Source organism: Niallia nealsonii (assembly GCF_002835805.1).
GTDB lineage: Bacteria > Bacillota > Bacilli > Bacillales > Cytobacillaceae > Niallia > Niallia nealsonii.
The window spans coordinates 1-88,916 of record NZ_PISE01000025.1; the positions used below are offsets into that span (position 1 = coordinate 1).

The 88,916-nt window shown below is 34.3% G+C and carries 97 protein-coding genes, 5 pseudogenes and 3 riboswitches; of the genes and pseudogenes, 32 read left to right on the top strand and 70 right to left on the bottom strand.

The features are described from left to right. Positions 1-46: 46 nt before the first annotated feature. The 5 genes and pseudogenes from CWS01_RS11975 to CWS01_RS11995 form a co-directional block, all read right to left on the bottom strand. Positions 47-460, bottom strand: a complete 414-nt coding sequence (locus tag CWS01_RS11975; RefSeq protein WP_101177437.1) for a GNAT family N-acetyltransferase — start codon at positions 458-460, stop codon at positions 47-49. 1,040 nt (positions 461-1,500) lie between these two features. Continuing rightward, positions 1,501-1,905, bottom strand: coding sequence for a DoxX family protein (locus CWS01_RS11980; protein ID WP_101177438.1), 405 nt, complete (start codon positions 1,903-1,905; stop codon positions 1,501-1,503). Between the two features lie 180 nt (positions 1,906-2,085). After that, positions 2,086-2,934 (bottom strand): M56 family metallopeptidase, encoded by an 849-nt coding sequence (locus tag CWS01_RS11985; protein WP_101177439.1) that lies wholly within the window; start codon positions 2,932-2,934, stop codon positions 2,086-2,088. 1 nt (position 2,935) lies between these two features. Continuing rightward, positions 2,936-3,349: a BlaI/MecI/CopY family transcriptional regulator gene (locus CWS01_RS11990; protein ID WP_101177440.1), complete on the bottom strand. Its 414-nt coding sequence runs from the start codon at positions 3,347-3,349 to the stop codon at positions 2,936-2,938. 470 nt (positions 3,350-3,819) lie between these two features. Further along, positions 3,820-4,524, bottom strand: a pseudogene (locus CWS01_RS11995) (NAD(P)-dependent alcohol dehydrogenase); the annotation flags it as partial. A 214-nt stretch (positions 4,525-4,738) separates the two neighbouring features. Here CWS01_RS11995 and CWS01_RS12000 point away from each other — a divergent pair. Then, positions 4,739-5,284, top strand: coding sequence for a TetR/AcrR family transcriptional regulator (locus tag CWS01_RS12000; RefSeq protein WP_101177441.1), 546 nt, complete (start codon positions 4,739-4,741; stop codon positions 5,282-5,284). 148 nt (positions 5,285-5,432) lie between these two features. On the opposite strand, the gene CWS01_RS12005 is transcribed toward CWS01_RS12000, so the two are convergent. The 4 genes from CWS01_RS12005 to CWS01_RS12020 all read right to left on the bottom strand — a co-directional run bounded on the left by CWS01_RS12005 (position 5,433) and on the right by CWS01_RS12020 (position 9,063). Next, positions 5,433-6,359 (bottom strand): IS3 family transposase, encoded by a 927-nt coding sequence (locus CWS01_RS12005; RefSeq protein ID WP_157827644.1) that lies wholly within the window; start codon positions 6,357-6,359, stop codon positions 5,433-5,435. Then, positions 6,260-6,823, bottom strand: coding sequence for a helix-turn-helix domain-containing protein (locus CWS01_RS12010; protein WP_101177443.1), 564 nt, complete (start codon positions 6,821-6,823; stop codon positions 6,260-6,262). The genes CWS01_RS12005 and CWS01_RS12010 overlap by 100 nt, the downstream gene beginning before the upstream one ends. Before the next feature lie 85 nt (positions 6,824-6,908). Continuing rightward, positions 6,909-7,913 (bottom strand): aldo/keto reductase, encoded by a 1,005-nt coding sequence (locus tag CWS01_RS12015; RefSeq protein WP_101177444.1) that lies wholly within the window; start codon positions 7,911-7,913, stop codon positions 6,909-6,911. A 493-nt stretch (positions 7,914-8,406) separates the two neighbouring features. Then, positions 8,407-9,063, bottom strand: a complete 657-nt coding sequence (locus CWS01_RS12020) for an MFS transporter (RefSeq protein ID WP_101177445.1) — start codon at positions 9,061-9,063, stop codon at positions 8,407-8,409. On the opposite strand from CWS01_RS12020, the gene CWS01_RS12025 reads away from it, so the two are divergent. Then, entirely contained in the window at positions 9,062-9,541 is a 480-nt protein-coding gene (locus tag CWS01_RS12025; RefSeq protein WP_235852040.1) for a TetR/AcrR family transcriptional regulator, read from the top strand. The two genes, CWS01_RS12020 and CWS01_RS12025, sit on opposite strands and share 2 nt — an antisense overlap. Positions 9,542-9,821: 280 nt before the next feature. Here the strand turns inward: CWS01_RS12025 and CWS01_RS12030 are convergent, their stop codons facing one another. After that, positions 9,822-10,370 carry a TetR/AcrR family transcriptional regulator gene (locus tag CWS01_RS12030; RefSeq protein WP_101177447.1) on the bottom strand — a complete coding sequence of 183 codons (549 nt, stop codon included), beginning with the start codon at positions 10,368-10,370 and terminating at the stop codon, positions 9,822-9,824. Positions 10,371-10,542: 172 nt separating this feature from the next. On the opposite strand from CWS01_RS12030, the gene CWS01_RS12035 reads away from it, so the two are divergent. Beyond that, on the top strand, positions 10,543-11,994 hold the full coding sequence (locus CWS01_RS12035) for a DHA2 family efflux MFS transporter permease subunit (RefSeq protein WP_101177448.1): 1,452 nt from the start codon (positions 10,543-10,545) through the stop codon (positions 11,992-11,994). A gap of 363 nt (positions 11,995-12,357) precedes the next feature. On the opposite strand, the gene CWS01_RS12040 is transcribed toward CWS01_RS12035, so the two are convergent. From CWS01_RS12040 to CWS01_RS12065, 6 genes are all read right to left on the bottom strand, one after another. Further along, entirely contained in the window at positions 12,358-12,957 is a 600-nt protein-coding gene (locus tag CWS01_RS12040) for a cysteine hydrolase (RefSeq protein WP_101177449.1), read from the bottom strand. 763 nt (positions 12,958-13,720) lie between these two features. Beyond that, the gene (locus tag CWS01_RS12045; RefSeq protein ID WP_101177450.1) at positions 13,721-14,500 is read right to left on the bottom strand and encodes a 2-keto-4-pentenoate hydratase; all 780 of its coding nucleotides are present in this window, start codon (positions 14,498-14,500) and stop codon (positions 13,721-13,723) included. A 10-nt stretch (positions 14,501-14,510) separates the two neighbouring features. Further along, positions 14,511-14,702 carry a 2-hydroxymuconate tautomerase gene (locus CWS01_RS12050; protein WP_101177451.1) on the bottom strand — a complete coding sequence of 64 codons (192 nt, stop codon included), beginning with the start codon at positions 14,700-14,702 and terminating at the stop codon, positions 14,511-14,513. 90 nt (positions 14,703-14,792) lie between these two features. Then, a complete protein-coding gene (locus tag CWS01_RS12055; protein WP_101177452.1) occupies positions 14,793-15,221 on the bottom strand; it encodes a DoxX family protein in 429 nt (142 codons plus the stop codon). A gap of 52 nt (positions 15,222-15,273) precedes the next feature. Next, complete coding sequence (locus tag CWS01_RS12060) at positions 15,274-16,065, bottom strand: dioxygenase family protein (protein WP_101177453.1); 792 nt, start codon at positions 16,063-16,065, stop codon at positions 15,274-15,276. Between the two features lie 21 nt (positions 16,066-16,086). Continuing rightward, a complete protein-coding gene (locus CWS01_RS12065; RefSeq protein WP_101177454.1) occupies positions 16,087-16,731 on the bottom strand; it encodes an alpha/beta hydrolase in 645 nt (214 codons plus the stop codon). Positions 16,732-16,969: 238 nt separating this feature from the next. Here CWS01_RS12065 and CWS01_RS12070 point away from each other — a divergent pair, with 238 nt between their 5' ends. Then, positions 16,970-17,509, top strand: coding sequence for a helix-turn-helix domain-containing protein (locus CWS01_RS12070; protein WP_101177455.1), 540 nt, complete (start codon positions 16,970-16,972; stop codon positions 17,507-17,509). Positions 17,510-17,764: 255 nt separating this feature from the next. On the opposite strand, the gene CWS01_RS23180 is transcribed toward CWS01_RS12070, so the two are convergent. Continuing rightward, positions 17,765-17,857, bottom strand: coding sequence for a CAT RNA binding domain-containing protein (locus tag CWS01_RS23180; protein ID WP_328588910.1), 93 nt, complete (start codon positions 17,855-17,857; stop codon positions 17,765-17,767). Between the two features lie 411 nt (positions 17,858-18,268). Between CWS01_RS23180 and CWS01_RS23475 the strand changes: the two genes are divergently transcribed. The 3 genes and pseudogenes from CWS01_RS23475 to CWS01_RS22955 form a co-directional block, all read left to right on the top strand. Then, a complete protein-coding gene (locus CWS01_RS23475; protein ID WP_407938566.1) occupies positions 18,269-18,445 on the top strand; it encodes a DUF2798 domain-containing protein in 177 nt (58 codons plus the stop codon). 411 nt (positions 18,446-18,856) lie between these two features. Further along, positions 18,857-19,600 (top strand): IclR family transcriptional regulator, encoded by a 744-nt coding sequence (locus CWS01_RS12080; protein ID WP_101177457.1) that lies wholly within the window; start codon positions 18,857-18,859, stop codon positions 19,598-19,600. Between the two features lie 81 nt (positions 19,601-19,681). Further along, positions 19,682-19,828, top strand: a pseudogene (locus CWS01_RS22955) (HU family DNA-binding protein); the annotation flags it as partial. Positions 19,829-20,479: 651 nt separating this feature from the next. On the opposite strand, the gene thrC reads toward CWS01_RS22955, so the two are convergent. From thrC to CWS01_RS12105, 4 genes are all read right to left on the bottom strand, one after another. Continuing rightward, on the bottom strand, positions 20,480-21,892 hold the full coding sequence (gene thrC, locus CWS01_RS12090) for a threonine synthase (protein ID WP_101177458.1): 1,413 nt from the start codon (positions 21,890-21,892) through the stop codon (positions 20,480-20,482). A gap of 587 nt (positions 21,893-22,479) precedes the next feature. Beyond that, entirely contained in the window at positions 22,480-23,883 is a 1,404-nt protein-coding gene (ascB, locus tag CWS01_RS12095) for a 6-phospho-beta-glucosidase (RefSeq protein WP_101177523.1), read from the bottom strand. Positions 23,884-24,092: 209 nt separating this feature from the next. Next, positions 24,093-25,973: a beta-glucoside-specific PTS transporter subunit IIABC gene (locus CWS01_RS12100; protein WP_101177459.1), complete on the bottom strand. Its 1,881-nt coding sequence runs from the start codon at positions 25,971-25,973 to the stop codon at positions 24,093-24,095. Between the two features lie 308 nt (positions 25,974-26,281). After that, the gene (locus CWS01_RS12105; RefSeq protein WP_101177460.1) at positions 26,282-26,620 is read right to left on the bottom strand and encodes an EthD family reductase; all 339 of its coding nucleotides are present in this window, start codon (positions 26,618-26,620) and stop codon (positions 26,282-26,284) included. A 240-nt stretch (positions 26,621-26,860) separates the two neighbouring features. Here CWS01_RS12105 and CWS01_RS12110 point away from each other — a divergent pair, with 240 nt between their 5' ends. Beyond that, the gene (locus CWS01_RS12110; protein ID WP_101177461.1) at positions 26,861-27,697 is read left to right on the top strand and encodes a MerR family transcriptional regulator; all 837 of its coding nucleotides are present in this window, start codon (positions 26,861-26,863) and stop codon (positions 27,695-27,697) included. Between the two features lie 510 nt (positions 27,698-28,207). Here CWS01_RS12110 and CWS01_RS12115 read toward each other — a convergent pair. The 5 genes from CWS01_RS12115 to CWS01_RS23185 form a co-directional block, all read right to left on the bottom strand. Continuing rightward, entirely contained in the window at positions 28,208-29,152 is a 945-nt protein-coding gene (locus CWS01_RS12115; protein WP_235852041.1) for an arginase family protein, read from the bottom strand. 308 nt (positions 29,153-29,460) lie between these two features. Then, positions 29,461-29,655, bottom strand: coding sequence for a hypothetical protein (locus CWS01_RS12120; protein WP_101177462.1), 195 nt, complete (start codon positions 29,653-29,655; stop codon positions 29,461-29,463). Between the two features lie 678 nt (positions 29,656-30,333). Next, complete coding sequence (locus CWS01_RS12130) at positions 30,334-30,729, bottom strand: VOC family protein (protein ID WP_101177463.1); 396 nt, start codon at positions 30,727-30,729, stop codon at positions 30,334-30,336. A 253-nt stretch (positions 30,730-30,982) separates the two neighbouring features. Then, positions 30,983-31,633 (bottom strand): YdeI/OmpD-associated family protein, encoded by a 651-nt coding sequence (locus tag CWS01_RS12135; RefSeq protein WP_101177464.1) that lies wholly within the window; start codon positions 31,631-31,633, stop codon positions 30,983-30,985. A 136-nt stretch (positions 31,634-31,769) separates the two neighbouring features. Further along, a complete protein-coding gene (locus tag CWS01_RS23185) occupies positions 31,770-31,895 on the bottom strand; it encodes an SRPBCC family protein (protein WP_268877069.1) in 126 nt (41 codons plus the stop codon). Positions 31,896-32,259: 364 nt separating this feature from the next. On the opposite strand from CWS01_RS23185, the gene CWS01_RS22385 reads away from it, so the two are divergent. Beyond that, positions 32,260-32,406, top strand: a complete 147-nt coding sequence (locus CWS01_RS22385) for a BH0509 family protein (protein WP_157827638.1) — start codon at positions 32,260-32,262, stop codon at positions 32,404-32,406. A 419-nt stretch (positions 32,407-32,825) separates the two neighbouring features. Here the strand turns inward: CWS01_RS22385 and CWS01_RS22390 are convergent, their stop codons facing one another. Beyond that, positions 32,826-32,990 carry a hypothetical protein gene (locus CWS01_RS22390; protein ID WP_157827639.1) on the bottom strand — a complete coding sequence of 55 codons (165 nt, stop codon included), beginning with the start codon at positions 32,988-32,990 and terminating at the stop codon, positions 32,826-32,828. A 339-nt stretch (positions 32,991-33,329) separates the two neighbouring features. Here CWS01_RS22390 and CWS01_RS12140 point away from each other — a divergent pair, with 339 nt between their 5' ends. Continuing rightward, the gene (locus tag CWS01_RS12140; protein WP_101177465.1) at positions 33,330-33,512 is read left to right on the top strand and encodes a hypothetical protein; all 183 of its coding nucleotides are present in this window, start codon (positions 33,330-33,332) and stop codon (positions 33,510-33,512) included. Positions 33,513-33,564: 52 nt separating this feature from the next. Here CWS01_RS12140 and CWS01_RS12145 read toward each other — a convergent pair whose 3' ends face one another. From CWS01_RS12145 to CWS01_RS12175, 7 genes are all read right to left on the bottom strand, one after another. Continuing rightward, positions 33,565-34,500: a metal ABC transporter substrate-binding protein gene (locus CWS01_RS12145; RefSeq protein ID WP_101177466.1), complete on the bottom strand. Its 936-nt coding sequence runs from the start codon at positions 34,498-34,500 to the stop codon at positions 33,565-33,567. A gap of 20 nt (positions 34,501-34,520) precedes the next feature. Next, complete coding sequence (locus CWS01_RS12150) at positions 34,521-35,378, bottom strand: metal ABC transporter permease (protein ID WP_101177467.1); 858 nt, start codon at positions 35,376-35,378, stop codon at positions 34,521-34,523. A 15-nt stretch (positions 35,379-35,393) separates the two neighbouring features. After that, positions 35,394-36,164 (bottom strand): metal ABC transporter ATP-binding protein, encoded by a 771-nt coding sequence (locus CWS01_RS12155; RefSeq protein ID WP_407938565.1) that lies wholly within the window; start codon positions 36,162-36,164, stop codon positions 35,394-35,396. Between the two features lie 316 nt (positions 36,165-36,480). Then, complete coding sequence (locus CWS01_RS12160; RefSeq protein WP_101177469.1) at positions 36,481-37,536, bottom strand: LLM class flavin-dependent oxidoreductase; 1,056 nt, start codon at positions 37,534-37,536, stop codon at positions 36,481-36,483. A 39-nt stretch (positions 37,537-37,575) separates the two neighbouring features. Next, complete coding sequence (locus CWS01_RS12165; protein WP_101177470.1) at positions 37,576-38,061, bottom strand: SRPBCC family protein; 486 nt, start codon at positions 38,059-38,061, stop codon at positions 37,576-37,578. A 163-nt stretch (positions 38,062-38,224) separates the two neighbouring features. Then, positions 38,225-39,220 carry a Gfo/Idh/MocA family protein gene (locus CWS01_RS12170; protein WP_101177471.1) on the bottom strand — a complete coding sequence of 332 codons (996 nt, stop codon included), beginning with the start codon at positions 39,218-39,220 and terminating at the stop codon, positions 38,225-38,227. A gap of 115 nt (positions 39,221-39,335) precedes the next feature. After that, the gene (locus CWS01_RS12175; protein WP_193603777.1) at positions 39,336-39,698 is read right to left on the bottom strand and encodes a group I truncated hemoglobin; all 363 of its coding nucleotides are present in this window, start codon (positions 39,696-39,698) and stop codon (positions 39,336-39,338) included. Positions 39,699-39,966: 268 nt separating this feature from the next. Here CWS01_RS12175 and CWS01_RS12180 point away from each other — a divergent pair, with 268 nt between their 5' ends. Further along, positions 39,967-40,200, top strand: coding sequence for a DUF378 domain-containing protein (locus tag CWS01_RS12180; RefSeq protein WP_101177473.1), 234 nt, complete (start codon positions 39,967-39,969; stop codon positions 40,198-40,200). 551 nt (positions 40,201-40,751) lie between these two features. Here the strand turns inward: CWS01_RS12180 and CWS01_RS12185 are convergent. Next, entirely contained in the window at positions 40,752-41,951 is a 1,200-nt protein-coding gene (locus CWS01_RS12185; RefSeq protein ID WP_101177474.1) for a phosphoglycerate dehydrogenase, read from the bottom strand. A 169-nt stretch (positions 41,952-42,120) separates the two neighbouring features. Continuing rightward, positions 42,121-42,199, bottom strand: a riboswitch (ZMP/ZTP riboswitch). Between the two features lie 226 nt (positions 42,200-42,425). On the opposite strand from CWS01_RS12185, the gene CWS01_RS12190 reads away from it, so the two are divergent. The 4 genes from CWS01_RS12190 (at position 42,426) to CWS01_RS22395 (ending at position 45,435) form a co-directional block, all read left to right on the top strand. After that, the gene (locus CWS01_RS12190; RefSeq protein WP_101177475.1) at positions 42,426-43,295 is read left to right on the top strand and encodes a cation diffusion facilitator family transporter; all 870 of its coding nucleotides are present in this window, start codon (positions 42,426-42,428) and stop codon (positions 43,293-43,295) included. A gap of 406 nt (positions 43,296-43,701) precedes the next feature. Beyond that, positions 43,702-44,055: a hypothetical protein gene (locus CWS01_RS12195; protein WP_101177476.1), complete on the top strand. Its 354-nt coding sequence runs from the start codon at positions 43,702-43,704 to the stop codon at positions 44,053-44,055. Between the two features lie 476 nt (positions 44,056-44,531). Then, positions 44,532-45,044, top strand: coding sequence for a GNAT family N-acetyltransferase (locus CWS01_RS12200; protein WP_101177477.1), 513 nt, complete (start codon positions 44,532-44,534; stop codon positions 45,042-45,044). Positions 45,045-45,294: 250 nt separating this feature from the next. Next, positions 45,295-45,435 carry a hypothetical protein gene (locus CWS01_RS22395; protein ID WP_157827640.1) on the top strand — a complete coding sequence of 47 codons (141 nt, stop codon included), beginning with the start codon at positions 45,295-45,297 and terminating at the stop codon, positions 45,433-45,435. Positions 45,436-45,608: 173 nt separating this feature from the next. Here CWS01_RS22395 and CWS01_RS12205 read toward each other — a convergent pair whose 3' ends face one another. Together CWS01_RS12205 and CWS01_RS12210 are read right to left on the bottom strand one after the other, a co-directional pair. Continuing rightward, the gene (locus CWS01_RS12205) at positions 45,609-45,914 is read right to left on the bottom strand and encodes a DUF3243 domain-containing protein (RefSeq protein ID WP_101177478.1); all 306 of its coding nucleotides are present in this window, start codon (positions 45,912-45,914) and stop codon (positions 45,609-45,611) included. A 95-nt stretch (positions 45,915-46,009) separates the two neighbouring features. Further along, positions 46,010-46,330 carry a CHY zinc finger protein gene (locus CWS01_RS12210; protein WP_101177479.1) on the bottom strand — a complete coding sequence of 107 codons (321 nt, stop codon included), beginning with the start codon at positions 46,328-46,330 and terminating at the stop codon, positions 46,010-46,012. Positions 46,331-46,462: 132 nt separating this feature from the next. Here CWS01_RS12210 and CWS01_RS12215 point away from each other — a divergent pair, with 132 nt between their 5' ends. Continuing rightward, positions 46,463-47,464, top strand: coding sequence for a DUF3231 family protein (locus tag CWS01_RS12215; RefSeq protein ID WP_101177480.1), 1,002 nt, complete (start codon positions 46,463-46,465; stop codon positions 47,462-47,464). A 325-nt stretch (positions 47,465-47,789) separates the two neighbouring features. Then, a pseudogene (locus tag CWS01_RS12220) lies at positions 47,790-48,423 on the top strand (YhfC family intramembrane metalloprotease). 86 nt (positions 48,424-48,509) lie between these two features. Here the strand turns inward: CWS01_RS12220 and CWS01_RS12230 are convergent. After that, positions 48,510-48,794, bottom strand: a complete 285-nt coding sequence (locus CWS01_RS12230; RefSeq protein ID WP_101177483.1) for a hypothetical protein — start codon at positions 48,792-48,794, stop codon at positions 48,510-48,512. A 387-nt stretch (positions 48,795-49,181) separates the two neighbouring features. On the opposite strand from CWS01_RS12230, the gene CWS01_RS12235 reads away from it, so the two are divergent. Beyond that, positions 49,182-49,796 carry a DedA family protein gene (locus tag CWS01_RS12235; protein ID WP_101177484.1) on the top strand — a complete coding sequence of 205 codons (615 nt, stop codon included), beginning with the start codon at positions 49,182-49,184 and terminating at the stop codon, positions 49,794-49,796. A 160-nt stretch (positions 49,797-49,956) separates the two neighbouring features. On the opposite strand, the gene CWS01_RS12240 is transcribed toward CWS01_RS12235, so the two are convergent. The 4 genes from CWS01_RS12240 to CWS01_RS12255 form a co-directional block, all read right to left on the bottom strand. Next, entirely contained in the window at positions 49,957-50,556 is a 600-nt protein-coding gene (locus CWS01_RS12240) for a response regulator transcription factor (RefSeq protein WP_101177485.1), read from the bottom strand. After that, positions 50,553-51,689, bottom strand: a complete 1,137-nt coding sequence (locus CWS01_RS12245) for a sensor histidine kinase (protein WP_101177486.1) — start codon at positions 51,687-51,689, stop codon at positions 50,553-50,555. The genes CWS01_RS12240 and CWS01_RS12245 overlap by 4 nt, the downstream gene beginning before the upstream one ends. Positions 51,690-51,884: 195 nt before the next feature. After that, a complete protein-coding gene (locus CWS01_RS12250) occupies positions 51,885-52,916 on the bottom strand; it encodes a fatty acid desaturase (protein ID WP_101177487.1) in 1,032 nt (343 codons plus the stop codon). Positions 52,917-53,071: 155 nt separating this feature from the next. After that, positions 53,072-53,455 carry a PH domain-containing protein gene (locus CWS01_RS12255; RefSeq protein WP_101177488.1) on the bottom strand — a complete coding sequence of 128 codons (384 nt, stop codon included), beginning with the start codon at positions 53,453-53,455 and terminating at the stop codon, positions 53,072-53,074. 247 nt (positions 53,456-53,702) lie between these two features. Here CWS01_RS12255 and CWS01_RS12260 point away from each other — a divergent pair, with 247 nt between their 5' ends. Then, positions 53,703-54,410, top strand: a complete 708-nt coding sequence (locus tag CWS01_RS12260; protein ID WP_101177489.1) for a DUF3298 and DUF4163 domain-containing protein — start codon at positions 53,703-53,705, stop codon at positions 54,408-54,410. Positions 54,411-54,506: 96 nt separating this feature from the next. Here the strand turns inward: CWS01_RS12260 and CWS01_RS12265 are convergent, their stop codons facing one another. Further along, positions 54,507-54,737 carry a hypothetical protein gene (locus tag CWS01_RS12265; RefSeq protein ID WP_101177490.1) on the bottom strand — a complete coding sequence of 77 codons (231 nt, stop codon included), beginning with the start codon at positions 54,735-54,737 and terminating at the stop codon, positions 54,507-54,509. Between the two features lie 52 nt (positions 54,738-54,789). On the opposite strand from CWS01_RS12265, the pseudogene CWS01_RS12270 reads away from it, so the two are divergent. After that, positions 54,790-55,327: pseudogene (locus tag CWS01_RS12270) on the top strand (transposase); the annotation flags it as partial. Between the two features lie 136 nt (positions 55,328-55,463). Here CWS01_RS12270 and CWS01_RS12275 read toward each other — a convergent pair. After that, complete coding sequence (locus CWS01_RS12275) at positions 55,464-55,982, bottom strand: pyrophosphohydrolase domain-containing protein (RefSeq protein WP_193603775.1); 519 nt, start codon at positions 55,980-55,982, stop codon at positions 55,464-55,466. 249 nt (positions 55,983-56,231) lie between these two features. On the opposite strand from CWS01_RS12275, the gene CWS01_RS12280 reads away from it, so the two are divergent. After that, positions 56,232-56,543 carry a hypothetical protein gene (locus CWS01_RS12280; RefSeq protein WP_168714390.1) on the top strand — a complete coding sequence of 104 codons (312 nt, stop codon included), beginning with the start codon at positions 56,232-56,234 and terminating at the stop codon, positions 56,541-56,543. 103 nt (positions 56,544-56,646) lie between these two features. On the opposite strand, the gene CWS01_RS22400 is transcribed toward CWS01_RS12280, so the two are convergent. Beyond that, positions 56,647-56,799 carry a hypothetical protein gene (locus CWS01_RS22400; RefSeq protein WP_157827641.1) on the bottom strand — a complete coding sequence of 51 codons (153 nt, stop codon included), beginning with the start codon at positions 56,797-56,799 and terminating at the stop codon, positions 56,647-56,649. Between the two features lie 316 nt (positions 56,800-57,115). On the opposite strand from CWS01_RS22400, the gene CWS01_RS12285 reads away from it, so the two are divergent. The 3 genes from CWS01_RS12285 (at position 57,116) to CWS01_RS12295 (ending at position 59,255) form a co-directional block, all read left to right on the top strand. Continuing rightward, positions 57,116-57,985 carry a LysR family transcriptional regulator gene (locus CWS01_RS12285; RefSeq protein WP_101177493.1) on the top strand — a complete coding sequence of 290 codons (870 nt, stop codon included), beginning with the start codon at positions 57,116-57,118 and terminating at the stop codon, positions 57,983-57,985. 206 nt (positions 57,986-58,191) lie between these two features. After that, positions 58,192-58,563, top strand: coding sequence for a CidA/LrgA family holin-like protein (locus CWS01_RS12290; protein WP_101177494.1), 372 nt, complete (start codon positions 58,192-58,194; stop codon positions 58,561-58,563). After that, complete coding sequence (locus CWS01_RS12295) at positions 58,560-59,255, top strand: LrgB family protein (RefSeq protein WP_101177495.1); 696 nt, start codon at positions 58,560-58,562, stop codon at positions 59,253-59,255. Before CWS01_RS12290 ends, CWS01_RS12295 begins: the two co-directional genes overlap by 4 nt. 47 nt (positions 59,256-59,302) lie before the next feature. On the opposite strand, the gene CWS01_RS12300 is transcribed toward CWS01_RS12295, so the two are convergent. Continuing rightward, positions 59,303-59,506, bottom strand: coding sequence for a cold-shock protein (locus CWS01_RS12300; protein WP_193603778.1), 204 nt, complete (start codon positions 59,504-59,506; stop codon positions 59,303-59,305). A gap of 284 nt (positions 59,507-59,790) precedes the next feature. Between CWS01_RS12300 and CWS01_RS12305 the strand changes: the two genes are divergently transcribed. Beyond that, on the top strand, positions 59,791-60,081 hold the full coding sequence (locus CWS01_RS12305; RefSeq protein ID WP_193603776.1) for a DUF6509 family protein: 291 nt from the start codon (positions 59,791-59,793) through the stop codon (positions 60,079-60,081). A 74-nt stretch (positions 60,082-60,155) separates the two neighbouring features. On the opposite strand, the gene CWS01_RS12310 is transcribed toward CWS01_RS12305, so the two are convergent. The 19 genes and pseudogenes from CWS01_RS12310 to ribE all read right to left on the bottom strand — a co-directional run bounded on the left by CWS01_RS12310 (position 60,156) and on the right by ribE (position 78,068). Further along, entirely contained in the window at positions 60,156-60,551 is a 396-nt protein-coding gene (locus tag CWS01_RS12310) for a cytosolic protein (RefSeq protein ID WP_101177497.1), read from the bottom strand. A gap of 212 nt (positions 60,552-60,763) precedes the next feature. Beyond that, positions 60,764-60,964 carry a cold-shock protein gene (locus CWS01_RS12315; protein ID WP_101177498.1) on the bottom strand — a complete coding sequence of 67 codons (201 nt, stop codon included), beginning with the start codon at positions 60,962-60,964 and terminating at the stop codon, positions 60,764-60,766. Between the two features lie 145 nt (positions 60,965-61,109). Then, entirely contained in the window at positions 61,110-62,585 is a 1,476-nt protein-coding gene (locus CWS01_RS12320) for a DEAD/DEAH box helicase (protein WP_205161149.1), read from the bottom strand. Between the two features lie 463 nt (positions 62,586-63,048). Next, entirely contained in the window at positions 63,049-63,249 is a 201-nt protein-coding gene (locus CWS01_RS12325) for a cold-shock protein (RefSeq protein WP_101177499.1), read from the bottom strand. Between the two features lie 235 nt (positions 63,250-63,484). Further along, positions 63,485-64,324: a bifunctional 5,10-methylenetetrahydrofolate dehydrogenase/5,10-methenyltetrahydrofolate cyclohydrolase gene (locus CWS01_RS12330; protein WP_101177500.1), complete on the bottom strand. Its 840-nt coding sequence runs from the start codon at positions 64,322-64,324 to the stop codon at positions 63,485-63,487. A gap of 40 nt (positions 64,325-64,364) precedes the next feature. Beyond that, a riboswitch (ZMP/ZTP riboswitch) is annotated at positions 64,365-64,446 on the bottom strand. A 629-nt stretch (positions 64,447-65,075) separates the two neighbouring features. Then, the gene (locus CWS01_RS12335) at positions 65,076-66,749 is read right to left on the bottom strand and encodes a glycerol-3-phosphate dehydrogenase/oxidase (RefSeq protein WP_101177501.1); all 1,674 of its coding nucleotides are present in this window, start codon (positions 66,747-66,749) and stop codon (positions 65,076-65,078) included. A gap of 433 nt (positions 66,750-67,182) precedes the next feature. Next, positions 67,183-68,673: a glycerol kinase GlpK gene (glpK, locus tag CWS01_RS12340; protein ID WP_101177502.1), complete on the bottom strand. Its 1,491-nt coding sequence runs from the start codon at positions 68,671-68,673 to the stop codon at positions 67,183-67,185. A gap of 70 nt (positions 68,674-68,743) precedes the next feature. Beyond that, the gene (locus tag CWS01_RS12345) at positions 68,744-69,562 is read right to left on the bottom strand and encodes an MIP/aquaporin family protein (RefSeq protein ID WP_101177503.1); all 819 of its coding nucleotides are present in this window, start codon (positions 69,560-69,562) and stop codon (positions 68,744-68,746) included. A 318-nt stretch (positions 69,563-69,880) separates the two neighbouring features. Continuing rightward, positions 69,881-70,426, bottom strand: coding sequence for a glycerol-3-phosphate responsive antiterminator (locus CWS01_RS12350; RefSeq protein WP_101177504.1), 546 nt, complete (start codon positions 70,424-70,426; stop codon positions 69,881-69,883). A 40-nt stretch (positions 70,427-70,466) separates the two neighbouring features. After that, entirely contained in the window at positions 70,467-71,120 is a 654-nt protein-coding gene (locus tag CWS01_RS12355) for a phosphatase PAP2 family protein (protein ID WP_101177505.1), read from the bottom strand. 111 nt (positions 71,121-71,231) lie between these two features. Continuing rightward, entirely contained in the window at positions 71,232-71,963 is a 732-nt protein-coding gene (locus tag CWS01_RS12360; RefSeq protein WP_101177506.1) for a thermonuclease family protein, read from the bottom strand. Between the two features lie 137 nt (positions 71,964-72,100). Then, positions 72,101-73,093, bottom strand: coding sequence for a diaminopimelate epimerase (dapF, locus tag CWS01_RS12365; RefSeq protein WP_101177507.1), 993 nt, complete (start codon positions 73,091-73,093; stop codon positions 72,101-72,103). Positions 73,094-73,246: 153 nt separating this feature from the next. Then, the gene (locus CWS01_RS22960; RefSeq protein WP_235852043.1) at positions 73,247-73,876 is read right to left on the bottom strand and encodes an EAL and HDOD domain-containing protein; all 630 of its coding nucleotides are present in this window, start codon (positions 73,874-73,876) and stop codon (positions 73,247-73,249) included. A 34-nt stretch (positions 73,877-73,910) separates the two neighbouring features. Beyond that, positions 73,911-74,270 (bottom strand): YuxH family protein, encoded by a 360-nt coding sequence (locus CWS01_RS22965; RefSeq protein WP_235852044.1) that lies wholly within the window; start codon positions 74,268-74,270, stop codon positions 73,911-73,913. Positions 74,271-74,287: 17 nt separating this feature from the next. Beyond that, positions 74,288-74,437 (bottom strand): hypothetical protein, encoded by a 150-nt coding sequence (locus CWS01_RS22970; protein ID WP_235852045.1) that lies wholly within the window; start codon positions 74,435-74,437, stop codon positions 74,288-74,290. A 271-nt stretch (positions 74,438-74,708) separates the two neighbouring features. Next, complete coding sequence (locus tag CWS01_RS12375) at positions 74,709-76,007, bottom strand: NCS2 family permease (RefSeq protein WP_101177508.1); 1,299 nt, start codon at positions 76,005-76,007, stop codon at positions 74,709-74,711. Between the two features lie 277 nt (positions 76,008-76,284). Then, the gene (ribH, locus tag CWS01_RS12380) at positions 76,285-76,752 is read right to left on the bottom strand and encodes a 6,7-dimethyl-8-ribityllumazine synthase (RefSeq protein ID WP_101177509.1); all 468 of its coding nucleotides are present in this window, start codon (positions 76,750-76,752) and stop codon (positions 76,285-76,287) included. Between the two features lie 32 nt (positions 76,753-76,784). After that, a pseudogene (gene ribB / locus CWS01_RS12385) lies at positions 76,785-77,378 on the bottom strand (3,4-dihydroxy-2-butanone-4-phosphate synthase); the annotation flags it as partial. 36 nt (positions 77,379-77,414) lie between these two features. Then, on the bottom strand, positions 77,415-78,068 hold the full coding sequence (gene ribE / locus CWS01_RS12390) for a riboflavin synthase (protein ID WP_101177511.1): 654 nt from the start codon (positions 78,066-78,068) through the stop codon (positions 77,415-77,417). A 420-nt stretch (positions 78,069-78,488) separates the two neighbouring features. After that, a riboswitch (FMN riboswitch) is annotated at positions 78,489-78,633 on the bottom strand. 270 nt (positions 78,634-78,903) lie between these two features. Between ribE and CWS01_RS12395 the strand changes: the two genes are divergently transcribed. Further along, positions 78,904-79,704 carry an EcsC family protein gene (locus CWS01_RS12395; protein WP_101177512.1) on the top strand — a complete coding sequence of 267 codons (801 nt, stop codon included), beginning with the start codon at positions 78,904-78,906 and terminating at the stop codon, positions 79,702-79,704. Between the two features lie 138 nt (positions 79,705-79,842). Here the strand turns inward: CWS01_RS12395 and CWS01_RS12400 are convergent, their stop codons facing one another. Then, entirely contained in the window at positions 79,843-80,628 is a 786-nt protein-coding gene (locus tag CWS01_RS12400) for a hypothetical protein (RefSeq protein ID WP_101177513.1), read from the bottom strand. Between the two features lie 106 nt (positions 80,629-80,734). Between CWS01_RS12400 and CWS01_RS12405 the strand changes: the two genes are divergently transcribed. Continuing rightward, on the top strand, positions 80,735-81,298 hold the full coding sequence (locus CWS01_RS12405) for a YdcF family protein (RefSeq protein WP_157827642.1): 564 nt from the start codon (positions 80,735-80,737) through the stop codon (positions 81,296-81,298). A 47-nt stretch (positions 81,299-81,345) separates the two neighbouring features. Here CWS01_RS12405 and CWS01_RS12410 read toward each other — a convergent pair whose 3' ends face one another. Continuing rightward, positions 81,346-82,218: a patatin-like phospholipase family protein gene (locus CWS01_RS12410; protein ID WP_235852046.1), complete on the bottom strand. Its 873-nt coding sequence runs from the start codon at positions 82,216-82,218 to the stop codon at positions 81,346-81,348. A 265-nt stretch (positions 82,219-82,483) separates the two neighbouring features. Further along, entirely contained in the window at positions 82,484-82,807 is a 324-nt protein-coding gene (locus CWS01_RS12415) for a DUF4870 domain-containing protein (RefSeq protein ID WP_101177515.1), read from the bottom strand. Between the two features lie 197 nt (positions 82,808-83,004). On the opposite strand from CWS01_RS12415, the gene CWS01_RS12420 reads away from it, so the two are divergent. From CWS01_RS12420 to CWS01_RS12440, 5 genes are all read left to right on the top strand, one after another. Further along, complete coding sequence (locus CWS01_RS12420; RefSeq protein ID WP_101177516.1) at positions 83,005-83,604, top strand: DedA family protein; 600 nt, start codon at positions 83,005-83,007, stop codon at positions 83,602-83,604. A gap of 315 nt (positions 83,605-83,919) precedes the next feature. Next, a complete protein-coding gene (locus CWS01_RS12425; protein WP_101177517.1) occupies positions 83,920-84,480 on the top strand; it encodes a GNAT family N-acetyltransferase in 561 nt (186 codons plus the stop codon). 295 nt (positions 84,481-84,775) lie between these two features. Beyond that, on the top strand, positions 84,776-86,134 hold the full coding sequence (locus CWS01_RS12430; RefSeq protein WP_101177518.1) for an MATE family efflux transporter: 1,359 nt from the start codon (positions 84,776-84,778) through the stop codon (positions 86,132-86,134). A gap of 473 nt (positions 86,135-86,607) precedes the next feature. Then, the gene (locus CWS01_RS12435) at positions 86,608-87,090 is read left to right on the top strand and encodes an Hsp20/alpha crystallin family protein (protein WP_101177519.1); all 483 of its coding nucleotides are present in this window, start codon (positions 86,608-86,610) and stop codon (positions 87,088-87,090) included. 29 nt (positions 87,091-87,119) lie between these two features. Continuing rightward, positions 87,120-87,542: an Hsp20/alpha crystallin family protein gene (locus CWS01_RS12440; protein WP_157827643.1), complete on the top strand. Its 423-nt coding sequence runs from the start codon at positions 87,120-87,122 to the stop codon at positions 87,540-87,542. Between the two features lie 104 nt (positions 87,543-87,646). On the opposite strand, the gene CWS01_RS12445 is transcribed toward CWS01_RS12440, so the two are convergent. Further along, entirely contained in the window at positions 87,647-88,150 is a 504-nt protein-coding gene (locus CWS01_RS12445; protein WP_101177521.1) for a GNAT family N-acetyltransferase, read from the bottom strand. Positions 88,151-88,437: 287 nt separating this feature from the next. Further along, positions 88,438-88,916, bottom strand: a 479-nt coding sequence (locus CWS01_RS12450; protein ID WP_235852047.1) for a CAP domain-containing protein, incomplete at its 5' end; no start/stop codon positions are given.

Consider the following 88,916-nt stretch of genomic DNA (forward strand, 5'->3'; position numbering starts at 1 on the left):
TGACTCAAATCCAATGCATATAGAAGTAACTGATGTATTGCCCCCCTTAACTGAATAAAATTTTCTTCTTATCTGATTGCCATACTCCTCCTGCCCCATGTGTAAAGCCACAAGTTTTATAAAAGTTTGTATTATTTTTTGCGTATGTTACTGTTACAATCCCCAAACCAAAACGTTTAGACTCTCGCAATAATTCTTTAACTAATCTAACTCCAATTCCCTGTCCTTGATATTCAGGATGAACCATTATATCTTCCATATATCCATGTTCTAAGCCCATTCCACAAACATAACCAAAGGCAATCAGTTTATTATTTTCATTTCGAACCCCAGCCCAGAAGTTACAACGCTCAAATAATGCCGGGTAATCTTTATCTCGTCTACCCCAGCCAATAAGTTCTCTTAATTCTGGAACTTCGTTATTAAATATCGGAATGTTAATAATAGCTTGATAGTTTATTGTATTCTCCTCCTTACTGACCTAATAGAATTCTATACTAATTCTATATGATAAAGTCCTGCTCCTTCTTCAATCATCCTTCCCCATGGATATAATAAGCAATATATGTCAAGCATGCATAAAGTGAAACTTCAATCAGTGGGGGTTTTACTGCCCGTTAATGCCCGATAAAGATTAGTATTTATAAACTATTTTTAGTTTACTAATTTATAAATAGTTTATAAACATACATAGATTAATTGCTAGAAACAAATTAAGATTATGTTTATTTCCATATTACCGGTTTAAATAAACATCTAATTATATTCACATATAAGCTATGCAGAATAAAAGTAATAACTCAGCTATGTTAAATCATATTGTTGATTTTAACAATAAAAAAAGAAACTCTATAAATAGGAGTTCCTTTCAGTATGTAGATATTTAGAAATAAAAGGAGAAAGAATTTGAACAATTATTAAATATTAAGATTTTCAACAATCGGACGCTTTTCTGCAGTAACGAAAAAAGAGGTTGGGACACAACTAATTAGATAATCTGTAAAGACGAATAATCTCTAATTTAGCTTTAAAATAAAGGCTGGTTTCGCAATCTTGGTTACTTGTGGTTTTAAATATAGTCAAGTGTAAAAACTAATTTGTTCCATTGCGCTACAGACACTCCATTCCACTTCGTTTTTAAAGGTTGTTATCTGAAAAAATTTTAAAAAATAGAAAAAATTAATTATTTGGAAAAACTGAGCAGCCTGAATACACGTAGACTCCTGTGGGCTCAGCGCGAGCCCCACGGAAAGCGAAGTGTATTCAGGCTGCGGGTAATAACAACAAAATTCACTGAAATCGCCCTTTAAAAAATTTAAAAACACGAATTATTATACGTAATTAGCGTATAATAATTCGTGTTTTTCTTCAACTGGAATACTTATGTCCCAGCCTCTTTTTAATATCGTAATTTCCTTAACATTGTAAATCTGCATTTTCCTGACGCTATCCCATTTATAGTAATTAAACTTTTCTTACCCTATACCCCATCATAATTAGTTAGGCACTTTGTTGTTTGCTTTTATAAAACGGGAGGATATTATCTAATGCAAATACTTGCGCTTGGTTAAATACTAGGAATAAAGACATGGCAAGCAGCGATAATTCAAATTCATAGCCGCCAACAAAGCCATTACTTCCATTCACCATCAAAATAGCACCTAACATAATTGCTGCAAATAATACGGCAATGATTCGTGTTCCTAGTCCAATAATAATAAGCAAACCTCCGATAAGTTCTATACCAGCTACTAGATAAGCGGAAAAACCAGGTAAACCTAAACTTGTGAAGAATCCTGCTGTATTTTCTATCCCATTTTGCATCTTTGTTAAACCATGCATAAAGAAAATAATCCCTAGAACGAAACGAATAAATAGGGTTCCAATCGGTTGTAATGTAAACATATTATTCCTCCTGTTATAATGATTTTTTATATAAAAACTACATGTTGTAGTTATTTTTTAAAATAACATTTCTATTAGCTATTTTTAAACTAATCGAAAAGTTGATTGTTGAGGAGATCAACGAAACAAATTAATCAGCAGCTTACACTACGTATCGTAGTGTTATATTGCAAAAAAAAATTAAATTAAGGTAATCATAAATAATATCGAAACAATCAAAAATATATTCAGAGAAACTACAGTAGATAAAAACGGCAATTTAACAGAATAAATATTTTCAGGATCTAGGATATATTTGATCCGATAATTAACAGAGGTTTCTGCAAAAGAAACATAAGTCAATGATTGTTTTTTTTGTTGCTGATTTTTTATCATTTTAATTAAAGCGTTACTAATATCTATCGGATTGCCGCTCTTGCTCATGGCATAGTCATCAGCCAACACTTCTTGAATAATAATATATTGTTGGGAAATCCACTTTAATAAAGGGATATACCAAATGATGGATGAAAATAAGTGTGTAAGAAAACATTTTAATGGATCAAGTTTTTTTTGATGATAAGCTTCATGAAACAATACTGCTTGGATCTCCTCTTTTGATAGAAGCTTCCATAATCCGGTGGAAAGAATAATTTTCGGTTGGAAAAATCCCATGGTGATAGCAATTGGCTCATCATGTTCAATAACTAATATATGTTTTTGGCCACTCTCCAACATTTTTTTTAGTTCTAAACTGTATTCTTCATTCACAAAACGCAATAGCTTTTTATTCATTTTCCTTATTTGGATAGCTTGTTTAGCAATTAGCAAGCAAGCATGTAAAATGGTATAGCAAACTAATCCTAGAAGCATATATTCTATAAAAGGGATACCGACAACTTGAAAGAGTTTTTCGCATGCTTGAAAAAGATTAAAATTTAAAGCAGAACCGTAACTAAGAGAAAAAAGGTAACAAACCATTTGAATAAGTAAAATGAGGGAAATGGTAGTACTTGTCATAAAAAGAGCATTAGCATAATTTTTTGTCATACTATTTTTCCTTTTTCCAATCTTTTAATTTCTGTTCTAATTTTTCTACTAAACCTTGATCGACGTCTTCTAACGCATCCAACATATGATTAACAAAGAGAGGACCAAATTCATCCATTAATTCATGAGAAAGATCTTTTGACTGTTTTTCTAAAAAAACATCTTTAGAAAGAACTGGTTTGTAGAGAGCTGATCTTCCCTCAATACGTTTTTGTAATATATCTTTTTCTACTAATCGGTTCATTACGGTCATTACCGTATTAAAACTTACCACTCTATCTTTTTCTAAAACTTGCTGTACATTTTTAATGGTCATTTCTTCCCCTTCCCATAAAATGGACATAATTTTTGACTCCAATGGTCCAAAAAAACGATTTAGACCTTTTTCATTAAACTTAAACTGATTAATTTTCAAGTAGAAACACCTCGCACTACATATTGTAGTGTATAGATTTATGATAAGTCAAGAAATGAACATTTATCTACCAATAGAAATTATACTTTAATTCTGGATTTACTATTTTTATATTTATCCCACTTTTTCTTTTTTTCTCATCAGTTTATGCAAAGTACTATGCTACTGAACAAGTAATTTAAGTATAACTGATAAAAAACCAATTGTAAAAATAAACCTTTTTTTAAAAATTCTTCTTCCTGTTAAGGAAAAAAGCTACCTATACAATCAGCAACTGATACATCACAGCCCTTAACTGAATATCCTTTTCTCCTAATCTGAAAAAGATGTAAAGCCGCATAGTCCTTTTTCTAACTCGTAAATTAATTATGAAAAAAATCAGCATCCACTAAAGTCTATGCAATTTCAAAGTTTTTTGTAGAAATGCATTCTCCTAGAATTTCTTCAGAACGTCTAAAGTTATAAACATAAGCAGTATCACTGGTTGCATAATAATAATCTGCCCCAAAACCAAAAACTTCCTCTTTTTTATTCATTGTCTGACTTAGGACAGTAACTTCTGCACCCATTGTATGGGCAAATTGTACCGCAAGGTGACCTAGACCACCCATTCCCACTATCGCAACTTTCTTACCAGGACCGACATTCCAATGTTTCATAGGAGAATACGTTGTTATTCCCGCACACAATAGAGGGCTTGCCACTGCTAAATCCAATCCATCCGGTATACGGACAACAAATTTATCTTTTACAACGATTTTTTGACTATAACCACCGTAAGTTAATTTACCGTCGTAGCCTACTGAATTGAATACTACAACAACACCTTTCTTACAAAATTGCTCCTCACCTCTAAGACAGAATTCACACTCTCCACAAGAGTCAACAAAGCAACCCACACCTACTCGATCACCAACAGCGAATTTTGTTACTTCTGATCCTATAGCAGTTACAATTCCAGCTATTTCATGACCAGGAACCATTGGGAAGACACCACTACCAAAATCATTGTGTGCGTTGTGAATATCAGAGTGACAAATACCACAATATTTAATATCAATTAAGACATCATCTGGTCGTAAATCTCTCCTTTCCATTATTGTTTGTTCAAATGGTGCTTTTGCACTTGGAACACTTAGTACACGGGTTGTAATGTTTTTATGATTATTGCACATACTGGACACAATCCTTTCAGGAAATTAAGTTTTTTTAAATTATCTACATATCAATATTTAAAAAATAATAAACATTGGTATGTTAATGAACATCTGCTTATAATTATATTCTCATACCGATTTCTTACAATAGTTAATTAAGTACATATTGTTAAGTAATGAACAAATTCATAAAAATTGTTAAGTATCTTTAAGAAAGTTAGGTGAATTTACAATGCCTAAAGTAGATAGAAGAATAGCTAAAAGCCAAGAAGCCATCAAAAAGGCTGTACTTGAACTAATGTCGGAGAAGAATTTTGATGATATTACCATACAGGATATTTCTGATAGGGCAAATGTCAGCCGTGGAACCATTTATCTTCATTACTTAGATAAATATGACCTTTTAGATAAACTCATTGCAGAACATATTAACGAAATGAGAGTAATATGCGAATCAACATCTGAATTGGAGTTTATAGATGCAAATCTACCTTGGTTTGAATATTTAGAAAGCAATCATTTATTTTTTTCTACGATGTTAGCTAGTAAAGGGGCCCCATCTTTTCGGAGTCAATTCCGTGAATTTCTTGTTGACGAGTTCAAGGATGAGATAGATATAACCAAAGGAAAAAATAATGGATTAAACAAAGATATTATTCTTCAATTTATTGTTACTTCATATGTAGGCATTGTGGAATGGTGGATAACGAATGGAATGCCTTATCCACCTCAAATCATGGCGGAACAAGTTGGAATTTTGTTAGAGAGGAATCTATAATAAGTGGTAAACTTTAGTAAAGATGCACTTTGTGATGTACAAGTACGCCCACTTGAAATTAATTTAAGATAGAAATCTTTTACCATTAAAAAACCCCTACTTTCCGTATAAGGAAACTGAGGTGACCCCTAAAAGTTAGAGTTTTATATTAAGCAGCTAATTGGCTGGTATGAATCCGGTATTGAACGGGACTCATGCCTGTCAATTTTTGCTTTATACGCTTGATATTATAATATGCTATGTATGCTTCAACCTTCTTCTTTAAATCTTCAAACGAGCATAGTTCTTCGCCGTGATACATTTCTTGTTTTAATAAACCGAAAAAGTTCTCCATTGGTGAATTATCTATACAATTGCCTTTTCGTGACATACTCTGGAATATCTTGTTTTCCTTAAGTTTTTTTACCCATTTATTATGTTGATAATGCCATCCTTGGTCAGAATGAATCGTTGTTCTGTACTTAGAATCTTCTACGATTTCAAGAACTTCCCCGAGTGGGTTAAGAGCTAATTCTAGGGTTGGGCGTGTACTTATACCATATGAAAGAATTTCGCCATTAAACATATCCATGATTGGGTTCATATATAGTTTTACACCGTCTAAACACTTGAATTCTGTAATATCAGTAGTTAACTTTTGATGGCATACATTTGTGTAAAAACGGCGATTAATACGGTTCTTTGCAATAGTCCCCACAGTCCCTTTATAAGAACTATACTTACGTGATTTTCTTATGAACTTATCCTCTTTGAGGCCTAGTTTCTTCATGATACGTTGAACCTTTTTATGATTGACTTTATGTCCTCGGTTTCTCAATTCCAAGTGGATACGACGATAGCCATAATTGCCGTTGTTCTCCTCAAAGATAGATAGAATACATGCTTCTAGTTCCTGATCGGGATTCTCCTTCTGTATCATTTTTATATGAGAATGATAAGAGGATTCCGGTATACCCACTACCTGCAGTACATCCTTTAATCGGAACGTTTCTTTGAGTTCGAATGATAACGTTGCTTGTGCTTTTCGAGATAGCCGTCCGGATCCATCTGAAAAGCTCGCAACTTTTTTAAGTATTCTACTTCTAGACGAAAAAGCTCATTTTCTCTTTCCAATTGTTGTTCATACGTCAGTTCTTTTTCACCTGAGTATTTATTATTTCTGTTCTTAGCTTCATCAGACATAGGTGGCCGTCCTTTCGATCGATCCAGAGCTTCAGCACCACCATCTAAAAATGTTTTCTTCCATGCCGTTATCATAGGAGGGTTCGTTAGCCCAAATTGAAGGGCTGTTTCTATTACTGAAGACCCTGTTCTTTTCATAAAGCTTAATACATCCAGCTTGAATTGAACAGAATAAGTTTTTTTCTGTTTCTTCTTTATTATCCCTTCTGTTCCGAACTCCTCATAATTTTTCACCCAGTTAATAATCTGCTTATGTGACTTCACACCATGTTTCTTAGCTAAAAGATTATATCCAAGTTTTCCTTCTCGATATTCCTGAACTACCATAATCTTAAATTCATCACTATACTTAGCCATAAATAAACACCCCAAAAGTTAGATCTTTAACTCTAACTTTTGGGGTGCATCACAAACCAGAGGTTTTGTTGTTTAAGAATAGTTATTATTTAGAACTCAAAGCACCAACTACAGGATGTGGAACGTAAGGCTCTTCCAAATATGCAACTTCTTCAGCCGTTAACTTAACCGATAGAGCACCCACCGAATCTTCAAGATGAGCAACTTTCGTTGCACCAATAATTGGAGCTGTGACTGGTTCTTTCTGCAGCAACCAAGCAAGTGCAATTTGAGATCTTGGCACACCATATTTTTTAGCAAGTTCCGCAACTCGCTCCACAACAAGATGGTCGTAATTTTCAGTGGCACCGTATTTAGATTTTTGAGTTCCATCTGTTTCAGAACGAAGAGTGTCTTCCGACCAATCACGTGTTAATCTACCTGATGCAAGAGGACTGTATGGAATTACTCCAATTTTTTCTTCCTTACATAGCGGTAACATCTCCCGTTCCTCTTCTCGGTATATGAGGTTGAGGTGATTTTGCATCGATACAAATCTGGTCCAACCATTTTTCTCAGCCACATGTAACGCCTTTAAGAACTGCCATGAGTACATGGCTGATGCACCTATGTATCTTACCTTACCAGACTTCACTAGATCATGGAGTGCTTCCATCGTTTCTTCAATTGGTGTGTTGTAATCCCAGCGATGAATTTGGTACAGATCCACATAATCCGTTCCAAGGCGTTTAAGACTCTTATCAATTTCGCTCATAATATGTTTTCGGGATAATCCTTTGCTGTTCGGACCTTTGCTGTTTAAATCTTTTCCCAAGGGGAAATAAACCTTTGTTGCAATGACAATTTCATCTCGATTTGAAAAATCTTTAAGGGCACGTCCAAGAAATTCTTCACTCGTTCCATCTGAGTAAACGTTGGCAGTATCAAAAAAATTGATACCTAACTCAATAGCTTTTTTAATAACTGTACGACTGCTCTCTTCATCAATTACCCAAGGATGCATCCAACGTTCCTTCACTCCAAAACCCATACACCCAAGGCAAAGTCTAGATACATCTAATCCTGTGTTACCAAGTTTGGTATATTCCATTTGTAATTCCTCACTTTCGAAATATTTTAATCTTTCATTATCATTATAAAAATATACATGATTCTTACAATTGTTAAATGAGAAGAATTTGTTTAACAATGAACAAAAAAATCGAAAATGTTCATTAATTTTTAAAAATGACATTGTATATTGGAATGTTAATCGTGATAAAATGCCATAAAATTTGTATTATGGAAAACAAGAGGCATCTACAGTGAAGTCTATACCTATATAAATAATTATTATCAATAAAAAAACAGATTTCTACGGATTTTTTAAACTAACTGCCTCGTTTAAACCGAAAGGAATTGCAAACTAAAAAAGAACTGCAAATGCCAACAGTTCCATTAGAAATATTTTTTATACTTAAATAAGCATATATATAGGTAGAATAAGCATCCCATCTATTGCTACTATATAAGATGGCAATTCGGATTTCTCGTATAACGATACCATAATTTCTTGGGATTCAATAAAATTGTACTGTTCAAATTTATGATAGATTGTTAATTTCTTCATTCCCAGAACGTGAAAATGAGCGGGCATTTATAAATAAAACCGAAGCGCATACTACCGAAATTGCACTAACCCAAGTGATTACCATTATAGATAAACTACTTATTGCAATTCCTAATGCAAAGAAAACTACACTAATTTCTCCATCGCTTAGTGACATTATGGTAGACAGGAAAGGAGACATAAAGGTATTAACTATTGAATAGCTGATAAATACAAAGAACGTGATGCCTAGCGCAAAAGTAATGTTAGGTTTCTTTAAAAGCGCAAGCTGATCTCTAAGTGGTACAGGCACTTCCGCTTGTGTGGCTGGAATTGACTTTGCAACTGCAAAAATCGCGAGTAATGATAATAGACCAATTCCCCAGAAAATTACTCTCCAGTCATATGATTCCGCAACAACACGGCCAATCGGTACACCTATAACAAGGGCTAGACTAAAACCTGCAAAAACAGTAGCAATTACCCCGGCCTGACGTTCTGGTTGTGCGAGTTTAGGTGCGACACTCATAGCAGTTACTACAAACACACCTGTTCCTATAGCAAGTACAATTCGAGCTACTATTAAAAAGAAGAAACCTGAAAGTGATACTGTCAGAATACTTCCAACAACTAAAATGGAAAAAGAAAGCATGTCTGAAAAAAGTTTTGATCAAATTACGATACAAGATATTTCCCACCAGGCAAATATCGGTCGAAGAACCATTTATGATTATTACATGGATAAATTTGATTTGCTGGATAGGCTCATTGAAGAACATATTAACGAACTAAGGAAATTGTGTGAATCGGCAGCTGAATTAAGTTTTGTTGAGGGAAATCTAATTTGGTTTGAATATTTTGAACGTAATTATTCATTCTTTTCAACAATGCTAGCGAGTAAAGGAGCCTCTGCTTTTCGGAATCATTTCCTAGAATTTGTAATCGAGGAGTTGGAGGGTGAAGTAGATGTAACCGAAGGAAAAAATCAAGGATTAAGTAAAGATTTAATTCTTAAATTTTTTGGAGCTGCCATCGTAGAGATAGTAGAAGCATGGATCACCAATGGATTATCAGAGCCAACTCAAGTAGTGGCAGAACAAGTGAGAATTTTATTAGATAGGAATTTATAGTTAGAAAATAATTATTCATATACAACGAAGATTGTGGGAATATACTTAAACGAACTGGATGCTTTAGTAAAAAAATAATCATAATTAATAAGCCACAATATACAAGATTTTATGCATTACTTGATATTTTAGGCTTTTTAATTTTATTTCCTTGTTATGTTAAAGCAAACGATTATTTTAATAAAGAAAGTAAGTTTTCTTTACAGTCAAGTCAATAACCAAAAATTTCATTGCTTATTAATAAAAGTTACTTCTATTTTATTAATGAATGATTTCAGAATCATTGCACTCTGTACATTAAATAAATTTGATTTGCAATATAATCTGAACTAAAATGAAGCCCCTTCTTTATCCACCACATGATGATGCCTACCAACGAGGCTGTTTTAATATCAATCGTAACATAATCAGCAGGTAAACTCTCCTTGGTGTTCTTTCTTCTTGTTTCCACTAATTGCTTTAATAATAAAAACAATTGCTCCTCAAACTGATTAATAGTAAATAAAATAAGTAAATAATTTCGATGGATATATAAATAATCAAGCAATTGTGTTAGCTGTTGTTTTTCTGATAAATCTTTTGCATGTATTAAAGCAGCTATTTTATCAGAAAGCTCATTTAAAATTTCATTGGTGATTTGCGTTAGTAAATCTTGAATATCCTGATAATGCAAGTAAAATGTGGTCCGATTTAATCCTGCTTTGGCTGCGACTTTCTGAACTGTTAAATTTGAAATAGCAGAGTCCTCGCATAAGAGAGAAAAGACAGCATGTTTAAACATTTCTCTTGAACGAATTGTACGAGGATCTTCTTTTTTAGGCATAGACAGTTTAAACTCCTTTATAGATTTTCCCTTGACTTTCTCAACATCTTAGATGTTTTTTGTCGATTAGTGAACATTTTGAAAAAAACTGTTCATGGTCAGGAACTTATTTTCTTGTTACTATAGATTTTATCGACACAATGTTGATAATGCAAGTCTAGAATAAAGGGGTAAATGAATGAATAAGGAAATAACAGAAAGTAATAAAAAAATCTTATTAATTGTACTGATTGCTGGATGCTTTTTATCAACATTAAATCAGACTTTATTAAATGTTGCATTGAGTAATTTAATGGACGTATTTCATGTAACGGCAGCAACTGTTCAATGGTTATCAACAGGCTTTATGCTAGTAAACGGTGTTTTAGTACCGATTACGGCGTTTTTAATGAAACGTTTTACAACAAGGCAGCTATTTATTAGCTCGATGTTCTTTTTGTTCATTGGGTCTGTATTTTGTGCGTGTGCAATGAATTTTGGTATGCTGTTAACAGGAAGAATGATTCAAGCGATTGGCGCTGGAATTATTATACCTCTAATGATGACAGTTATTTTATATTTATATCCTAGCGAAAAGCGTGGAAGCGTTATGGGGAAAATTGGATTTGCAATAATTTTTGCACCAGCCATCGCTCCTACATTATCTGGTTTTATCATTGAATATGTATCATGGAGATGGCTATTTATTGGGCTAGTCCCATTTTTATTAATCGTCATTGTTCTTGCGTTCAAATATCTAATGAATGTTGCAGAAACAACAAAAACGAGATTAGATATCGCAAGTGTTATTTTATCAACGATTGGCTTTGGTTGTATTTTATTTGGATTTAGCAAGGCAGGAAGCAAAGGATGGGATAATCCCGTTGTCATTACAAACATTATTGTCGGAATAATCGTTACGACTCTATTCTGTTTACGGCAAATGAAATCTAACGACCCATTATTAAATTTATCTGTATTTAAGTATAAAATTTTCACTCTTACATCATTCATCAATATACTAATTACCATGATTATGTATGCAGATTTAATCCTTTTACCAATTTTCTTGCAAAATGGACGTGGTTTTACAGCTTTCGAAGCAGGTTTACTTTTATTGCCTGGGGCTGTAATTAATGCCTTCTTATCACCGGTCACAGGTAGAATGTATGATAAATACGGTGCTAAACCACTCTTTATTACAGGTTTACTATTTATCATTATTTCCATGTGGGGAGTAATCGATTTAACCGAATCCACAACCTATCTGTATTTAATGATTCGCACCGTTATTTTACGAATTGGATTAAGCTTTATTTCTATGCCTTTAAATACAGCAGGGTTGAATGCTTTACCAAGAGAATTGGGTTCACATGGTTCAGCAGTAAATAATACCATTCGCCAATTAGCAGGTGCCATTGGAACAGCAGTTGTCATTACATTGTATACAGTTCAAACAACTTCACATGCCTCTGAGCTATCTATGGAAAATGAAAATATTCCAACTATGCAACTAGCGAAATTAGCTTCTATCTTTGGCTCAAGTGATGCCTATCTATTAATGTTAGTCTTATCTTTTGTTACGTTAATTTTTGCATGCTTTATGCCTAAAAAAACAGCAATACAAAAAAATGTGATTAAAAAACAGTAATGTAAAAAACAAAATTGCCGAAGGGGAAGACTACTTCGCTAAATAGAGACAGCAATCTATTGTACGACATTTACTCCGAAGACTCGAAAGTTTATATGTTACAAGAACCTGATTCATTGATCCACTCTTCTACAATGGATCAATGAATCAGGCGCACTCCCATGAATGAGCTGCGCCTTTTTAAGTGTTGCCTCTTTCCTAAATTACAGAAGTTTATTTTCATAGTAGTTTAAGCGTACACACTCAAAAACTTTAATATTTCATTCTTAATCTAATGGGAATTTAAGTGCCTTTAATAAGTATTCTTGGTCAAATTCTTGAAATGACCCAGATACGATACAATTCCTTTTATCCATTCAGTTATTACATATTCCTAACTATCTCTTCTGAAGTCATTTTTGTTGCTATGTTATTCATAGCATAGTTTAATGCTGCTTCTTGCCACTCTTCACTAATTGTTGCAGTTCCGTCAGTTGCAATTACAACATTATATCCATAATCTGCACCATCTCTGCAAGTATGCTCTACTGCCATATTAGTCCATACACCTGTAACTATAATAGTTTCAATACCTAATCCTCTTAATAATGTATCTAATTGGGGACCATTAAATGCACTCATACGAGATTTTTCAATTACAAAATCCCCTTCCTTAGGCTCTACTCCATCAACTGGTGCAGCTCCCCAAGTTCCTTTAACAATGCTTTCTGTTTCAGCTATAGCTCTAAATATTGAAGCTCTATTACCAATTCCCTTTGCTCCCTTTTCTACAACAAAATGATTATGGAAAACAGGGATTCCTACCCCTCTTGCCTTTTCTGAAATTGCTTTGATATTTTCAACCACATTTTGCTTTTTGGCATGCTCTACAGCTCCTGATTTTTCAAACTTGCCGCCTATTGTCAAATTATCATTCTGTAGATCAATAATTAATAACGCTGTTTTATTCGTATCAAATTTCATTTTCTAATCTCCCCCTTTTGTTCAGTGTTCTTAAACCTATTTCATTATTTATAAAATATGGCATCTTCCTTTGTTATTGATTTTATATGCTTAGTTGAAAACTATATTGGTTATAGAATCAAAAAGAGTTAATATCAAATATAGATAATTATAAATAAAAATCCCTAATATAGATATTACATTACAGTATGGAACTTAAAATAGATGAGGAAAATCATACATATTAAGCAGGAAGCTTTGCATTATTTAAATAAGTAAATAAAAACAAGGAAATATAAGCAGATGGTTCCCTAACAACCAAACCCAACACAGCAAAGAGGGCCTTGTCTTATTATTAGGCTGTTTTCTAAAAGATTGTTGTTTTTCGGATAGTTCCCATGAGCAACTCCATGGTTAAAACAGGTGGATTGGAGTGAAAGGTGCGAGACTCCTATGGGATTAGCGGGATAGGTGATAAGCCGAGGAGGCTCACCTGTCCCACCCCACGAAAAGCGAGCATCCTGAAACGGAAATCCACCTACTCCTTTAAAAGCAACAAAGTGTACGAAAACAGCCTATTATTAAATTCTGACAGTTTCTTTAGAGAAAATTTAGAAGAGAAGAGATTCATCTTTGATAAAACAGTCAGAGCAATCTTCCCCGCTAACAAAAAGAGTTATTTAGCGGAGAATTTGTATTGAATGATTAGTGTTCTATCTTCGCTTTATATACTATTCAATATCATTCCTTCTTATTTTTGCTGTATTTAATCCCGTTTCTTTACTTATTGGACATGAAACGATACATCTCCCATGCCCTCATATGCCGTTATGACATGATCTCCTTTTTTTAACAAGACAGCCTCCGTTATTCCTCCTGTCAAAATAACAGAACCCTTTTTAATCTTCCCTTTTTCTTCCTCATATAACATGTTGGCTAACATCGCAACCGAATTTGCCGGATTTCCTAGAACAGCTGAACTTTTCCCACTCGCTCTTAACTCCCCATTTATGGTCATAGATACCCCAATCAAATCGAATGCAAAATCATAAGGATGGAATAACTGATTCCCCCAAATGACCCTGGATGCAGAAGTATTATCAGCAATCACATCAGGTAGTTGAAACCGAAAATTCTCATATCGGCTATCAATAATTTCAAGTGCAGGAAGAACCCATTGTGTTTTTTCTAAAACTTGCTCACCAGTCAAACCTGGTCCTTCAATATCTTCTCCAAGGATAAAGGCAATCTCAGCCTCTACTTTTGGATGAATGAAATCTTCCATTACGATTTGATCCTTATCTTGGGCATTCATATAATCAAAAATATACCCGTAAATAGGCACATTAATATTCATTTGCTTCATCTTTGCCTGACTGGTAATCCCCATCTTGTAGGCAGTCACCTTGTGGCCTGACTCAATTTTTAACTTTACCAGCTCTTTTTGTACCTTGTATCCCATTGATAGAGTAAAATCTGCATGCTGTTTAGAAATACAAAAAACAGCTTGTTTCTGTTTCTCAGCTTTAATTAAGTATTCGGCAAGGCCTCTATAGTCGAGCATTTATTCCCCCCTATTCCGGCATCTCACTTTTTAGCGTATCCCCCACGGCAAAATGGTTTTTGGGCACCTCGTTCACAATAACACGAATACTTGTTAAAGGAGCCCCGAGTGACTCGTGAACAGTATGTGCAACATTACGTATACACTTTTCAATCGTGTCTTGGTTTCTTCCTTCAAGCATTGTAATCTGAATAATTGGCATATTTTTTTCTCCCTCTGTACAATCCTCAAAAAGAAAGCATTACCTCTAAAATTGAAGTAATGCCTAAATAAATCATGTTTTTTTATAAAATTAATTTATAGTTGTTGTATTTTCTGTCTTTCTGCCTTTGAAAATCAATTGGTCTAGCGCGTAAAATTTAGAACCAGTGATGGCAATAGCTGCTGCCATCGCTACAAATGCCAAATCTAATTCATATCCAGCCATTTGCCCATTCCCTAAAAAGCCTACAGCTAATTTCACTTTTACGATGGCTCCGACCATTAGTAAGATAAATAAGACAGAAATCAATCTAGTAAATAACCCAAGTACTACTGCAAGTCCACCCACAACTTCTATTAATGCAACCCCATAAGCAAGAAATCCTGGCAACCCAATACTTCCAAACCATCCAACTGTATTTTCAATCCCCCCCTGAAACTTTACTACTCCGTGAATAAAGAAACTAACTCCTAATATTACCCGTAAAATTAAAGTACTTAATTCGTATTTATTTTCCATTTTTCTTACCCCCATGTTTAAAATTAATATAATCAACTTCATTAATGATCATCTATTTTGACTCTCCAAATTGCCATACACTGTGACTAAGATTGCCATATCGATAACTGCAATGCAGCAATTTTCCAATCTTTTCTTGATCTGCTGCACCCATCGCATAAAAAAGTGGAATAAAGTGTTCATTTCCATATGAAGGTACTGCATATTCAGCATTTGGAGCTAATGTATCGTATTTAAATAAGGATTCCAAATTCCAATTACTTATATGTTGTTCTAACCACTTATCGAAATCAAATGCCCATTGATCAACAGTTCCATTATCACTGCCCATCCTTAAAGCTCTAAGATTATGAACGGTTCCTCCGCTCGCAATAATTAAAATATCTTTTTCTCTTAATGATGATAAAGATTTCCCAATTTCATATTGCTCCTCAGGTGTAAGTTGAGGGTTTACAGACATGGAAATCACTGGAATATCTCCCTTAGGATAGAGCATTCTAAGAACTATCCAAGCTCCATGATCCAAGCCGCGTGTTGTATCCATTTCAAAAGGTACTCCCTGTTTGGCAAACAACTCTATAACTTCCTTTGTAATAGCGCTGTTTCCTTTAGCCGGATATTTAATCCGATATAAAGCCTCAGGAAATCCGCCAAAATCATAGATGGTCTCAAACTCATCTACATCACTCACTTTTTGGGCAGAGGACTCCCAGTGTGCTGAAAACAATACAATGGCTTTAGGTTTCGGCATTTCATTACCTAACGAATGTAAAAACTGAGTGTATTCATTATTTTCAATAGATAGTAGTGGTGCTCCGTGAGCAATAAATAAAGCCGGAAGCATGCATATCCATCCCTTCTCTTTTTATTCTTTTAAATCAGCAAGAATCCATTTCTTAAAATCTTGACGGTTCTTTAATGAAACGGTATGTCCTTCTGGATAAGCTTCAAAGATTACTTTTGCACCTAATCCTTGAAAAAACACTTTACTTTCTACTCCCCACTCATAAGGAAGAACATTGTCAAATTCACCGTGAGAAATAAACAAAGAAAGCTGATCAACGGTTTTTATCATGTATTCTTCTTTAACGAATCCAGGAATATATCCACTGAGAGCGACAATCCCTTTCATTCGACTTCCTAATGTTAACCCAAGAGTCATAGATGCAATGGCTCCCTGGCTGAATCCAAGTAAATATAAATGGTCGAGATCTAGTGGGTATTGTTCAGCTGTATAATCAATAAAGCTAGTTAACTGATTGATTGCATGATCAAATACTTCCCTGTGCGGTTTACCATAACCTTGAATGGAAAAATAAGCAAAGCCTGGTGGTTGGGATAAAGGACCGCGAACACTAAAAATGTAAAACGTTTCTTCTAACCCTTCGACTAGTGACAGCATATTTTGTTCATTACTTCCCATTCCATGCAGGACAAATATAGCTGGATAGGTTTTATTGGGCTCAATCTGAGATGGTTTACAAAGTTCATAAATCATGGGTGAATTCAAAATACATCATCCCTTCTTAATAGTTTTCCTCAAAGAAATTAATAATAGCTTTATTTATCCATACAGAAAAAATATTCTTATTAGAAAACTAAAGATCAAAAAAAGAACTTACCTCAAAAAAGTTTTCTTATATGAATAAGAGTTATTTATAAGATAACCATAAATCTATAGATTGTCAATTTTTTTTTTGCTAATATATAAATATGTTTCTTAAAAGAAAACCATAGAGGTGATTAAATTGGATATTGGTACAAAAATTCGCGCCATAAGAAATAGAAAAAAAATCACGATTGCCCAAATGTGTGAAGGAACAGGTCTTTCCAAAGGATTTATAAGCAATATGGAAAACAACAATACTTCACCTTCTATTAATACACTCAGTACAATTGCAGAGTTTCTTGGAGTTCCTCTACCTTACTTACTGTTAGAAAAAAAGCAGCATATGCGTGTTGTTCGAAAAGAAGCAAGAAGAATTTCTTCTTTTAATAACTTAAAGATTGAGCACTTGGCCTCAAAGGGCGGACTAAGAAACATGATAGTCGAAATTCCCCCGGGTGCCGCTATTGAAGAACCACATTCACATGAAGGAGAAGAGTGCCATTTAGTAGTAGAAGGTAAAATTCTGGCTGAACAAGGCGAAGATTCCTTTATTGTAGAAGAAGGTGATTCTTTTAGCTGGAATGCAAGTGTTCCACACTACGTAAAAAATATTGGAGAGGACAAAGCGGTAATCTTTATTTCCATTTACTCGGATACCGAATTGAAGGATTTATTATAAAGGTTTGTTACAGCATACTCCTCAGTGATTAAATATGCTACCTTTTTTGCTGGCAAAACCTGTTGTCTTTCACTATCTATAAAGGCGCCTTGATTTATTTTATCAGGATGCCTTTTGCTTCCGATCAAACATAAAAGCAAAAAAAAAATTACATCCATATACGGAAATTAATGCAGCGCTATCTTTTTATTCTAAACATTTGCCATCACTTGCAATAACATTTTTATATCAGTTAATAGAATCTCTAACTTACTTTCAAAAAGCCATCCCTATCCCCATTAAACAGAGTTCATTTTTACCTTGTGGTTCTGCTAAGATCATATTGTTGTTAAAGATTTTTCTAATTATATTTTAGATTTCACTTCCATAACGACTGAGCAATTAAAAAACTAGACCAGCAGTAATATTGCAAATGTTCAGCAATCTCATCAACTTAGTTTTTGCCCAGAAAGGTCACAATCCTGTGTTGATTATGTATTAAATTGGATATAGATTCGTTTAAAAGCTCCATCAAATTAATTTTAAATTTTGCAAGAAATACACATCTTTTATTCTCCAAAGCATTTCAGCATTAATTTAGAGTCGCAAAACTAAGAATATACCGCTATAAATCAAATATTATATTAATAAAGCTAATTTGACATAATACATAATTTTTATTATAAATTAATAAGAATTTTTATTTTAAAGGTGGGCTGTAATATGTTCGTAAATCTAAAAATGCATAATTTCATTTGCACGATTCTTACATACTTAATAATGACTGCAATTATTTCTTTTACTCTTACGTTTCTTAATGTTCAACCTTTTAGGGTATCGGCTTGGTACAAGTCATGGCTAATAGCATTCATACTTGTATATACCACTTCTTTTTTCTTGCCAAAAATAGTTAAAAAATTTATTTCAAAAATTATTAAGGTAGAAGAGATGCAGTAAATTAAATTCAAGCTGATCATGTAAACATTCTAATTATGCACTTACTCGTAATTAGAGTGTTTTTATTTGCGTTTATACGGAAGACTCTCCTTATCATAAAAAAGCAAGTTATCCTAAAAATAATCCCCTTTCCAAACCTGCTCTGTTAAATTGGATAGGTTGCACTTAGTTGGGGAGATAAATAGAAGAAAAACTTAAGGAGATTATATTGTTAAGTAAACGTTCCAACCCTTGATTTCTCCTGTTTCTAACTCTATTCTGCCACATTTATCTATCTAAATTCTTCTGTATCCTTATAAGATACCCTCAAAAGCGAAATCTCTCTATTTGATATTAGTGTGCCTCATGATTATAATCTATTAACGTAATAAAATTATTTTATTGAATACTAAGCTTAAAGGATGGGCTATTATGAGTGAAGTTGGTACATTAAAAAAAGGCATTGATATATTGTGGTTAATTATTGAAAAAGGAAGCCTATCAGTTCTTGAAATAATGGAGATTCTTCCATACAACAGAAGCACTACTTATCGTTTAGTAAGTACTTTAGAACAAAATCATTTGATCCAAAAGACTACTGATAATACTTATAAAATGTCCAACCAATTGGTTGAAAAATTATTAAGCCATGATAACAATCTTAACTTTGATTTTGATTCAAGTATTGTTCGAGCTGCTGATGAATTTAAAGAATTAACAGGAGAAACAATCTTTATAGGTGTACTAAACGGTACAAACGTACTTGCTACCCATGTCATTCTTGGGAGATATCCAACAAGAACACATTTTGAAAAAGGCGATAAACATTTAGTCTATCAAAGTGCAGTAGGAAAGTGCATATTAGCTTTTCAACCTGCCAAAATTCAAGATGTTTTTAAGAATAAAGTTAAATCGGATTTACCAGCTGATTCAAAATCATTCTTTAAAGAATTAGAGCAAATCAAAGAAGGCGGGTTTGCTGTAGATAACGAAAAAGCGGAAATAGGCGTTCGATGTGTTGCTGCTCCAATATGGAGAGACGGACGGGTTATTGCAGGAATAGCAATATCAGGCCCTTCTGTTCGTGTATCTAAAGAAATGGATGAAAAAAACGGCGAGTTGGTAAAACTGTTTTCTCAAAAGATAACAGACAGCTTAGAAAATTGGAGGCTATGAGGATGATGCTTTACAATTGGAACATTTGAATTTGTCCTTACAGTTTCTTTTATCTGAGATTTTCCAAAGTTTAAATATAAAATAAACAAAGCTGAACTAATCAATGCTGCAGCTGAAAAAGGAAAATTATCTAAGAAGAATGTAACTAAAGCAGTTGAAGCAGCCTTCGATTCAATCGTATCTGCTTTAAAGAATGACGATAAAGTTCAATTAATTGGGTTTCGCAACCATGTAGATTTTGAATTAGCTGTTTCATTCTTTATGCTCTTTCTTATTGTTTTCTTTTCGTACAATAATGTTACAAATACAAAAATCATAACAGAAAGAATTCCTCAAGACCAACCATCATCCATAATGGAATCATCTTTTCTAAGGTATCTTGGTGGAATTATACAAAAGCATAGTAACGATCAATTATTCACTTTTAGTAGGATTGAAAAAATATCAAGAAGCACTTAATCCCCCTTATAAGCTAATTCGTATGACTATTCGTATACCTGGGTTCCTCTTTTATAAGCTCTTTTCTTAGACATTTTGAACAAATAGATAACTTAAAATCTTAACAGCTTTCCTCCGTATTCATTTAAAGAGCCTCTCCAGAAGGAAAGGCTCTGAGGCTGTTGAAAAACGCCCGCTTTCTTTGTTGCTCGCCTTGTTCGGATGCTCATTACCTACCTTGGTAACTCCTCTCCTCTCAAGGCTTCGCGCCTCGAAACACAGACGTTTTCAATCAGCCTAAAAATGGGCATTTTTTACTTTGTCTACACTCTGAGAGCCTCTCCAGAAGGAAAGGCTCTTTTTTATTTATTTTCTCAAGAACACGAGTTAAACCCCTAATTTTATATCAGTCTTCAAAAGGTATTTCTTCTTGTTAAATTTTTATTTCACATTTAATGGAGAAGAACTAAAATGCTTCTCTAACTTACGGACAATTTCATCATTGACCGCCTCGACAACTTCTAGGTATTGTGGTTTATCAAACAATTGATTAATTTGTTCAGGGAATGTCTGTTCGATATCACAACGTTCAATGGATTCATTAAATTTTGCTGGGTGAGCCGTTGCGAGTGTGACACATACTTCACTAGAATCATTACATGTTTCGTAAGCAGCGACTCCACAAGAAGTATGAGGGTCAAGCAAATAATTGGTTTCAGCATAGTACTTGCTGATAGTGTTCAGGCATTCTTCCCCTTCTACTCCATATGCTGCAAAATCCCCTTTTACCTGACGAAGCTGCTCCTCATTCACAGCAATTTTTCCTTCAGATTTGAATTGATCCATTACGGCAGTTACGGCCTCTGGATTTTCATCAAGCAAGTAGTACAGATAACGCTCAAAGTTGCTGGCAACTTGAATATCCATGGAAGGGCTATATGTACTGCGGAACTCACCAGGCTGGTACACCCCATCCTTGATAAAACGTTCTAAAATATTATTCTCATTCGTTGCAACAATAAGCTTGCCAACTGGAAGACCCATTCTCTTCGCCAAATAACCGGCAAAGATGTCCCCAAAATTTCCTGTCGGTACACTGAAGTTGAGACTGTTGATGTCTTTCTCTTTTGCCACTTGGAAATACGCATAGAAATAATAAACGGTTTGCGCTAAAATGCGAGCAAAGTTAATGGAATTAATGGCACGCAAATGATACTTGTTTTTGAATTCCAAATCTGCAAATAATTCCTTGATAATTCTTTGACCATCATCAAACGTTCCTTTTATCGCTAAATTCAAAACACTTTCGTCATGAACAGTCGTCATTTGCAGCTCTTGTACCTTACTTACTTTTCCATGAGGGTGTAAAATACAAATACGAATTCCTTCTTTTCCTCTTACTCCCTCAATAGCTGATGCGCCTGTATCCCCTGAAGTAGCACCCACAATATTGATTGTTACACCTGTCTTCTTTGCTATATAAGAATACAAATTCCCTAAAAATTGCAGTGCAACATCTTTAAAGGCAAAGGTTGGACCATGGAACAGTTCTAACACATACATGTTATCCTTTACCTTTTGAACAGGAGTTACCTCCGAATGACGGAAGGTGCCATAGCTTTTCTCGATTAATTCCTTAAGTTCATTCTCTGGAATTTCCCCGTCAACATAATAGGAAATAATTTCGTATGCTAATTCCTGATAAGTCAACTGAGACATAGCCTGCAGCTTTTCTGCAGAAATTTGTGGGATTTTTTCTGGAACTAAAAGTCCTCCATCCGTCGCCAGCCCCATTAAGACTGTATCAATAAAACCAATTTTACTTACATTCCCGCGTGTACTAATATATTTCATAATATCCTCCAAGAAAAAAATATAATCTATTACTACTATCCTTACCTAGAATTAGCTGTGAGTCAACAAGTAATTGAAATATTAGCTGAAATATCGTACTTATTATACTATTCTGACATTTTTTCGATTAATTAACTCCTTCTTTTCGTATTTGGCGTCTTATTTAACGGTTACATCTTATTATGACAATCTATTAAGACAAAAGTAAAGTAGCCATCATTGATAGCCCTCTTGCAATGATGTCAAACCCATAAGCTGGCATTTATTCTTTAAATATTCGCCAAGTAACTATAAGAATCTTATCAAAAATACCTTTAAAGCAGAACAGCAACGAGGTAAAAAATCGTTGCTGTTTTAACTCTTGCACTCATTCATGGCAGAATAGTGTTAGGCAGGCTGCGCAGCACTGCCACCAAGTGGGAGGGAACTGAGGTATTTAGAAGCTATTCCCTATTCACTCTCAATAAGACAGTTTTAACTTGGAAATATCCTGATTTATTCTAGGTAATTATAATGAAAAAATAAAACCAGTGTGTTCGGTAGAATATTAGAACACACTGGCAGTATAAGTCATTTTACACTGTTAATTATTTATTTTTAAGAGATTCCCCATTTGTTTCTATAACGTTTTTATACCAGAAGAAACTCTTTTTCTTTGTTCTTTTAAATGTACCAGTCAAGTCATCATGTCGATCAACGTAAATGAAACCATAGCGTTTCTTTATTTCACCAGTAGATTGACTTACTAGATCAATACACCCCCAGCTAGTGTAACCCAGAACCTCTACACCATCTTCAAGTGCTTCTCTTACTTGATAAAGATGATCATTCAAATAGTCAATTCGATAGTCATCAATAACCTCTCCCTCTTCATTGATGCTATCAGCTGCCCCTAATCCATTTTCTACTATAAATAGCGGCTTCTGATATCGATCGTAGAGAGTATTTAATGTATAACGTAATCCCTTGGAATCAATTTGCCAACCCCATTCTGAACTCGGTAAATGTGGATTTTTCACTGTACTTAATATATTAGCTTTGGATTGGAGATTTAATTCTTCATTTGCTGTGGCACATCCACTCATATAATAGCTAAAGGAGATAAAATCAACTGTATTTTTTAATATTTCTTCATCTCCATCTTCCATCTCAATCGTAATGTTGTTTTCTTTAAAGAAACGATTCATATAGCTTGGATAATAACCTCTGGCCTGGACATCTGAAAAGAAAAATGTTTCTCTGTCTTTTTTCATCACTTCTAAAACATCATTAGGATCCGTTGTTAATGGATACAAAGGAATACCAGCGACCATACAGCCAATTTGCGCATTTGGAATCATATCATGACATATTTTCACCGCGCTAGCACTCGCTACAAATTGATGATGAATAGCTTGATAAAGCAGTTGATTAGTAATTTCAACCTTATCAGGGCGTATTCCTCCTCCAATGAATGGAGCATGAAGCAGTATATTAATCTCGTTAAACGTTAACCAATATTTCACTTTATCTTTATAGCGATCAAATACGGTTTGAGCGAATCGCTCAAAAAAAGCAATAACTTTTCGATTTGTCCAACCACCGTACTCTTCTACTAGATGCATAGGCATCTCATAATGTGAAAGGGTAATGAGTGGTTCAATATTATATTTCGCCAGTTCATTAAAAAAATCATCGTAAAATTGTAAACCTGCTTTATTTGGTGTTTCTTCATCTCCATTAGGAAAAATTCTTGCCCAAGCGATGGAAGTACGTAGACATTTAAAACCCATCTCAGCCAAAAGTGCAATATCTTCTTTATAACGATGATAAAAATCAACTGCATTATGCTTTAAGTACTCGCCTTGTGGCGGATAAACAATAGGACCCCAGATTCCATCGGGCAAAACATCTGCTACTGTCAGGCCTTTCCCGTCTTCTAGGTATGCTCCTTCTACCTGATTCGCTGCTAAAGCGCCTCCCCATAAAAAGTTTTTTGGAAATTTGGTTATATCTGTCTTTGTCAAAATAAATTCCTCCCATAATAATTATAGTTTTTCTCCTGATTCTAATGTTTTCATTCTTTACAAGTAGATTTAATTATAAAAATATTGATATAATTTAAAATATTATTAATGCATTATTCCTATCTTAACTCCTCGTCTTATATTCAAATAAATCGTTTGTCTAATATAACGCTGAATGAATTATCTTCTCTTTATTACTTCAAGATAGCATCCATAATATTTTCTTTTTCATTTACGAATCCTGATGCTATTTTATTTATTTCTTTGTATCTCTCTACATTAGTAACAACAACTGGCGTCACTATTTCGTATCCTGCTTCTTTAATTTTGTCCATTTCAAACTCAACCATAAGCTGGCCTACATTTATCCTATCTCCCGTTTTTACATAACTAGTGAAATATTTCCCTTGTAAGTTCACAGTATCTATTCCAATATGAATTAATAATTCGGTTCCCTTATCTGATGTTAATCCTATTGCATGCTTTGTTGGAAATATAGCAGATACCACACCATCTATCGGAGATACCACTCTTCCTTCTATTGGTTCGATTGCAACTCCTTTTCCTAGCATTTCTTCTGCAAAAGTTGGATCTTTTACTTCTTTTAAATCTATTACTTTCCCTTTAATTGGACTTTGGATTGTTTCATTAACTGCCTTTATTTCAAAATTAGTTTGATTTTCTGCTACATTGTTCATCATATTTTTATCTTCATCAGATGGCATATCTTCAAATCCCCAGAACCATAAAATAACGAAAGTTACTATAAATGCAATTGTCATGGAAATACAAGCATTTATTAAATTTGTCCATCCGTCTGGACCTATAAAAGCAGGAAGTGATAGCAATCCTGGAGAACTGAATGCATATCCTTTTACTCCTGTAATACCAGAATAAAACCCTCCAACACCTCCACCAATCATAACTGCATAAAGCGCTCTCTTAATTTTTAATGTCACTCCAAATAGTGCTGGTTCCGTAATACCTAATATCGCTGTAATACCTGATGAAAATGCTAGTTGTTTTAAATCTTTATTTTTTGTTTTTAATGCAACGCAAAGGGCTGCTGCTCCTTGAGCAATATTACTAGGTAAATTCCCTGGCCCTGCAATTGTCTCATATCCAATAGAAGCATAAGATTGTATCATAAATGGTACTAAACCATAATGCATTCCCGTTGTAACCATTAATGGGAATATAGTACCTATTATTGTAGGAACCAACCATGGCGCATATAAATTAAGCATATTTAATCCTGTTGATATGCCTGTTCCTGCTACAAATCCTAGTGGTCCAAGTACTATAAATGCCAGTGGTGTAACAATTAGTAAACATAATAGCGGTTTTAAGAAAAATCTAATCATTTTTGGAATATGCTTTTCTAGAAATCTATCTACATATGACAATATCCAAACAGTTAAAAGGATTGGGATTACACTTGAAGAATAAGTTGCTAAAGTAACTGGAATCCCTAAAAATGATGTAAAATGAATATTAAACTGATCTGTCACTAATGCTGTATAACTAGGGTGTATCATAGCTCCAGCAATAGCTACAGCAATAAATGGATTACATTTAAATTTAACTGCTGCCGTAAAAGCTAACATAACTGGCAAGAAATACAACGGGGCATCGCCTATGAAGTTCAAGAAATAATAAGTATGACCTTCTGTATTAATTCCACATAATACGGCAATTGCTAATACAGATTTTATTAAACCTGCACCAATAATAGCTGGTAAAATGGGTGTAAATACCCCTGCTACTATATCAAGAAGATTTGTTACAAAACCTTTTTTCTCTTTAGGTTCTTCACTATTATTTGATGAGATATTAACTGAATTCATCAATGCTTCATATGCTTTTGGAACTTCAGGACCAATAATCAATTGAAATTGACCACCTTTATTTACAACACCAAGAACTCCTTTTGTATTTTTTAATACCCCTTCATTTACTTTAGAATTATCATTTAAATTAAATCTCAACCTTGTTGCACAATGAGTTAAATTGGAAATATTTTTTTCTCCGCCAACATTTTTTAAAATTTCTTGAGCAAGCTTTTGGAAATCCATATTTTATCCTCCACTATAATTAAAGTTTTTCTCTTATTTTCTCCTGTTTTCTAACGATTTCATTTTACATATAGAATCGATTGAAGGAATGTTCACATAGTACAAAAATATGGGTATCCTTGTATCTTTAAGAATGAAATTCAATATTTGGGTTAATTTTCCAAACCTGGTGCCACCCTTGAATTTTGCCAAATAGAAGATTGATATCGGACATTTACAAATTTTATACTACGAATGCTCGATATCAATTTCTTATTCTCGTAAAAGCTTTCTAATTAAATTATTGAATATTCAGACTTTTATATTTTTTAAAATATATTTCTAACAGTGACTGGCAGGGTTATCATAGTAGCAGTATCAATTAGCTTCTGTGTATCTTCTTCCACTTCATCTCCTATAGCAGAAATCCACGCACTTTCTGCTGCCTCGGCACTTTCAAACGTATACACGGAAACAGCATCATATTGATTCGCTTCCCCAACATAGCCTCCGTCACCTTGGCCGGCAGCTCTAGTTTGATGTTGACGGTACTCAACTAATCCTGGTAGTTTTTTTGCAATCGGGCCATGTACATGCTCGTAATGATAATAAAATTCTTCAATAGTTAAATCCGGTTTTCTTTTGAAAATAAACATAATAGAATGCATATAAAATCTCCTCCATCTTTTAGAAATATATAAATCAAATAATATCCTGTACAAGATATCTTATAGATGTATAATAAAGTCTATAGTTAGTATAGAGTCAAGGATAGTAAAGCAAAAAAAAAAAATGAAAGCGTTAAATGTTATTTTTTATAACATGAACAGTTTTTTTATATAACATAAACTGTTTCTTTTTAATAAAGGCACTCATACTTTCAATATAAAAAGGGAGTGAATAGATGGATGAAACCTTATTTTTCTATCGGAGAAATGTCGAAACTAAATAATATTCCTATCCAAACCCTACGCTACTATGACAAGATCGATTTGTTTAAACCCAACTATGTAAATCCAGAAAACAACTATCGTTATTACACGATTAAGCAGTTTTTTTATTTAGACATTATTAAGTATTTAAAGTATATCGGCACGCCTTTAGAGGAAATGAAGAAAATTATAGAAAGCAATCCTGAATCTATGTATTCATTTTTAGATAAACAGGAAATAACCATTCAAGAAAAAATTAGAAAGCTTCAGGACAGCCAACTGCTTATAAATAAGAGAAAATCTCAACTCTATGAACAACTGCTACTACAAAAACGAAAGCTAGGCGTGGTATACAAACGCACAATCGAAGAGCGATTTATTCTAAAAGTTTCCTGCGATCAAGTTAATCCTCACGACAATCCTGATTTATATATACGCAAATTGGCAACGGTGCTAGAGAAGGAAGGAAGTATGGTGGATAATCATTATGGCTGTATCTATCCGTTAAAAAACTATTCACACAGCCAAGAAATATATTACGATGCAGTTTATACCTCCATTATAGAAGAGCCAAAAATCGACTTGCCTTTGGATATTAAAGTCGATACACTGCCAGAAGGAGAATATATATGCATTGCTTTTGAATGGTCACCCGAAGATTACTATACATACTATACAAAGTTGCTAGAAACAATAAAAAAAGCACATGTATCAACAAATGGATTCGTCTACGAAGTCTCTCTACCCAATAACTATACTTCTTCTAAAGAAGAAAATTTTATTACAGAATTACAAATTTCCATAAACAGATAGAAATTATCATTGTAATCTATAAAATTTGAAAGCGACTATACCTAGTTTTAATAAAAAGCTAACAGACAATTTTGAACTGCACTTCATTTCTTTGTACACAAGCAAATAATTGAAGGTACAGTTTTTCTTTGGCAAAATTTAATCTTGAAGAAAAATTTTAAAACCATTGATTTATGAGTGGAATCGTATAAATTCCGATGAAATCAAATTAAAAACAAACAAACTAGAACGGTCATTATAGTTTTACAAAGAGATGGTGGGCTTTAAAGTTTTAAAGAAACACAACAATATCTCAGAACTTACTGCAGATAGCAAAAAATCCTTATTAGTGTTTAAAGAAATTCAAATATAGTAATTGTCGTCTCAAAATTTGTAATTAAGCTTTACTATTTTATAATTTTGTTGCGATATTTAGAATTTGATATAGCTGTACTGAGATTTTGGAGAAAACAATAAAAAATTGCCAAAAGGTCATCAGTGAAGTCCTGATGACCTTTTGGTTGTAACTCATTAAAATATCCAATTAAAGGATGGTTTTTCGGTTTTATTGATATCTCCGATTAAAGGAAGGCGTGTCAGCATATTGGCCAGTGCATAAGAATCCCATGGGAAATGCTCTGTAATGCCAAGACCAACAATATCATAAGCCTTTGCTACATCTTGAAGTACACGAATAATAGTCTCCATGTTTGAGCCAGTTGGTGCCTTTTCAACCATAGAGCTATATGTTGACGGATTCGCAATTAACAACGAACGGAATTCTCTTAAATCTAGGACATCTAAATCAAAATGAACGATTATTTTTGAAATGTTTGTCTTATGCAGCCAATCTAGCACAGGTGAACTGTCCTTCAAAATCGCCTCAGGTCTAACCACACTTAAGTCAAATTGTTTCATTACTTCTTTTTCAGAATCAGTTCCATCATTTAACCCTACATATAATACCTTATCAGGATTAACCAGTTTCGGTACTTCCGCAACGAAATCTTCATCTCCCACACCGAGCAGATTTGCAAGTACATGAGCATGATGGTTTTCAAAATGCTCAGGAGTATTTACATCTGGATGAGCATCGATCCAAAGAATTGCAACATCTCCATCATACTTATCATTAAGATAAGCAAAAGGAGCCAGCTCAACTCCACAGTCCCCACCAAATACTACAACACGGTCAGGATTATGTTTCTTAAGAATGCCCTTTGCAGCATGAGCCTGCTTGAGCAGCGTACTTCGTGCGAAAATACCTCTTTCTACACCAAGTCCTTCTTCTGTTCGGTCGATAGGTACTTCTTCAAAAGTATCATTTGAGTGAGGAGCCAGCCAGTTAAGAAGCTGTGCACCGAGATAATACGCTGGATTATTTCCTCCTTGCCATTGCGGCATTAGTAAACGCAGCGTCTTAGAAGAGTCGCTAACCATAGGATTCTCCTCCATAAATACTTTAGATTTTTTCATATGAATAACCTCCTTATAAATGTCATGCATTCCTTTATTTTTAGAAAGATGCAAGTTATAAGGAAATAATAAACTCTATAGTAACTACAGAGTCAAACTATTTGTCACTGGCAATTTGCTTTCCTCCAAGTCCAACGAAGTGAAGTTACGTATTATAAACGGTTAAGTAATTGCCTAAACAGGATAATTCTTGGTTTTTTGCGATAGGAATCTCCTTTATAATATATAGAGAACCTTTCATTAAACAGGCCTCATATGTCCACTATTATTATGTAATATTGCTGTTTATAACTTAAATTTTGCAAACTTTATAAAAAAGAACTAAAGCATTGCCTTGCTTCTTCACAAATAATAGCGCCACCAATTTCAACCATTTGATTTTTACAACAGTCGCAGCTTATATTTTCAGAATGATGGTGAATAACTTCCACCTCCAAGTTATCATGCAATGAATCATTTCTCTTTTTCTTTTGAACATTTCGCACAACAGTATAAGCAATCATCTGCTTACTTTGTTCTTCTGCGTGCTCAGAATCAGTAAAAGACGGTCATTATCAGATAATGACCCTTGCCCATCGCATATCGGCCTTCCCACAAATGATGTAGATATTTTTCACGCTAGTATAATCATGTTTCATAGCTGTTTCAACTCCCTCATAACGGTTTGAATGAGGCGCCCATCTATGCCGTTGAAGAAGGCTGTTTCAGCGTTTACCGTTTTGATTGTACAAATGCTTGTTGAAGGATTTTTTGAAGAAGTAGATGGTAAAAAAATTTGAGTCTCTGGGTGTAGTGTAACGGGGAGGATGGTTATTTTTATATGCGTTGTTTGAATGGGAGCTTACTGAATATTGAATAAAAAATATACTTAAAAAGCTTTTTCCGACTAAATTGTCAAAAAAAAGCTTTTTTAAATAGAGCTTACCTAACTTAATTTAAGCATTAAATGTTATTTATTGTCCTATAACCTATATCTCAGATATTCCTAAATCTTTTCCAGTATGTTTTTGAACTACCGAAGCATATATCTAATATGACTTCTAAGCCTATCAAGGTCTATCTTGCCTTCATTTACACCATTTATAATCGGTGTAACATAGAGTTATCCCTTTGATTTATTGGGATAGACACTTCATTACATCATCTTTATAACGTCTAAGTATTCATATGAAGCAATGATTTTATTTGGCATTCTCATCTGCTTGATGAATGCCGAAAATATTTCCTTCCGTATCCAGATAATATCCCTGCCATGCCATTCCTGGCAAAGCATATTTTGGCAACGCTACTTTTCCTCCGTTATTTAGAATTTGTGCTTCAATCGAATCGTAATCTTCCACTCCCATTGTACAAGCATAGCCATTCAAAGCTTGGTTTAGTTCTGGGGGAAGACTTTGACGCTGCATCAAAGCACCGTTAATTCCAGGGTCGTTTTCAGCGCCAGTTACAGCTCCAAAATAAGGAATCCCTGCATATTCACTCCAGTCTTGAAAGGTCCACCCAAATACTTCTCCATAAAACTTTTTTGCCCGATCCATATTATCCACATGAATTTCGAAATGAACGAGTCTTCCCATAATTTCCTCCTAATTTTTTTAAAATTTTTTTCCCTCTCTTACCTAGTATGTATTCTATCAATACTGTTCGTAATCCTACTTCATTATTGTAAAAAGCAGACTAATTTATTCCATTTTAGACTATTGATTGCCACCTGGTTTACCATAATGGACACACAAATTATTAGTGGCGTTATTTATCCGAAAAACCACCCTATTAATGATTGGATCTAATACTATTATTTAGGAACTTCTCTATGTGACAGTTAAATTCCTATTTCTTTTTTTGACGATATAAATCAACTGATTTATATCCTTGTGATAAGATATCAACCATTTGCGCTTGGCGCTTTTCATGTGTTTTCTGCTGCTTAGCCGAAAATATATAACGAGCCCAATCTTTTTGATAACCTGGTGTTAGACCCTTGTAGAGCTTGAGTTCATTAGGATGATCTATTAACAGCTTTTTTATATCTTCTACATTATTCTCATAGTCAGCTACACATTGACTTGCAGCTGATGTCTTTTGAGCTTTCTTTTTTTCACGCTTTAATCCAACGACAGTAAATACAGCATCCATACTCACCATTCGTGAAAATTTCATATCGCTATTTTCCACATATCCATCTTGGCCAACTTTCATTGCTGGAAAGATAGCATCTCTGTGAATGAACGTTTTATACTTCTTGTTTCCTTTTTTTGGATAGGCAAAAAATAAATACCCTTTTTCAAGCAACTGTTCCTCATTGATTATGCTTTGAGTATGGTCCACCATTTCATCGATTGTTTCGACAAAGATGAAAATAGCATCATGGTCTCCAGATAATGTTGTCTTATATCCATTAGACAAATCATAATCACTCGGTTGATTAAGTACGGTCAAATTTTTATACTTATTCAGATTTAATTTATTGATAATTGTCATAACATACTGCTCCTTTATTTAACGTTTGGTCAAATCTCTTCCTTCCACTTTCAGCAATACTGATTTATCCCCTTATTTGTCTAATAATCAGTGCTATCTCTGACCTTTTCCATCCATTTTGAACTTTTATTCAAGTTTAATAATTTAATAATGCTTTTCTAAAATTCACATACCATTGTGGAGCATTATCAAGATTAGCAGCATACTCTGAAACACCTTCACTAGGCAATTCAATCACTATTTCTGTTAAAACATCTACCATATTTGTACCTACCTTTAATACCCACTTTTTACTTAAGCTTTTGTCTACACTCTATATCTTAAAACAGTCCCTATTACTATCTTAATGCATTATCGATTATTTTTTAACAAAATCTGCCCAATGTTGCAGCTATATCCACATAATGAGAGTGAACCATATAAACACAGATTTATAACGGCCAACTAAATTTGCCTCTTTTGCCACAATAAATAACATTTCTATATTAGTTGCGGAAAAACAATCTCAAATTGATATTTGTTTAATATCAATTTGAGATATATAATAAAAACAACAATAATAGTAAGCGTTTACAGTAAATAATATAACTGATTCTTTACTTTTTATACATAAGGAGGAATTAACTATGAGCCAATTAGCAAGAGAATCCAAAGTGAAAGATTTAGTAGAAAAACAAAAATTCAATCAAAAAGAAATTATTGAGATGACTGATCCACAGATTGAATATTATCACTGGCTCTATTTTGAAGATTCAGCTTACGATTATATGTAAGTTAAAAATGAAACAATAATAATACAACTTTTGTATCGAGGGCGGCAGTGCCTCCTCTTATGGAGACAATAAAAAAAGACCTTATTAAACAGCTGTTTGTCGTATGGTTGCCGGCGATAGGCTGTTTAATTTCGTTTCTGCACAAATATTTTTATGATAATTATTGTATTCTTTGACGATATTTATCACACAGTTATTGGTTTTATGGTAAATTTGATTCAGATAGAAATGTTTCAGTTTTTAGCGAGGAGCATTATCCAAAAGAAGAAAAGCCATATAGTGATTATTGTAAGTTAGCTGACGATATGTACAAAAAGGGATACCGTTCTTTAGCTAAGTCCCTTAACTCGTTATCAAAAAAAGGGAATGTAAATCCCCTTCTTATTATAAATTCAGAATCTCCTATTATTATTTACCTTCTAATATATTTTTGTTTCATCTTTCCTGTCAAAATCAACATTATTGAAATAATTAATTTTGGAAGCACTATTAACAGCCTCTTTCAATAATCTTTCTTCAAAATCCTTTCTATTTTTATTAATAAATTTCGTAATATCTACACTTCTATTAGAATTTTGATTCATCAAAATACTCCTTTCTTTTCCATTATTCCAATTGCATAAGAATCAGCGCCCAGCCTACTCTTGCTTTGCAGGAAGACTTTTTGCTTCAGACAAAAATTATGTAAGCCTGTTGTTTAAAAAACAGAAAAAAGTGAATAAGATAAAACAACCTTCCAAATGTAGATTTCTGCATTTATGTAAAATTAGTGTGTACCCATTTATCCAACGTTTTTAATAAATCAAAAAATTCCCTATAGCTATATACCCTAAATTTGTTAAAATAAATGTAAAAAAACTAAAAATATATGCCAAAATCCCCCATATAATTTAATGAAAGACATATAAAGGGGAGGTAGTATAATGGTAAGGCTTAATACTTTATACCATCATAAAAGTAAAGGTTGGCAATCGAAACAAATCATTTATCAAATTCCTCCATCTATCGGCGAAACGGTCAAAATAGATAAGGTTCATTATAAAGTCATCAATATTATTCATTATGCAGAAGATGGAACATTAGAAATAGTCGCACAGGCAGAGTGATTTATAGGAGAAAAGGAATGCATTCTCTATTTGCATTCCTTTTTTCTATATCCTATTCTGCCAGCCCTTCGTGAATGGTTTCTAAATTCCATTTCACCATTTTTAAGTAACTATCTCCTTCTGATCCTGGCTTTCCAACAGAATCGGTGAATACTTTTCCTTTTATTTTAACACCTGAATCATTTGAAACCATTTCCATGCTTCGTGGATCTACACTTGATTCCACAAATAGCGCAGGTACATGGCCTTCTCTAATAATATCAACAATTCGTTTTACTTGGGCGCTTGTTCCTTGGCTTTCTGTATTGATTTCCCAAATATATTCTCCTTTTAAGCCATATGCTTCTGCAAAGTATTTAAAAGCTCCTTCACTTGTTACCAACACCCGGCGTTTTTCTGGAATATCGGCAAATTTTGCTTTTGCTTCTTCATGCAATTCACGTAAACTGCTAATATATTTATCTGCATTTTCCTCATATGCCTCTGTATTTTTTGGATCTTTTTTAATTAATGCATCCCTTACATTTTCTGCATATTTAATGCCATTGTTTAAATCCAGCCATGCATGAGGATCTTGTTCTGTTTCTTTTCCTTTAGATGTTAAATATTTCGGTTCTACGCCTTTACTGATGCGAAAAACTTCTTCATCTTCTTTATCTTTTTTCCCTGCTGTCTCTAACATCTTATTAAACCAGCCATTTGCTGTCTCTAAGTTTAGTCCATTGTAAAAAATCATATCTGCATCCGTACTTGCACGAATATCAGCAGGTAGTGGATCGTATTCATGAGGATCTTTACCGACTGGAACAATCGAATGAACCGTTACATGCTCACCTCCCACATTTTCGATGATGTCAGCAAGAATTGAATAGGTCGCAACAATTTTCACCTTTCCATCTGATTCCTTTTTCTTTTCTGTTTGGCTGCAGCCAACAAATACAAACAAGCAAACTAACAGAATAAATCCTGTGTATAACCATTTTCTCATAAAAAATCCCCCCCTTTATGTTAACGTGATAAAGCACGTTGTTTATGTGCTCGCAATTTATTCCACAAAACTCCTTGTTTTGGCGAAAAAATAAAGGCAAGGAGAAAAAATATCGTAGAAACTACCACAATTGTCGCACCAGATGCCAAGTTATAAATATAGCTGTAGTAAAGGCCAATAATAGAAGACAAAGTACCGAAGATTACAGCAAGGCCGATCATAACGGACAAGCGATTTGTTAATAAATATGCCGTAGATGCCGGCGTAATTAACATGGCAACAACTAAAACGATTCCTACGGTCTGCAAGGAAGCAACCGTCACTAAGGTTAATAATGTCATAATCAAATAATGAATTACTCTATTTGGCAGTCCATAAGCTTGTGACATTGTAGGATCAAAGGAACTTACTAATAATTCTTTAAAAAAGGCAAATACAATAATTAAGATAAACACGCCGATAAAAAATGTAATCCACATATCCGACGATCGGACTGCAAGCACATTGCCAAATAAAATATGATAGAGATCACTGGAACTTTTCACCATCGTTATTAAGATAATTCCTAGTGCAAAAAACGTACTAAACATAATGCCGATTGCTGCATCATTTTTTATTCTGCTGTTTTGACTAACATAACCAATGCCAAGTGCTGCTATAAGTCCACTAATTACTGCTCCAAAAAAGAAATTAAGACCAAAAATATAAGAAATGGCGACACCTGGCAATACAGCATGACTAATTGCATCTCCCATTAAAGACATGCCCCTTAAAATAATAAAGCTTCCAATTACCCCGCAAATAATTCCAACCATTACTGAAGTGACCAATGCTTTTTGCAAAAATGCATAATCCATTACCGCCTGAATAAATTCCATCATGTATCTTCCTTTCTACACTTGTTCTGCATTAACAGACTGCTGAAATGTTTCTTCTTGCAAAAAAGACTGAAATTGAAATTCTGCTTCATATGCCTGCATAATATGCTCCCGCTTAAACACTTCACAAACAGGACCTGCTTTAATAATCGTTTTATTTAATAAAACAAGATCATCAAAATACTTCTCCACTTTACTTAAGTCATGGTGAACAACAACAACTGTGTTGCCTTCACCTTTCAATTCTTTGAGTATTCTGACAATTACTTCTTCACTGGCCATATCAATTCCAACAAAAGGTTCATCTAAAAGATACAGTTGTGGTTTTTGAGCAAGCGCTCTTGCCATAAATACACGCTGCTGCTGTCCACCCGACAATTCACCAATTTGCCTTTTGGCATAAGCCTCCATTCCTACCCTTTTTAAACATTCATAAGCCCATGCTTTTTCTTTTTTTCCAGGTCTGTGAAAGAGTCCTAATAAAGGATACGTACCTAATAGCACCGTATCAATGACTGTTATTGGAAATGTCCAGTCAATATTGCTGCGCTGTGGCACATAGGCAATTCTTTTTTTATTTTTTTTGACTGGTTCCTGGAATATTTCCACTTCTCCCTTATCTTTTGGCGTTAACTCTAGCAATGCTTTCATAAATGTAGATTTCCCTGCTCCATTTGGACCAACAATCCCAATTAATCTGCCGCTTTCCAGCTCCACACTTAAGTCGAATAAAGCAGGATTGCCCTTATAAGAAACCGCTAAATCTTTCACCCTTATAATTTCCATTTCCATCCCTCTTTCATTGAGACAAGTTTATTTACCCACACTAATTATTTTTCCCTAATGCAACTTTTATGGTGATTGTAGCACATCTATTTTTAGATGTACAGAATTATTTACTTATTTTTTCGCAACTAGCCTGTTTTTTTAATAAGATCTGATCAACTTCACAGATGCTACATAATACTTCAAATTATTCTCTTATCGCCAATAAGTTTCCAAAAAAATAATATCAATTTATTTAAACGACAAAAATGCCCATTTGAAAAAATCAAATGGACATTTTTTTATTTTATCATCTATGTCAGAAAAAGTGTTCTTCCTATTTCTTATTCTCCTTTTCCCAACGGCTAACCTCTTCTTTGACGATTGGTGCTACTTCTTTTCCTAGTAATTCGATCGCTTTCATTACATCAGCATGAGGCATCGTGCCAACTGGGACATGGAGCATAAAACGAGTAATGCCGACGTTTTTGCGGAGATAAATGATTTTTTCTGCGACTGTCTGAACGTCTCCTACATATAATGCTCCTTCTAATGTGCAGGCATTATCAAAGGTGTCCCGAGTATATGGTCCCCATCCTCGTTCTTTTCCAAGTTGGTTCATGACCTGCTGTGTTGGCCGGAAAAACTTATCTTTTGCCTCGTGTGTTGTCTCTGCCACAAATCCATGGGAATGGGAAGCTACTGGCAATTCATCTGGATTATGACCTGCATGTTTAGCAGCTTTTTTATAAAGTTCCACAAGAGGAGCAAATTGTCTAGGGCTGCCACCAATAATGGCTAAAACAAGGGGCAAACCTAATAAGCCTGCACGAACCACTGATTCAGAGTTGCCGCCGCTGCCAATCCATACTGGCAATGGATCTTGTACAGGTCGAGGGTATACCCCTCGATTATTAATAGCTGGACGATGCTCTCCTTTCCATGTTACTTTTTCTGATTCTCGTATTTTTAATAAAAGTTCCAACTTCTCTTCAAATAACTGATCATAATCCGCTAATTCATATCCAAATAAAGGAAATGACTCAATAAAGGATCCTCTTCCAGCCATAATTTCTGCCCGGCCATTTGAAATGCCGTCAAGTGTTGCAAAGTCTTGAAATACTCGAACTGGATCTGCTGATGACAGCACCGTAACAGCACTTGTCAATCGAATTCGTTTTGTTTGTGATGCTGCTGCTGCTAAAACCAAACTTGAAGAGGATGCAGCAAAATCTTCCCTGTGATGCTCGCCGACACCAAAAATATCTAATCCCACTTGATCTGCGAGAATGATTTCTTCCACTACTTGCCGAAGTCGCTCTGCGTGACTAATTACTTCCCCCGTGTCCACATCTGGTGTTGTTTCTACAAATGTACTTATCCCTATTTCCATAAAAAATCCTCCTGCTTGTTTGTTGGCCCTATGTATTTTTTATTCTATGAACCGCTTCAAAACTCTTCTATATTCCTTATGCCAATTTTCCCATCTTTCCATCGAAAAATCTAGTTTTTGTCCTTTTAATAAAGCCTCAAATAACTCCAAACATTCATGCCAGCCTGCTAGATCTTTTGCTGCATGGTCATTTAACTCCTCTATGTATTCTTTTAATTGAAAGAAACACCCGCCTTCCTCTGCAGCAAGTTCAAAACGAACCGAACCTTCTCCCCATTCAAATTGCAGCAAAAAAAGTGGGTCATACTCCATAATTTTCATATCAATAGATTCATTTGTCCCGTCATTCATAAAAAATTTAATTCTACCATTTTTTCTTAACTCTTCCACTTGAAGATTGGACATCCAGTTTTTCAAATGGTCATTTTCTGTCAATATTGCCCACACTTCTTCGATAGAATAATGGTAATACCGATTGTAAATTGCTCTATATTTTTCCCCATTTTTTCCTATAACCGCAAGCATCCTATCATCCTTTCTATTAAACCATATAGATTTTGCATAAAACTGATTTCCTCTATTACTTTCATTATAAGATGGAGAAAATAGAATTCCTAATCTTATTGTTTGAAAATAGAAAACTAAAAAAAGCGCATCGAAAGAAATGATGCACTTTTTCTACATTCCGCTATTTTTGATAATAATCTGCAATCAGCTGATCCATTACCCAATTTGTTCTTGCAGCAGTTTTTCCAGTACTAGAACTAACTTTTTTCCCTATTAATTCATCCACGATTTCTTGAATTAAATATTTTTGAATATGGCGAGGATTTTCTATTGTCCATTGTTCCTTTCCTTTTGCTGTTACTAGCGTGATAGAACTATCGCCAAAGGTTGAAAAGGTTAGCTTTCCTTCGCTGCCAACGATTTCATTTTTATCAATATGGTCAAAAGCAGAAAAACACCATGTTCCTGTTCCATGTATACCTGATTCAAATAAGTACGTACCTGTAACGATATCTTCTGCGTGATATGCATCATTTTGATTAGATGCAAGCCCTTTAACTTCTTTAATGGGACCAAGCAAATAATCAAGAATATCCAGTGTATGGCTTGCAAGGTCGAGAAACAATCCTCCCCCAGCTATTTCTGGATTGACACGCCAAGGCTGTTCTTTAGGAGTTTGCCCTTCGTTGTTTGCTGGCTGAAAATGTGTTGTCTGAACAAAACGAAGTTCACCCAGTACACCGCTTTCTATTATTTCCTTAATCTTTCGAAAGCGTGGCAATGCACGGCGATAATAGGCCACAAATAAAGGAATATCTCCTTGTTCGCAAATCTCTATCATCTCCAAACACTCTTTTGCCGTGCGTGCCATCGGCTTTTCTACATATACAGGCTTTCCTGCTTTTGCTGCTTTTATCGTATATTCATTATGTACATTAGGCGGTGTCGCGATATAAATGGCATTAACCTCTGGATCATTAATTAATGCATCCGCATTGTCATACCATTTTTTCACTTTATGGCGCATTGCATAGTCTTTCGCAAGCTCCCCATTTCTTCTCATAACCGCTGCAATCTGTGAATTTTCTGCTTGCTGCAAGGCTGGTCCGCTTTTTACTTCTGTCACATCTCCACAGCCAATAATTCCCCACCGCACTTCTTTTAAGTATGATTTCATTTTCTTCACCTCCTTTTATATTATTCGGCGTTACATATAGAAACCCCCTTCAAGGCATGTAAAAAGAACGATTCAAAGATATTATCCTCAAATCGTTCTTTTAAAAAGGCAAATATTATTTATACTGTATATCATCTCTTAAAGAAGCAACTTTTGTTAATGCAGTATCAATATCCGCTTCTTCCACCCCAAAATGTGCTAAAGCATCATGAAGATGTGTCGCAATTGCATTAAAGTGGGCTGGCTGAATATTCATTCCTTCATGCGCTTTTGCCATTGACTTTCCTGTGTACTGTTTGGGGCCACCTAATGCAAAACTAATAAATTTCGTTTGATGGCCAATTTGTTTTTTCACATCTGTATTTTTGAAAAAATGGCTAACCGTATCATCTTTCAATACCAACTCATGGTAAAAATACTCCACCACTTTTTCAATAGCTTGTTCTCCGCCAACTTTTTCATAAAGGGTTTGTTCCATCATGCAACTCTCCTATTTTATTATTCTTCTCCTTATCTTTTGCTCTTTTTTGTTTTTATATTCTATAAGCAATAGATTTTTTCTTATTGTACTAAATTACGTTCAATAGAGCGATTGTTTTTTAAATTTCTTTTTTATTTCCAAGAAGTTTTCTATTACTTCGTTATTTTTTGCCATTTTCAATGGAAAGGTTTATAAATCTCCTGCAGGTGTATATATAGAGTAATCCATTGATTATGAGTTTGCTAACTTAAAGGAGGAATATATAATGAGTGTTTTGCAAAGAATTTCATTAGTGCTTGTTATTATAGGAGCGGTAAACTGGGGGCTAATTGGTTTTTTCCAATTTGATCTTGTTGCTGCCATCTTTGGTGGTCAAGATGCTGCATTATCCAGAATTATTTATGGTTTAGTCGGTATTGCCGGTCTTTTAAATCTATCCTTATTATTTACATCTAAATCAGCAACTGCCACAAGAACTAGCGCAAGAACCAATCATTAATTCATGGAGAGCTGGAACTAACCAGCTCTTTTTTTGTGCATTCTTCTAAATTGTATTTTTTGTCGGAAAATATAATTTGAACTATTTAGATATCTAAAAGTTTTATATATTGATATAAAAACAAGTTCTTTCTAAAAACTATTGGAGTAATTTTGTGCGTAAAAACAGTCTTTTTTTGTATATCTATTGGATTTATTTAAGCAACTGACAAAAGAAATGCAGTCTTCACCTAAAAAACTAACACTATAGGAAAAATCGCAAAAGTTCCAGTGACTACATCATACTAAAAAAAGGACCTAATAATGATTTGCTCTATGCCAATCCTAGATCCTATGATAAAACAACTTGTAGTCAACTACTTCCATACGGGGATATTAATTTTCATAAAAGCGCAAAAAGGAAACAGTTCTTACTGCTAAAGATAAAGCAGGAAATATCAGCAGCAAAGCAACAAAAACAGTAGTGAAACCCTAAAACCTATTATTTTTTCAACCAAAAGAGCCCCCATCACAAAATGGAGGCTCTTTTACTAAACACCCTATTTCAAACCCTTAGATAAGACGAGTTGAAACAACGCCTTCGATTTGAGCAATTTTTTCATATAAAGCTGGTAAAATATCGCCAGTTACTTCATTGTCAATATCAATCATAGTATAAGCGTATTCTCCTCTGCTTCTGTTTACCATATCAGCAATATTTAGGCCTAAGCTAGAGATTGATAATGTCATTTGTCCTACCATATTAGGGACATTTTTATGGAATGCAGCAACACGTTGTTTTCCTGCATATGGAAGATAAACCCCTGGGAAGTTAACAGAGTTTTTAATATTTCCAGTTTCTAAGAAATCCTTCACTTGACGCGCAGCCATAATAGCACAGTTTTCTTCAGACTCAGCTGTAGATGCACCAAGATGTGGAACAGGAATCGTATTTTTCATTTTTAATACTGCTTCATTTGGGAAATCCGTAATATATCTGCCTACTTTTCCGTTTTCAAGCGCTTGTTCCATATCTGTTTCGTTTACAAGTTCACCGCGAGAGAAATTAAGAATTTGAACACCTTGTTTCATAATGCTGAATGTGCCTTGGTTAAACATTCCTCTTGTATCATTTGTTAAAGGAACATGCACCGTAATATAATCAGCACTTGCAAATAGTTCTTCAATCGTCATAGCACGCTGTACGTTTCTAGATAAATTCCATGCTGTATCAACAGAGATGAATGGATCAAAACCAATTACGTCCATATCTAAGTCTAGTGCATTGTTTGCTACAAGTGCTCCAATTGCACCTAAACCAATAACTCCCAATGTTTTTCCTTTAATCTCATTGCCGACAAATTGTTTTTTTCCAGCTTCAACTAGTTTAGGAATTTGATCGCCTTCATTTACAAGTGTTTTTGTCCAAGCCACTCCATCAAAAAGATTACGAGATGAAGCCATTAAACATGTTAATACCATTTCTTTTACCGCATTTGCATTTGCTCCAGGCGTATTAAAAACAACAATTCCTTGTTCTGTGCATTTTTCAACAGGGATATTATTAACACCTGCACCAGCGCGGGCAATTGCTTTTAAATCATCGCCAAGTGGAGTTTGATGCATGTTAAAGCTGCGAACAACAATAGCATCTGGATTGTCGCTGTCATTATCAATAACATAGTTCTCTTTATTGAATACCTTCAAACCATTTTCTGCAATGTTATTTAACGTTTTAATTGTTTTCATTTTATTTAATATGCTTGTGCTCATGTTTTATTTCTCCTCTTTATTAAAATTAATTAAAATTAATTAAATTTCACTAGCTTAATTAGCATCTTATCTATAACACTTGCTTTTTTTAAATTTTCTAAATATAAAGAATTAAATAGCCTTCAAATCTCCCCTCCTATTAAACAGAAAGAGGCAAGGGAGATTCCCTTACCTCTGCCCAGGCGAACGGCTACGACGCTGTATGCTCCCTCACGGTTCTCCGTGCTTCGCCAGTTACATACAGCCTTTTGAATGACTTCATGTTATCAAATTTTTCTGCATTCTTCAACCACTATTTTTTGACTTTAATGTGAAAGTTCTTTTTGCAAAGGTTTTTATCCTAGATTTATTTCCTTAAAGAAACTTTTTTTCCTACTTAATAATTGTATAGTTAAAGGAAAAAAGGTTGCTGTAGACCCACCTAAACTCATCCTGCTATGATGGACAAAGAGGATTTAAGACGGAGGAAAAAATATGGAACAAAAAAAATACAATGATTTGAAATTGGGTGAAAGAGGAGCCATTATCAGCATCATTGCCTACATATGTTTATCTGTTTTAAAATATTTAATTGGTCTAACAACACATTCAGAGGCGCTAAAAGCGGATGGATTAAATAACGCTACAGATATTGTTGCATCACTTGCGGTCTTGATTGGTTTAAAAATATCACAAAAACCTGCAGATGCAGATCATCGTTATGGCCATTGGAAATCAGAAACAGTCGCATCTATGATTGCTTCTTTTATTATGATGGCAGTCGGCCTTCAAGTGTTATATGGAGCAATAATTTCTGTATGGGAAGGAAAATCTGAATCTCCCGATGCTCTCGCTGCCGCAGTTGGCTTATTTTGTGCCGTCGTTATGTATGTTGTCTATCGCTACAATAAAAAATTGGCCACAAAAATTAATAGCCAATCTGTTATGGCTGCCGCAAAAGACAATCTCTCCGACGCTTGGGTTGGTATTGGCACAGCGATTGGCATTATTGGATCGCAATTTCAACTTCCTTGGCTCGATCCGCTGGCCGCAGCAATTGTTGGCTTCCTTATTTGCAGAACCGCTTGGGAAATCTTCCGTGACGCTTCTCATTATTTAACAGATGGTTTTGATGAGGGCTTAATAAAAGAATACAAAGCAACTATTCTAAATACATTTGGAGTAAAAGGAGTAAAAGATATTCGAGCAAGAAACTATGGCAGCAACACCGTTGTAGATATTGTTATCCTTGTTAATTCCACTCTAGAGTTGCGCGATGCCCATGATATTTCCACAAAAGTAGAAGACATTTTAATAGAAAAACATAATGTGTATGAAGTCCATGTACATGTAGAGCCTAATTAGCAGCAAACAGCGCAGCTTTTTAATCTAGATAAAAAAACGGATAAGCGCTAAATCTACTTATCCGTTTTTGACAGATTACTCTCCTTCTTTCCCAACTGGCTTTCCTGCTTCAAGCCGTACTTTGCTTCCAACTAGAAAGAAACTTTGTATAAATAATAAAATGCCTGTAAATATAAGGAGCCATTCTATTTTGATAATACCGGCAATCGGAATACCATTTTCCCTACTGTTGCATATTTCTCCCCTAACATTTTGCCACTATACAAGTATTTCTCTTCCATTTCCTGTTCCCCTCTATGCCGCTTCTCTGAAAAAACGATTGTTTTTGCCTTTCCATAAAAGTGTTAGGATATCTATTAATCCATGATATAATCTTAATTATCTTTGCTTTTAAGGAGAATTATTTATGATTTACACAAGTGGAATTGTCGATTTTTATTATCGAACAACCAAATCGCCTACATATAAACAATATATCACGAATAAAATTAATAAAATCAAAAATCCTTATGGAGATAAATTTAAAGTTCTTGCTATTTCCGAACCTTTTGAAAAAAATAATCAAATATATGTAAGGATTTCCTGCTCCTTTCAAATATATATGCAAGAAAGCTATTATCGTAAAAGTTTGGAAGATTATGTTGGCCAAGTATTTCCTACATTAAAAGAAAGACTTTCATCAGACGTCATTTCTACAAAAGTGCATAATCTTGCAAAAGCGCATGATATAAAAGAAAAAAAAAGAAAAAAGCATGTCTAAACTATTTTTCACCCTACCATCTATTACTGCAAAGGAGAATAGCAATTGTTTTCATCCTATCTTTCATTCGTTTTACTTATCCTGTTCTTTTTTCTCCTTTATTTTCTTTTTAAAAAATTAGCAAAATCAATCGCTCTTTCCACCCTTTTACTCCTTAGCCTACTCATTATGGCTATTGCTCTAATTTACCGCCATTACTTTTCTTAAAAAGGGAGAGGATACTATAAAAAAACGCTCATATGATCAGATAGAATGGAGCTTAGAAGTGATACTTCTTTTCGGTTGTTTTTTAAGTTATTGAATTAATAAGCAAAAGGAAAAATGTTTATCTGCAAATTTTCTAGCAGTTGCTCCCTTGCAAACCTCATTTCCTCTCCACCCTTTTTTATTTTCTAAACTTTTATAAAATTTCTTCTATCACTCCAGAAAAAAGATGATATACTACTTAATATTATGTTGTAAAAGGATGGATAAAAATGATCAGAGACATGCAAGAAAAAGATCTGCCAGAAGTATTGGAAATTTATAATGATGCGATTATCCATACGACTGCAGTCTACAGTTATACTCCTCAAACACTCAAAGATAGACAACTTTGGTATAAACAAAAACTAGAGGATGGTTATCCTGTACTTGTTTTTGAAGAAAATAATATCGTGATGGGCTTTGCCACATATGGCCAATTTCGTCCTTGGCCTGGTTTTAAATATACAATTGAACATTCTGTTTATGTACATAAGGAGTTTCGAAAAAAAGGAATTGGCACAAAATTATTAAAAGCATTAATTGCCGTTGCCGAATCACAAAAGTATGCAACCCTTATAGCTGGCATTGATGCAAACAATGAAAAAAGCATTTTAGCTCATACAAAATTAGGATTCTATCATGCAGGAACAATTAAACGAGCAGGCTATAAATTTGAAAAATGGTTAGACCTCAGCTTTTATCAATTAGATTTACAAGGCCCTGATCATCCTACTGAAAATTAAACAAGCTGCTTTTCATAAGACAATTCGTCCTATGAAAAGCAGCTTGTTTTTATAATTAATCTCTCTTTATTTCATTAATTATAAAGATTATCACACGAGAAACAGAAAAAATACTAAAATCACCTAAATAATCTACATCTTGTATTTTTCGATGCGTAAAATTAAATAGCGATAGGTTAAATTAGCCAAGTTCTGTTTTTTTGCATTACTGGTTCATTTTAATCCATGCTAATAAATGGAGGTGAAAAAAATGCAAAACAGAAATCCCGTTGAGTTTACTGGCAAAGTGCTTGATCAGCGAAATGATTTAACAACACCAGCAGAAGATAGTACTTCATTTCCACAAAAACCGAAGCATATACCAATTTCCTCATCCCCCAAAAAAAAGTAAATATGCAGTCTTAATAAGGTATCTTTTTTATAGGAAGATGAGTTTCGCGTATGCTCCCATCATTAATACAGCCAATAAGCAAATAAGAACCGTTTAAAATGTTCTCATTTGCTTATTGGCTACTATCTTCTAACAGGTTAAATAGTTTTTCTATCACTAGACGCTTTCCTTAATTAGCTGACTAGCTTTACAAGCATATGCGCCAATTTATGTTGCTCCTCTTTATTGCCTGCTTTCCAAAGTTCTTGCAGCAATTTTTCTTCACGATTTTGCGGCTCCTCTTTATTTGCAAGATAATCGCCGATCTTTTGCGCTGCTTTTGCTAACTGTTCTTCATCAAGACCAAGTTTTTCTGCTTTCGCTACTTTATCTGCCAAAAAACTTTTGAATTCTGTAAAATTTTCCAAAATGGCTTCTTTTTCTTTGCTATCCATCTGATCCAGCTTATTATCTACTTTGCTTGCAATATTTTTTTCCATCTTGTGTTCCTCCTTTATTTGATAATCTATTGTAGCTATTCCCGAATACTTAAAGGCGAAACTCAAAGGATATATTTACCAAAATAGAAACTGATCTATTCTGCCTCTTCAAAGTACAATGGATAATGAAGTTCACATCTGTCATTAAATTTCGCTCCGCAATTCAAACAAGCATTCATGTTTTTATATGCTTCAATAGTATGTTCCATTTTGCATACACCGCATAAAATCGCTTTTTCATTAAATTGCTGCTTCGGCCACCTTTCGATTGGATGATTGGCTTCTTCTTCATGACATTTATAACAAGGATAATAATGATTGCAGCAAAAAAATTTAATCGCAATAACATCCACCTCTCCATGATAATGAATGCACCTTGTTTCCTTATCCACTGGAAAACCAAATATTTTTTTCATCTCTTCTTTTCTCTCCCTACTATTCCATTCCATAATCTCTATCTTAATTCAATACAACATATTAAGTATAATGTAGGATAGATTTTTAGTGATTAGGAAATAGTAAAAAAAAAACATGGAGGCTAATTTATTATGAATGAGAATCAAATACCTATTACATCCTCAGAATTAGCTAATTTATGGATGGCTTATCAAGAAAAAACAATGATTATAAGAATATTGACTCATTTTATTGAACATGCTGCCGGAGAAGAAAAAGAATTTTTACTATCACACTTTCAGCAATCAGAAAAACATGTAGCTAAAATAGTAAATATTTTACAGAGTGAAGGTGCTGCTACTCCTCTCGGCTTTACAGAACAAGATGTGCATAAAGGTTCCCCAAAATTATTTGATTTTTATTATGATATGATTTATTTGCATATGATGACAAAACTAGAAAGCAGCTTATATGCACTCTTCGCTAGCATGTCCTATCGAAAAGACATTGATGATTTATTTATGGCTTTTACGGCACATTCACAAGCTATGAACAATACTACAACACAATTTCTTCTGCAAAAGGGCATTTTAGCAAGACCGCCTTTTGTTACCATGCCAAAAGAAGTAAGCTTTGTAAAAGACAAACAATACATGAATGGGTTTCATTTGTTCAGTGACACAAGATCCTTAAATACCGTTGAAGTTTCCCTTATTCATCATACAATTGAGACAAATCTCGTCGGAATGCAGCTGATGATTGGATTTGCACAGACTGCATCGACACAGGAAGTAAAGGAATATTTAGTAAAAGGAATGAACTTATCAAAAAAAATAGAAATTAATTTAGGAGAATTCCTTCGACAAAGCTATATTGAACCACCGGCAACACATGCAGGAAAAACGACAACATCCAAAACTCCGCCATTTTCTGAAAAATTAATGCTTTATAATACAAGTTTATTAACATCCTTTGGGCTTGGAAGCAACGCCTTAGGTGGAGCATTCAGTCTTCGAAATGATCTGCCAGCCAAAATGACGCTTTTGGCAAACGACATATATTCTTTCGCTAGAAAAGGTGGGGAAATTTTAATTAAAAACGGCTGGATGGAAGAGCCGCCACAAATCGAAGATCGAAAAAAGCTTACTAAATAATCATATCTTTAAATAAGTTTTGTGACGGTTCTTATTCTAACTAAAATCGGCAGATGGGAATGGAAGAGCCTATCCCAAAAAGTCCTTTTCAACTTTTTTGATTTTCTAACTAGCTGATCAGCTAGTTTTTTTGCTATTGGCAGGCTTAATTGACTCCGTTTTCAGTTATGCACTATAGTTAAATGGAACATTCATTACATAGAGGGGGAACTTAGAATGAAGTATCTATAGGCATTTCCGTGCAAATTCTTTTGTCTGTTATTGTGCCGATTATTTTACTTGTTATTTTCCAGAGAAAAAATGGCTTTCATGGAAATCTTTTAGGATGGGTGTATTGATTTTTTTCGTCTCTTCACAAGTATTAGAAAAAATTCTCCATATTGCTGTCCTTGCCCCAACAGGAACACAGTTAAAATGGAGTGCAAATCCTTATTTATTTGCATTATACGGTGGTTTAGCCGCTGGCATTTTTGAAGAAATAGGACGTTTTTTTGCTTTTAAACTCTTATTAAAAAAGAATCATCAATACAGAGATGGTCTTTCATATGGTTTAGGGCATGATGGAATAGAAGCTATTTTAATTAGGGGAGTATCTGCTCTAAGTTCTATTATTTTGTATAGCATGGTCCAATCAGGGGCTTTAAGCAACGTAGGTGGATCACAAATTCCCAAAGAACAACTTGCTGCCATCCAAACGCAATTTGCTGATGCGCATTTTTGCATTATCCTTACATATCGCATTATCCTTAGCTGTTCTTTACGGCGTTAAACAAAATCAATTTAAATACATTTTATATGCAATTATTTTTCATGCAATAGTAAATTTCTTGCCTGCATTATATCAAGCAGGCGTAATAGAAAATTTCTTATTGATTGAATTATTGCTTCTTATTGTAGCTATCTTCTGCATCTACTTTATCGTAAAAATAAAAAATAAATTTACAGATACAATCAAATAATCCATTTTTCACTTTTCATTATTATAATAAAACAACAGGCTCATTCGATTCGGTCATTAAACAGACGAATCGAATGAGCCCATTCATTAATTTAATTTATAATTATATTTTTTATTAACTTTTTCGGCAATTGTTTCAAGAAAATGATCAACTGTCATATTTTCCACTCTTTTTGTATACCAATCCAATCTAGCCCCTTTATTTTCACCACGAAATTCAAACAATAATGGAATAAATTTTTTGCGAGTTGGAGTATAATCAAAGTGAATAAACAAGTGATTTCCCTTGGAGCATTCAAGCAATACTTTATAATGAGGTTTATCATTTACCGCATCTGGTTCAAACTTCACTTTTTTTATTTTCGCTAACATATGGCATTCTCCTTTATTAAAACAGATTAACTAACACAAATCGTTATTTCCCATATTTCTAGTACAGCCTCGAAAAAAAAGTTATGCTCAACCAGAATATTTTCTCCTAACCTCCAATCTATCAATTATACCACAATATAATCTAAATACAAAAACAAAAAAACTTTATTTTTTCGTTTTTAAATTTTCATTTATTTCTCATTAAATTTTCATTTATTTTTAATGAAATGATTTCACAAAACAAACATTTTATATTACTATTCTAAGAGGATGTTTTTTCTCCCTATACTATTATTTATTTTAATATGCTGTTTAACAATCAGTCTGCTAAGGATCCTTACTGTGCAAATAAGCGAGCTAAATCAATCATTTCAAGGAGTGTGTTGCATGGAAAATTGGATCACAAATACAATGGAGGAATTTGGGTATTTCGGCATTTTTTTGCTTATTACATTAGAAAATATCTTTCCTCCTATTCCATCAGAAGTTATTTTAACATTTGGTGGCTTTATGACTACAACAACAAGTCTTTCTATAGCTGGCGTAGTAGCCGTTTCAACTCTTGGTTCTGTTGCTGGAGCAATTACTCTTTATTGGATCGGGTCCTTTCTTGATATGAATCGAATGGAAAAAATAATTAATAAATATGGCCATATCGTTCGCTTAACAAAGGAAGATTTGCATAAAGCAAATGGCTGGTTTACTAAATATGGAAATTGGACTGTCTTTTTTTGCCGTTTTATCCCCCTTATTAGAAGTTTAATTTCCTTGCCTGCCGGAATGGCTCGCATGAATTTCGGCATCTTTTTGCTTCTTACTACAATTGGAACGCTTATCTGGAATTTTATTTTAATTAAAATTGGCGCAATGGTAGGAGGATCTTGGGAAAATATCGTTCATTATATGAATGTTTATTCTAACATTATCTACTTTTTAATTGCGTTTGCAGGAATAGCTGCTATCGTTTGGTTCATTCGCAAACGAGTTACAAAGCAGAATTAATAGAAAAGGAGCTATCCTATAGGTCAAATTTTTGACTATAGGATGCTCCTTTTCTGCTTTAAAATACTAATATAAAAAATATACCATCGTTTTTACCGATTCCCCTATTTGCTAGATATGGATAAAAAAGCTAATTCTGCCCTTTTTCCTTGCAGCAGCTTTATTTAAACCAGCCCTTCTCCTTAAATCTTGAAATCGCTTCGATACGGTTTTTCACTTCTAATTTATCTAAAATCATGCTGATATAATTTCGCACCGTTCCAGTTTTGATGGAAAGCTCATCTGCTATTTCTTTTGTATTTTTGCCATCTGCAACTAAGCTAAGCACTTCTTTTTCCCGCTCTGTCAGAGGATTTTCTTCTTTGTACATATCATCGATTAATTCAGGGGCATAGATTCGGTTTCCCGTCATTACACTGCGAATGCTTGAAGCAAGCTCTTCACTGGGACTATCTTTCAACAAATAACCGCTCACCCCTGCTTTTAAAGCCCGCTCGAAATAGCCGGATCTCGCAAAAGTGGTTAAAATAATGACTTTACAGCTTTGCTCTTTCAATTCTTCTGCTGCCTCTAATCCTGTTTTGCCTGGCATCTCAATATCCATTATGCAAATATCCGGCCTTAGTTTTTTCACTAATTCAATAGCTTCCATTCCATTATTTGCTTTGCCGACCACCGTCATATCATCCTCTAAATCAAGCAATGAACCTAATGCACCTAAAAGCATACGCTGATCCTCTGCAATCACAATCTTTATCATATACTCCCCTCCTTTTCTACTTGTTTTACGTCTTTTGGTACTTTTATCGTTAAAATGGTTCCTTGATCTGAGTGTACATGTAAACTTCCATTTACAAATTCCAATCGCTCCCGCATACCGACTAATCCATGACCTTTGGCAAAGTCTTTTTCTGTCACAATCGATTCTCCATTATCCTGAATAATTAATTGCACTTCTGTTGCGTATTCATCGATTTTAACTCTGCAAACAGTCGCATTACTATGTTTAACGATATTCGTAACCCCTTCTTTTAAGCACATGCTTAAAATATTTTCTGCAATTGGAGAAAGATTGGATAAAATAAACTCTTTATTGTATATAAATTGAATGTTTGCTGCTTGAAAAATTTGTTCCACGCGGACTATTTCTTCTGTTAATTTAATGCCTCTCATAGAAGACACCATTACTCTTACTTCATTTAAAGCGGTTCTTGCCGTTTGCTGAACATCTTTTAACTCTGATTTTGCTTTTTCAGGATCTTTATAAATTAATTTTTTCGCTAAATCCGCTTTTAAGCCGATGAGAGAAAGTTTCTGTCCGAGCGTATCATGAAGATCCCTGGCAATTCGCTGCCTTTCTTCTAATTTTCCTAGTTCAGAGATGCGTTTGTTTGCATCTTCTAGCTTTTCTTCTAATTGGTCTGTTTTTTTGCGATTATAGATCGATAACGGCAAAAGAATAGTCCCTAGCCAAATGATTAGCACGAAGGGAAGCTGCTTAAGCAATAGTTCATCTTGCAAAATGAATTTTATATTGATAGCAAGAGAAGTCAGCACTAAATGTACAATATATAAAATAATAAATGGCAGCTGCTTTTTAATATTTCCAATCAGATAGGATAAAAAAAAAGCAAAATATACATAACTATAAAAATAAGTGGCCGTAATAGACATCGAAATCAGTAAGGACGTCCATATATAAATCGGCCATCCTTTTGTTTTATATGCAATGCTATAAAGCAAAAAAAAGAATACCGTCAAAAATATGCCGATCACTACATCCGTGGTTGTAGATGCATGAAAAATAAAATAAAATGGCAAAATCGTTAGTACTGTCCAAATATAAAAAGAGATTCCTGTATTATTTTGCAAAATTTTCCGTTTTTTTATCATAACTACCCCTTTATTTGCAAACATCTGTATCAAATGTTTACTGATAAGCCCGTAGTGCTTGTTATCTTAACATAAAATAAGCAGCTACTTTTATATAGCTTATTCCATCATGCGTATGCCTAAATCGGGGCCAACGTAATTTTGGTTATAAGCAATAAAAAGGTAGCTGCTCCTTCAATAAAGACATGTATATACTTAAACTTCTGTTTTAGAAGCCTTTAATCGTCGGATGGCTGCAGAATTTTTCAATTCATGAAAAGCAATATACTGTTTACTCTCTTCATCCCATAATCGAAACTTTAATGATTTTAAACTTGTAGCTAATGTGATTGTTGGTACATTTTGCAGTGGAGTCGTTTGGTTATGCACTTCTTCTAGCATATAATTTGGAACTCTTGGGCTTAAATGATGCACATGGTGATAGCCAATATTGCCTGTTAGCCATTGCATCCATTTTGGGAGTTTGTAGAAAGAACTTCCTTCAACAGCAGCCTTTACATAATCCCAATGCTTATCTTCTTCAAAATACGTATCCTCAAATGTATGCTGGACATAAAACAGCCAAACTCCCATGCTGCCTGAAAGAAGAAAAATTGGAAGCTGCACCAATAAAAAGGACGTCCATCCCAGTACAGATCCAAGTAAAAAGACAACTGCAATAAGAGAAATGTTGGCTAAATACGTATTTAGCCTTTCCTGAATTCGAGCATTTTTTCGGTTAAAACGATTCATAATCAGAAATTCGTAAATAGGTCCTAATCCAAACATAACAACTGGATTACGGTATAAACGATATTTTATTTTCGTAAAAAAAGATGCTTCCATGTATTCATTTACCGTCATCATCCATAAATCTCCTGTTCCCCGCTTATCTAAATTGCCGCTCGTTGCGTGGTGAACAGAATGACTATGCTGCCATTTACTGTATGGAAATAATGTAAGGACGCCGGTAATTGTTCCAAGTATTTTATTTGCTCTGCGATTCTTAAAAAAAGAAAAATGGCAGCAGTCATGAAAAATAATGAAAATCCTTACCAAAAACCCTGCAGCAGGAATGGCAAACAACAATGTCAGTAAATAAGAAATCGTTAAACTTTGATATGCTAACACCCATAGCAGAAAAAATGGCAGCATTGTATTAATCAATTGCCATATACTGTTTTTCGTTGTGGCTTTTTCAAAAGGCGAAACCGCTTTACGCAATTGTTTTAAATTTTGGATATCCATGTCTTTTATCCCCTTTTTTTATCAATACGATAAGTATACAGAAAAGGGATAAACTTATGAAGACATACATGTCATATACACAACATGACAAATGTCATAATCGACTTAATTTATTTTCCAGTGGCGCTACTTTCGTTATCAAAAAATGCCGTTAGCTATGCTTTCGCTACATACACTGCTAACGCTTTTTGCACCTCATAAATATTTTTGTCTTTTTTAAATTGTTTGGAAATCGTTGGCTGCATGGCGCTAGATATCCAAATTTTCAATTCCGCATCTAAATCGAAATGGCCTGCTGTTTCCACACTAAAACGAGAAATACTTTTATATGGAATCGATTGATATTCGACCTTTTTTCCTGTTAAACCTTGCTTATCTACTAAGATCAAACGTAAATCAGTAAACACGATTAAATCTCTTACTAATTTATAGGCTAGCTCTACAAGCTCTTGTTCTCCCACGATCATTTCTAGTTCTTTTTCTATTTCTTTTGCATCCACTACACTGGCATTGCCCATTAATCCGTCAAAAAACCCCAATAAAATCCCATCCTTTATAGTTATCTTTTACTGCAATAGTAACTTATCCATACTAAATTTTCCATTATTTTATAAAACTCCATGTATTTTTTCCTTTATTCTACTTATCCTATAAAGTGAAACTTCAATCAGGCTTTTACTTAGCAAGTTTCTGCCCACCTAGATTTCTCGTTTTCTCTTATCATCCCTTAGGTGAGAGGCAAAAGCCCGTTAGATAGTGATTAAAAAACAAGATAAGGAGAATAAAATGCGTTCCATTCCATCCATGTTTATATGCAGTATTATATTCGCTTTTCTATTTTGTCTTCTGCCAAACCACTATACAAGTGCAGCGCCAATAAACAGTGCAGCAGTGACAGCAAAAAAGTACCAACATAATTCACATCTCATCTATCCTTATGTTTCTGGTTTAACAAACAAAACAGCAGAGAAAAAAATAAATGCTGTCTTAACGAAACATATAAAAAAATCAGCAGCAAATTATGAAGCATTGATGCAAGAAATGAAAAATATGCAGAATAAAACTATTTGCAAAGATTCTCCTTCTGCTTGCATCTATGAATATACAACAAATTATGAGGTCAAATACAATAAACATAATAAGCTAAGCCTCCTGCTGTATGATTATCAATTTACAGGAGGAGCTCATGGAAGCACAACGGTCACAAGCTATAACTTCAACTTAAAGACGGGTCAGAGGTATACACTTGATAACTTATTCCCTACAAAAAAGGTTTATAAAAAAGTGACAGCATATGCCAAAAACTATATGTTGAAAAAACCAGATATTTTTTATCCAGATTCAAAAGAATTTTCATCTTTTCAAATAACCAATCAAACACAATTTTATTTTGCAGATGGAGGCATCTACTTGATTTTTCAGCAATATGAAGTAGGTCCATATGTTTCCGGCCATCCAACCATTTTTATTCCAACTTCTCTTTATAAAGAATAGTTGAGAGAAAACAAAAAGAGGAGAATGTTTTATCATTCTCCTCTCAGACTGTTGAAAAAAGCTCCTTAAAAAGGAAGTTTGTCTACGGTTTTTTGTTTACTTTTCTTTTAAATCGGGATGTTGATTTCCACTATAAGAGTTCGCTTTCCACGGGGCGAGCGCCGAGCGGCTTCGTCTAGCAGGATCTCGGACTGTCTCGCTAATCCTGTAGGAGTCTCTCCTATCCGCTCCAATCAACTTCCTTTCAATCCAGCCTAGAATTCGAAACTTCCATTCTTTAAATAAAGATAGATAAATAGACAGAGGTGACACATGCTTTCCAAACATTCTTCTATCCCAAGAGACCAATTATAAATGATGACGTTAGAGCAACTAATACCCCAAAACTGTTACAGTAGATGCAGCTTATAAAATACCAGCCATTACGAACTACTTGATGAAAAATGACATGACTCCTGCCTTACCTTACACAAGGCCATGTACAAAAGATGGTTATTTTCGAAAACACGATTATGTGTATGATGAGTACTTTGACTGTTATATTTGATTGAAAGAAGAAACACTAAAGTATTCCACCACTATGAAAGAAGACAATCGTCAATATAAGTCTACTTCTTGTATTTGCGAGAATTGCCCTTTCCTCTTACCATGTACACAAAGTCAGTCCCATCAAAAACTGATTCAAAGACAGGTATGGGAAAAGTATATGGAAGAAGCAGATCATCTTCGTCATCAACATGATATGAAACAAATATATGCCAAGCGAAAAGAAACGATTGAGCGAGAAAAGAAAAGAAAAGCATGGCATGTGTTGGACAACTTTAAGGGGACTCAAAAAATTGTCGATGCTTACTTTCGCTGCCATAAATTTAAAAAAGATGGCGAATTGGACTTGGGCAAATTCTAAAATAGCCTAAAAGAAAGACTATTTTAAGACCCATCTTTCAAAATTTCGAAAAAATTGGTAACAAAATGAAACTTAATCTGAAAAGGAGTTCAGAATGAGACTATTCTGAACCCCTTTTGTCGATAAACTGAGAGGAGAATATTTTATCATTCTCCTCTTTTTTGCCTTTCTATTTCTAATTGTAATTTTCCTTCTGGTGCAAATTCAGCTTCCCAATGTGGGGGTTTAATAATTTTTCCGTCGCCTTCTCTAAATCTTGGTTTTCCATCTGGAAAAAGTTTGCCCATATTGGCATTTTGCACGATTTGAAATAAATTAAAAGGCTCCACTCCAGCAATCACAAAACTGCCTTGATTAAAGTATTCAATATCTGTTAATGCATCCATTTGTGCTACTAATACATCATCTACTGGTTTTTTTTCTGCTGTTATTTTCTCTGCGGCCTTTTCTAGGCCTAAAAGCAGCCCTTGGAATAGTTCTTTGAATTTATCTTCTTTGCCTGCTGCTGTGGCATAAAGAAATTCAACTATTTCCTCTCCAGTCCAAACAGCCCGATTGAGTGCCGTTTCTTCTGATATAGCAGTTGGACTATTTTTCACTTCATGTCCAAATGCTTGATGAAATTCTTTCACCATATAATACATTTTATTATTTTCTTTACACATACTGACAAAAACTCCTTACCACTGTTTATTCTTTTATATTTTATCACTAAAAAATGGATTGTTCCCTATTTTTTTAAACAAGTAGTCATTTTGCGGCTCAAACGGAAATAACCTTTTATATAACAGTTTATTGCCTAAAAAAATTCAGACTATTACATAAGATTAGCAAACATTAATTTACTAGCATTTACAGCCCTGTTATAATACTAGTTAGGAAAGAGGTGTTTTTAATCAATGGAGATATTTAATTTGATGGAATTATCAGAAATAATACATCATGTCGAAATTGAAGGACAAGGAGGTATTTTTAAAGAAGAGACTGGCAAATTGCCAAAGGATTATCCAAAAGAATTTCTTAGCCGCTTATCAAATTACAGTACTAACAGTCAGCTAATTCAAAAAATCCATGGGTTATCAGAGGATGAAGCACTTCATATTTTTGTTAAATCCGTTTATGTTGTCCGTACAAAACAATTAGAAAGTGCTAGTTTCATAGAAAAAAATGGAATCATTTATAAAGTATTCGAAGACTATTTATTAGAAGCTCCGGCTCATTCCTAATATAAATAAATGTCCCTTAGAAGTTTATTGCAGCCTATTTTAATTGCGCAACTATTCAAGACTTCTAATGGGACATACTTAAACATTCCATCTAATTATACTATCAGCGGATATTTTTATTTATATGAATATTTTTTACTAATACTTCTATTGTATTTTTGTTGCTGTATAACTTTTCAAATTTTTTGTTTGCCAATAAATTATCTTTCCAATTAGTTTTTACTTTTTTCCCCTTCAATTCGTGAAAAATGTACATCTTCACACACACACCTTTCAACCATCGTTGTATTATATTTACCTCATTTCTGTTAGTCTTAAACCTCTTTTTTATTTTTATTAAAAAGCATCCTGATCAAGTGTATTCTCCTAAAAAATCATTCTATGCATTCTCCTATTAACAGGCAGTAACCCTAATCTTAAGGTGAAAAGAGAACAAAGAGAAATCTAAATGGATAAAAAATTTCCTTTATGAAGTTTCACTTTATTATGCCCATATCTTACATACAAATTGTTTTCTCTTAAAAATATCGGTAAAATAAAAAGAATCTATAAAAAGATTGGAGAGAAAAAGGTTGGAGATCCGGCAACTGACATACTTTATTGAAGTGGTAAAGCAAAAAAATATTACGAAAGCAGCAGAAATGCTGCATATATCCCAACCTGCTTTAAGTAAGGTGATTAAAAGTTTAGAAGAAGAGGTTGGCATTACCTTAATTCATCGTTCCAATAAAACCCATGAACTAACAGATGCTGGTCAAATTGTCTATGACTATGCTGTAAAAATCATTGCGCAAGTAGAAGAAATGTCTGCTACGCTTCATGATATGACAAATTTAACCCGAGGAACTATTACTATCGGCATTCCTCCTATTATTGGCAGTTTATTTTTTCCAAAAGTAATTGCTGCCTTTCACCGTGCCTACCCAAACATACATATCAATATTAAAGAATACGGAGCAGCTAAAGTGACCAAAAGTGTTGAAGAAGGAGAATTTGAAATTGGTGTATCTGTATTGCCAATCGAAAATGAATCGCTCCATATTTTCCCATTTGTGCAAGAAAAAATGAAACTAATTGTAAATGAACAGCATGAACTGTCTACAAGAAAAGTGGTCCATATGAAAGAGCTTCGCGATGTTGAATTTATTTTTTATAGTGAAGAATTCGCTCTTTATGAAATTATGCGAACAAAGTGCATTCAAGAAGGATTTGAACCAAAAATTATTTTTAAAAGTTCTCAATGGGATTTTATTGCTGAAATTGTTGCAGCTAATCTGGGAATCAGCATGCTGCCTGAATCGATTTGCAATAGAATTACCAATAAACATGTTCGAATTATCGACTTAAAACCTGTAACGAAATGGGAATTGGCGATTATTACAAAAAAAGATCGATATCTTTCTGTAGCTGGAAAAAGATTTATTGATTTTGTCATAAAATAAGGAGAAATCCAATAATTTCTCTTGACAAAAACAAAAGAGAAATGTAAACGTTATCCCTTTTGTGAAAGCCCTTTATTTTATCATTATAACTTTTTGTTATAATAAATATAATAACTATGTATTATACGAATGATAATAAGTAGCGTATGATTATCTTATCCAAAAAATAATTGATTTTATTTTTTACGAAAGAGAAGGTGATCATTTTGAAGAAATTTATTGTTATCCTATTACAAATTTTGTTTCTTCACGTATTTTTATTGTTAGGAATGGCAATTAAAATGATCATAGCACTCCCTATCCCAGCGTCTATGGTGGGGCTTATTATTTTACTTATCGCCTTATTCACTAAAGTAGTCAAAGTAGAATGGATAGAAAAAGGGGCAGCTTGGCTATTAGCTGAGTTACTGTTGTTTTTTATCCCATCGGCAGTTGGAATAGTGAACTATGATGAAATTTTTAATATAAAAGGAATGGAAACCATTCTATTAATTGCTATCAGTACTTTCGCTGTAATGGTTGCAACAGGCTATACAGCAGAGAAAATCTATAATAGAAAGAGAAGTCTTTCCAAATGAAAATTGTTTTATTGACAGTGCTCACCTATTTATTTTATCGTTTAACAAAATGGGGCTATAAAAAATGGAATAATCCGCTATTGCATCCATTGCTTTTAACGCCTATTTTATTAATTTTATTTATCAGCTTACTCCATATCTCGGCAGACAGTTATATGCAATCCTCTAAGATATTAACTCATCTATTAGGACCTGCAACGATTGCTTTTGCTGTTCCAATCTATAAACATTGGCATTTATTAAAAAAATACTTTGTTGTTATTATTATAAGTGTAACAACCGGAACATTAGTAGCAATTATTTCTTCTTATTTTTTATCCATTTTAATAAATCTTCAATCTGATTTTATTATTAGCCTTATTCCTAGATCTATCACTACACCGATTGCAATAGAAGTATCTGAGGAAATTGGCGGTCTTCCAACTCTAACAACTGTTTTTGTTATATTAACAGGAGTAATAGGAGGAATCATTGGTCCATATGCCATTAAGTTTTTAGCCTTAAAATCATCCATTGCAAAAGGTTTGGCATTAGGAATGGGAGCCCATGGTGTTGGAACATCAAAAGCAATGGAAATTGGTGAACAAGAAGCAACCTTTTCTACACTCGCGATGATTCTTGCAGCATGGATAACGGTTATTTGGGGAAGCTCTCTCATCCCCTTTTTAATGAAAGTGGTAAGCAGCAGCTAAAACTAAAAAAGGATAAAATCCAATGGATTTTATCCTTTTTATATCATTTATTTAGAATAGATGCTATTATTATTTACCACTTGAAGTTCCCTTGTCGTTGCTACCATGTCACTTCCGCAAATTGGGCACTTTGGTTTTTCACTGCTCTTAAAATTGTCCCTAATCCAGCATTTACATGTATCTGATACACAATCCCAAATCGCTACTTCTTCTTTCACAACTTCTTCATTATTTTTTCTGCCAAAACCCATTGCCAAATGAAGCACCTCCATAAAGTTTTTTTAATAAAAAAACTTATCGCTAGAAAACACAATTAATACCTAAGACAAGCAACTATTGTAAATTAAAAGAACTCATTCTTTCATTATAACACATCCTATAAAAATGTCAATATGCGGGAATTTCGCCAAAAATACTGTATACATACTCTCATATTTCCAAAGAAAGAATTAGCTTTTTGCCGATGGATTGTGCTATTATTTTTTAGTATGTACATATGAGGGAACTGCTTTTCTCTCCGAGGAGGATAAAAATAATGGAAATTAAAGAATATACGATTGAAAAAATTAATGATCCTACAGGAATTTTAACAGGTGAACGATATGAATACTTTTTAAGCTTAGAAGTAGAAGAAGAGGACGATCTTGCATCAGAGCAAGGTTTACAATTAAAAGTGTTGTTTTTCGTAGAAGAAGATCACGGAAAAATTTTAAATTATCACTTTTATAACAGTATCGAAGATAAATACTTGGACTTTGCATTAGAGGAAGAAGAATTAGCAGAAATAACTGCTTTTTGCAAAGAACATTTTACAGAAGCAGAATAATTTATGTTAATTCCTGCATCCATTTAGAACTAGAGAAAAGGACTATTCCATTATGCCGAATAGTCCTTTTCTTTTTAAGCCTCTACCGCTTTTCCATCTTCTACAATATGGTGCATTAGGTGGGCTAAATAGTGGATGGGGCCAAACGCATCTTCCTCTTCTTCCCCTTCTTCATCTAATTGCAAGTCATTCAGATGAAGTGCCACAAATTGATAAAAATCCTTTAATTCAAATGAATAACAAGCTGTTGGTTCTTCTTGTTCTTCCTCATACTGAAGAACTAAATAAGATTCTTTTCCAGATTCATCTACTGCATCAAAATAAATAAAAAAGCCGATATTTGTATCTAACTCAAACAGTTGTCTTGTTCCACCACTTGTTGCTGTGTTGAAATCTTCCTCATTTAATTTGGTTACAACTATATTGCCCATTCCGTCTTCTTTGTGAAATTCTACTGTATATTCTTTCATTTATTACACCTCTTTCATCAATCTATTGTATATAATCTTTTTGCCTTTAGCAAAACATAACTCTTGTTTTTTAAAACACTGTCTATCAGCTTTTTCGTTCAAATGGTTTAGACTTATACCCTTCTATTGATTTGTCTATTACAAAACAAAAACAAACGATTACATTCACTTCCACAAAAAAAGAGCCCACTAATTGGGACTCTTTGTTATAGTTAAGCTTTCGTTACATTTACAGCTTGTGGTCCACGTCCACCCTGCTCTATATCGAAATTAACTTCTTGGCCTTCATCTAATGTTTTAAAACCTTCTGTTTGAATAGCAGAGAAATGAACAAATACATCTTCTCCACCTTCTACTTCAATGAATCCAAAACCTTTTTCAGAATTAAACCATTTTACTTTGCCTGTTGCCATTATATATTGCCTCCTAGATTTAAATAAAGAAGGATATTCTTAAAAAATATCCTTCATTTATTCAGTATACCCAAATTTTGTCGATTTAATCGTTTATTTGAATAAAAATCTTATTTTAGGCAAAAAACTTAAAAATTGTTAATTATTAATTGCTTTTATTGCGGCTTCTGCTTCTTCTTTCTCCACCAGAACCGCCGCCGCGATTACGGTCATAAGTGTTGCGCTCTCCGCTAGGACGGTCACTGCGACGACGACGTCCACCGCCACCAGAACCAGAACGATACTCTTTTTTCGGTTTTTTCGAACGAAGTGGCTCAACAGCTGTTAATTTAACAGGTGTTGCATCTGGCTCTTTCGTTAACAGCTTTAATGCTGCAGCAAGCAATGTCACAGAATCCTGCTCTTCTAAAAGACTTTCTGCTACACGTTTGTATTCTGCATACGCATTTTCTTCTACTGTTTTTGTAATTTTATTGATCGTTGCTTGTTGACTTCCAGCTAATACATCTGTTAAAGATGGAATTGACTTTTTCGTCATTTTCTTTTTCGTTACATTTTCAATAATGCGCAAGTGATCTAATTCTCTTGGCGATACAAATGTAATCGCAAGACCTTTTTTACCAGCACGACCTGTACGCCCAATTCTGTGTACATAGCTTTCTGGATCTTGTGGAATATCAAAGTTATAAACATGAGAAACACCACTAATATCTAAACCACGTGCTGCTACATCTGTTGCTACCATAATATCGATTGTTTGTTCTTTAAAACGACGAATAACTTGATCGCGTTTCCCTTGTGGAATATCTCCATGGATACCTTCAGCTGAATAGCCTCGTTTAATCAAACCTTCTACTACTTCATCAACACGTTTTTTTGTACGTCCAAAAACGATTGCAAGTTCTGGTGATTGAATATCTAACAGGCTGCATAATACATCAAATTTTTGACGTTCTTGCACTTCCATATAATGCTGTTCAATATTTGTAACCGTCATTTCTTTTGCTTTTACTTTTACTATTTCTGGTTCTTTCATAAAACGTTCTGCCAATGATTGAATTCTTCTTGGCATAGTAGCAGAAAATAGTAAAGTTTGACGGCTGTCAGGCGTTTCACTTAAAATTCTTTCGATATCGTCGATAAAGCCCATGTTTAGCATTTCATCTGCTTCATCCAATACAATCATTTTCAAATCTTGCAAACGAATTGTTTTACGCTCGATATGATCAATTAAACGTCCTGGTGTTGCCGCAATGATTTCTGGCTTCTTTTTTAAGCCGCGGATTTGACGATTGATATCTTGTCCACCATATACTGGCAATGTACGAATTCCTTTAACTGCACCAATACGGTTAAGTTCTTCTGCTACTTGCACTGCTAATTCTCTTGTTGGCGCTAATACTAATCCTTGTATTGCTTTGCCTACTTCAATAGCTTCTAACAATGGTACACCAAAAGCTGTTGTTTTACCCGTACCAGTTTGTGCTTGTCCAATCATATCTTTGCCTGAAAGGGCGATTGGTAATGCTTGTGCCTGAATTGGAGTTGGTTCTTCAAACCCCATGTTCGATAATGCTTTTTCTAAACTGCTGCTTAAATTAAAATCTGAAAAAGTTGTCAATACTTTTTCCTCCTTATATTTGGCTCTGCAAATTGATACTGTCTAATGAAATGAACAAATGTCAAAGCATATAGAATGTTTTTTATACTGCAAAATTGTAATAATACAAAATCGTAATGTCAAAAAAACATGACAAAAAACCTTCATTTATTTTTCCCCAATGAAAAGAAAATATAATCTGTTTTGAAATATCTTTAGCAGAGCGTATTATTTTAAAAATGTATAAATATATACTCTCCATTTTACTTCACTTTTTTTCATTTCCAAAACAATAAAGATAATTTGTCCCTTATTCTATATACTTCAATAAGTGGGAAATAGGTGGATAGGAAACGGATGAAAGAAATGGAGTACATTAAATGTATAAATGAAAATCCTTCAAAAGAAAGGAATACTGTCGTTGTCAATAAAAAAGGTGATGCATTTTAGAAAGGCATCACCTTTTAATACAAAATCGCTTTAATTAAGCTTTAGCAACGTTAGAAGCTTGTGGTCCACGGTTACCTTCAACGATTTCAAAAGTAACTTCTTGGCCTTCTTCTAAAGTTTTGAAACCTTCAGTTTGGATAGCTGAGAAGTGAACGAATACGTCTTGACCTTCTGTAGACTCGATGAAACCGAAACCTTTTTCTGCGTTAAACCATTTTACTTTACCTGTGTTCATTTGTAAAACCTCCAAAATTGTGTTACACCTTTAAGCACCTAATATAACTTTTAGGAATCGATAAATCTTCGCTACATAAAAGGTCGTAGCCTTTATATGCAGGAATTAAATCGCCTACATCATTTGCAGCTACGACCACTTATCCATAAAACATATACCGAACTTAATTGCGTTACATATATCATATAAAATTTTTTTCTATTTGTCAAATAAACTTTTTTATTCTACTAAACTATTAAATGCTTCTTTCTGCTGAATCAACTGTATGCTTTAACAGCATGCTAATTGTAACAGGTCCCACTCCCCCTGGTACCGGAGTAATGGCAGAAGCTTGTTTCAAACATGCTTCATAATCAACATCGCCAATATTGCCTTTATTATAGCCTGCATCCAAAATAATTGCCCCTGGCTTTACCCAATCTCCTTGAATAAAATTAGGTTTTCCTACAGCTGCAATGATAATATCTGCTTGTTTTACATGACTTGCAAGATTTTCCGTACGAGAATGGCATGTTGTCACTGTTGCATCTGCGTTTAGCAATAATGCTGAAACTGGTTTTCCAAGAATTGGACTTCTACCGACTACAACAGCATGTTTGCCACTTGCATTAATATTATAATATTCCATTATTTTAAGAATCGCTGCTGGTGTGCAGGATGGGTATTTTCCAAATCCTAATGCTGTTTGTCCATATCCGAAGCTTGTTACTCCATCTACATCTTTTTCAATATCAATTGCTTCAAATGCTTTTCTTTCATCGATTTGATGCGGCACAGGATGCTGCAGCAAAATTCCATGAACATTTGCATCTTCATTTAATTGGTAAATAACGTCTAGCAATTCTTCCGTTGTCGTTTCTTTATCTAAATGAATTTTTTTCGAATCGATTCCAAGGCGCGCACATGCATTTCCTTTCATTTTCACATACGTTTCACTCGATGAATCATCCCCGACTAAAATCGTTGCTAAACAAGGAGTGATCCCTTTTGTTTTTAAGTCTGCAATTCTCGCCTTTAATTCTTCCTTTACTGCATTTGCTACTGCATTTCCATCTAGTATAAGTTTCTCAGTCATATATATCCCTCCGGAAAAATGTTAAAAGATGATTATTTGCATCTTTTGCCCAGACGACCGGCGATACATACACAGCTCCCATATGGTTAGTTCCATTATTGTCGTCAGTTACTGTGTAATTTCTTTTACAAACGTATCATAACATAGCTTCTTTGCAATTTAAATATTGTTTTTTTTAAACTATCTATCTTTTTAAAAAATAGCAGAAGCAGTATGCATAATAGGCCTTTTGCTGTCACCTTTTAATAGACATAAAAATTACTGTATAATAAAAAAACAGTGCCTTTTTAAAAAGGAAACACTGTTTTTATGTGGCATATATTTAAGGAATAACACTTTTTCATGCAGTCAAAAGAAATTTCGAGTCGCACAGAAAAACTAGCGTGTTTTCGCCTAAAACAATGAAAGCCCTACCTCTCTTTCATCCTTACGGTTCCTAGACCGTGCCAGTTTGAATTTAGGATGTTTCATAAGAACGGCAAAAATACATTACTGATTGTATTAAAAAAATGGAAGGATTAATCCGCTAATTATAGAAGAATAAGAAATGTGTTTTTGAAGATGGTTTGAAGTGTAAATCTAATTTTGCAGTTTGTTCCTTATTGTGTTTACATGATGTTTAACTTACACATTATTACATAATTCCGTTCTGAACCTCAAATACATACAAGTAGTATCATATCCTATTATTCACAAATAGTCAACCAAAGACCATTTGTGAATAATAGGCATTTTTATTTCAACCATCTCGTCAAGCTAATTTCGCCTTGTTTTCTTCATCCTCTGGTACAGTTGCATTTAAAATTTCTTTTTCCAATTCTTTTGTGAATTTATCCCTTTCTTCCTTGCTCCAATTCAAATATTCTTCCATATATTGAACAACCTGACTTTTATAAGTCTGTACTTCTTGTATATGAAATAAAATCAGCCCTGTTCTTCTTAGCAATACATCCACAGGTGTTACAGCCATTTCTCCTTCCATTGCATAGCGGATCTTTGCCCATAAAAGCATTGGCAAGGAATAGAGTACCGCCTCTTGTTTATTTTCTTTCACCAATTGATAGATGGACTCTGCATTGCTTCCGTATTTATTGACAATTGCCAATGCATCTGATTCTGTCAGACCGGCATCTACTCCTTTTTCCAGGTGTTTCAGCTGAAACTCCTTAAAATGCGTTGCCCCCCCTACATCGCCCCCTGAAATAGGCAAATGTTTGGTTAGACAAGATCTGAATGTTTTTCCATTTTTCTCAAAATGTTTGGCAACTAAATCCGTAACCGTTTGAGCCATTTTTCGATAGCCTGTTAATTTCCCTCCTGCAATCGTAATTAAACCAGATTCAGATTCCCAAATTTCATCTTTGCGGGAAATCTCCGAAGGGTCTTTTCCATCTTCTAATATTAAAGGCCTGACTCCCGCCCAGCTGGACTCAATATCTGCTGTAGAAATTTTTACCGATGGAAACATGTAATGAATGGCATTTATTAGATAGTCCCGATCCTCCACTTGCATGGTTGGACTAACAGGGTCATCTCCATAAAATGTATCCGTTGTTCCTACATATGCTTTTCCTTCTCGTGGAATGGCGAAAACCATGCGCTTATCTGGTGTATCAAAATAAATAGCTTGCTTTAATGGAAATTTACGTTGATCAATTACAATATGAACCCCTTTTGTTAATTGAAGCGCTTTTCCCTTTTTGCTGCCATCGATTTCGCGAATGGTATCTACCCATGGACCTGCTGCATTCACCACATATTCAGCAAAAATAGAGTATTTTTCCCCTGTCAGCATATTTTTTACAAAAGCTCCATTAATTTTCCCTTTTTTATCATAAAGCAGCTTTTCCACTTTTGTATAATTAAGTGCATCGGCTCCTTTTTCGATCGCTTTTTTCATGACTTCTATTGTTAATCGACTATCGTCTGTACGATACTCTACATAATAGCCGCCGCCTTTTAAATTTTCTTTTTTTATTAACGGCTCTTTTAATAAAGTTTCTTCTTTTGAAAACATTGTTCTACGCTCTGCTTTTTTTACCCCTGCCAGAAAATCGTACACTCTAAGCCCGATGCTTGTTGTAAACTTGCCGAAAGTTCCCCCTTTATGAAAAGGAAGCAGCATCCATTCAGGTGTTGTAACATGTGGACCATTTTCATATACAACAGCTCTTTCTTTGCCTACTTCTGCTACCATGCCAACTTCTAGCTGCTTTAGATACCTAAGACCACCATGAACAAGTTTTGTTGAGCGGCTTGATGTACCCGCTGAAAAATCCTGCATTTCGACAAGGGCTGTTTTCATCCCTCTCGTTGCCGCATCAAGAGCGATTCCAGCGCCCGTTATTCCTCCCCCAATGATTAATACTTCATATTTATGCGTCTTTAATTGTTGTTCTATTTCTTGTCTATTTGTCATTTGCATGTTTATTCCCCCAATTGATTCTATTAGTAAAAAACAAAAAGAGACCACAAAGCAACATTACCAGTAATTGATAACGACTTGTGGTCTCTCCATTTTCTCCAGACATATTATTAACTTAATTTGATTATACCATAAAAATCTATATTTTCATAGTATTTACAATATTTTTATAAAAATATTTTTCTTAGTTCGATCTGATAGACCTTTCTTTTTATTTATTTAGGATGTTTTCTAAAAGATTGTTATTTTCCGGATAGTTTCCACGAGTAAATCCATGGTTAACATAGATTGATTGGAGTGAAAGGTGCGAGACTCCTGTGGGATTAGCGGGACAGGAGAGACCCCGCAAGGCCACAGCCTGAGGAGGCTCACCGCCTGCCCCACAGAAAGCAACCTGCTTCTTTAAAAGCAACAAAGTTTACGAAAACAGCCTTTATTTAAAAGCCATTGTCGCATGGATAGCCTTTTTCCAGCCTCCATATAACTCTTCCCGTTCAATCAGATCCATTTTCGGTTCAAAGGACTTTTCCAATCTCCATTTTTCGGAAATTTCCTGCTGATCTTTCCAAAATCCAACTGCTAAACCCGCTAAATAAGCAGCACCTAAAGCGGTTGTTTCATTGATAACAGGCCTTTCTACTGGAACATGGACAATATCGCCTTGAAATTGCATTAAAAAATCATTTTTTACAGCTCCTCCGTCCACCCGCAATGTTTTCACTTTCATATTAGAATCGCTCTGCATAACAGAAAGCACATCCCTTGTCTGATATGCCAAAGATTCTAAGGTTGCTCGGATAAAATGCTCTTTTGTTGTGCCCCTTGTCACTCCAAATACCGCTCCTTTTACATCACTATCCCAATAAGGAGTACCCAGTCCAACAAAAGCCGGCACAACATAGACTCCATCAGTAGAGGAAACGCGGCTGGCATATAATTCGCTATCTTTTGCATCTTTTATCATTCTTAAACCGTCTCTAAGCCATTGAATAGCAGAACCTGCAACAAAAATGCTGCCTTCTAATGCATATTCAACTTTTCCATTTAATCCCCATGCTATTGTTGTTAATAGTCCATGCTCTGATTTTACTGCTTTTTCTCCTGTATTCATAAGCATAAAACAGCCAGTGCCATAAGTATTTTTTACCATTCCCTCTTCAAAACACCCTTGCCCAAAAAGGGCTGCCTGCTGATCCCCTGCCACTCCTGCAATTGGAATATTTTGACCAAAAAAGTGATAATCCACGGTGTATGCATAAATTGCCGAGGAAGGTTTTACTTCTGGAAGCATTGATTTTGGCACTGTTAAAATATCTAATAATTCATCATCCCAGTGTAAATCATAAATATTAAACATCAGCGTTCTGGATGCATTCGAATAATCGGTTACATGAGCTTTCCCTCCTGAAAGTTTCCATATTAGCCATGTATCAATCGTACCAAACAACAATTCTCCATTTTCTGCTTTCTGTCTAGCTCCCTCTACATGATCTAAAATCCATTTGACTTTTGTTCCAGCAAAATAAGCATCAATTAATAATCCTGTTTTTTCCCGAAAAAGTTCATTATATCCTTGCTCCTTTAATTCTTCGCATATTTCTTTTGTTTGTCTAGATTGCCAAACAATCGCATGATAGACAGGAATTCCTGTTTTTTTATCCCATACAACAGCTGTTTCTCTTTGATTGGTGATACCGATTCCTGCAACTTGTTCTGCCTTTATATCAGACTCAGACAAAACTGTTGCAATCACAGATAAAATAGAGCCCCAAATTTCACTTGCATTATGCTCTACCCAGCCAGGTTTAGGAAAAATCTGCGTGAATTCTTTTTGAGCCGAATGAACAATTTCCCCTTTTTGATTAAAAAGAATAGCGCGAGAACTAGTCGTTCCTTGATCTAATGATAAAATATATTTCTCCATGTTAATCCTCCTAAAAAATGTTAATTTTATTATTTTCGACTTGCCTAGTTAAATAAATTGATTATATGTATTAAGCTGCTTTATTTACTATCATCCTGCTTTTATTATTAGAAGCAAAAAAAGCAGCCGCTAGTATAATGATATTGGCAGCAATTACTATCCAAAAGCTTGTAATCATAACCCCATTATAAATGAAGGGATAGAAAACCGCTGCTAAAGAAGCTCCCATTATTGGACCTACAATCGGTACCCAAGCATATCCCCAGTTAGACTTTCCTTTTCCCGCAATCGGCAAAATAAAATGGGCAATCCGTGGACCTAAATCACGGGCAGGATTAATTGCATATCCTGTTGTTCCCCCAAGAGACATGCCAATTGCCACAATTAATAATCCTACTGCAATCGGGTTTAATCCTTCTGCAAACTTATTGGCTCCAATAAACAGCAACCCTAATACTAAGGTAAATGTGCCAATCGTCTCACTTAATAGATTGGAAAAAGTATGTGGAATCGCTGGACTTGTTGAGAACACGGCTAGTTTTGCACTTGGATCTTCGGTTGCTGCCCAATGAGGAAGATAATGTAAATAAACAATAACTGCTCCTATTAATCCACCGATCACTTGTGCAAGTATATAACCTGGAACCTGATGCCAAGGGAAGTCTCCTGAAATCGCAAATGCAATGGTAACGGCTGGATTTAGATGTGCACCGCTAATATTCCCAACAGCAAAAGCTCCCATTACAACAGCTAGCCCCCATGCGATGGTAATAACAATCCATCCGCTACTATTAGAAAACGTTTTCTTTAAATTCGCACCTGCTACTACTCCTCCACCAATTACAATCAAAATCATCGTGCCAACTATTTCTCCCAAAAATGCTGTCATCGTTTTTCCTCTTTTCTTTTTTCACCCATTAATATACGTGAATTGTGCCAATTGTTCTACAATCAGAAAATTTTGGATAAACAAGAAAAAAGGAGAAACACATCAGAAATTTCTCACATACATAATATGTGATTTCTGTTTGTGCATCTCCTTTTTCTCCGACACATACATTAACTTGTAAATTTATTTTATTACACATTGAAAACGCTGTCAACTGATTAAAAAGATTTTTATTATTAAAATAATGCTTTTGTTGATTATGTTAGCTGAAGGACGCAACTCCTGAATAAAACTGATTTTTTGCACGCTATAGCAAACCTATTTAAAGTTTTCCCAAAGTTCTTTTTTGGACGTGGTGATTCCTGCGGCTCCAGCTTTTAATGCATTTCCCACATCCTCTTTAGTCCGAATCAATCCCCCTGCTAAAATCGGTGTATCTAACTTCTCTTTAATTTCTGCAATCATCCAAGGCATAGCTCCCGGCAATACTTCAATATAGTCAGGCTGCGTCCTTTTTACGAGCTTAATGCTTTTTTCAATCGCATGGCTGTCAAGCAAAAATACCCTTTGTATCGCCAGCACATGCTTTTGTTTTGCTTTTTGAATAACAGATGATTTCGTCGAGATTAATCCATATGGTCTAAACTCCTGGCAAATATATTCAGTTGCAAAATCGTCGCTTTTTAGTCCTTGAATTAAATCCACATGATAAATCATTTTTTTTCCTGCTTGTTTTGCCATAGCAGCTATATTTTTTAATTGAGAAATATGAATTTCTAAAAATACGCCTATTTCAAAATCACTTTGTAAAAATTGTTCAAATTCTTTCATATTTGCAGAAGCTGGAATAATTTTCTGTTTCATGTTTCTCCCCACTAAACTAAATTTCCATTGAATTTTCCCTTTATCTACCTGTTTTCTCTTCATAATAATGAAAAACAATGATACAAATAAACAAAAATGCCATGCCGACTGAATAGCCTCCAAGCACATCTGTCGGAAAGTGTACACCTAAATAAATTCGGCTTATACCAATAAGCAAAATAAACAGACAAAAAACAAAAACAGCAATTTTTCTTAATTTAGATGGCTTCATTAAATGAAGGACAACAAATGCCAAACTTCCGTAAAACAAGAGCGACCCCATTGAATGACCACTAGGGAAACTATAACTTTTTTCTATGACAATCGGCAATATATCAGGACGCTCTCGTTTAAAAAACCACTTTAAGCCTTTATTTAATAAGGCGCCCAATCCAGATGCACCTAATAAAAAAATTGCTAGGGCATATTTTTTCTTCCAACATAACAAACAAGCTATAATGATTAATACAGTAGCAATCCACTTTATAGATCCAAAAAAACTAATAGCTATCATCACGGCAGTAAAGCGGTCAGAAACAAAGGATTGAATAAATGCAATCACATTAGAATCGAATACAATGATATCTTTGCTTGTTACCCATTTGGCAATTCCTATAAATGCAGCGATTCCAGCCAATATAATAAATAAAATGAGAGAAATGTATCTCCTCGTCATTTGACTTTCTCTTACCATCTGCTAATATTCTCCTCCTAATCTTTATATATCGCCTCTTTCTTAGTATGCAGAATTCTATGTTGATTACATACCCACAGATAAAGGTTTTATCATAAAGACAAAATCCCCTTATTTAGGTGCACGAAAACCTGCTGCTTGGGCTTCTTTTTCTGTGCAGAACATTTTTTCCGCTTTTGTTTGTTTATACCAAGGAGAATCAGGAGTATGATAGATTTTATCATTCGCTGTTATATTCCCTTTAATAAGGCAGCCCTTCCCTTGTTCCTTCTCTACCTCTTCTTGAGAATCTTCGGTAATAACTTCTTTATGAAACCCATCCTCTTGAGCGTAATTCTCTACAGACCATATTCCTATCCCTGATTTTTGCGCTTCTTTTTGAATGTCGGTGAAAACATCGACATATCTCGTATTAGGATCGTAAATATATGCTACTCTCGCTAAACCTTTTTTAAGCAATTGTTTTTGCACCATTTCTCCATCTGCATATACATATGCCAGCAGTCTCCCATATTTATCTCGATTTTGGCCGATATCAAACTCTAGCTGCAGTTTGTCTGCATCTTCGACTAATTGTTTCGTAAATTCTTTTGCTTCTTTTCCATACGGCTGTATTCCTAACCGAGGATGAGCCGTTTCCGGTGTATCTACAAGTAAAAATCGTACACTTTCTTTATTTCCTTTATATATTACTGAAATAGTATCCCCATCAATTGCTTTATCTAGTGTAACATTAACCTGTTTATTATCCGATTTTTCTTCTACAGCTGAATCCATTAATGAGCAGCTCGTTAAAACTAAAAATATAAACAGGATAACAACATATCTATATAAATTTTTCATCTAAAGACCTCATTATCCTTTTATTTAAAGCGAAAATTTTTAATCCCTTTATTTTTTCAAAAATAAGAAGCTGTCTCTACTCTTGAACAAGATTTGTCAAAAGAGTGAAGACAGCCTTTTACATACTAACCTTTGTATTACACAAGTTTCTCTTGTATATATTTTTGTGCAGATTGTTGAAGTTTTTCATATTTCACTGTTTCTGCTTCATTCACCTTTTTCTCTATAATAGAAAAATCTTCTGTATTATCTAGCTCTACTTCTATCTTGGCATCATATACATATGTTGCGTTCCCAATTAAATCAATGCGATACTTCCCATTTTTTTCATGGACAAATGTGCGAACTTTCCCCCCATTATTATATACATCTATATATTCGCCCACTTGATTAAAATCATTTAAAATCGTTACAAGCGAAGATGCAGACATGGCTGTTCCACAAGCATTTGTAAAACCAACTCCTCTTTCAAATGTGCGAACGTAAATGCTTGCTTCATCTAAAATAGATACAAAACTAACATTTACTCCATCTGTAAATAACTCATTGGGACCATTCACATATTTGCTCAACTTTTCTTGCAAAGGGGAGTCGATTTGTTGTTTATTTACAATGGAAATTAAATGTGGATTAGGAACTGCCAATGCCGTAAAATATAATTCCTCATTTAACGCTTCCAGCTTTTCATTCTTTAATGTCGGTTGTTCAATATGCAATGGCAAATCTGCCACATCAAATGATACTGGTGATATTTCCACTAAATAAGTTGGAATTTCCGGAAAAATATCTTCCTCTCTTTTCACTTCTAAATGGGCTTTCATTGTTTCAATAACTGCTTCTTTTACATCCAATAGTTCACAAACATAACGGGCCACACAACGAATTCCATTTCCGCACATGGAAGCTTCTGATCCATCTGCATTAAAAACGCGCATTTTCGCATGACAGTTCTCACTTTCACTTGGCAGCACAAACAGAATACCATCTGCACCCAGAAGAGAACTGCGGTCACAAAATGCCTTTGCCAATTCTGCCCGATTAATTTCTGAAAAACGATAAGGATTAGAAATTTCATCTATAATAAGAAAATCATTTCCGCTGCCATGGCATTTCGTTACTTTTATTTCCATATTAATTCCCCCAGATTACCTCAATTAGTCTCTTTCATTGTACTAATGCATGCATAAATCCGCAATTATCTTTTCAGATATTTTATAAAATAGATATAACTCCGAACTAGCTAGCAGATTAACGATGCTTCAAATAAATGATATAATCAGCTGCTAGTTTTCTTCTATCATCTGTTTAGCCCAATTTAATGATTCTCCATATGCATTAAATACATCTTTTTCCTTAATCATTAATCCCTTGCAAAATGCGCTTATTGTCTGCCACTGCACCTTTTCAACTGCAAAAACTAGGTCCAGTACTTTTCTTTGATCATTTCTTTTGCCATTTAGAGCATCTTCAATTTCTTTGTCCAATGGCAGCTGGTTCAGTACTTCGCTCATCGACAAGTTTAGAATCCTATCCATAAGAGAAAACATACCTGTTAAAAAATAGCCAGATAAAGAGAAGCCGACAGGTAAAAGCTTCGCAACCTCCTCGCATATTTTCGCCCGCACTAAACATAACTTCATGACTTCTCCAGAGATTCCGTTTGATGAATCCTTCTCTCGAACCGCCAGTACACACAGCCATTTCTTTAGTTCAATAAATCCCAATAAAACAATTGCTTGTCTTATGCCGTTGACTTTATATTGTGATCCGCATCCTAATGTATTTACCAATTTTAACAATTTATAAGATAAGGAGACATTTTGTTCAATTAAATTGGCAATAATCTCAATATCTGGTTCTTTGGCTGAAATATTTTTTATTATTTCAAAATATGTATGTATATATGTTGGCACATTATGAGAAGAAGGAATAGCCGATTTTTTTAGCTTATTTATACTCTTGCATTGTCTCTATTTTTTCCGCCACCATCATAATATCCAATGATTTGCCAAGCGTTTCTAATTCCATGCGCATCTCTTTTATTGTATTTCTAAAATCAATTTTGATTATATCTGCAAGCAGCAATAGTTCTTTGGCATATGCATTTTCTTTTCGAAAAGTAAAATCATCCAAAGCAATTTTATATCCCATTGTTTTTAATTCTCTATATATATGAACAATCTTTTTGCTAGGCTTTATTGTTTCCAATAATTCAATGACGATATCTCTTGGTTGAAAGTATGCTGGCACACCCAATTCCAGCAAGTTTTCTGTAAAGTTAATAAAACAAGGTTTCCCAGCAGACATTTTTTCCATCCCAATGTTTAAAAACTATTGATGATAACATCAGCTGTTGCTTTATCTTCATTTACATCTGGAAATTCATTATTTTGATTATTCCGATAAAGAAGTTCATAGCCGTAGACTTCCTCCATTTTATTAAAAAGCGGTTGCCGAGCCACAAAAATTTCCATTATATCCTCCCGAAAAAAATGTTATATAAAGTGAAATTCAATCAAGCTTTTACTCAGCACGTTGTTACTCACCTAGATTTCTCCTATTCTCTTATCATCCCTTACGTAGGGGCAAAAGCTCGTTGATGCGTGATAAACTATTCTTTTTTATCCATTCTATCTATTCCTTCAAAAAACGTTTACATCGAAAAGAACGAAGAAAGCTCTATTCTTTGCCAAATAGACAAAAATAGAGCTTTCCAATCTAATCATTTGTTCCATCTTTATTATTTCAATGCATATATTGAAGCACGAAATTAATTAGAAATAAAGAAGATATTAAATATAGAGGCAAAGAAACTTCCTTTGCCTTTCCTAAAGCAATCTTTAAGATTGGGTATAATATAAAACCAATTGCCATTCCATCTGCAATGCTATACGTAAATGGAATCATTGCAATAATAAAAAAGCTTGGAAAACTTTCACTTAAATCTTTTACATCTAAATTACGGATATTCTGAAGCATAAGTCCGCCGATAATCATTAATATAGGGGCAATCGCACTGTCTGGTATAAGCTTAATAACCGGAACAAAAAAGATGGAACACATAAACAATAACCCTGCCACCACGGCTGTTACACCTGTTTTTCCTCCTGCTGCCATGCTTGCCGTACTTTCTACTGTTGATACAGTTGGACTGCTTCCCGTTAAACTAGATAAAAAAACAGAAATAGAATTTGCCTGAAATGCTTTTTTAAATTGATTTGGCCTTTTTAAATAGGTAACATGATTATGCACCAAACCGATATTTTCAAAGACCAACACCATCGTTAAGGAAAATACCGCAACCCAAAATGGAATTGTCATCACTTGTTCAAAGGACACATGCCCAAATACGCCTTTATATTCCTCTAATTGAATACTATTCCCTTTTGCCTTGCTTATATCTAATAATCCAAACATCCAAGAAATTGCAGTACCTACAATAATCGTAATTAAAAAGTTTCCTTTTACATTACGAAGAAACAAAATAATGCTCACGAGAAAGGTAAGAACGGTTGCCAACACATGTGGCTCACTAAAAGAACCCAGGGAAATTAAAGAATTGGTTCCTTTCTCAACAATTCCGCCTTTTTCTAATCCTATTAACATCAGAAATAAACCTAAACCAACTGTTATTGATTCTTTAAGGCTTGCTGGAATCGAGGCGCTGACAATTTCCGCCAATTTCGTAAAGGCCACAATCATAAACAGCAGCCCAGAAATAAATACTACTCCAAGAGCTTCCTGCCATGTGAGTCCCATCGACTGAACAATTGTATAAGAAAATAATGCATTAATGCCCATGCCTGGAACTAAAAGAACAGGTATTTTCCCTAAAAACCCCATTAATAAACAGCCGACAATAGAAGTTATAATTGTAGCAATAATGGCTGCTTCTAATGGAATTCCCGCTTCTGCCAGTATTAATGAATTAACAGCGACGATGTATACGACGGTAAAAAAACCGACTGTCCCTGCAAAAAATTCACCTTTCCATGTAGCATTTAATCTCCCCAATTGAAAATAATCATTAAGCCATTTTTTCATTTTTATTCATTACCTTTAAAACAATAGCCCTCTCCCTACCCGCTCCATCTTTAATCTAAATTAAAGGGAGCCACAAACAATAATTTTAACATTTTTCCATTAATATGCCAAATGTTTTTTTCTGCCTGTATAGAAAAAGCTGCTCATTTTTTAATCAAGTGAGCAGTTTTCTTCATTATTATATATTATTGCTTAGAAAGACATTTTATTATTCATCTAACATTCTACTCTAACAAAATAAAGCTTCCAGATAAATCAGCAATAAAAAAGAGAGATTTTAAGCAAATTGTTTATATAAATTGGCCATTTCAATTGCTCCAACTGCCGCTTCCCATCCTTTGTTTCCTGCTTTTGTTCCTGCTCGTTCAATCGCTTGTTCAATGGATTCTGTTGTAAGCACTCCAAAAATAATCGGCACACCAGAATTTAGGGATGTACTTGCCACTCCTTTTGCCACTTCATTGCTTACATAATCAAAATGAGGTGTAGCCCCGCGGATAACAGTCCCAAGTGTAATGACCGCATCATATTCTTTGGATTCTGCTATTTTTTTTGCAGCAAGAGGGATTTCAAATACTCCTGGAACCCAGATAACAGCAATATCTTTTTCTTCTACTCCATGTCTTTTCAATGCATCTTCTGCACCAGCCAGCAATCTTGTTGTAATAAATTCATTAAATCTTGATACAACCATTGCAATTTTTAATCCACTGCCAACTAAATGACCTTCATATACCTTTTTCATTATATTATTTCCTCTTTTCTAAAAATTGTTTTTTTGTACTCTACTAAATCTTTTATTGTAATCATTTTCAAATCAAACTTTTTCGAGATTTCCCCCAACTCATTCACTCTAGCCATTGTTCCATCCTCATTTAGAATTTCACAAATTACTCCTGATTTTACTGGGGATCCAGCTAGTTCTGCTAGATCAATAGCAGCTTCTGTATGTCCATTTCTTTCTAATACTCCGCCATTTGCTGCAATAAGAGGAAAAATATGGCCTGGTCGTGTAAACTCGTGTGCTTTCGCTTCTTTATCCATCATTTTTTGGATGGTGAAAGCACGTTCAAATGCACTAATGCCTGTTGTTGTCTCTTTATGATCAATACTCACCGTAAAAGCAGTTTGCCGAGGGTCGTTATTTTTCGCCACCATTGGAGCAAGCTCTAAATGATCTGCCAATTCTTTTTGTATCGGCACACATATTAAACCACGCCCCTCCTTTGCCATAAAATTAATCATTTCTGGTGTCGCAAACTCTGAAAGACCGATAAAATCCCCTTCATTTTCCCTGTTTTCATCATCACAGACAATCACAACCTTGCCTTTTTGCAAATCTGCCAGTGCTTCTTTTATTGAATGAAACATGCTATTTCCACCTTTCTGACGTACGCTCTTTTCCCATTAATAAAAACCATTTTCCTTTAAAAATGAGGAAGTGATTGTATTTGTTTTTGCGGAGGATTTCATCCCCTTTTGCATAAACTGATAAAAGTATTTTGCCATCATATCAAATTCTAGATTAACAATATCGCCAGGTAATTTTTTCCCAAATACGGAGATATCTGCTGTATGAGGAATAATTGATACAGTTAGAGAATGATCGCTAACTTGAAAAATTGTCAAACTTGTTCCATCAATGCTGACAGAGCCCTTTTCTAAAAGAAGATGGATATAATCTTTGGGCACTTCCACTTCCATAACAAGACTATTTTCCTGCCCTTTTTTATGTAAAATTGTTCCAACACAATCTACATGACCTGTAACAAAATGTCCGCCAAAGCGGCCATTTGCTATGATTGCACGTTCTAAATTAACTTCTGCTCCTATTTTCAGCAAAGCAAGTGATGTATCTTGAAACGTCTCTGGCATTACATCCACCGTAAAAAAGCGGCTGTCAAAAACAGTAACAGTTAAACAAACACCATTAACAGCAATGCTATCGCCTAATTGCATATCTTCCATTATTCGATTTGCCTGTATCGTAAGTTTGAGGGAATGACCATCTTTTGTAATTTTTTTTACAAATCCCGTTTCTTCAATTATTCCAGTAAACAATAAACAACCCCCTTTCTAAAAATTATCATCAGGAAAAAAACAGCAATTAAATAGAACTTCGAGGAATAAAACGTAGAGTTATTTGAAGCATGGAGCAGAATAATAAGATTGATTTTGTCCTTTATGCTGCCCACTTTACGCTCATTAAAACATCTAGGAGCAAAATAATCTAAATGGAGGTCAGCTGTGTAATCTTTCTCTTTCCAATTCCCGAATCTTTATAACGCAAACAACCCGTATATAATAGTATATACGGGAAAAGTGCATAACAAAGAAACGGTTTTAGCAGAATAAATAGCATAAAAATATACTTGTATTGTAATTAATATGTTCAGCAAATAAACATTCGCAAAAAGAACATTTTTACTATGCTAAAAATTCTACACCGAAAGATATGTAAAAGAATTTACACAAACTTCGCTATTCCTTCTCCCATCCAGACTTTACTGTCGGCTTTGGTTTCTCACCAAATCCACCGCCTTATATTTCTATAAGTCGGGTCACGGGCTTAGAGTATAAACTCATCACCGCCGGTTGGGAATTTCACCCTACCCCGAAGGCGATCAATAAGTTCCATTGAACAGAAGCTTTAAACAATTGTTGTTCATATCGATTAAAACAAAAGAAATTGCTTCTTGGTTCACTGTCACTATATGATCCTTTACTATTTAATTAATGTTATCTTACTGTATAAACTTTTTTAAAGCAAGACAAATGTTTCGAAAACTTTTATGATGCTAATAAAGAATAGATTTTAATGAACGAAACTTTTTGCTGACTTATCCGTATGAACTCTCATACCATATAATACTGATTAATAGAGGGGTTACTAGAAATGGAAGATCAGCAGTATTTACTAAAAGAATTGACAGCCATTCAAAAATGGGAAAAAGAGCAGCGAGGTTTATGGTTTTGGGAAAAACTTGGACGACTGCCATTTAAACTATTAGACAGATGGACACCTGCTTTTATGCAAAAAAAAATTGGACAGCTTCTTGATGAGATGGGCCATTATATTCAAAGCGGAGGGAAGTTTTTAAGCAATATTTCTTCCGTCAAAAAAATTTACCAAAAACATTCCATCCAAACACTTGAAGAAGTACAGAAATTGCCTATAGAGGAAATGAAAATCGCCGTTGGAAAAATTACACAAAACAGAAAAAAGTGGGCGACTCTGCAAGGTGCAAGTACAGGTGTCGGCGGAATTTTCACATTAAGCATTGATATTCCCGTACTGCTTTCGATGCAGCTTAAAATATTGCAAGATATTGCGATATGCTATGGATTTAATCCAAATGATAAAAAAGAAAGAATTTTTATTATAAAATGTCTACAGTTTGTTTCTGCGGATATTGTGGGAAAAGAAGCTATTCTTAAACAGCTTGCTGAATTTGAAGAAAACAACGAACATGTTCAAAGAGAGGTTATTTCCGAAATGCAGGGATGGAAAGAAGTCGTGTTTGCATACAGAGACACTTTTGGATGGAAAAAATTATTTCAAATGGTGCCTGTTTTCGGCATAATTTTTGGCGCTTTCTCTAATCGGAGCAGCATTGAAGCAATAGCTGAAGCTGGCGATATGCTCTATCGCAAAAGGCGCATTAAAGAAAAATTCAATACATGGAATAACAGCTAAAGGGAAACAAAGAGATTTCTGTTTCCCTTTAGCTGTTTTATGTTGATTTTATTCCTCATTAACAAGCAGGCCTCCCTATTTAAAGTTTCCCTTTAGCCAGGCTGAAACTTTTTCCAACACCACCCGTCTAATATACTGCTAATGATCTTTATAGGCATAAATTTTTGTAAGCAGTGCATAAAGGTGAATAATTTCTTTATTAGAGAGTCCATGATTAATGGACAGCAACGGTATATTGGGCTTTAAAAATCTTTTGTTCCATTCCTTTGGCAATAATCCTTTTTGCAATATTGCAAGAGGCAAACCATTCGCCTTTAAAAAACGATAATCGGTAAATGCCAAGCTCTTATTCATAATAATGGTGTTTTCTCCATATGTAAATACAGATTTAGAAGGCTTATCCATTTTTTGTTCGATGATTTTACTGATTTTTTTGCCCTCTTTGTTTCTAATTTCAATTGTTTTTCCTTTTATCGTAAAAAGATATTGAAGCATGCCGCTGCTATTATAAAAACCATAATTTTTTACATACAGCTTATCCAAAAAATAAGGAAGGTACCAGCGTACAAGATGGAACTTCTCGTCTCTAATTTCGCCAACTGCTACACCATCGCAATCAAAAATAAGCATTCTTAAAGAAGGAGCTGGAAGAAAGGATAACACAACCGTCTTTTTTTCCAAAAGAGAGGTTTCTTTGTCCTTTGAGTTTTCCAAAAGCGCCTCAATAGAACGCCTTTTATCCAACCGATACAAAACATAAGAGGTCATGCTGTATATAGCAAATGGAAGCATATATAAAAAATATTTTGTGCTTAGATGCATGGCAACAAAAAAGGAAGCTAAAAAGAAAATTGGGATACAGCTTATCACACTAGCATTTAAGGAAGCAAAAGCCGTTTGCCTGTAATATTTTTGAATGTCCATTCTATTAATCTCCTTAACAAAAAAATCAACAGTTACTATCAAAAGCTTGTTTATTTTATTCTATTAAACGGCATAGCATTCTATGAATAAAAAGGAGGAATCTTTTTTGAAAAAACTTTTTTATCTGCTGATTATCCTAGCCGTTGCCTGTTTTGGCATCCTTGCATTTTATTACATACAAATAAAAAAAACTGCTGCTATAACTCCACCTGACAATATTCCTTATATTATTGTGTTAGGAGCAAAAGTAAATGAGCAGAAATTGTCAAAACCATTACAATACCGGGCAGAAACAGCATTTGCTTATTGGGAAAAAAATCAAAAAAGTCAAATTGTCGTAACAGGAGGCCAAGGAAGCGGAGAAACAACCACTGAGGCAGAAGCGCTGCAAAACTATTTTCTAGAAAAAGGAGTACCAGAAAATCATATTTTACTAGAAGACAAATCTACCTCTACTTATGAAAATATTCAATTGGCAAAAAAGCTTTTTTCTATAGAAGAAGCTGTTATTGTCAGCAATGATTTCCATCTATTCCGTGCCATCACTATTGCCAAAAAAGAAGGGATTCAAGCATATCCACTCGCTGCAAAAACTCCTTTATGGGCAAAGCTCCCCTTGTATATAAGAGAATATGCCGCAATCGGGAAAATGAAACTAAAAGGCTATTAAAAAAACATGTAGAATCGGACACAGCCTGATTCTACATGTTTTTTTCCTTAGAACTGAAATTGTTTAATAGCAGGCATCGCTTTTTTTGCATCCTCATATCCTTGCACATAAAGTGCAGAAAGCTTTTGTGGATTTCTTTCCATTCTTCCAACGGCAAGCTTCTCTAACGGTCTAATAAGGATAATATTGCCGTTTGCTTCTTCTCGGTCCAGATAATCCATCGTTTTATTATAATAAACAAATCTTTCCTTCATCCTTTTTTGCAACCCTTTATACTGGGGATATTTTTTCTCTACAAAATAGTGAAAACGAGATTTCGACTTTCTGTATCCTTTGTTTCGCGTTAAGATGACAACATTTTTTTTGTATCCATCCTGTGTAGCAACATCAATGGGAACGCTCGCTGAAATGCCCCCATCTAATAACAATCTATCTTTAAACTCTACAGGAGGAGCTAAAAAAGGCAAAGAACTTGATGCACGCAATACTTTTAATAACTCTTCTTTGTAGTCTTCCTTGCCATAAAAGATGCTTTCTCCTGTATAAACATCTGTTGTTCCTATTTTTAATTGCGCAGAATTTGCATAAAAGGTTTCATAATCAAATGGCACTATTTTGGAAGGAATTTCATCATAAATAAAATCCATGCCAAAAAACTGGCGATTCTGACGAAAGTTGCTCCATGACATATAGCGTGGATCTTTCACATAATCTAAACTTACCTTTTTATTTCTGCCAATTTGTTTCGATAGATAGGATGCAGCATAACTTGCTCCTGCCGATACACCAATTACATATGGAAAATGGATATCATGTTCCAAAAAATATTCTAATGCCCCTGCTGTATAAACAGCACGCATTCCCCCACCTTCTAATACGAGTCCAATTTTCTCCATCATCTCTCTATTCTTTCCTTCCATTAATCGATAACTTCTAACAGGAAATTATAGCATATTATCTCTTCTATTAAAAAAAATCCTCTTTTTGCAAAAAACTTCACAGCAAAAAAGGATTTTTTTATAAAGTTCAACTAACAATCAGGCTTTTACTCAGCAATTTTCTCCTCACCTAGATTTCTCGTTTTCTCTTATCATTCCTTAGGCGGGGACAAAAACCCGTTAAACAGAGATAAATGATTCCACCTTTATGCTTGCCGCACAAAGAATAATGAAAATAATCCAATTATTACCGAATAAAACGGATAACCATTGGAATACGGTATTCTTTTCCGTCATATGCTTTTATACAAGCGATGATCGTAAAAATAAACATCAATAAACTGACAATCGCACATAGTATAAACCCAATAAAAATAAGCGTTAAAATACCGCTTATCACAAGATAAATGGTATACGATATTAAAAAGTTAAAATACTCCTTGCCATGGTAATTGACAAATTCAGAATCCCTTTTAATCAGCCAAATAATTAGTGGGCCAACAAATGTTGTAAAAAAACTAGAAGCATAGATAGCTAGTGCAAATAGTTTATCTTCATTCCTTATATTCATATAAAATCCTCCGTGATTTATAATATATTATTGCATGTTTGCATTAGTATATACGGTTATTGGAAGAAAATGTTTCAATTATTTTGATTGATTACTTGAATAAATTTTTCCTTTTAAGATTGGTCATGTATACTATTATTAACATCTTTTACATGATATACATAGATGTTTTCGAAAAATATATGGGAGAGATTATTTTGAGTGAATTTGTTTCTACTATTTTTGACTTTTTATCCTCTTTAGGGTATTTAGGGATTGCACTTGGACTGATGATTGAAGTTATTCCTAGTGAAATTGTGCTAAGTTATGGCGGCTATCTTATCCACCTTGGCGAAGTTAATTTCATCGGGGCACTGATTGCTGGAGTAATCGGCGGCACCATTGCCCAGCTGTTTATTTATTGGATCGGCTATTACGGGGGCAGACCTTTTATTGATCGGTATGGGAAGTACCTATTAATTAAAAAATCTCATGTAGATGCTGCAGAATCATGGTTTTTAAAACATGGGACAGGCATGATTTTTTTGGCCAGGTTTATCCCGGTTGTACGACATGCAATTAGTATTCCTGCAGGAATTGCCAGAATGCCTATTGGCCAATTTATTCTATATACAACTGCTGCCATTATTCCATGGACAGTGCTTTTTCTATTGCTTGGCATGAAACTCGGCAGTAGTTGGGAAAATATTGAGATATACGCAAAACCTTATTTAACTCCGATTATTAGTATCGCAGTTGTTGCTATCCTTATTTATTTTCTATTTCAATTTCGCAAGAAAAAAATTAACATTAAGTAAACATAAAATTTATATTTTTCCTATTTTCATTTCCAGTATTTTTTTGTAAAATAAAGTTAACGAATTTATTATTACAGCATAATAAAAAATACCTGACAGGCACATAAATGTTATCTTTACTTTTAAAGGGTTAAGCCTGTCTTTTTAAGGGAATAAAATAATGGGAAGGCAAATGGTGCGCCACCGTATTGGTTCTAGTGGGTTCGATTCCCACCCCGAAATTTTTTAGAAAGCTATAAAAAATTTCGAGGGTGGGTTTGCTTTTTTGTCTTTAGAGAAAATCTGCCCTCATAGTAGAATCGGAGGGATTTTTTTATGCTCAGAAAAAGAGATCTTGAAGAATGCCATGTACTATTTGAACTGATGAGCCACCCAGATGTTTTTCCATTTGTTCGCCAAAAAGCCTATTCTTATGAGGAATACTTATTTTTAACCAAACAAACCATGGAAGCAGAAGATCAGGGCGAGTTGATTTCCCGGACTATTTTAGATGAATGGCAAAATCCAATTGGAACGATTAATTTATTTGATATCAGCGACAATACTGGATTTCTTGGTACATGGTTAGGCAAACCATACCATGGTCTAGGATATAATAGACCCGCAAAAGAACAGTTTTTTTCTGAACTGTTTTATGAGCTGAATATAGAATCAGTTATTATGAAAATTAACAGCAAAAATACTCGCTCCCAAAAAGCTGCCGAAAAACTCCCATATGTTGTTTCCGCTAATGACACAAGAAAAACTTTATTAGAAAAATTAAATAACAATGGAAACAATTATTTTTTATATGAAATTCCAAAAGATTTATATACACTTCATTCTTTGCGGAGTTCTGCAATAGAAGAAAATCAGGATGATCGTTTGGAAGCATAAAGTGAAACTTCAATCAGCAGGAGTTTTCTCCCCCACTGATAATTAGTTGAACCAATCAGGCTTTTACACGGGCAAGATTCTCCCCATCTGTCTCATTCATCTACTAGGAGAATCTTGGCTTGCTTTCTGCAATATAAAGAGCTGTATAAAAATGTGATGTTTGACTTTGTCTACACTCTGAAAGCTGTATAAAAATATACAGTTTTTTTTCGTCTATCAAAATACTTAGGTCTCAATTTCCTTCTTTAGTATGGTATAATACTTAGCGTTACTGATATGAAAGAGAGCATACTATATGAATCAAACCTATACAACAGCACAGAAACTAAAACAATTATTTTTTATTTTACTTCCCATTTTCGTTACTCAAGTTGGCATGTTTGGGTTAACTTTTTTTGATACCACTATGTCAGGGCATTATGATCCTGTGGATCTTGCAGGAGTAGCTGTGGGAAGTTCTTTATGGACTCCAATTTATACTGGTTTAAGCGGAGTTTTACTGGCGATCCCTCCTATTGTATCCCAGTTGATGGGGAAAAAAGAGCATAATAAAATCAGCTTTTCTATTATCCAGGCTGGTTATTTAGCCATTATAATGGCTTTGCTTCTTATTGTAATTGGCTACTTTGCTTTAGATCCTATTTTAGCATCAATGGGCCTTGAAAAAGAGGTGCAAAGCATTGCAACTCGTTACTTATATGCCTTAAGCATTGGTATCATTCCAATTTTTTTATATTTCGTTTTGCGCTCCTTTATTGATGCACTCGGACAAACACAAGTGACGATGTTTATTACATTAGTATCTTTGCCTATTAATATTGGTTTAAATTATTTGTTTATTAATGGCATATGGATTTTCCCTGAACTTGGCGGCGTTGGCACAGGATTTGCAACAAGCATCACTTATTGGATGATGCTTATTATGGCCCTTTATATAGTCCACCATAATGAACCTTTTGCTTCCTTTAAATTGTTCAGCCTATTTCACCACCTTTCTTGGACAAAATGGAAGGAGATACTAACAATTGGCATTCCAATTGGTTTTTCCATCTTTTTTGAAACAAGCATTTTTAGTGCTGTTACCATTTTAATGAGCAACTATGATACACATACTATTGCTGCACATCAATCAGCCATTAATTTTGCTTCCTTGTTATATATGGTACCACTTAGCATTTCAAGTGCATTAACGATCCTAGTTGGTTTTGAGGTTGGCGCAAACCGCCTAAAAGATGCAAAAATATACAGTTGGATAGGGGTTAGTTTGGCAGTAGCCATTGCCTTTATCAGCGGCATCATCCTCCTTGCATTTCGAACAGATATTGCAGGCATTTATACAAATGACCAAAAGGTGCTGGAGCTTACTTCCCAATTTCTTATATATGCTATTTTCTTTCAGCTTTCTGATGCTGTTCAAGCGCCAATCCAGGGTGCTTTAAGAGGATATAAGGATGTAAATATTACATTAATTATGTGTTTAATATCTTATTGGGTCATTGGATTGCCCCTTGGCTATTTATTCGCAAACTATTCTTCTTTTGGACCATTCGGCTATTGGATAGGCTTGATCGCGGGACTTGGCACAGGAGCAATTTTTCTTACAACGAGATTGTATTTTATTCAAAGAAATCAATTCGTCTTAAAGCCAATTTAATAGTAGTAAGAAAGTGGATTGTTGTTAAAGACAAACCACTTTTTTATTTATCTGTAGCTCTGATAAAGTGAAACTTCAACCAGTGGGGGTTTTCTTCATTCCCCACGGGTTGTTAGTTGAACCAATCAGGCTTTTATGCGCAGTTATCCCCCACCTAGATTTCTCGTTTTCTCTTACCATCCCTTAGGTGGGGGTCAAAAGCCCGTTAATGTGTGATAAAGCTATTGTTGATTTTTGTATTCTGTGAGACTCCCGGGGAAAGTGAATGCCCTTTCGCCGCAATCAACAGCCAAATTTAACAGAACCTTACCTTTATTATTCACCCCACTTAGATTTTCCCTAACCTATCCTCTGAGATAGGGAAAAAGCTTAAAATAGTAATAAAAAGGAAAACACCAATTGGGCATTTGTGCATAAGATAAAAAGACCTGTAAAGTGGGTTACTTCTTAAGCAAAGAAAGGATGAATTTCATATGTTCCCTTGGAATTTATTCCCTTTTAATAAAGATGCAAAATCGAAGATGAACGGAATGAAGCCTGCTGATATACAAAACTATGTACAAGAAATGATGGATAAAATGATGCCCGACTCTTTGCAGAAAATGAATCCTCAAGATATGTTTAAAAATATAACTTCTGCAAATAATAGCACTCCTACTAATCAAGCAACGAATAAACTGTTTAATTATGTTGTATTTGAAACCCATCATCATTGTTTTGTCCGGATTCCAATCGCTGATGAAGCTTGGCTGAAAAATATTAAAATTTATTATACTTCTAACCAAGTAATTATTCAGCATATTCCCACAGAACCAGATAAACATATCATTACATTACCTTCAGTCGTTAGAAAAAAAGGGTCGACCGCCACCTTTAAAGACAATATATTAGAAATTAAAATTCAAAAAAGCAATGAAATGAGTTACTCTGAAATTGATGTAACCGAAATAAACTAATCAGTTATTAAAATATGGAGGCTATTCTTATGAATTTTGACAATTTAAAGAATATTTACCAATTTGCTGAACACCATCAAAAAGAAGAATATTGGCAAAACTTATTCCAATATCAATCTTCTACTCCATTAACTATCACAAACTCTCCTTCCATCAAAAACAGCAACACATTTCCTGCATGTGATATATATCAAAAAGACAACTACTTTTATATCGATATGGAAATTCCTGGGATGGATAGCAACCAAATTCAAGTAAGCTTATTGGATAATAATATACTAGAAGTTAAAGGCTATTATCGATCTTTGCAAGAAAACTGTGCTTATTATCTAAAAGAAAGACAAAACCTACAGTTTACCAAACAAATTTCCCTACCAACTAGAGTAGAAGAACATAATTTGCAATCTTCTTATAAAAAAGGCATCTACACCATATATTTTCGGCAAAATTAAAAGAAGGAGCCTATTTGTCCATGCATTTTTTAGAGGCTTCCTTCTTTATTTATTAGCTGATTTAATTTTTTTTCTTAGTAAAAACGCTTTTTCCCTTTAATTACTTACAAAAAAGACTTATCGTAACAATAAAAGGGATTTTCTTTTCCTTCAAAATGAAAAATCCCAACTTTATTATATCCACTTTTTACAAATAAATTTTGGGCTTTATCATTTAAAGCATACGTATCTGTTTTTATATAAAAAACATTCTGCTCAATTGCATAAACTTCAGCAAATGCCAGTAGCTCACTGGCAATTCCACCACCTCTAATTTCTGGGTTCACCACTAAACGATGTATGATAAAAAAGTCTCTATCTTTATATGTCCAATCAATTTGATGATAATTTTTCCCGCCAATTTGATCAATTGTGATAGAGCCAATAGGAATTCCATCCAATTCTGCTACAAACAATGTTTGATTTTCTATATCCTTTTTAAAATCATCCTCTTTTGGATATTTGGAGGACCATTGATCATTTCCTTCTTGATTCATTAGAGTAACTGATTTTTGCACAAACCCCATAATCATCGGTAAATCTTCTATCGTTCCTTGTCTTATTTTCACGCTTAATTCTCCTAAAAATCATATTTATGCTATTTTCCCCTTACATGATTAAAGTATTTCATTTTTTTACTATTAATCATGCAGGAAAATATATTATATAAATTTCTTGTAGGAAAAACCACTTTTTTGTCTATTTTAGTCAAAACCACAAAAATTTCTATCAGTAATGTTCCTAATGGCCGTTCATGTGGGATAATACAGGCATTTTTACATACTCTATAAGGAGAGATATAAAAAAACCTAAAAGGCAATGGTGCCTTTTAGGTTTTTAAATTGCTGCTAGTTTCTTATTTGCCAATAAATTGTTGTGTCCAATAGTTGCCGTTTTCTACATATCCTACTCCAATATGCGTAAATTTGCTGCTTAAGATATTGGCACGGTGACCTTCACTATTCATCCATGCTTTTACCACTTCTTCTGGAGTAGTTTGGCCTTTTGCGATATTTTCGCCTGCTGCTTTATAAGAAATGCCGAATTGTTTCATCATATCAAATGGGCTTCCATAAGTTGGGCTATTATGGTCGAAATAATTATTTTTGCTCATATCTTGTGATTTCGCACGAGCTACTTTGCTTAATTCTGTATCTAATGTTAATGCAGATAAGCCATTTTTTGCTCTCTCTTTATTTGTTAACTCTACTACTTGCTTTTCAAATGCACTTACAGTTGATGTTGCTTGTGTAGATGTGTTAGTAGCTGGAGTTGTTGTTGCTGGTTTTTGTGTTGTTGTATTTGTTGTTGCCGGTTTTTGCGTTGCTGGCTTTT

Coding starts and splice junctions, on each gene's coding strand:
- CWS01_RS22385 (WP_157827638.1), top strand. CDS start 32,260: ATGAGCCAATTAGCAAGAGAATCCAAAGTGAAAGATTTAGTAGAAAAA.
- CWS01_RS12100 (WP_101177459.1), bottom strand. CDS start 25,973: ATGGATTTCCAAAAGCTTGCTCAAGAAATTTTAAAAAATGTTGGCGGA.
- glpK (WP_101177502.1), bottom strand. CDS start 68,673: ATGGAGAAATATATTTTATCATTAGATCAAGGAACGACTAGTTCTCGC.
- CWS01_RS12430 (WP_101177518.1), top strand. CDS start 84,776: ATGAATCAAACCTATACAACAGCACAGAAACTAAAACAATTATTTTTT.
- CWS01_RS12260 (WP_101177489.1), top strand. CDS start 53,703: ATGCGTTCCATTCCATCCATGTTTATATGCAGTATTATATTCGCTTTT.
- CWS01_RS12355 (WP_101177505.1), bottom strand. CDS start 71,120: ATGGTAAGAGAAAGTCAAATGACGAGGAGATACATTTCTCTCATTTTA.
- CWS01_RS12360 (WP_101177506.1), bottom strand. CDS start 71,963: ATGAAAAATTTATATAGATATGTTGTTATCCTGTTTATATTTTTAGTT.
- CWS01_RS12055 (WP_101177452.1), bottom strand. CDS start 15,221: ATGGAAAATAAATACGAATTAAGTACTTTAATTTTACGGGTAATATTA.
- dapF (WP_101177507.1), bottom strand. CDS start 73,093: ATGGAAATAAAAGTAACGAAATGCCATGGCAGCGGAAATGATTTTCTT.
- CWS01_RS12305 (WP_193603776.1), top strand. CDS start 59,791: ATGGAAATTAAAGAATATACGATTGAAAAAATTAATGATCCTACAGGA.
- CWS01_RS12180 (WP_101177473.1), top strand. CDS start 39,967: ATGAGTGTTTTGCAAAGAATTTCATTAGTGCTTGTTATTATAGGAGCG.
- CWS01_RS12440 (WP_157827643.1), top strand. CDS start 87,120: ATGAATTTTGACAATTTAAAGAATATTTACCAATTTGCTGAACACCAT.
- CWS01_RS12165 (WP_101177470.1), bottom strand. CDS start 38,061: ATGCTTGCGGTTATAGGAAAAAATGGGGAAAAATATAGAGCAATTTAC.
- thrC (WP_101177458.1), bottom strand. CDS start 21,892: ATGAAATATATTAGTACACGCGGGAATGTAAGTAAAATTGGTTTTATT.
- ribH (WP_101177509.1), bottom strand. CDS start 76,752: ATGAAAAAGGTATATGAAGGTCATTTAGTTGGCAGTGGATTAAAAATT.
- CWS01_RS12415 (WP_101177515.1), bottom strand. CDS start 82,807: ATGAATATAAGGAATGAAGATAAACTATTTGCACTAGCTATCTATGCT.
- CWS01_RS23185 (WP_268877069.1), bottom strand. CDS start 31,895: ATGGTAGATGTTTTAACAGAAATAGTGATTGAATTGCCTAGTGAAGGT.
- CWS01_RS12185 (WP_101177474.1), bottom strand. CDS start 41,951: ATGAGCACAAGCATATTAAATAAAATGAAAACAATTAAAACGTTAAAT.
- CWS01_RS12325 (WP_101177499.1), bottom strand. CDS start 63,249: ATGAACACAGGTAAAGTAAAATGGTTTAACGCAGAAAAAGGTTTCGGT.
- CWS01_RS12250 (WP_101177487.1), bottom strand. CDS start 52,916: ATGGATATCCAAAATTTAAAACAATTGCGTAAAGCGGTTTCGCCTTTT.
- CWS01_RS22400 (WP_157827641.1), bottom strand. CDS start 56,799: ATGTACATTTTTCACGAATTGAAGGGGAAAAAAGTAAAAACTAATTGG.
- CWS01_RS12010 (WP_101177443.1), bottom strand. CDS start 6,823: ATGGCTAAGTATAGTGATGAATTTAAGATTATGGTAGTTCAGGAATAT.
- CWS01_RS12240 (WP_101177485.1), bottom strand. CDS start 50,556: ATGATAAAGATTGTGATTGCAGAGGATCAGCGTATGCTTTTAGGTGCA.
- CWS01_RS12265 (WP_101177490.1), bottom strand. CDS start 54,737: ATGTTTGGAAAGCATGTGTCACCTCTGTCTATTTATCTATCTTTATTT.
- CWS01_RS12025 (WP_235852040.1), top strand. CDS start 9,062: ATGTCTGAAAAAAGTTTTGATCAAATTACGATACAAGATATTTCCCAC.
- CWS01_RS12350 (WP_101177504.1), bottom strand. CDS start 70,426: ATGAAACAGAAAATTATTCCAGCTTCTGCAAATATGAAAGAATTTGAA.
- CWS01_RS12020 (WP_101177445.1), bottom strand. CDS start 9,063: ATGCTTTCTTTTTCCATTTTAGTTGTTGGAAGTATTCTGACAGTATCA.
- CWS01_RS12315 (WP_101177498.1), bottom strand. CDS start 60,964: ATGGCAACAGGCAAAGTAAAATGGTTTAATTCTGAAAAAGGTTTTGGA.
- CWS01_RS12145 (WP_101177466.1), bottom strand. CDS start 34,500: ATGAGAAAATGGTTATACACAGGATTTATTCTGTTAGTTTGCTTGTTT.
- CWS01_RS12275 (WP_193603775.1), bottom strand. CDS start 55,982: ATGTGTAAAGAAAATAATAAAATGTATTATATGGTGAAAGAATTTCAT.
- CWS01_RS12105 (WP_101177460.1), bottom strand. CDS start 26,620: ATGCATTCTATTATGTTTATTTTCAAAAGAAAACCGGATTTAACTATT.
- CWS01_RS22390 (WP_157827639.1), bottom strand. CDS start 32,990: ATGAATCAAAATTCTAATAGAAGTGTAGATATTACGAAATTTATTAAT.
- CWS01_RS12130 (WP_101177463.1), bottom strand. CDS start 30,729: ATGGGAAGACTCGTTCATTTCGAAATTCATGTGGATAATATGGATCGG.
- CWS01_RS12335 (WP_101177501.1), bottom strand. CDS start 66,749: ATGCAAATGACAAATAGACAAGAAATAGAACAACAATTAAAGACGCAT.
- CWS01_RS22970 (WP_235852045.1), bottom strand. CDS start 74,437: ATGGAAATTTTTGTGGCTCGGCAACCGCTTTTTAATAAAATGGAGGAA.
- CWS01_RS22395 (WP_157827640.1), top strand. CDS start 45,295: ATGCAAAACAGAAATCCCGTTGAGTTTACTGGCAAAGTGCTTGATCAG.
- CWS01_RS12160 (WP_101177469.1), bottom strand. CDS start 37,536: ATGGAAATAGGGATAAGTACATTTGTAGAAACAACACCAGATGTGGAC.
- CWS01_RS12195 (WP_101177476.1), top strand. CDS start 43,702: ATGATTTACACAAGTGGAATTGTCGATTTTTATTATCGAACAACCAAA.
- CWS01_RS12120 (WP_101177462.1), bottom strand. CDS start 29,655: ATGATTGCTTATACTGTTGTGCGAAATGTTCAAAAGAAAAAGAGAAAT.
- CWS01_RS23475 (WP_407938566.1), top strand. CDS start 18,269: ATGACTGCAATTATTTCTTTTACTCTTACGTTTCTTAATGTTCAACCT.
- CWS01_RS12060 (WP_101177453.1), bottom strand. CDS start 16,065: ATGCTTCCGGCTTTATTTATTGCTCACGGAGCACCACTACTATCTATT.
- CWS01_RS12230 (WP_101177483.1), bottom strand. CDS start 48,794: ATGTTAGCGAAAATAAAAAAAGTGAAGTTTGAACCAGATGCGGTAAAT.
- CWS01_RS22965 (WP_235852044.1), bottom strand. CDS start 74,270: ATGTCTGCTGGGAAACCTTGTTTTATTAACTTTACAGAAAACTTGCTG.
- CWS01_RS12150 (WP_101177467.1), bottom strand. CDS start 35,378: ATGGAATTTATTCAGGCGGTAATGGATTATGCATTTTTGCAAAAAGCA.
- CWS01_RS12235 (WP_101177484.1), top strand. CDS start 49,182: ATGGAAAATTGGATCACAAATACAATGGAGGAATTTGGGTATTTCGGC.
- CWS01_RS11985 (WP_101177439.1), bottom strand. CDS start 2,934: ATGACAAAAAATTATGCTAATGCTCTTTTTATGACAAGTACTACCATT.
- CWS01_RS12045 (WP_101177450.1), bottom strand. CDS start 14,500: ATGCTCGACTATAGAGGCCTTGCCGAATACTTAATTAAAGCTGAGAAA.
- CWS01_RS12245 (WP_101177486.1), bottom strand. CDS start 51,689: ATGATAAAAAAACGGAAAATTTTGCAAAATAATACAGGAATCTCTTTT.
- CWS01_RS12000 (WP_101177441.1), top strand. CDS start 4,739: ATGCCTAAAGTAGATAGAAGAATAGCTAAAAGCCAAGAAGCCATCAAA.
- CWS01_RS12135 (WP_101177464.1), bottom strand. CDS start 31,633: ATGACAATTATCAATAAATTAAATCTGAATAAGTATAAAAATTTGACC.
- CWS01_RS12300 (WP_193603778.1), bottom strand. CDS start 59,506: ATGGGTTTTGGCAGAAAAAATAATGAAGAAGTTGTGAAAGAAGAAGTA.
- CWS01_RS12210 (WP_101177479.1), bottom strand. CDS start 46,330: ATGAAAAAAATATTTGGTTTTCCAGTGGATAAGGAAACAAGGTGCATT.
- CWS01_RS12295 (WP_101177495.1), top strand. CDS start 58,560: ATGAAAATTGTTTTATTGACAGTGCTCACCTATTTATTTTATCGTTTA.
- CWS01_RS12040 (WP_101177449.1), bottom strand. CDS start 12,957: ATGAAATTTGATACGAATAAAACAGCGTTATTAATTATTGATCTACAG.
- CWS01_RS12375 (WP_101177508.1), bottom strand. CDS start 76,007: ATGAAAAAATGGCTTAATGATTATTTTCAATTGGGGAGATTAAATGCT.
- CWS01_RS12330 (WP_101177500.1), bottom strand. CDS start 64,324: ATGACTGAGAAACTTATACTAGATGGAAATGCAGTAGCAAATGCAGTA.
- CWS01_RS12190 (WP_101177475.1), top strand. CDS start 42,426: ATGGAACAAAAAAAATACAATGATTTGAAATTGGGTGAAAGAGGAGCC.
- CWS01_RS12080 (WP_101177457.1), top strand. CDS start 18,857: ATGAGTGAAGTTGGTACATTAAAAAAAGGCATTGATATATTGTGGTTA.
- CWS01_RS12395 (WP_101177512.1), top strand. CDS start 78,904: ATGGAAGATCAGCAGTATTTACTAAAAGAATTGACAGCCATTCAAAAA.
- CWS01_RS12110 (WP_101177461.1), top strand. CDS start 26,861: ATGAAACCTTATTTTTCTATCGGAGAAATGTCGAAACTAAATAATATT.
- CWS01_RS11980 (WP_101177438.1), bottom strand. CDS start 1,905: ATGTTTACATTACAACCGATTGGAACCCTATTTATTCGTTTCGTTCTA.
- CWS01_RS12175 (WP_193603777.1), bottom strand. CDS start 39,698: ATGGAACAAACCCTTTATGAAAAAGTTGGCGGAGAACAAGCTATTGAA.
- CWS01_RS12035 (WP_101177448.1), top strand. CDS start 10,543: ATGAATAAGGAAATAACAGAAAGTAATAAAAAAATCTTATTAATTGTA.
- CWS01_RS12050 (WP_101177451.1), bottom strand. CDS start 14,702: ATGCCAATTATTCAGATTACAATGCTTGAAGGAAGAAACCAAGACACG.
- CWS01_RS12155 (WP_407938565.1), bottom strand. CDS start 36,164: ATGGAAATTATAAGGGTGAAAGATTTAGCGGTTTCTTATAAGGGCAAT.
- CWS01_RS12400 (WP_101177513.1), bottom strand. CDS start 80,628: ATGGACATTCAAAAATATTACAGGCAAACGGCTTTTGCTTCCTTAAAT.
- CWS01_RS12170 (WP_101177471.1), bottom strand. CDS start 39,220: ATGAAATCATACTTAAAAGAAGTGCGGTGGGGAATTATTGGCTGTGGA.
- CWS01_RS12205 (WP_101177478.1), bottom strand. CDS start 45,914: ATGGAAAAAAATATTGCAAGCAAAGTAGATAATAAGCTGGATCAGATG.
- CWS01_RS12115 (WP_235852041.1), bottom strand. CDS start 29,152: ATGAAAAAATCTAAAGTATTTATGGAGGAGAATCCTATGGTTAGCGAC.
- CWS01_RS12215 (WP_101177480.1), top strand. CDS start 46,463: ATGAATGAGAATCAAATACCTATTACATCCTCAGAATTAGCTAATTTA.
- CWS01_RS12140 (WP_101177465.1), top strand. CDS start 33,330: ATGGTAAGGCTTAATACTTTATACCATCATAAAAGTAAAGGTTGGCAA.
- CWS01_RS12310 (WP_101177497.1), bottom strand. CDS start 60,551: ATGAAAGAATATACAGTAGAATTTCACAAAGAAGACGGAATGGGCAAT.
- CWS01_RS12425 (WP_101177517.1), top strand. CDS start 83,920: ATGCTCAGAAAAAGAGATCTTGAAGAATGCCATGTACTATTTGAACTG.
- CWS01_RS12200 (WP_101177477.1), top strand. CDS start 44,532: ATGATCAGAGACATGCAAGAAAAAGATCTGCCAGAAGTATTGGAAATT.
- CWS01_RS12435 (WP_101177519.1), top strand. CDS start 86,608: ATGTTCCCTTGGAATTTATTCCCTTTTAATAAAGATGCAAAATCGAAG.
- CWS01_RS12410 (WP_235852046.1), bottom strand. CDS start 82,218: ATGGAAGGAAAGAATAGAGAGATGATGGAGAAAATTGGACTCGTATTA.
- CWS01_RS12015 (WP_101177444.1), bottom strand. CDS start 7,913: ATGGAATATACCAAACTTGGTAACACAGGATTAGATGTATCTAGACTT.
- CWS01_RS12345 (WP_101177503.1), bottom strand. CDS start 69,562: ATGACAGCATTTTTGGGAGAAATAGTTGGCACGATGATTTTGATTGTA.